General features: G+C 72.9%; 96 protein-coding genes and 2 pseudogenes (1 of these 98 only partly in view). 49 read left to right on the plus strand and 49 right to left on the minus strand.

Annotated elements, in window-relative coordinates; translation table 11 throughout:
- Positions 1-314 precede the first annotated feature (314 nt).
- Together ACZ7KF_RS08410 and ACZ7KF_RS08415 are read left to right on the plus strand one after the other, a co-directional pair.
- On the plus strand, positions 315-1,508 hold the full coding sequence (locus tag ACZ7KF_RS08410) for a saccharopine dehydrogenase family protein (protein ID WP_471070344.1): 1,194 nt from the start codon (positions 315-317) through the stop codon (positions 1,506-1,508).
- 195 nt (positions 1,509-1,703) lie between these two features.
- Entirely contained in the window at positions 1,704-1,892 is a 189-nt protein-coding gene (locus ACZ7KF_RS08415) for a hypothetical protein (RefSeq protein WP_388317828.1), read from the plus strand.
- Here ACZ7KF_RS08415 and ACZ7KF_RS08420 read toward each other — a convergent pair.
- Positions 1,856-2,599: an endonuclease V gene (locus ACZ7KF_RS08420; protein ID WP_471070346.1), complete on the minus strand. Its 744-nt coding sequence runs from the start codon at positions 2,597-2,599 to the stop codon at positions 1,856-1,858. The two genes, ACZ7KF_RS08415 and ACZ7KF_RS08420, sit on opposite strands and share 37 nt — an antisense overlap.
- A 59-nt stretch (positions 2,600-2,658) precedes the next feature.
- Between ACZ7KF_RS08420 and ACZ7KF_RS08425 the strand changes: the two genes are divergently transcribed.
- Positions 2,659-2,955 (plus strand): YciI family protein, encoded by a 297-nt coding sequence (locus ACZ7KF_RS08425; RefSeq protein ID WP_471070348.1) that lies wholly within the window; start codon positions 2,659-2,661, stop codon positions 2,953-2,955.
- A gap of 86 nt (positions 2,956-3,041) precedes the next feature.
- Here the strand turns inward: ACZ7KF_RS08425 and ACZ7KF_RS08430 are convergent, their stop codons facing one another.
- On the minus strand, positions 3,042-3,380 hold the full coding sequence (locus tag ACZ7KF_RS08430) for a plasmid stabilization protein (RefSeq protein ID WP_471070350.1): 339 nt from the start codon (positions 3,378-3,380) through the stop codon (positions 3,042-3,044).
- A 56-nt stretch (positions 3,381-3,436) separates the two neighbouring features.
- Positions 3,437-4,570, minus strand: a complete 1,134-nt coding sequence (locus tag ACZ7KF_RS08435; protein ID WP_471070351.1) for a WD40/YVTN/BNR-like repeat-containing protein — start codon at positions 4,568-4,570, stop codon at positions 3,437-3,439.
- A gap of 218 nt (positions 4,571-4,788) precedes the next feature.
- On the opposite strand from ACZ7KF_RS08435, the gene ssgD reads away from it, so the two are divergent.
- From ssgD to ACZ7KF_RS08455, 4 genes are all read left to right on the plus strand, one after another.
- Positions 4,789-5,205 carry a spore wall synthesis regulator SsgD gene (ssgD, locus tag ACZ7KF_RS08440; protein ID WP_471070353.1) on the plus strand — a complete coding sequence of 139 codons (417 nt, stop codon included), beginning with the start codon at positions 4,789-4,791 and terminating at the stop codon, positions 5,203-5,205.
- A 294-nt stretch (positions 5,206-5,499) separates the two neighbouring features.
- A complete protein-coding gene (locus ACZ7KF_RS08445; protein WP_471070355.1) occupies positions 5,500-7,125 on the plus strand; it encodes an ABC-F family ATP-binding cassette domain-containing protein in 1,626 nt (541 codons plus the stop codon).
- A 145-nt stretch (positions 7,126-7,270) separates the two neighbouring features.
- A complete protein-coding gene (gene ddaH, locus ACZ7KF_RS08450; RefSeq protein WP_471070357.1) occupies positions 7,271-8,047 on the plus strand; it encodes a dimethylargininase in 777 nt (258 codons plus the stop codon).
- A gap of 227 nt (positions 8,048-8,274) precedes the next feature.
- Positions 8,275-9,249: an acyl-ACP desaturase gene (locus ACZ7KF_RS08455; RefSeq protein WP_471070359.1), complete on the plus strand. Its 975-nt coding sequence runs from the start codon at positions 8,275-8,277 to the stop codon at positions 9,247-9,249.
- A 153-nt stretch (positions 9,250-9,402) separates the two neighbouring features.
- Here the strand turns inward: ACZ7KF_RS08455 and ACZ7KF_RS08460 are convergent, their stop codons facing one another.
- A complete protein-coding gene (locus tag ACZ7KF_RS08460) occupies positions 9,403-9,648 on the minus strand; it encodes a WhiB family transcriptional regulator (RefSeq protein ID WP_225828358.1) in 246 nt (81 codons plus the stop codon).
- 270 nt (positions 9,649-9,918) lie between these two features.
- On the opposite strand from ACZ7KF_RS08460, the gene ACZ7KF_RS08465 reads away from it, so the two are divergent.
- Positions 9,919-10,710 carry a VOC family protein gene (locus tag ACZ7KF_RS08465; protein WP_471070360.1) on the plus strand — a complete coding sequence of 264 codons (792 nt, stop codon included), beginning with the start codon at positions 9,919-9,921 and terminating at the stop codon, positions 10,708-10,710.
- Positions 10,711-10,725: 15 nt separating this feature from the next.
- Here the strand turns inward: ACZ7KF_RS08465 and ACZ7KF_RS08470 are convergent, their stop codons facing one another.
- Both ACZ7KF_RS08470 and ligD read right to left on the minus strand, forming a co-directional pair.
- Complete coding sequence (locus tag ACZ7KF_RS08470) at positions 10,726-11,829, minus strand: LacI family DNA-binding transcriptional regulator (protein WP_471070361.1); 1,104 nt, start codon at positions 11,827-11,829, stop codon at positions 10,726-10,728.
- A 136-nt stretch (positions 11,830-11,965) separates the two neighbouring features.
- The gene (gene ligD, locus ACZ7KF_RS08475; protein WP_471070363.1) at positions 11,966-12,985 is read right to left on the minus strand and encodes a non-homologous end-joining DNA ligase; all 1,020 of its coding nucleotides are present in this window, start codon (positions 12,983-12,985) and stop codon (positions 11,966-11,968) included.
- A gap of 74 nt (positions 12,986-13,059) precedes the next feature.
- Between ligD and ACZ7KF_RS08480 the strand changes: the two genes are divergently transcribed.
- Positions 13,060-14,136, plus strand: coding sequence for an ATP-dependent DNA ligase (locus ACZ7KF_RS08480; RefSeq protein WP_471070364.1), 1,077 nt, complete (start codon positions 13,060-13,062; stop codon positions 14,134-14,136).
- A 131-nt stretch (positions 14,137-14,267) separates the two neighbouring features.
- Here the strand turns inward: ACZ7KF_RS08480 and ACZ7KF_RS08485 are convergent, their stop codons facing one another.
- Complete coding sequence (locus ACZ7KF_RS08485; RefSeq protein WP_471070365.1) at positions 14,268-15,458, minus strand: zinc-dependent alcohol dehydrogenase; 1,191 nt, start codon at positions 15,456-15,458, stop codon at positions 14,268-14,270.
- Between the two features lie 152 nt (positions 15,459-15,610).
- Entirely contained in the window at positions 15,611-16,075 is a 465-nt protein-coding gene (locus ACZ7KF_RS08490) for a MarR family winged helix-turn-helix transcriptional regulator (protein ID WP_471070367.1), read from the minus strand.
- A gap of 227 nt (positions 16,076-16,302) precedes the next feature.
- Here ACZ7KF_RS08490 and ACZ7KF_RS08495 point away from each other — a divergent pair, with 227 nt between their 5' ends.
- The 6 genes from ACZ7KF_RS08495 (at position 16,303) to pcaDC (ending at position 21,660) form a co-directional block, all read left to right on the plus strand.
- Complete coding sequence (locus tag ACZ7KF_RS08495; protein ID WP_471070368.1) at positions 16,303-17,058, plus strand: CoA transferase subunit A; 756 nt, start codon at positions 16,303-16,305, stop codon at positions 17,056-17,058.
- The gene (locus ACZ7KF_RS08500; RefSeq protein ID WP_471070370.1) at positions 17,058-17,702 is read left to right on the plus strand and encodes a CoA transferase subunit B; all 645 of its coding nucleotides are present in this window, start codon (positions 17,058-17,060) and stop codon (positions 17,700-17,702) included. The genes ACZ7KF_RS08495 and ACZ7KF_RS08500 overlap by 1 nt, the downstream gene beginning before the upstream one ends.
- Before the next feature lie 109 nt (positions 17,703-17,811).
- Positions 17,812-18,585 carry a protocatechuate 3,4-dioxygenase subunit beta gene (gene pcaH, locus ACZ7KF_RS08505; RefSeq protein ID WP_471070944.1) on the plus strand — a complete coding sequence of 258 codons (774 nt, stop codon included), beginning with the start codon at positions 17,812-17,814 and terminating at the stop codon, positions 18,583-18,585.
- A 5-nt stretch (positions 18,586-18,590) separates the two neighbouring features.
- On the plus strand, positions 18,591-19,193 hold the full coding sequence (pcaG, locus tag ACZ7KF_RS08510; protein ID WP_471070372.1) for a protocatechuate 3,4-dioxygenase subunit alpha: 603 nt from the start codon (positions 18,591-18,593) through the stop codon (positions 19,191-19,193).
- Entirely contained in the window at positions 19,190-20,530 is a 1,341-nt protein-coding gene (pcaB, locus tag ACZ7KF_RS08515; RefSeq protein ID WP_471070374.1) for a 3-carboxy-cis,cis-muconate cycloisomerase, read from the plus strand. Before pcaG ends, pcaB begins: the two co-directional genes overlap by 4 nt.
- Entirely contained in the window at positions 20,527-21,660 is a 1,134-nt protein-coding gene (pcaDC, locus tag ACZ7KF_RS08520) for a bifunctional 3-oxoadipate enol-lactonase/4-carboxymuconolactone decarboxylase PcaDC (protein ID WP_471070376.1), read from the plus strand. The genes pcaB and pcaDC overlap by 4 nt, the downstream gene beginning before the upstream one ends.
- Positions 21,661-21,727: 67 nt before the next feature.
- Here pcaDC and ACZ7KF_RS08525 read toward each other — a convergent pair whose 3' ends face one another.
- Positions 21,728-24,412 (minus strand): ATP-binding protein, encoded by a 2,685-nt coding sequence (locus ACZ7KF_RS08525; protein ID WP_471070378.1) that lies wholly within the window; start codon positions 24,410-24,412, stop codon positions 21,728-21,730.
- Positions 24,413-24,968: 556 nt separating this feature from the next.
- Between ACZ7KF_RS08525 and ACZ7KF_RS08530 the strand changes: the two genes are divergently transcribed.
- Positions 24,969-26,003, plus strand: coding sequence for a DUF2510 domain-containing protein (locus tag ACZ7KF_RS08530; protein WP_471070380.1), 1,035 nt, complete (start codon positions 24,969-24,971; stop codon positions 26,001-26,003).
- Between the two features lie 137 nt (positions 26,004-26,140).
- On the opposite strand, the gene ACZ7KF_RS08535 is transcribed toward ACZ7KF_RS08530, so the two are convergent.
- Entirely contained in the window at positions 26,141-26,755 is a 615-nt protein-coding gene (locus tag ACZ7KF_RS08535; RefSeq protein ID WP_471070382.1) for a TetR/AcrR family transcriptional regulator, read from the minus strand.
- A gap of 175 nt (positions 26,756-26,930) precedes the next feature.
- Between ACZ7KF_RS08535 and ACZ7KF_RS08540 the strand changes: the two genes are divergently transcribed.
- Both ACZ7KF_RS08540 and ACZ7KF_RS08545 read left to right on the plus strand, forming a co-directional pair.
- The gene (locus ACZ7KF_RS08540; protein WP_471070384.1) at positions 26,931-27,731 is read left to right on the plus strand and encodes a phosphatase PAP2 family protein; all 801 of its coding nucleotides are present in this window, start codon (positions 26,931-26,933) and stop codon (positions 27,729-27,731) included.
- Entirely contained in the window at positions 27,728-28,699 is a 972-nt protein-coding gene (locus ACZ7KF_RS08545) for a hypothetical protein (RefSeq protein WP_471070385.1), read from the plus strand. Before ACZ7KF_RS08540 ends, ACZ7KF_RS08545 begins: the two co-directional genes overlap by 4 nt.
- Before the next feature lie 86 nt (positions 28,700-28,785).
- Here the strand turns inward: ACZ7KF_RS08545 and ACZ7KF_RS08550 are convergent, their stop codons facing one another.
- The 5 genes from ACZ7KF_RS08550 to ACZ7KF_RS08570 form a co-directional block, all read right to left on the minus strand.
- A complete protein-coding gene (locus tag ACZ7KF_RS08550) occupies positions 28,786-29,634 on the minus strand; it encodes an LURP-one-related family protein (protein WP_471070387.1) in 849 nt (282 codons plus the stop codon).
- A 66-nt stretch (positions 29,635-29,700) separates the two neighbouring features.
- Entirely contained in the window at positions 29,701-31,749 is a 2,049-nt protein-coding gene (locus tag ACZ7KF_RS08555) for a phosphocholine-specific phospholipase C (protein WP_471070389.1), read from the minus strand.
- A gap of 277 nt (positions 31,750-32,026) precedes the next feature.
- Entirely contained in the window at positions 32,027-33,409 is a 1,383-nt protein-coding gene (locus ACZ7KF_RS08560) for a discoidin domain-containing protein (protein WP_471070947.1), read from the minus strand.
- A 113-nt stretch (positions 33,410-33,522) separates the two neighbouring features.
- Positions 33,523-34,524 carry a LacI family DNA-binding transcriptional regulator gene (locus ACZ7KF_RS08565; protein ID WP_471070391.1) on the minus strand — a complete coding sequence of 334 codons (1,002 nt, stop codon included), beginning with the start codon at positions 34,522-34,524 and terminating at the stop codon, positions 33,523-33,525.
- Positions 34,525-34,649: 125 nt separating this feature from the next.
- Positions 34,650-35,321: an MmyB family transcriptional regulator gene (locus tag ACZ7KF_RS08570; protein ID WP_471070393.1), complete on the minus strand. Its 672-nt coding sequence runs from the start codon at positions 35,319-35,321 to the stop codon at positions 34,650-34,652.
- A gap of 241 nt (positions 35,322-35,562) precedes the next feature.
- Between ACZ7KF_RS08570 and ACZ7KF_RS08575 the strand changes: the two genes are divergently transcribed.
- Together ACZ7KF_RS08575 and ACZ7KF_RS08580 are read left to right on the plus strand one after the other, a co-directional pair.
- Positions 35,563-36,219 (plus strand): helix-turn-helix domain-containing protein, encoded by a 657-nt coding sequence (locus ACZ7KF_RS08575; protein ID WP_471070395.1) that lies wholly within the window; start codon positions 35,563-35,565, stop codon positions 36,217-36,219.
- Positions 36,220-36,488: 269 nt separating this feature from the next.
- Complete coding sequence (locus ACZ7KF_RS08580) at positions 36,489-36,716, plus strand: hypothetical protein (RefSeq protein ID WP_471070396.1); 228 nt, start codon at positions 36,489-36,491, stop codon at positions 36,714-36,716.
- A gap of 115 nt (positions 36,717-36,831) precedes the next feature.
- On the opposite strand, the gene ACZ7KF_RS08585 is transcribed toward ACZ7KF_RS08580, so the two are convergent.
- Both ACZ7KF_RS08585 and ACZ7KF_RS08590 read right to left on the minus strand, forming a co-directional pair.
- Entirely contained in the window at positions 36,832-37,533 is a 702-nt protein-coding gene (locus ACZ7KF_RS08585; protein WP_471070398.1) for a 4'-phosphopantetheinyl transferase family protein, read from the minus strand.
- Positions 37,481-38,386, minus strand: coding sequence for a metallophosphoesterase family protein (locus ACZ7KF_RS08590; RefSeq protein WP_471070400.1), 906 nt, complete (start codon positions 38,384-38,386; stop codon positions 37,481-37,483). The genes ACZ7KF_RS08585 and ACZ7KF_RS08590 overlap by 53 nt, the downstream gene beginning before the upstream one ends.
- A 274-nt stretch (positions 38,387-38,660) precedes the next feature.
- On the opposite strand from ACZ7KF_RS08590, the gene ACZ7KF_RS08595 reads away from it, so the two are divergent.
- A complete protein-coding gene (locus ACZ7KF_RS08595; RefSeq protein ID WP_471070402.1) occupies positions 38,661-39,782 on the plus strand; it encodes an ATP-grasp domain-containing protein in 1,122 nt (373 codons plus the stop codon).
- On the opposite strand, the gene ACZ7KF_RS08600 is transcribed toward ACZ7KF_RS08595, so the two are convergent.
- From ACZ7KF_RS08600 to ACZ7KF_RS08620, 5 genes are all read right to left on the minus strand, one after another.
- The gene (locus tag ACZ7KF_RS08600; RefSeq protein ID WP_471070404.1) at positions 39,779-40,972 is read right to left on the minus strand and encodes an HTTM domain-containing protein; all 1,194 of its coding nucleotides are present in this window, start codon (positions 40,970-40,972) and stop codon (positions 39,779-39,781) included. The genes ACZ7KF_RS08595 and ACZ7KF_RS08600 overlap by 4 nt on opposite strands.
- Entirely contained in the window at positions 40,969-41,676 is a 708-nt protein-coding gene (locus ACZ7KF_RS08605; RefSeq protein ID WP_471070406.1) for a DUF5819 family protein, read from the minus strand. The genes ACZ7KF_RS08600 and ACZ7KF_RS08605 overlap by 4 nt, the downstream gene beginning before the upstream one ends.
- A gap of 161 nt (positions 41,677-41,837) precedes the next feature.
- Complete coding sequence (locus ACZ7KF_RS08610) at positions 41,838-42,449, minus strand: LuxR C-terminal-related transcriptional regulator (RefSeq protein ID WP_471070408.1); 612 nt, start codon at positions 42,447-42,449, stop codon at positions 41,838-41,840.
- Positions 42,450-42,726: 277 nt separating this feature from the next.
- Positions 42,727-43,125, minus strand: a complete 399-nt coding sequence (locus tag ACZ7KF_RS08615) for a hypothetical protein (protein ID WP_471070410.1) — start codon at positions 43,123-43,125, stop codon at positions 42,727-42,729.
- A 147-nt stretch (positions 43,126-43,272) separates the two neighbouring features.
- On the minus strand, positions 43,273-44,610 hold the full coding sequence (locus ACZ7KF_RS08620; protein WP_471070412.1) for a 6-phospho-beta-glucosidase: 1,338 nt from the start codon (positions 44,608-44,610) through the stop codon (positions 43,273-43,275).
- Between the two features lie 243 nt (positions 44,611-44,853).
- Between ACZ7KF_RS08620 and ACZ7KF_RS08625 the strand changes: the two are divergent.
- The 3 genes and pseudogenes from ACZ7KF_RS08625 to ACZ7KF_RS08635 form a co-directional block, all read left to right on the plus strand.
- Positions 44,854-45,564: pseudogene (locus ACZ7KF_RS08625) on the plus strand (carbohydrate-binding protein); the annotation flags it as partial.
- A 75-nt stretch (positions 45,565-45,639) separates the two neighbouring features.
- Positions 45,640-46,662 carry an NADP-dependent oxidoreductase gene (locus ACZ7KF_RS08630; protein ID WP_471070414.1) on the plus strand — a complete coding sequence of 341 codons (1,023 nt, stop codon included), beginning with the start codon at positions 45,640-45,642 and terminating at the stop codon, positions 46,660-46,662.
- A gap of 36 nt (positions 46,663-46,698) precedes the next feature.
- Entirely contained in the window at positions 46,699-47,103 is a 405-nt protein-coding gene (locus ACZ7KF_RS08635) for a MerR family transcriptional regulator (RefSeq protein WP_471070416.1), read from the plus strand.
- A gap of 172 nt (positions 47,104-47,275) precedes the next feature.
- Here the strand turns inward: ACZ7KF_RS08635 and ACZ7KF_RS08640 are convergent, their stop codons facing one another.
- On the minus strand, positions 47,276-48,211 hold the full coding sequence (locus ACZ7KF_RS08640; RefSeq protein WP_471070418.1) for a helix-turn-helix domain-containing protein: 936 nt from the start codon (positions 48,209-48,211) through the stop codon (positions 47,276-47,278).
- 146 nt (positions 48,212-48,357) lie between these two features.
- On the opposite strand from ACZ7KF_RS08640, the gene tkt reads away from it, so the two are divergent.
- From tkt to ACZ7KF_RS08685, 9 genes are all read left to right on the plus strand, one after another.
- Positions 48,358-50,433: a transketolase gene (tkt, locus tag ACZ7KF_RS08645; RefSeq protein ID WP_471070420.1), complete on the plus strand. Its 2,076-nt coding sequence runs from the start codon at positions 48,358-48,360 to the stop codon at positions 50,431-50,433.
- A 32-nt stretch (positions 50,434-50,465) separates the two neighbouring features.
- Positions 50,466-51,611 (plus strand): transaldolase, encoded by a 1,146-nt coding sequence (gene tal / locus ACZ7KF_RS08650; RefSeq protein ID WP_471070422.1) that lies wholly within the window; start codon positions 50,466-50,468, stop codon positions 51,609-51,611.
- Positions 51,608-53,194, plus strand: a complete 1,587-nt coding sequence (gene zwf / locus ACZ7KF_RS08655) for a glucose-6-phosphate dehydrogenase (RefSeq protein ID WP_471070424.1) — start codon at positions 51,608-51,610, stop codon at positions 53,192-53,194. The genes tal and zwf overlap by 4 nt, the downstream gene beginning before the upstream one ends.
- Positions 53,191-54,117, plus strand: a complete 927-nt coding sequence (opcA, locus tag ACZ7KF_RS08660; protein WP_471070426.1) for a glucose-6-phosphate dehydrogenase assembly protein OpcA — start codon at positions 53,191-53,193, stop codon at positions 54,115-54,117. Before zwf ends, opcA begins: the two co-directional genes overlap by 4 nt.
- Position 54,118: 1 nt before the next feature.
- Positions 54,119-55,771: a glucose-6-phosphate isomerase gene (gene pgi, locus ACZ7KF_RS08665; protein ID WP_471070428.1), complete on the plus strand. Its 1,653-nt coding sequence runs from the start codon at positions 54,119-54,121 to the stop codon at positions 55,769-55,771.
- Positions 55,772-55,773: 2 nt separating this feature from the next.
- The gene (gnd, locus tag ACZ7KF_RS08670; protein ID WP_471070430.1) at positions 55,774-56,652 is read left to right on the plus strand and encodes a phosphogluconate dehydrogenase (NAD(+)-dependent, decarboxylating); all 879 of its coding nucleotides are present in this window, start codon (positions 55,774-55,776) and stop codon (positions 56,650-56,652) included.
- Between the two features lie 6 nt (positions 56,653-56,658).
- Positions 56,659-57,252 carry a histidine phosphatase family protein gene (locus ACZ7KF_RS08675; RefSeq protein ID WP_471070432.1) on the plus strand — a complete coding sequence of 198 codons (594 nt, stop codon included), beginning with the start codon at positions 56,659-56,661 and terminating at the stop codon, positions 57,250-57,252.
- A gap of 199 nt (positions 57,253-57,451) precedes the next feature.
- Positions 57,452-59,461: a hypothetical protein gene (locus ACZ7KF_RS08680; RefSeq protein WP_471070434.1), complete on the plus strand. Its 2,010-nt coding sequence runs from the start codon at positions 57,452-57,454 to the stop codon at positions 59,459-59,461.
- Positions 59,462-59,553: 92 nt separating this feature from the next.
- Positions 59,554-61,017 carry a membrane-associated oxidoreductase gene (locus ACZ7KF_RS08685; RefSeq protein WP_471070436.1) on the plus strand — a complete coding sequence of 488 codons (1,464 nt, stop codon included), beginning with the start codon at positions 59,554-59,556 and terminating at the stop codon, positions 61,015-61,017.
- On the opposite strand, the gene ACZ7KF_RS08690 is transcribed toward ACZ7KF_RS08685, so the two are convergent.
- The gene (locus ACZ7KF_RS08690) at positions 61,004-61,204 is read right to left on the minus strand and encodes a hypothetical protein (protein ID WP_471070982.1); all 201 of its coding nucleotides are present in this window, start codon (positions 61,202-61,204) and stop codon (positions 61,004-61,006) included. The two genes, ACZ7KF_RS08685 and ACZ7KF_RS08690, sit on opposite strands and share 14 nt — an antisense overlap.
- A 162-nt stretch (positions 61,205-61,366) precedes the next feature.
- On the opposite strand from ACZ7KF_RS08690, the gene ACZ7KF_RS08695 reads away from it, so the two are divergent.
- Positions 61,367-62,032 carry a TetR/AcrR family transcriptional regulator gene (locus ACZ7KF_RS08695; RefSeq protein WP_471070438.1) on the plus strand — a complete coding sequence of 222 codons (666 nt, stop codon included), beginning with the start codon at positions 61,367-61,369 and terminating at the stop codon, positions 62,030-62,032.
- A gap of 116 nt (positions 62,033-62,148) precedes the next feature.
- On the opposite strand, the gene ACZ7KF_RS08700 is transcribed toward ACZ7KF_RS08695, so the two are convergent.
- The 4 genes from ACZ7KF_RS08700 to wecB are packed head-to-tail and all read right to left on the minus strand — an operon-like array spanning position 62,149 to position 67,928.
- The gene (locus ACZ7KF_RS08700; RefSeq protein WP_471070440.1) at positions 62,149-64,350 is read right to left on the minus strand and encodes a glycosyltransferase family protein; all 2,202 of its coding nucleotides are present in this window, start codon (positions 64,348-64,350) and stop codon (positions 62,149-62,151) included.
- Complete coding sequence (locus ACZ7KF_RS08705) at positions 64,347-66,164, minus strand: hypothetical protein (protein WP_471070442.1); 1,818 nt, start codon at positions 66,162-66,164, stop codon at positions 64,347-64,349. The genes ACZ7KF_RS08700 and ACZ7KF_RS08705 overlap by 4 nt, the downstream gene beginning before the upstream one ends.
- Entirely contained in the window at positions 66,164-66,847 is a 684-nt protein-coding gene (locus tag ACZ7KF_RS08710; protein ID WP_471070444.1) for a class I SAM-dependent methyltransferase, read from the minus strand. The genes ACZ7KF_RS08705 and ACZ7KF_RS08710 overlap by 1 nt, the downstream gene beginning before the upstream one ends.
- Positions 66,840-67,928: a non-hydrolyzing UDP-N-acetylglucosamine 2-epimerase gene (gene wecB / locus ACZ7KF_RS08715; RefSeq protein ID WP_471070446.1), complete on the minus strand. Its 1,089-nt coding sequence runs from the start codon at positions 67,926-67,928 to the stop codon at positions 66,840-66,842. Before wecB ends, ACZ7KF_RS08710 begins: the two co-directional genes overlap by 8 nt.
- Before the next feature lie 132 nt (positions 67,929-68,060).
- Here wecB and ACZ7KF_RS08720 point away from each other — a divergent pair, with 132 nt between their 5' ends.
- Genes ACZ7KF_RS08720 through ACZ7KF_RS08730 form a run of 3 tightly spaced genes read left to right on the plus strand, consistent with a single transcriptional unit; the run spans position 68,061 to position 72,124 of the window.
- Positions 68,061-69,515: a glycosyltransferase family 4 protein gene (locus ACZ7KF_RS08720; RefSeq protein WP_471070448.1), complete on the plus strand. Its 1,455-nt coding sequence runs from the start codon at positions 68,061-68,063 to the stop codon at positions 69,513-69,515.
- Between the two features lie 48 nt (positions 69,516-69,563).
- Positions 69,564-70,922, plus strand: a complete 1,359-nt coding sequence (locus ACZ7KF_RS08725) for a nucleotide sugar dehydrogenase (RefSeq protein ID WP_471070449.1) — start codon at positions 69,564-69,566, stop codon at positions 70,920-70,922.
- A gap of 53 nt (positions 70,923-70,975) precedes the next feature.
- Positions 70,976-72,124 carry a glycosyltransferase gene (locus ACZ7KF_RS08730; protein WP_471070451.1) on the plus strand — a complete coding sequence of 383 codons (1,149 nt, stop codon included), beginning with the start codon at positions 70,976-70,978 and terminating at the stop codon, positions 72,122-72,124.
- An 82-nt stretch (positions 72,125-72,206) separates the two neighbouring features.
- On the opposite strand, the gene ACZ7KF_RS08735 is transcribed toward ACZ7KF_RS08730, so the two are convergent.
- Positions 72,207-72,806: a TetR/AcrR family transcriptional regulator gene (locus ACZ7KF_RS08735; protein WP_471070453.1), complete on the minus strand. Its 600-nt coding sequence runs from the start codon at positions 72,804-72,806 to the stop codon at positions 72,207-72,209.
- Between the two features lie 99 nt (positions 72,807-72,905).
- Here ACZ7KF_RS08735 and ACZ7KF_RS08740 point away from each other — a divergent pair, with 99 nt between their 5' ends.
- On the plus strand, positions 72,906-73,784 hold the full coding sequence (locus ACZ7KF_RS08740) for an NAD(P)-dependent oxidoreductase (protein WP_471070455.1): 879 nt from the start codon (positions 72,906-72,908) through the stop codon (positions 73,782-73,784).
- Positions 73,785-73,802: 18 nt separating this feature from the next.
- Here the strand turns inward: ACZ7KF_RS08740 and ACZ7KF_RS08745 are convergent, their stop codons facing one another.
- On the minus strand, positions 73,803-74,240 hold the full coding sequence (locus ACZ7KF_RS08745) for a PPOX class F420-dependent oxidoreductase (RefSeq protein WP_471070457.1): 438 nt from the start codon (positions 74,238-74,240) through the stop codon (positions 73,803-73,805).
- A 111-nt stretch (positions 74,241-74,351) separates the two neighbouring features.
- Between ACZ7KF_RS08745 and ACZ7KF_RS08750 the strand changes: the two genes are divergently transcribed.
- From ACZ7KF_RS08750 to ACZ7KF_RS08760, 3 genes are all read left to right on the plus strand, one after another.
- Entirely contained in the window at positions 74,352-74,933 is a 582-nt protein-coding gene (locus tag ACZ7KF_RS08750; RefSeq protein WP_471070459.1) for a TetR/AcrR family transcriptional regulator, read from the plus strand.
- Positions 74,930-76,279 (plus strand): MFS transporter, encoded by a 1,350-nt coding sequence (locus ACZ7KF_RS08755; RefSeq protein ID WP_471070461.1) that lies wholly within the window; start codon positions 74,930-74,932, stop codon positions 76,277-76,279. The genes ACZ7KF_RS08750 and ACZ7KF_RS08755 overlap by 4 nt, the downstream gene beginning before the upstream one ends.
- Positions 76,280-76,342: 63 nt before the next feature.
- On the plus strand, positions 76,343-77,566 hold the full coding sequence (locus ACZ7KF_RS08760; RefSeq protein ID WP_471070463.1) for a serine hydrolase domain-containing protein: 1,224 nt from the start codon (positions 76,343-76,345) through the stop codon (positions 77,564-77,566).
- A 12-nt stretch (positions 77,567-77,578) separates the two neighbouring features.
- On the opposite strand, the gene ACZ7KF_RS08765 is transcribed toward ACZ7KF_RS08760, so the two are convergent.
- The 4 genes from ACZ7KF_RS08765 to ribA all read right to left on the minus strand — a co-directional run bounded on the left by ACZ7KF_RS08765 (position 77,579) and on the right by ribA (position 81,794).
- Entirely contained in the window at positions 77,579-78,736 is a 1,158-nt protein-coding gene (locus ACZ7KF_RS08765; RefSeq protein WP_471070465.1) for a saccharopine dehydrogenase family protein, read from the minus strand.
- Positions 78,733-79,791, minus strand: a complete 1,059-nt coding sequence (locus ACZ7KF_RS08770) for a saccharopine dehydrogenase (protein ID WP_471070467.1) — start codon at positions 79,789-79,791, stop codon at positions 78,733-78,735. Before ACZ7KF_RS08770 ends, ACZ7KF_RS08765 begins: the two co-directional genes overlap by 4 nt.
- Positions 79,788-80,933 carry an NAD(P)/FAD-dependent oxidoreductase gene (locus ACZ7KF_RS08775; RefSeq protein WP_471070469.1) on the minus strand — a complete coding sequence of 382 codons (1,146 nt, stop codon included), beginning with the start codon at positions 80,931-80,933 and terminating at the stop codon, positions 79,788-79,790. The genes ACZ7KF_RS08770 and ACZ7KF_RS08775 overlap by 4 nt, the downstream gene beginning before the upstream one ends.
- Positions 80,934-81,122: 189 nt before the next feature.
- On the minus strand, positions 81,123-81,794 hold the full coding sequence (gene ribA, locus ACZ7KF_RS08780; RefSeq protein WP_471070471.1) for a GTP cyclohydrolase II: 672 nt from the start codon (positions 81,792-81,794) through the stop codon (positions 81,123-81,125).
- A gap of 38 nt (positions 81,795-81,832) precedes the next feature.
- On the opposite strand from ribA, the gene ACZ7KF_RS08785 reads away from it, so the two are divergent.
- Positions 81,833-82,621: a creatininase family protein gene (locus tag ACZ7KF_RS08785; RefSeq protein WP_471070473.1), complete on the plus strand. Its 789-nt coding sequence runs from the start codon at positions 81,833-81,835 to the stop codon at positions 82,619-82,621.
- A gap of 158 nt (positions 82,622-82,779) precedes the next feature.
- Here ACZ7KF_RS08785 and ACZ7KF_RS08790 read toward each other — a convergent pair.
- The 5 genes and pseudogenes from ACZ7KF_RS08790 to ACZ7KF_RS08810 form a co-directional block, all read right to left on the minus strand.
- Positions 82,780-84,111 (minus strand): annotated as a pseudogene (locus ACZ7KF_RS08790) (lysylphosphatidylglycerol synthase transmembrane domain-containing protein); the annotation flags it as partial.
- Entirely contained in the window at positions 84,108-85,235 is a 1,128-nt protein-coding gene (locus tag ACZ7KF_RS08795; protein ID WP_471070475.1) for a class I SAM-dependent methyltransferase, read from the minus strand. The pseudogene ACZ7KF_RS08790 and the gene ACZ7KF_RS08795, both read right to left, overlap by 4 nt.
- Entirely contained in the window at positions 85,232-86,413 is a 1,182-nt protein-coding gene (locus tag ACZ7KF_RS08800) for a glycosyltransferase family 4 protein (protein WP_471070477.1), read from the minus strand. The genes ACZ7KF_RS08795 and ACZ7KF_RS08800 overlap by 4 nt, the downstream gene beginning before the upstream one ends.
- Positions 86,410-86,808 carry a 6-pyruvoyl trahydropterin synthase family protein gene (locus ACZ7KF_RS08805; RefSeq protein ID WP_471070479.1) on the minus strand — a complete coding sequence of 133 codons (399 nt, stop codon included), beginning with the start codon at positions 86,806-86,808 and terminating at the stop codon, positions 86,410-86,412. Before ACZ7KF_RS08805 ends, ACZ7KF_RS08800 begins: the two co-directional genes overlap by 4 nt.
- A gap of 110 nt (positions 86,809-86,918) precedes the next feature.
- The gene (locus ACZ7KF_RS08810; RefSeq protein ID WP_471070480.1) at positions 86,919-87,908 is read right to left on the minus strand and encodes a zinc-dependent alcohol dehydrogenase; all 990 of its coding nucleotides are present in this window, start codon (positions 87,906-87,908) and stop codon (positions 86,919-86,921) included.
- A gap of 107 nt (positions 87,909-88,015) precedes the next feature.
- Between ACZ7KF_RS08810 and ACZ7KF_RS08815 the strand changes: the two genes are divergently transcribed.
- Complete coding sequence (locus tag ACZ7KF_RS08815) at positions 88,016-88,777, plus strand: CDP-alcohol phosphatidyltransferase family protein (protein WP_471070482.1); 762 nt, start codon at positions 88,016-88,018, stop codon at positions 88,775-88,777.
- 72 nt (positions 88,778-88,849) lie between these two features.
- On the opposite strand, the gene ACZ7KF_RS08820 is transcribed toward ACZ7KF_RS08815, so the two are convergent.
- The 7 genes from ACZ7KF_RS08820 to ACZ7KF_RS08850 all read right to left on the minus strand — a co-directional run bounded on the left by ACZ7KF_RS08820 (position 88,850) and on the right by ACZ7KF_RS08850 (position 96,369).
- Positions 88,850-89,542: a YcnI family protein gene (locus ACZ7KF_RS08820; protein WP_471070484.1), complete on the minus strand. Its 693-nt coding sequence runs from the start codon at positions 89,540-89,542 to the stop codon at positions 88,850-88,852.
- A 38-nt stretch (positions 89,543-89,580) separates the two neighbouring features.
- The gene (locus tag ACZ7KF_RS08825; RefSeq protein ID WP_471070486.1) at positions 89,581-90,279 is read right to left on the minus strand and encodes a hypothetical protein; all 699 of its coding nucleotides are present in this window, start codon (positions 90,277-90,279) and stop codon (positions 89,581-89,583) included.
- Positions 90,280-90,376: 97 nt separating this feature from the next.
- Positions 90,377-92,125 carry an ABC transporter permease subunit gene (locus tag ACZ7KF_RS08830; protein WP_471070950.1) on the minus strand — a complete coding sequence of 583 codons (1,749 nt, stop codon included), beginning with the start codon at positions 92,123-92,125 and terminating at the stop codon, positions 90,377-90,379.
- Between the two features lie 12 nt (positions 92,126-92,137).
- Positions 92,138-93,634 carry an ABC transporter substrate-binding protein gene (locus tag ACZ7KF_RS08835; protein ID WP_471070487.1) on the minus strand — a complete coding sequence of 499 codons (1,497 nt, stop codon included), beginning with the start codon at positions 93,632-93,634 and terminating at the stop codon, positions 92,138-92,140.
- Between the two features lie 110 nt (positions 93,635-93,744).
- A complete protein-coding gene (locus tag ACZ7KF_RS08840; protein ID WP_471070489.1) occupies positions 93,745-94,221 on the minus strand; it encodes a GNAT family N-acetyltransferase in 477 nt (158 codons plus the stop codon).
- A gap of 316 nt (positions 94,222-94,537) precedes the next feature.
- Positions 94,538-95,110 (minus strand): hypothetical protein, encoded by a 573-nt coding sequence (locus ACZ7KF_RS08845; RefSeq protein WP_471070491.1) that lies wholly within the window; start codon positions 95,108-95,110, stop codon positions 94,538-94,540.
- A gap of 32 nt (positions 95,111-95,142) precedes the next feature.
- Complete coding sequence (locus ACZ7KF_RS08850; RefSeq protein ID WP_471070493.1) at positions 95,143-96,369, minus strand: DNA sulfur modification protein DndB; 1,227 nt, start codon at positions 96,367-96,369, stop codon at positions 95,143-95,145.
- A 263-nt stretch (positions 96,370-96,632) separates the two neighbouring features.
- Here ACZ7KF_RS08850 and ACZ7KF_RS08855 point away from each other — a divergent pair, with 263 nt between their 5' ends.
- From ACZ7KF_RS08855 to ACZ7KF_RS08880, 6 genes are all read left to right on the plus strand, one after another.
- The gene (locus ACZ7KF_RS08855) at positions 96,633-98,822 is read left to right on the plus strand and encodes an N-6 DNA methylase (protein WP_471070495.1); all 2,190 of its coding nucleotides are present in this window, start codon (positions 96,633-96,635) and stop codon (positions 98,820-98,822) included.
- A gap of 134 nt (positions 98,823-98,956) precedes the next feature.
- Entirely contained in the window at positions 98,957-100,948 is a 1,992-nt protein-coding gene (locus ACZ7KF_RS08860; RefSeq protein ID WP_471070497.1) for a type I restriction-modification system subunit M, read from the plus strand.
- A gap of 107 nt (positions 100,949-101,055) precedes the next feature.
- Positions 101,056-102,204 (plus strand): restriction endonuclease subunit S, encoded by a 1,149-nt coding sequence (locus ACZ7KF_RS08865; protein WP_471070499.1) that lies wholly within the window; start codon positions 101,056-101,058, stop codon positions 102,202-102,204.
- On the plus strand, positions 102,201-105,383 hold the full coding sequence (locus tag ACZ7KF_RS08870; RefSeq protein WP_471070501.1) for a type I restriction endonuclease subunit R: 3,183 nt from the start codon (positions 102,201-102,203) through the stop codon (positions 105,381-105,383). The genes ACZ7KF_RS08865 and ACZ7KF_RS08870 overlap by 4 nt, the downstream gene beginning before the upstream one ends.
- A 203-nt stretch (positions 105,384-105,586) precedes the next feature.
- On the plus strand, positions 105,587-107,131 hold the full coding sequence (locus ACZ7KF_RS08875; RefSeq protein ID WP_471070953.1) for a serine/threonine-protein kinase: 1,545 nt from the start codon (positions 105,587-105,589) through the stop codon (positions 107,129-107,131).
- Positions 107,132-107,191: 60 nt separating this feature from the next.
- Complete coding sequence (locus tag ACZ7KF_RS08880) at positions 107,192-109,339, plus strand: UvrD-helicase domain-containing protein (protein ID WP_471070503.1); 2,148 nt, start codon at positions 107,192-107,194, stop codon at positions 109,337-109,339.
- Between the two features lie 552 nt (positions 109,340-109,891).
- Here ACZ7KF_RS08880 and ACZ7KF_RS08885 read toward each other — a convergent pair.
- The 3 genes from ACZ7KF_RS08885 to ACZ7KF_RS08895 form a co-directional block, all read right to left on the minus strand.
- Positions 109,892-111,766, minus strand: a complete 1,875-nt coding sequence (locus ACZ7KF_RS08885) for a discoidin domain-containing protein (protein ID WP_471070505.1) — start codon at positions 111,764-111,766, stop codon at positions 109,892-109,894.
- A gap of 131 nt (positions 111,767-111,897) precedes the next feature.
- A complete protein-coding gene (locus tag ACZ7KF_RS08890) occupies positions 111,898-113,262 on the minus strand; it encodes a GH1 family beta-glucosidase (RefSeq protein WP_471070507.1) in 1,365 nt (454 codons plus the stop codon).
- A 29-nt stretch (positions 113,263-113,291) separates the two neighbouring features.
- Positions 113,292-113,692 carry the 3' end of a carbohydrate ABC transporter permease gene (locus ACZ7KF_RS08895; RefSeq protein WP_471070956.1) on the minus strand. It continues 439 nt past the right edge of the window, so 401 of the gene's 840 nt are visible here — the last part of the coding sequence; its start codon lies off the right edge, out of view; the stop codon is at positions 113,292-113,294.

Here is a 113,692-nt window from a genome sequence, read left to right on the forward strand (position 1 = left end):
CGTCGGGGACTCCGAGCAGGTGACCGTCGTCGACTCCGAGCAGATGACCGTCGTCCCGGGAAGGACGAACGCCTCTCGGTGCGCCTCGGGCACCGGGCGGACGGGGACTCCTCGGCCGCGTCCGGCGGGAGAGCGCGAAGGCGCGCGCTTTCTCCCGCTTCTTCAGGGCATTCCTGACTACGGCCACCGCTGCCTCCGGCTGGTCGTCGGGCTGGTCGTCGGACCCCGCACTGCTCACGCTAGCCTCGGCCACCGACGGCGGCACGGGCTGCACGACGGGGTGCGTGCCGGTCCGCCACGAACCAAGGGGTGTCATGAGCAGGATGAGCAGGACGGAACGTCCCTACGACCTCGTGCTCTTCGGAGCCACGGGCTTCGTCGGTGCGCTCACGGCCCACTATCTCGCCGCGCATGCGCCGCGGGACCTGCGCTGGGCGGTCGCCGGCCGCGACGAGCGCCGGCTGGAACAGCTGCGCGAGGGTCTGCCCGGCGGCGCCGACGTCGGTGTCCTGCGCGCCGACGTGAGCGAACCGGCCACCCTGCGCGCCCTCGCCGAGCACGCGCGCGTGGTCGCCACGACCGTGGGGCCGTACGTGCTGCACGGCGAGGAACTCGTCGCCGCCTGCGCCGACAGCGGAGCCGACTACCTGGACCTCACGGGCGAGCCGGAGTTCGTGGACCTGATGTACATCCGGCACGACGCACGCGCGCGCGAGACGGGCGCGCGCCTCGTGCACGCCTGCGGCTTCGACTCCGTGCCGCACGATCTGGGCGCGTACTTCACGGTCCGGCAGCTGCCGGAGGGCGTGCCGCTGACCGTGGACGGCTATGTGACCGCCGACGCGGCCTTCTCCGGCGGCACCCTCGCCTCGGCGCTGAACCAGATGGCCCGCGCCCGGCGGATGCTGGCCGCCTCGCGCGAGCGGGCCCGGCACGAGCCCCGGCTGCCGGGCCGACGGGTCTCGGCGCCGACGGGCGCCCCGAGGTTCGCCGCGGAGGTCGGCGCGTGGGCGCTGCCGCTGCCCACCATCGACCCGCAGATCGTGCGCCGTTCGGCGCGGGCGCTGGAGCGGTACGGTCCGGACTTCCGCTACCGGCACTACGCCGCCGTGCAGCACCTGCCGGTCGCCGTCGGCGGGGTCGCGGCCGTCGGCGCGGTGGCCGCCGCGGCCCAGCTGCCGCCCGTGCGGCGCTGGCTCTCCGACCGGCTCAAGCCGGGCGACGGACCCGACGCGGAGAAGCGGGCGAAGAGCTGGTTCACCGTGCGGTTCGTCGGCGAGGGCGGCGGACGGCGCGTGTACACCGAGGTCGCGGGCGGCGACCCCGGTTACGACGAGACGGCGAAGATGTTCGCCGAGGCGGCCCTGTGCCTGGCCTTCGACGACCTCCCGCCGACGGCGGGTCAGGTCACCACGGCCCAGGCGATGGGCGACGCCCTGACCGAGCGGCTGCGCTCGGCCGGGATCACCTTCCGGGTGGCGGCCGAGCGCCAGGGCCCGGCTTCCTGATCCCGCCGGGGCCGCCGGGCACCGCCCCGCTGCGGCCCGGCCTCCGGATCCCGCCGGGGTCCGGCCCGCTCCGGCGAGACGCCCCGGCCGACGGCTCCCGGCGCCGCTCCGGTCGGGGGCTCCCCGGCACGGGCCGCTCGCGCGACTGGGACGATGGCGGCCCCTGCCGGAACAGCCCCAGGAGGCGAAGCAGACGTGAAGTTCGTGCTCGAGGTGACCGTGGACGACGGTGCGGTGGCGCAGGACCGGGTGGCGGAGCTGGAGCGCATCCTGCGGTACTGGGGTGGCAACCTGCGCCACTACGCCCTCGAACCCGGCGACGGTTCGGCCGTCTACGACTCGGCGTATCAGGAGGTCGGCGCCTGGCGCGTCGTCGAGTCCTGATCCCGGCCGCCGGTCGCGCCCTGTGCCGCCTCCCGCAGCGCCCGCCGGCACAGGGCGTCCGCCCGGCGTGTGGTCTCCGGCAGCCGGAACCGCGGGGTCAGCGCCAGGGTGTGGGCCAAGGCGCCGGACAGGCTCACCCGGTGGCCGACGGAGACGAAGACCGGCTTCACACCGTCCCGGGTGCGCAGGGCGCGCCCGACCTCCTCGGTCCCGGCGAGCAGCGGCGCGGAGCTGCCCCGCCCCGGCTCCGGGTCGTCGTGGGTGAAGGTGAAGGGGTTCTTGGCGACGCCGATGGTCGGCAGGTCCAGCAGCACGCCCAGGTGGCTCGCCAGGCCGAAGCGGCGCGGATGGGCCAGTCCGTAGCCGTCGCACACCACCAGGCCGGGCGAGCAGGGCAGCCGCTCCAGCGCGGCCCGGACGGTCGGGATCTCGCGGAAGGCGAGGAGTCCGGGCACGTACGGGAAGGAGACCCGGCCGACGGCCGTGGCCTCCGCGACCACCTCCAGCGTGGCGGCGTCCAGGACGACGGCGGCGGCGACGACGAGGTCCAGGTCGTCGTCGTAGGCGACGTCCACGCCGGTGACCCGGCCCGTCCCGGCCGGCGGTCCGGGCTCGTCGAGCACCACGCGCACACGCAGCTCGTCCTGGACGGCGCGGGCCTCTTCCTCGGTCGCGGGCCAGCCCGCGGGTACGGCGACGATCGTCATGACGGGCGACTGTACGGGTCCGCTGCGCACCGGCCGCCCGGCGGGGTAGGGTCGTGATCATGTTCGTGCTGGAACTGACCTACACCGCGCCGCTCGACGCCGTGGACGCCGTGCTGCCGGACCATGTGGTCTGGCTGGAGGAGCAGTACGAGCAGGGCGTCTTCCTGGCTTCCGGCCGCAAGAACCCCCGCGACGGCGGGGTGATCCTGGCCGTCGGCGAGGACCGCGACCACATCGAGCGGCTCGTCGCGAGCGATCCGTTCACCGTCGCCGGCGTGTGCGCCTACCGCGTCACGGAGTTCATCGCGACGAAGACGGCTCCCGAACTCGCCCGCCACCGGCAGACGCTCGGCTGAGCCCGAGGGGCCGGCGAAGCGCCGGCCCCTCGGGAACTCGCCGGGGCCGCGGACGGGCCGGTCCGCGGCCGTCCTCGGCCTGGTGGTCAACCCTTCTTGGCGTCCAGCGCGCGCTGAAGCTGGTCCTTGTTCATGTTCGAACGGCCTTCGATGCCGCGCTGCTTGGCCTCGTTGTACAGCTGATCGCGGGTCGGCCCCTGCGAGCCGGCCCGGTTGCCCGACCGCTGACCACCGCGCTTGCTCGACGACATGTCCTGGGTCGAGCTGCGGCTGGCGGTCTTGGACTCGCCGGAGCGGGCACGTTCCTTGTTCACTGTCCGCGCGGCGATCTCCTTGGCGCGCCCGGCGCTCTCGCCCCGGTCCTGCGCGCTCTCCTTGATGTGCTCGTACTGACGTTCGCGCTTGGGGCTGGAACCGGCTGGCATGATCGCTCCCTTCCTTTGCGGCAGGGAACGAGTACCCCGCATTCGGGCAACTCACCTCATCGTTCGAGCCGCGCCACCCGCCCCTGCTCGCCGGACGCCCAGCAGCTCAGGTCGGGTGTGCAGGCCACGGTGTCGTACGAGCCGGTGTCGATCGTCCGCCAGCCGCGGCCGCCGTCGGTGGTCAGGTCGGTGCCGGTCGGGCCGACGGCCAGTGCGGTGGTGCGGCTGTGCGGGAGCCAGGCGGCACCCGAGCGGTACGCGGGCGGCGGGGTGGCGGCGGGCCGCCAGGTGCGGCCGCCGTCGGCGGTGACCGCGGCGGACCGGGGCGAGGACTGGTCGGGACGGTAGTCACCGCCGACGGCGATGCCGTGGGTGCGGTCGCGGAAGGCGAGCGCGAAGACGCCCTTCGCCGGGTCGCCGGCCGGGACCGGCGTGTCCGCGGCGGTCCAGGTCAGCCCGCGGTCGGTGGAGTGCAGCACGCGCGCGTGGGCGCCGCCGCCGGTGGCCAGCCAGACGTCCTCGGGACCGGAGGTGACCAGGCACTGGCCGCTCGCGGCGAAGCCCGCCTCGCCGTCCAGCGCGGGCGGCATGCCGTCCGCGGGCAGCACCCGCCAGGAACGGCCGCCGTCGGCGGTGGACAGGACGCGGAACTTCCCGTCCACGGGGTCGCCCAGGGCGAGGCCGTGGCGGCGGTCGAAGAAGGCGAGGCAGTCGTAGAAGGCCCTCGGGTCGGCGTTACGGAAGGACTCCGTCCAGGTCGTGCCGCCGTCGTCGGTCCGGTAGACGCGGGACGCCTCCCCCTCGCCGATGGCCAGCACCACCGCGCGTCGCGCGTCGAACGCCGTCACGTCCCGGAACTGCAGGTCGGCCGCCCCCGGCGGAGAGACGTTCCGCCAGCTCGTGCCGCCGTCCGTGGTCCGCAGCACCGTGCCGCCGGTGCCGGCCAGCCACGCGGTGCGCCGGTCCACGGCCGCGAGACCACGGAAGCGGATCCGCGGGGTGCCGGGGTCCTTCGCCGCCCAGTGCACGCTCGCCCCGCCGGGGCTTCCCGGCCCGGTGCCGCCCTGCCCGAGCGGCCGGGCCTCGGCCGCCGGGACCGTGAGGGCCGCCAGCGCCGCCGCGCACCCCACCCCCGCCGCCACCAGCCGGCCCGCCCGTGCCCCGCGTAGCGTGCTCCCCAAGCGCCTCATGGCGGGCGAAGCTAGCCGCAGTTCCCCGGCCGCGTCCAGAGGGCCGGCCGTGGCCGCGTGGCGGACGAGCCCGAAGGGCCCCGCGTTCCCGGGGGCATGAACGCGGTGACCGAGGTCACTCGTTCCGCGTGTGCACGCATCGGCCGTTTCCGTCGTCTCTTCCAGTGCCGGGTGTCGCACGCCCGGGCGTAGTCCAGCCGTCACGAGGGAGCAAGGCGTTGTCCACCGTCATCGAGCAGCCCGTAGAGGCCCGTCTCGTCGCCGCCGCACCGCGCATGCCGAGCATTCCCGCCACGCTGCGCTACGACCGGCGTGACCCGTTCGCGATCCGCATGACGTTCCCGGCCCCGGCCACGCTGGAGGGTGTCGAGGTGTGCTGGACCTTCTCCCGTGAACTGCTCACGGCCGGGCTGCAGGGCCCCGAGGGTCAGGGCGACGTCCGCGTGCGGCCGTACGGGTACGACCGCACCGTGCTGGAGTTCCATGCCCCGGAGGGCACCGCGATCGTGCATGTGCGCTCGGGCGAGATCCGGCGGTTCCTGCAGGCGGCGGGTGAACTGGTGCCCGTCGGTCTGGAGCACCTCCACCTCGACCTGGACCACGACCTGGCCGAGCTGATGCGGGACGCCTGCTGAGCGCCACGCGCGCGTGAGGAGTGCGCCGATAATCGCGTTGACACTCCTCCCGGCCCCTCCTACGGTGTACAGCGGTTCTGTTGCCGTCGATGGGAGAAGGACGTTGCTCGTCTGAGGTTCTGAGGCATCGCGTCGCACCGGTGAGGTGTGCGCGGCGTACGACCTCGGCGTCCGAGCCGTCCTTGTGGCACAGGCCTTTTTTCCTGGCCTTCTGCGTGCCAGGCCCTTCGGTTTCCGCCTCGCGGTGTCTCGATACGCGTTCATCCGACCGCATCACACCCTCGCGAGGTGCCCATGTCTGCATCCCTCACCTGTACGTCCCTGTCCTTCACCTGGGCCGACGGCACCGCCGTCTTCGACGGTCTGGACATCGCCTTCGGCCCCGGCAGGACCGGACTCGTCGGCGTCAACGGATCGGGCAAGTCGACCCTGCTCAAGCTGCTGGCCGGGGAACTCACCCCGGCCGAGGGCACCGTCAGGGCGGCCGGCGAGATCGGCTGCCTGCCGCAGAACGTCACGCTCGACACCACGCTCCGCGTGGACCAGGCCCTCGGCATCGCCGAGCGGCGGGCCGCCCTGCACGCCATCGAGGCGGGCGACGTCGCCGAGGAGCACTTCGAGACCGTCGGCGACGACTGGGACGTCGAGGAGCGCGCCCTGGTCGCCCTCGGCGAACTCGGCCTCGGCCGCATCGGCCTGGACCGGACCGTCGGCGAGGTGTCCGGCGGCGAGTCGGTGCTGCTACGGCTCGCCGCGCTGTTGCTGCGCCGCCCCGACATCCTGTTGCTCGACGAACCCACCAACAACCTCGACCTGTACGCGCGCCGGCGCCTGTACCAGGCCGTCGCCTCCTGGCCGGGCGTGCTCATCGTGGTCAGCCACGACCGGGAGCTGCTCGACCTGGTCGACCAGATCGCGGAGCTGCGCTCCGGGGAGGTCACCTGGTACGGCGGCAACTTCTCGGCGTACGAGGAGGCGCTGGCCGTCGAGCAGGAGGCGGCCGAGCGGATGATGCGTGTCGCCGAGGCCGATGTCCGCAAACAGAAGCGCGAACTGGCCGACGCGCAGGTCAAGCTGGCCCGGCGCAAGCGGTACGGGCAGAAGATGTGGGACTCCAAGCGCGAGCCGAAGATCGTCATGGGGGCCCGCAGACGGGCCGCCCAGGAGTCCGCCGGCAAGCACCGCATCATGCACGAGGAGCGGCTGGCCGAGGCCAGGGAACGGCTGGACGAGGCGGCGGAGTCCGTACGGGACGACGACGAGATCCGTATCGACCTGCCGTACACGGCCGTACCGCCAGGCCGGCAGGTGCTCACCCTGGAGAACCTGGAGACGGTCTTCCACGCGCGCGTGGCGGGGGTCCTCGATCTGCGCGGCCCGGAACGGATCGCACTCGTCGGCCGCAACGGCGCCGGCAAGACGACGCTGCTGCGGACCGTCGCGGGGGAACTGGCGCCGGTGAGCGGCGCGGCGACGGCCCACGTCCCGCTGCGGTTCCTGCCCCAGCGGCTGGACGTGCTGGACGACGGGCTGTCGGTCGCCGAGAACGTGGCCCGGTTCGCGCCGGGCGCCACCGACAACCGGATCCGGGCCCGGCTCGCCCGCTTCCTGTTCCGGGGCGCGCGGGCCGACCAGCAGGCGGCCACCCTGTCGGGCGGTGAGCGGTTCCGGGCGGCCCTGGCCGCGCTGATGCTCGCCGAGCCCGCACCCCAGTTGCTGCTCCTCGACGAACCGACCAACAACCTGGACATGGCCAGCGTCCGGCAGCTGACCACGGCCCTGGAGTCGTACGAGGGCGCGCTGATCGTCGCCGGCCACGACCTGCCGTTCCTGGAGTCGATCGGCATCACCCGCTGGCTGCTGATGGAGGGAGGGGAGCTGACGGAGACGACGCCCGGGGCGCTCGGCGACCCGGCCTGACCGGACCGGCCGGGGTCTCAGGACAGGCACAGCCCGACCACGAGGGTTTTGCCCTGGCCGGGGCGCGCTGCATGATGACGGACCGGCGCCCCGACACGGGCGCCGGACACCGCGCCATCGCACCGACCGATTCGAAAGGCCCCTCGTGCCCAGCAAGAAGGCCCTCGTCCGCCGCCCCAGCCCCCGACTCGCCGACGGCCTGGTGACGCACATCGAGCGGGAGCAGGTCGATGTCGGGCTCGCCGGCGAGCAGTGGGAGGCCTATGTCGAGGCCCTCCGTACGCACGGCTGGGAGACGATCGAGGTCGAACCGGCCGACGACTGCCCGGACTCGGTGTTCGTCGAGGACGCCGTCGTCATGTACCGGAACGTGGCGTTGATCACTCGGCCCGGCGCGGACTCCCGGCGGGAGGAGACCGCCGGCGTCGAGGAGGCGGTGGCCCGCCTCGGCTGCTCGGTGAACTGGATCTGGGAGCCGGGCACCCTGGACGGCGGTGACGTCCTGAAGGTCGGCGAGACCGTCTACGTCGGCCGCGGCGGGCGTACCAACGCGGCCGGCGTGCAGCAGGTGCGCGCGGCCTTCGAGCCGCTGGGCGCCCGCGTGGTCGCCGTGCCCGTGAGCAAGGTGCTGCACCTGAAGTCGGCGGTGACCGCGCTGCCCGACGGCACGGTGATCGGGCACATACCGAAGGTGGACCGGCCCTCGCTGTTCCCGGGCTTCCTGTCGGTGCCGGAGGAGGCCGGCGCTCATGTGGTGCTGCTCGGCGGCAGCAAGCTGCTGATGGCGGCGAGCGCCCCGAAGACCGCGGAGTTGCTGACCGATCTCGGCCATGAGGTGGTGACGGTCGACATCAGCGAGTTCGAGAAGCTGGAGGGCTGTGTGACCTGTCTCTCGGTGCGGCTGCGGGAGTTGTACGCCTGACCGGGTGCTTCCCCGCCCCCGACAGCCCCGGGACCTGTGGGTCCGGGGCTGTTCGGCACGCCCACGGAAGGCTCGTACGGGTGGGCTGATCAGCGGTTCTTTATGGCCGTCTTAACCTACGGCTTCGTAACCTACGGCTTCGTAGCCTACGATCACGTAGGTTTCCGGCACCGCTCGCCGGCCCGTCCCCTTCCTTCCCGTCAGTACGGCGTCCCCCTGGAGTTCCTATGACGATCACCTCCCCTCACCTCGGCAGCCCGTCCGTCTGGACCGACGCGCGGCTGCTCTACGCGCTGGAGGAAGTGGTCGAGACCGAGCTGAACCGGCACCTGAAGATCGCCAAGGACTGGATGCCGCACGAGTACGTGCCGTGGAGCGACGCCCGTAACTTCCCCGGCCTGTTCGAGGACGGGGAGGCCTGGGCCAAGGACCAGTCCCAGGTGACGGAGGTCGGCCGTATCGCCCTCGTCGTCAACCTGCTGACCGAGGACAACCTGCCGAGCTACCACCACGAGATCGCCTCGCTCTTCGGCCGGGACGGCGCCTGGGGCACCTGGGTGCACCGCTGGACGGCCGAGGAGGGCCGGCACGGCATCGTGATGCGTGACTACCTGCTGGCCTCGCGCGCGGTGGACCCGGACCAGCTCGAGCGTTTCCGCATGGCGCACATGAGCGAGGGCTTCGAGTCCGACAACCGGCACTCGATGCTGCACTCGGTCGCCTACGTCGCCTTCCAGGAACTCGCCACGCGGATCTCGCACCGCAACACCGGCCACCAGTCCGGGGACCCGGTCTGCGACCGCATGCTGGCCCGCATCGCGACCGACGAGAACCTGCACATGGTCTTCTACCGCAACCTGCTCAAGGCCGCCTTCGAGCTCGCCCCCGACCCGACCATGCAGGCGGTCCGCGACGTCGTGGTGGACTTCCGCATGCCCGGCCACGGCATCCCCGGCTTCGAGCGGGCCGCCGCGCAGATGGCGATCGGCGAGGTCTACAACCTGCGCATCCACCATGACGACGTGCTGCAGCCGGTGCTGCGCTTCCTGAAGGTCATGGAGATCGACGGCCTCGGCCCCGAGGGGCGCCAGGCGCAGGAGGAACTCGGCCTGTTCATGGGCGGGCTGAACGCGGAAGCCCTGAAGTTCGACGAGAAGCTGGCCGCCCGGAAGGCCCGGATGGCGGCACGCGCCGCCGGCTGACGCCCCGCACGGGCCGGGCGGTCGTCGGGCCGGCGGAACGCGTCGGCGGGCGGCCGTCCGGCCTGCCCGGCGGAACGCGTCAGCGGGTGATCGTCCGGCCTGCCCGGGTGAACGCGACGGCGGGCCGTCGCCCGCACTCGCCGGCTGAACGCGTCAGCGGGCGGTGCGCCGCAGGGCGAGGCGCTCCTTCTCCGACAGACCGCCCCAGACGCCGAACCGTTCGTCGTTGGCCAGCGCGTAGTCCAGACAGGCCGGGCGCAGTTCGCACATGGCGCAGATGCGCTTCGCCTCGCGCACCGAGCTGCCGGGCTCGGGGAAGAAGAAGTCCGGCCCCGTCTGCGCGCACAGCGCCTGCGCCTGCCAGGTGTCGTCGGCCGGGGTGATGGTTTCGAAGTGCATGCCCAGGAGCCTGCCCCCCGCCGAAAAACGTTCGATCAACATCGGCTCAACGGCGGACTCGGGGCCTCCGGCCGCCCCGATGATGCTCCCCCGGCCCCGGCATGCGCACGGCGGCGCGCGGAGCGGTGGGAAAACCGGGAGAACGCGCGCCGTCACGCTGGGTGAGAGCCGACGGTGGTGCGGCGCGTCGCGCCGGTCCTGCGGCGATCGGCGGTGGTCGGTGCCAGACTCGGCAGTGCACACGCCGGGACCCTTGCGAGGAGGGCCGAGATGCTCACCACCCGTTTCGTCGACGGCGCCCCCAACTGGATCGACGTCGGCAGCCCCGACATCGACGGTGCCGCCGCCTTCTACGGCGCCCTCTTCGGCTGGCGGTTCCGGTCGGCGGGGCCGGACGCCGGCGGTTACGGCTTCTTCCAGCTGGACGGGCGAACGGTCGCGGGCGGGATGCCGGCCGGCCCCGAGCAGCGACCGCCGTCCTGGACGGTGTACTTCCGGAGCGAGGACGCCCGGGCCACCGCCGAGGCCGCCGAACAGGCCCACGGCACCGTGCTGTTCCAGCCGACGGACGTGAGGGGCCAGGGCCGCATGGCGATCGTCGCCGACCAGGCGGGCGCGCCGTTCGGGATCTGGCAGCCCGGGCGGACCGAGGGCGTGGACAAGGCGGGCGAGCCGGGCGCGCTGTGCTGGGTCGAGCTGTACACACCGGACGTCGCGGCGGCCGCCGCCTTCTACCACAAGGTGCTCGACCTGGAGACCTGCGCGGTGTCCTTCCCCGGCGGGACGTACACCGGGGTCAATCCCGGTGGTGCCGGGGACGACGCGATGTTCGGCGGGATGGTGCCGATGGCGGACGCGCCCGCCGAGGCGGAGGGCGGTCCGCACTGGCTGCCGTACTTCGAGGTGGAGGACACCGACGCGGTCGTCGCACGGGCGCAGCGCCTCGGCGGGACGGTACGGACGGCCGCGACGAGCGTGCCCGGCGTCGGCCGCATCGCGCGGTTCGCCGACCCGTACGGGGCCCGGTTCGCGGTGATCAGGAGCGAGTCGCCGCAGGACTGAGCCCCTGAGGCGCGGCTACGCGGAACCGCGGCGTATCAGGGTGGTCGGCAGGATCACCGCCGTCGCCCCGGTGCCCAGGGCGCCGGCCGTCGTGCCCTCCCGGTGCCGCCCGTCCGCCAGGCCCTGCAGCAGCAGGCGGGCCATCAGCCGGCCCATCTCCTCGATGTCCTGACGGACGGTCGTCAGCGGTGGGTCGGTCTGTTCGGCGACCGGCACCATGTCGTCGAAGCCGACGACGGCCACGTCCTCGGGCACACGCCGGCCGCTCTCGCGCAGCACCCGCAGGGCGCCCAGCGCGGTGAGGTCGTTGGCGGCGAACACGGCGTCCACGTCCGGGCAGCGGGCCAGGAGTGCACGCATGGCGCGTTCGCCACCGGAGGGGGTGAAGTCGCTCTCCACCACCAGCCGGGGGTCGCTCTCGCCCAGGACGTCGGCCATGACGTCCCGGTAGCCGTCGAGCCGGTCCACCGCCGAAGTCTGGTCCAGCGCCCCGGTGATGTGCGCGACACGCCGGCGCCCGAGGTCCAGGAGGTGCCGCACCGCGACGCGCGCCCCGCCCCGGTTGTCGCAGTCGACGTACACCACTTCCTGGTCCTCCCCGGCCCGCCCGCGTCCGGAGACGGGAGTCCGGGTCTCCTCGCCCCAGTCGGGGCGCCCGCCGAACACCGTGGGGACGCCGGCGTCCTGGATGAGGCCGGGCAGCGGGTCGTCCAGGTGCAGGGAGAAGACGAGGGCGCCGTCGACATGGCCGCCGGCGAGATACCGGGCCACCCGCGCGTGGTCGGCACGGCCCTCGGTGAGCAGCAGCACCAGCTGGTTGTCGTGCGCGGTCAGCTCCTTGCTGATGCCGCGCAGCTGGAGGGCGAAGAAGGGGTCGGCGAAGACGCGGGACTCGGGCTCGGCGATGACGACCGCGACGGCGTCGTGCCGCCGGGTGACGAGACTGCGCGCCGCCTGGTTGGGGACGTACCCCAGTTCCTCCACCGCCCGCCGGACCCGCTCGGCCAGCGGCTCGCGCACCCCGTCGCCACCGTTGACCACTCGGGACACGGTGGCCCGGGACACGCCGGCCCGCGCGGCCACGGCCTCCAGCGTGGGACGCGACACTGCCTCGGTCACTTCGGCTCCTCATCGGCGGCTGGCGATCAGGATAGCCGCGGGACACCGGTGCGGTCCGGCCTCCGGAGCGCTTGCGGTCGGCATCCGCCCCTCCCCGCCGCGTTCGCTCACCGGTCGTCGGTGCCGGGTCGCGCCGTCAGGTCGAGGATTCCCGTCGGGCCCGGCTCGGCTGGACGCGTGTGGGTTCGCCGGGCATCTTCGGGTACTCCGGCGGATACGGCAGGTCGCCCAGGCCGTGCTCGTGTTCGTCCCGGCGGGCCAGCTCCAGCAGGGCGTCCAGGGAGTAGGCGTGGTCGTCCATGTCGGCGTGGAGGTCACCGAGTTCGGCGAACCGGGCCGGCATGGTGGCGAGGTCGAAGTCACGGGGCTGCGCGACACCGACCTCCTCCCAGCGCAGCGGCGCCGAGACGGGGGCGTGCGGGCGGGGGCGTACGGAGTACGCGGAGGCGATGGTGCGGTCGCGGGCGGTCTGGTTGTAGTCCAGGAAGATGCGCTCGCCGCGCTCCTCCTTCCACCACTTGATGGTCACCTGGTCGGGCATCCGGCGTGCCATCTCCCGGCCCACCGCGATCGCCGCACGGCGCACCTGGGTGAAGGTCCAGCGCGGTTCGATGGGGACGAAGACGTGCAGGCCCCGGCCGCCCGACGTCTTCGGCCAGCCGCGCAGCCCGCCGAACTCGTCCAGGACGGCGCGCAGTTCGTGGGCGGCGCGGGCCGCGTCGGCGTAGTCGGTGCCGGGCTGGGGGTCGAGGTCGATGCGGAGTTCGTCGGGGTGGTCGACGTCGGTGGCGCGGACCGGCCAGGGGTGGAAGGTGAGGGTGCCGTACTGCGCGGCCCACACCACGGCGGCCTCTTCGGTGGGGCACATCTCGTCGGCGCTGCGCCCGCTGGGGAAGGTGATGTGGGCGGTCGGGATCCAGTCGGGCATGCCCTTGGGGGCCCGCTTCTGGTAGAACCACTCGCCGCCGACGCCGTCCGGGTAGCGTTCCAGGGTGGTGGGGCGGTTGCGCAGGGCGCGCAGGATGCCGGGGGCGACGGAGGCGTAGTACCGGGCGAGATCCAGCTTGGTGAACCCCCGTTCCGGGAAGAACACCTTGTCCGGGCTGGACAGCCGTACGGTCCGGCCGGCCAGCTCCAGTTCCACCGCTTCACCCATGCGGCCACGGTAGGCGTCCCCCGCACAGTGCGCACACCGGGCGAAGCCGTACGTGTGCGCGCAGAATCGGTCTCATGGATCTCCCCGTCATGCCGCCCGTGAAGCCGATGCTCGCCAAGTCGGTGGCGAAGATCCCGCCGGGTATGCACTACGAGGCGAAGTGGGACGGTTTCCGGGCGATCGTGTTCCGGGACGGGGCCGAGGTCGAGCTGGGCAGCCGCACCGGTAAGCCGCTGACCAGGTACTTTCCCGAGCTGGCCGAGGCGTTGAAGGAGCGGGTGCCCGAGCGGTGCGTGCTGGACGGGGAGATCGTGATCGCGCGGAACGGCCGGCTGGACTTCGACGCGCTGACGGAGCGGATCCACCCGGCGGCCTCCCGGGTGCGGATGCTGGCCGAGAAGACCCCCGCCTCCTTCGTCGCCTTCGACCTGCTGGCCCTGGACGACCACGCCCTGCTCGACGTGCCGTTGACCGACCGGCGCGCCCTGCTGGACCGGGCCCTCGCGGACGCGACCCCACCGGTGCACGTGGCGCCGGCGACGACCGACATCGAGGTGGCCCGGCAGTGGTTCGAGCAGTTCGAGGGGGCCGGTCTCGACGGGGTCGTCGCCAAGCCGCTCACTCTGCGCTATCTGCAGGACGAGCGGGCCATGTTCAAGATCAAGCACGAGCGGACGGCGGACGTCGTCGTCGCCGGGTACCGCTTCCACAAGAGCGGCCCGGTGGTGGGCTCGCTGCTGCTGGGACTGTACGACGCGGGGGGACGGCTCCAGCACGTGGGCGTGTCGGCGGCCTTCCCCATGAAGAGACGCGCCGAACTGGTGGACGAGCTGGAGCCGCTGCGCCTGGACGACGTGTCCGGGCACCCGTGGGCCGCCTGGTCGGAGGAGGCCGCACACGAGACGGCCCGGCTGCCGGGAGCGCCGAGCCGCTGGTCCGGCAAGAAGGACCTGTCGTGGGTGCCGCTCCGGCCGGAGCGGGTGGCCGAGGTGGCGTACGACCACATGGAGAACGGGCAGCGGTTCCGGCACACGGCACGCTTCCGCCGCTGGCGTCCGGACCGCACTCCGGAGAGCTGCACGTACGCCCAGCTGGAGGAGCCGGTGTGCTACGACCTGGCGGAGATCCTCGGCGAGAAGCACCACGGCTGAGCCGGCGCCACCCTCGCGGCGACCACCCGGGCCGTGCTCCCGGCTCCGGCCGGCGCTCCTGCTCCGCTCGCACTCCGGCTCCGGCTCCGGCCACCGCCGCGGCTACGGCCGCGCTTCGAACACGCTCTCGGCTACGGCTGCATGAGGATCTTGATGGCGCCCTCCTGCTTGCGCTGGAACATCTCGTAGGCGTGCGGCGCCTCGGCCAGGGGCAGCCGGTGCGTGGCGAAGTCGTCGACGCCGAGCGGGTCCTCGTCCGTCAGGAAGGGCATGATCTGGTCGGTCCAGCGGCGGACGTTGGCCTGGCCCATGCGGAGCTGGATCTGCTTGTCGAAGAGGGTCAGCATCGGCAAAGGGTCGGCCATGCCGCCGTAGACACCGCTGAGCGAGATCGTGCCGCCGCGGCGGACCAGGTCGATCGCCATGTAGAGGGCGCCCATCCGGTCGATGCTGAAGCGTTCGGCGAGCGGGCCGCTGAGCTTGCGGGGCATGAGCGCGGTGGCCGTCTGGGCCAGCTTGGCGGCGTGACTGCCGTGGGCCTCGGTGCCGACGGCGTCGATCACCGCGTCCGGACCCCGGCCGCCGGTCTCGTCCTGGATGGCGTGGACCAGCGCCTTCTCGTCGTCGAAGGCCCGGAGGTCGTAGGTCTGCACACCGCGCCGGTTCGCCCGGGCGAGCCGCTCCGGGACCAGGTCGACGCCGAAGACCTTCTCGGCGCCGCGGGCCAGGGCGAGGCGGCAGGCCATGTCGCCGATCGGGCCGAGCCCCAGGACGGCGAGGGTGCCGCCGGGCGGGACCGCGGCGTACTCGACGGCCTGCCAGGCGGTGGGCAGTACGTCGGAGAGGTAGACGAACCGGTCGTCCGACGGGCCCTCCGGCACCTTGATCGGGCCGAACTGCGCCTGCGGGACGCGCAGATACTCCGCCTGCGCGCCCGGTACGGCGCCGTAGAGGCGGGTGTAGCCGAACAGGGCTGCGCCCATGCCCTCGCCCGTGACCTGCGTGGTCTCGCACTGGGTGGGCAGCCCGGTGTCGCACATGAAGCAGTGCCCGCAGGCGATCTGGAAGGGCACCACGACCCGGTCGCCGGGCCGCAGGTTCGTCACCTCGGAACCGACCTCCTCCACGATCCCCATGGGTTCATGGCCGAGGATGTCCCCCGGCGTCATGAACGGAGTGAGCACCTCGTAGAGATGCAGGTCGGAGCCGCACAGTCCGGTGGAGGTGATGCGGATGACGGCGTCCGTGGGTTCCTCGATCCGGGGGTCGGGCACCTCCTCGACCCTGACGTCCCGCTTTCCCTGCCAGGTCACTGCCTTCATGGGTCGTGCTCCCTAGGTTTCCGTACGACTGCGTCCTCTCTGCGGTGGCGGCCGGGTACCCCCGCGCCCCCGCACCGAACCGCGGCCGGGACATGACCGGAAGCGGGCGACGGCAACGGCGACCGACGACGACCGGTGGCGGGGCATGGCGGTCAGCCCCGGGCGGCCGGCGGCTCGGCCGGGTTGCGCAGTCCCTCGGCCGCGTCCGCGACCCGGCCGATGAGGTCGAAGAACACGGTCTGCTCCGCGGCGGACAGCGGGGCGAGGAACACCTGGTTCATCCGGGCGGTCCGCACGGTCAGCTTGCGGTGGGTGCGCAGGCCGTCGTCGGTGAGGCGGAGCAGGAAGCGCCGGCCGTCCCGCGGGTCGCGCACCTTGTGCAGCAGCCCCCGGCGGTCGAGCCGGCTGATGACCTCGGCGATCGTGGACCGGTCCAGGCCCACGCGCTCCCCCACCGTCCGCTGGTCGAGTCCCGGCTCGGCGACGAGCGTGTTCATGACCGCGAACTGCGGCGAGGTGATCTCCTCCGAGACCATCGTGTTCCACAGCAGGTAGTGCGCCTGCTGGAGCCGCCGGGCCAGATGCCCGGGATGGGTGGCGAGATCCACCGCGGCCATGTGCGCTCCCCTGATCGATTCGTTGGTGCACTGAACAATACCCGGCGCCTCAGCCGCCCGTATCGGCTCGTTCGTCGCATCGACGCACCTCTTGACGGTCGTCGCCGCCGGTGGCAGCGTGATGAGCACCTCACCGAATGCTCAGTGCGCTGAGCATCTGGGGACGCTGAGCATCTGTAGGCGCTGAGCATCTGTTTCCTGACGAACCGCAGAGAGGGGGCTTCACGGTGGACAAGGTGGTCGCCACGGCCGGGGAGGCGGTGGCCGATGTGCCGGACGGCGCCTCACTGGCGGTGGGCGGTTTCGGGCTGAGCGGTGTGCCGAACGTGCTGATCCAGGCGCTGCACGAGCGCGGGGTCGGTGCGCTGAGCGTGGTGTCGAACAACTGCGGCGCGATGGAGTCCGGTCTCGCCGTGCTGCTGGCCGCCGGCCGGATCGCCCGGGTGACCGGCTCCTACATCGGCGCGAACAAGGAGTTCGCCCGCCAGTACCTGGCCGGGGAGCTGGAGGTGGAGCTGATCCCGCAGGGCACGCTGGCCGAGCGGCTGCGCGCGGGCGGGGCGGGCATCCCCGCCTTCTACACCCCGGCCGGGGTGGGCACCCAGGTGGCCGAGGGCGGACTGCCCTGGCGCTACGACGGCTCGGGCGGGGTGGCGGTGGCCTCGCCGGCGAAGGAGGTCCGCGCGTTCGACGGCACCGAGTACGTGCTGGAGCGGGGGATCCGCACCGATTTCGCGCTGGTGCGGGCGGCGCGGGGCGATCGGCACGGCAATCTCGTGTTCACCAAGTCGGCCCGGAACTTCAATCCGCTGGCGGCGATGGCCGGCCGGGTCGCGATCGCCGAGGTGGAGGAACTGGTCGAGCCCGGGGAGATCGACCCGGACGCGGTGCATCTGCCGGGCGTCTTCGTGCAGCGGGTGGTGGCGCTGACCTCCGCGGAGGCGGCCGACAAGCGGATCGAGCGGCGGACGGTGAGCGGCTGATGGCCTGGACGCGCGAGGAGATGGCCGCCCGCGCGGCCCGCGAGCTGCACGACGGGCAGTACGTCAACCTCGGCATCGGACTGCCCACGCTGATCCCGAACCATCTGCCCGCGGGAGTGGAGGTGGTGCTGGAGTCGGAGAACGGCATCCTGGGTACCGGCCCCTACCCCACGGAGGACCTGGTCGACCCGGATCTGATCAACGCGGGCAAGGAGACGGTGACGGTCCTGCCGGGGGCGTCCTTCTCCGATTCGGCGCTGTCGTTCGCGATGATCCGGGGCGGGCACGTCGATGTCGCCGTCCTCGGTGCGATGCAGGTCTCCGCGCGCGGGGATCTGGCCAACTGGGCCGTGCCGGGGAAGCTGGTCACCGGGATCGGCGGGGCGATGGATCTGGTCCATGGCGCCCGGCAGGTGATCGTGGTGATGACCCACACGGCGAAGGACGGCTCGGCAAAGATCCTCAAGGAGTGCACGCTGCCGCTCACGGGCAAGGGTTGCGTGAACCGAGTCATCACCGATGTCGCGGTACTGGACGTCACGGACGCCGGACTCGTGCTGACCGAGACCGCGCCGGGTGTCCCCGTGGACGAGGTCGTCGCCCGGACCGCTGCGGACCTGACCATCGGGGGGCACCTGCTGTGAACCCGGTTCCGCGCGACCGGCTTGTCGGCCATCGGTCCGCGGTACTTCGGGCTCGCCCTCGTCCTCGTCCTCGAACGACAGGAAGCGTCGGATACCCATGCCCACCCCCATGCCCCTCACCCAGCAGGACATCGACCAGGAGATCGCCGCCGAGCACGCGGCCTACGACAAGCGCGTGGCCGAGGGCGCACCCGTCGAGCACCACCCCCGGCGCGACTACGCGCCCTACCGTTCCTCCCTGCTGCGCCATCCGAAGCAGCCGCTGGTGGCGATCGACACCGGCAAGGACCCCGAACTGGTGGAGCTGTACTCCCCCGCCTTCGGGGAACGCGACATCACCGAGGTCGACAACGACCTCACCCGGCAGCACACCGGGGAGCCGATCGGCGAGCGGATCACCGTCTCCGGGCGGCTGCTGGACCGGCACGGGCGCCCGGTCCGCGGCCAGCTCATCGAGATCTGGCAGGCCAACTCGGCCGGCCGCTACGCCCATCGGCGCGAGCAGCACGACGCCCCGCTGGACCCGAACTTCACCGGCGCGGGCCGTACCCTCACCGACGCCGACGGCCGTTACCACTTCACCACCATCCGGCCCGGCCCGTATCCCTGGCGCAACCACGTGGGTGCCTGGCGGCCGGCCCACATCCACTTCTCGGTGTTCGGCACGGCGTTCACGCAGCGGCTGGTGACCCAGATGTACTTCCCGAACGATCCGCTGTTCCCCCACGACCCGATCCTGCAGTCGGTGACGGACGACGCGGCCCGGCAGCGGCTGGTCGCCGCCTACGACCACGGCCTGTCGGTGCCGGAGTTCTCCCTCGGCTACCACTGGGACGTCGTGCTGGACGGCCCGGCCGCCACCTGGACGGAAGAAGGACGCTGACCGCCATGACGCTCACCGACACGAGCGGCCCCGAGCGGGTGCCGCCCACCCCTTCCCACACGGTCGGCCCGTTCTACGGTCACGCGCTGCCGTTCCGCGACGGCGAGGAGATCGCGCCGCTCGGTCACCCGGACACGGTCACCGTGCGCGGGCACGTCCTCGACGGCGCGGGCGCCCCGGTGCCCGACGCGCTCGTCGAACTGTGGGGCCCCCGTCCCGACGGGACCGTGCCGCGGGTCGACGGTTCCCTCCGGCGCGACCCGGCCACCGGCGGCCACCTGGGCCGCAACGGCGTCGAGTTCACCGGCTGGGGCCGCAGCCAGACCGACGCGAACGGCCACTGGTACGCTCGCACGCTGCGCCCCGGCGCGCGCGGGCGGAACGCGCCGTACCTCAGCGTGTGCGTCTTCGCGCGCGGCCTGCTCGTCCACCTGTTCACCCGTCTCTACCTGCCGGGCGACGAGACCGCCCTGGCCGCCGACCCGCTGCTCACCCGGGTGGGCGACCGGCGCTCCACGCTGATCGCGCACGACGAGGGAGGCGGCACCTACCGTTTCGACATCCGCCTTCAGGGTGAGGGCGAGACGGTCTTCCTGGAGTTCCTGTGACTTTTGCGTCCCCTCCCTACGCCGACACCGGCCTGCTCGCGCCCGAATGGGGGCTGTCGGGTGCCGCGTCCGAGACCGGTGACCACGCGTATCTGCGGGCGCTGCTCGACGCCGAGGCCGCGCTGACCCGGGCGCAGGCCGCGCTGGGGCTGGCCCCGCGGGAGGCCGCGGCGGCGGTGACCGAGGCGGCCGTGCCGGACCGGTTCGGCATCCGCTCCCTGGCGGCGCGGACCCGGGACGGCGGCAACCCGGTCATCCCGCTGGTCGCCGATCTGACCGCGGAGGTCGGCGCGGAGCACGGGCCCTACGTCCACCGGGGCGCCACCAGCCAGGACATCATGGACACGGCGACGATGCTGGTCGCCGTGCGCACCCTCGGCGTGGTCCTGGCCGACCTCGGCCGCACCGAGCGGGCGCTCGCCGGGCTCGCCGCGGAGCACCGGGACACGGTCCTGCCGGGGCGGACGCTCACCCAGCACGCCGTACCGACGACGTTCGGGCTGAAGGCCGCCGGCTGGCGTTCGCTGGTCCTGGACGCGCGTGACCGCATCACCCGGGTACGGGACTCGCTGCCCGCCCAGCTCGGCGGAGCGGCCGGGACCCTGGCGGCCTTCCGGGCGTACGGCGCCGAGGACGCCACCGCCCTGACCCGGGCGTACGCCCGCGAGACCGGCCTCGCGGCGCCGGCACTGCCCTGGCACACCCTGCGCACGCCGATCGCGGACCTGGCGGGATGCCTGGCGGTCACCGCGGGCGCGCTGGGCAAGTTCGCCGTGGACGTGCTGACGCTGTCGCGTACCGAGATCGGTGAGCTGAGCGAGGGCGGCGGCGGTGGTTCGTCGGCCATGCCGCACAAGGCGAACCCGGTGCGCGCCACGCTCCTGCTGGCCGCGGCCCGGCGCGCGCCCCAGCTCGCGGCCACGCTCCAGGGCTGCCTCGTCGCCGAGGACGAGCGGCCGGCCGGTGCCTGGCATGCCGAGTGGGAGCCGCTGCGCGACCTGCTCCGGCTGGTGGGCGGCGGGGCCTCGCACGCGGCCGAGCTGGCCGAGGGGCTGCGGGTGCACCCGGCCGCGATGCGCCGCAACCTCGGCATCACCCGGGGCCTGATCGTCTCCGAACGGCTGTCCGCCGCCCTCACCCCCGTCCTCGGCCGTGCGCGGGCCGGGGAGCTGCTGACCGAACTGGCCCGCCGCGCCCACGCGGAGAACCGGCCCTTGCGTGAACTGCTCGGCGAACAGGCCGAGTTGCAGGACATCGACCTGGACGACCTCGGGGATCCGGCGCACTACACGGGTTTCGCGGGGCTCCTCACCGACCGTGCGCTGGAGCGACGTTGACCGTGAAACTCCTCGATCACCTGGAAGAAGGGTCGCCCGCCGCGCCGCCCCTGCTGCTGGGGCCCTCGCTGGGCACCTCCCACGCCCTGTGGGACCAGGTCGCGCCCGAGCTGTCCGCCGGACACCGGGTGGTCCGCTGGGACCTGCCGGGGCACGGGGGCTCGGCGGCGGACCTGATCGGGCCGGGCGCCACCGTCGCCGACCTGGCCGCGCTGGTACTGGAACTCGCCGACGCGCTCGGCATCGGCCGGTTCGCCTACGCGGGCGTCTCCCTGGGCGGCGCCGTCGGCCTCCACCTGGCCGTCCACCACCCCGAGCGGCTGTCCTCCCTCGCGGTGCTGTGCTCCTCCGCGCACTTCGGCGGGGAGGCGCCCTGGCGGGAGCGGGCGCAGCGGGTGCGCCGCGAAGGTCTGGAGTGGCTGGTGGAGAGCGCCGAAGCGCGCTGGTTCACGCCCGGGTTCAGCGTGCCGCGACTGGTGCGGGACCATCGGGAGGCCGACCCGGACGCGTATGCCGCCTGCTGCGACGCGCTCGCCGCGTTCGACCTGCGCGACCGGCTCACGGAGATCACCGTACCGACACTCCTCGTGGCGGGCCGGCAGGACCCGGCGACCCCGCCCGCGCATCTGCGGGAGATCGCCGACGCGGTGCCGGCGGCGACGCTGGTGGAGCTGCCCGGGGCCTCCCACCTGGCGCCGGCGCAGTGTCCGCGGGCCGTGCTGACCGCACTGCGCACCCAGCTCGACGGGCCGCCGCCGAGCGGCACGGCGGTGCGCCGGGAGGTGCTGGGCGACGCCCACGTGGACCGCGCGCAGGCTCGGCAGACCCCGTTCACCGCCCGCTTCCAGGACTTCATCTCGCGCTACGCCTGGGGGGAGATCTGGACCGACCCGACGCTGTCCCGCCGCGAGCGCAGCATGATCACGCTGACCGCGCTGGTCGCCCACGGCCACCACGAGGAGCTGGCGATGCACGTCCGGGCGGCGCGGCGCAACGGGCTGACGCCGGAGGAGATCGGCGCGGTGCTGCTCCAGACGGCGGTGTACTGCGGGGTGCCGGCGGCCAACTCGGCGTTCGCGACGGCGCAGCGCGTGCTCGCCGAGGAGGAGGCGGACCGGGACCGGGGATGACCCCGCCGGTCGCGCTCTCGGCAACAGCTCGTCCCGGCGCCGCGGTTGCCGACCGTGTGAGGTCCTCTCAGCGCAGGCCCCGGCCCGTCTCCAGTACGTCCCGTGCCTGGGTCACGAGCCCCTCCGCGCCGCAGGCGCGGGCGAGGTCCAGGCCGCGGTTGAGTTCCGCGATCGAGCGGGCGGCGATGCCGTACTCGACGCGGGCCGCCGCGTGTTCGTACTGGCAGGGCGAGGCCTCCAGGTAGGTGACGGCCCGGGCGGCGAGCTGCACCGCCCGCTGGCCCGTCTCCAGGGCGGCGGCGCAGCGCAGGGCTTCGCCGATCGCGGTGTCCGTGCCGAACCGCTCGGCCTGCCGGCGGGCGTCGGACGCGAGCTGGGCGGCCCGGGCCGGGTCCTGTCCGGCGAGGGCCTTGGCCAGGTCGATGGACCAGGGAGCGAGGACCGGGTTGTGGCCGCCGCGGGAGGCGGCGGTCTTCTCGGCGGCCTCCAGTTCGTTGATGCCCTCCTCGGTCCTGCCCACGGCGAGCAGCAGCCGGCCGCGTACGGAGCGGATGTCGGGCAGCACGATGGTGGACGGGTACGGCGGCGCGAAGCCGTACTGTTCGGCGACCGACCAGGCTTCCTCGACCCGCCCGCGGGCCAGCAGGGTGTCGACCAGTCCGCAGGTGGACGACCAGTACAGGGGCAGGCGGCGGCCGACGCGTTCGGCGAGCAGCAGGCCCTCGCGCAGGGTGGTCTCGGCGTCGTGCAGCCGGCCCTGCCTGCGGTAGGCGAGCCCGAGGAAGGCGTTGGCCAGGGAGAGATGGCCGCCGCGCCAGCCGGCTCCGGTGTAGACGCGGCGGGCCTCGGCGAACAGGCTCTCCGCGCGGTCGAGGCGGTCGGCGTAGGCGTACGCGCTGCCGAGCATCATCAGCAGCTCCATGCCCCACTCGGGGTCCGTCCAGCCGAGGCCGGGCGCGAGGCGGCCGTTGACGAGGGCGCGGTCGCACAGTGCGAGGACCTCGTCGGCGCTCTCACCGTGGGTCATCGCGTCGAAGCCGCGCAGGACGAGCAGGGCGCGTTCGGCGTTGTCCCGGCCGGTGCAGGTGCTCGCCAGTTCGGCCAGGCGGCGGGAGCGGGCCGGGGAGACGGTCTCGCCGTGGATGCACTCCCACATGAACTGGAAGGCCTGCAACCGCATCCGGACGGGGCCCGCCTCGTGCCGGGCGGCCTCGGCCTCGACCGTTCGGACGGCCTCCTCCAACTGGTCGTTGTGGAGCAGCGCCTGGGAGAGGCGGACGACGGCGTCGACCCGGTCGTCCCCGTCGAGGCCGGGCATGCCGAGCGCGCTCTGCAGCTGGTCGGTGGTGACCGCGGGGTCGGTCAGGAGGTTGGCGCAGCCCAGTTCGTAGAGGACGAGCGCGTGCACCTCGGGGCGGGGCGGCTCCTCCAGCGCGCGTTCCAGGCAGCGGCGGGCGGCGTCGGGCGCGCCGACGGCGAGGTGCTCGCGGGCGGCCTCGCGCAGTTGCTCGACGAGTTCCTCGTCGTCGTCCGGGTGCACCTTCAGCAGGTGCCGGGCGGCCTCGGCGGCGCCGCGGCCCAGCTCGGTGATGATCTGCGCGGCGACTCCGTGCATGGCGGTGCACACGCCGGGCGGGATGGAGTTGTAGACGGCGGTGGCGATGAGCGGATGGACGAACTCCAGCTCGCCGTTGTCGGGTTCGGCGCCGGAGGCGGGGTCGGGCGCGGTGAGGATGCGGGCGGAGCAGAGGAGTTCGGCGCATTGCCGGGCGAGTTCGTGGTTCATGGTGGCGAGGCGGGCGACCATGTCGACGGTGATGCCGGTGCCGAGGATGGCGGCGGCCCAGGCGAACCGGGTGGCCTCCAGGCCGAGGCCCTTGAGCCGGTCGACCAGTCCGCCGCCGCGGGCCGCCCGGTTGAGCGGGCGCAGCTCCGCTGCCTGTGCCTCGACCGGCTGGAGTTCGCTGTCCTGCACCTTGGCGAGGAGTTCGACGGTGTCGTAGGGGTTGCCGCCGGTGACGGCCCAGACCTCGCGGCAGAACGCGTCGTCGGCGTGCCGGCCGACGGTGGCCCGGGTGAGCCCGGCGGTGGCGTCCGGGGTGAGGGCGCTGAGGGTGGTGGCGGGACGGCCCGCGGCGGCGGCGACCGTGTCGAGGAGGCGGGCGCTCTCCCCGCTGACCTCGCCGGGACGACGGGCGACCACGACGAGAACGGAGACGTCGTCGAGGCGTTCGGCGAACGCGGCGAGCCAGCGCAGGGTTTCCTGGTCGGCCCAGTGCGCGTCGTCGAGGAGCAGGACCAGCGGCCATTCTCGGCGGGCGAGCCGGCGTACCGCGGCGACGAGTCCGTCGCAGACGTACTGCGGGTCGGCGTTGCCCTCCTGGGGGTCGGCTATACCGAGGGCGGGGCCGGCGATGTCGTACCAGTCGCCGAGGTACTCGCGGGCCTCCTCGGGCATCAGGGACAGCAGCGCCGGCTGGAGCAGCTGCCGTACGACGTGGAACGGGACGGACTTCAGCGTCTCGGCGCCGCGGGCCGACCAGACGGTGCAGCCGCGCCGTTCGGCGATGCGGCGGGTCTCGGCCAGCAGCGCGGTCTTGCCGAGTCCGGCCTCGCCGCGGAGGACCAGCAGACTGCCCGCGGACGACTGGTCCGCGCACAGGGCTTCGAGTGCCTGTGCGACGGTGGCGATCTCGGCGTCCCGCTCCCACAGGGGAGCCGAGCCGGCCGCCGGCGGCCGTCCCTCCGTCATCCCGTTACCTCCCCAGGTCGCCCGAATGACGTACAGACCCCGAGCGTAGCCGCCCGGCGGGGCCTTCGGTGGCCGGTCGCGGCAGCTGTTGCCCACCCGGGTGAAAGTGGGTGCGGCCGGGCGACACGGCCCCCTGCCCGACCAGCGGACGCAGCGTCAACGGCCCCTGCGGCGGGGCCCGCCGAGGCGGCGCGATCGGTGGGACGAGCACGGCCTCTCGGGACGGCGCAGGGGGGCGGGGGGAAGTAGGGCATCCGGCGGTGGCGCGGTGGGGGTGCGAGGGCAGGGGGTGGCGGTGGCGGCGCGGGGCCGAGCGGTGGCGGGGGGGGACGCGGAGCTTCCAGGGGCGAGTGGAAGGGGCGCGGGTTCGCCGGGGGTGGCGGCGCGGGCGGTGGGCGAGGGAGTGGCGGCCGGGGGGTTCGGGAGGCCGTGCGGGCGAGAGTGGAGGGGTGGTGCGCCCCGGGAATCGAGAAATCCTGGACGGAATGTCCCGGTCCGCGCGCTTCGCGGCGGATCCTCTCATCCCGCTTTCACCGTTGCCTCATACGGTGGGGGCATGACGCAGGTGACTCCTCCCGGGTGGTACCCCGACCCGGGGCAGACGAACGACGGTCCGCCCACCGAGCGCTGGTGGGACGGCAAGGCCTGGACGGACCAGACCCGCCCCGCCGGCACGGCCGCCGCGTGGGGTCCCCCGACGCAGCCGCCGGTCCAGCCGGCACCACCAGCCGGCCCGGTTCCCGCCCCGTACGGCGCCTACCCGCAGCACCCGGGGTATCCGGCGTATCCCGCCCAGCCGTCCGCGCCGTCCCGGCGCGGACTGCGCACGGGCATAGCCGTCGCGGTGACGGCAGCGGTCCTGGCGAGCATAGGCATCGGCGTGTACGCCCTCGCCAAGAACGACGGCGGCAGCGGCGACCGCGCCGGTTCGCAGCAGGGTCCGGACGGCGGGGACCGGGGCGGGCCGCCCGGCGGGCCCGGCGGCTCGGGGGGCTCGGGCGGTTCCGGCGGTTCGGGCGGGGCCTCACCGTCCCCGAACCGGTCCGAGGCGCCCAAGGTCGAGGGCGGCGGGTCGGTGCCGGACCCGGTCAACGGCATCAGCCTGCCGGTGCCGAAGGGCTGGACCGGGCAGACGATCAGCGCCGGCGCCCAGGTGACCTCCGACGACTCCTACAAGTGCCCGGGCAACGCCGCCCAGACGTGCACCGCCGGCGGCGCCTACACGGCTCCGGCGATGGCGCTGAACATCAAGGGCAGCACGGTCGAGGAGATCGCGAAGGCGGACATCGCGGCCAACGCCAAGCAGTCGTACGGCGGCACCACCTACGGAAGCATCACCGCGCACGAGGTGCTGGCCTCCGAGGCGGTGACGGTGGCGGGACAGAAGGGCTACCTGGTGCGCTGGAAGGCGGTCACCAGCAAGGGCGCCGACGGCTATGTCGAGTCCGTCGCCTTCCCCTCGCCCGACAACCCCCAGCAGATCGTCGTGGTCCGCTTCGGCGTGGACGTCGGGCAGAAGCTGTCCGTCATCGACGAGATCCTGAAGGGGATCAAGGCCTCGTCCGGCGGCGGGAACGGCCAGGACGTCTGAGACACGAATCGGCCGGGTGGGATTCCCCTCCGCTCAAGGAGAACCCCACCCGGCCGGGGGGTGCGCGCCGCCCCCGTCCCCACGGTGCGGCGCGGGCAGGTCACCGTCCAGTCATCCCGTGAACGGCGGCCTGGGCCTCATTTCAGTCCGAGCGAGGGCAGCACGGCCGCCTCCACGAAGCGGACCAGGTAGTCGGCGTCGGCGTACTGGCCGTTGAGCACCGGCCGGACGCGCAGGACGCCGAACATCATGGCGGGGATGTACTCCAGCGCGGGGTGCCCCGCCCGCACCTCTCCCCGGGCCACGCCCCGGGCGAGCATCTCCTCCAGCGCGGCGATCTCCGGGCGGACCAGCGCGTCGCGCAGCGCCTCGGCCAGCTCCTGGTCCGAGGTCACCGCGTGTCCCAGGGCCTGCAGCAGCCGGGTGTCCTTGCCGGACCAGTCGCCCGCGGCCCGCGCGGCCTGGCGCAGGTCCTCGGCGAGCGATCCGGTGTCGATGCCGGCGAACCGCACCCGGCGGCTGGCGCGCAGCGCCGCCGCGACGAACTGCGGCTTGGTCTTCCACTGCCGGTAGAGCGTGGACTTGCTGCACCGGGTGCTGGCGGCGACGCCTTCCATGGTGACGGAGTCGTAGCCGCACTCACGGATCTGTTCCAGCACGGCGTCGAAGAACTCCCGCTCACGCTCCGGCGTGATCTTGGAGCGGCGCGAGGCGACGACCGTCTCCGGTTCGTCCGCGGCCTGCGACGTCATGCGATGCCTTCCCCTCACTCGTGCCTGTTCCCAGTGTGGCGCAGATCAATCGATACGCAAGTGTACCGGTACTCGACCGTATCGGTACACTGGCGTATCGGTACGGCAACGTATCGATGAGTTCGATCACGCGACTCACCACCACACGCACCACCGTCAGCGAAGGGGCCGGGGGATGAATGCCCGAACCGAGCCTGCGGAGGCGGAAACGGAACCGGAGAACCCGGCACGCCCACCTCTGATACGTGAGTTCCTGCTGGTCGCCGGGCTCTTCCTGGTCTACAAACTCGGCCGCCGGCTGGCCACCGGCCACACCGCGGAGTCCTTCCGCAACGCCCACGACGTGTGGCGTCTGGAGCGGGCCGCGCATCTCCCCCACGAGACCGCCGTGCAGTCCGCACTGCTGCACGGCGACACCCTCGTCCACCTGGCGAACACCTACTACGCGACCGTGCACTTTCCGGCCACGCTCGCCTTCCTGGTCTGGCTGTACCTGCGGCGGCCCGCGCACTACGTGTGGGCCCGCCGGGTCCTCGCGGTCGTCACCACCGCCGCCCTGGTGCTGCCGTTCACCTTCCCGCTGGCCCCGCCGCGGATGCTGACCGGCACGGGCCTGGTGGACACCGCCCGGATCTACGGCCCGTCCGTCTACGGACCGCCGTCCAGCGACCACCTCTCCAACCAGTTCGCGGCGATGCCCTCGCTGCACTTCGGCTGGGCGCTGATGGTGGCGATCGGCCTGATCGCCGCCACCCGGTCCCGGTGGCGCGGGCTGTGGCTGCTGCACCCGCTGATCACCCTGCTGGTGATCGTGGGCACGGCCAACCACTACTGGCTCGACGCGATCGTCGCGACGGCCATGCTCGGCCTCGCCCTCGCGGTCATCCATCCGCCCCGGCGCACGGCCACCACGGCGGGGCGGGACGCCGACAGGCTGGGCGCGCCCGAGCCGGTCCTGGTGGGGGCGGCCCGATGAACGCCGCAGCGCCGGCCGCCCTCGGCCTCTCCCTCGTGTCGGCCGTCGCCTACGCGCTGGCCGCCGTCGCCCAGGAGCGCCTCGCCGCGCGCAGCGCCGGCACCGGTCTGCTGCGGCTGCTGGGCACCGGCGCCTGGTGGTCGGCGGTCGGGCTGAACGCCGCGGCGGCAGTGCTGCACGTCGTCGCCCTGAAGTACGGCCCGCTCACCGTCGTCCAGCCGCTGGGTGCGCTCACCCTGGTCGCGGCCGTGCCGCTGGGCGCGCGGGCGGCCGGGCGGCGGGTCAGCGCGGTGGAGTGGCGCGGAACGGCGCTCACGCTGCTCGGGCTGGGCGCGCTGCTGGTGGCCGCCTCCGGTCCGGCTCCCGCCCGGGTGCTGTCGCTGACCGAGGCGGTGGCGGTGGCGGGTACGACCGCTGCGGCGATCGGTCTGCTGGCCCGGCCCGGCGCCCGGCCGGGGCTGCGGCACGCGACCGCGTCCGGCTTCGCCTCCGGTGTCGCCTCGGCGCTCACCCAGACGGTGACCGTGGCGGCCACGGACCGCTCCGGCCCGGTCCTGGGCACGGAGGTGATCGTGGTCGCGGTGCTCGTCGCCGCCTTCGCGGTCGGCGGGCTGCTGCTGTCCCAGACGGCCTACCGCGGTGGGCTCGGCGCCCCGCTGGCCGTGGTCACCCTCGCCAACCCGATGGCCGCCGCGGTGATCGGCCTCACGCTGCTGGGGCAGGGCCTGCAGGGCGGGGTCGGCGGGGTGCTGCTGGCCCTGGCCGGTGCGGGACTGGCCTCGTGGGGCGTGGTGCTGCTCAGCAGGGCGGCCCCCCACGCGGGCTCCGCGGAACGTTCCGAGGGGCTCGACGAGCACGACGAGCACCCGGTGGCGGCGGTCCTCGCCCTGGAGCCGACGACGGCGACGGCCGAACCGGTGCTGCTGCCGAGGCAGCCGGAGCAGCCGGGGCACCTCACGGCGCTGTGACCCCGTACGGCGGCGGCCGGTGCGCGGAGGATCTCCGCGTGCACCGGCCGCCGTCGCCGTTCCGTCCGCCGTCGCGGCGCCGCCGGTCAGCCCCAGCCGCGCGCGTCCTGCTTGAGGGCGGTGTCCACGGTCAGCGCCGTCGCCACCACGAGGCTCAGCAGCGGCTCGGGCAGCTGGTAGTGGATCTGCAGGACGTAGTTGTCCGCGGTCGTGAACAGCGTCTTGGCGAGTCCTTCCCAGGTCTTGGTGATCCGGGCGACCTCGTTGTCCGCGTGGTCGACGATCGCGAAGTTCCAGGCCCGCCAGTTCTCCGCCTTGATCGCGCCGACCTGCTGGCCGTTCGCCATCATCGCGAAGTTGATCTTGCCGATCATGTTCTTCTGGACGATCTCGCCGATCGGCGTACCGTCCGGGCGAGTCACGATCACCCGGGACTTGAAGATCTTCGCGGGCCGGGTCAGCAGCAGTTGGGGCTGACCGTAGGCGTCGCGGATCTCCAGCTTGTGGGTGAGGAACTGGTCGAGGCTGGAGACGAAGCGCAGGATCTTGCGCAGGACGCCCTGCCCGACCTGGGTGACCGAGCCGATCTCCCGGCCGCTCTGATCCATGACCTTGTACTCGTTGGTCAGCTCGATCAGCTTGGCCTTCTGGTTCACGACCAGGACGGGCTCGGTGAAGAGGGTGCCCCCGCCGGGGCCACCGGCCGCGACACCGGCCTGCTGCTGCACCTGGCGCTGCACCTTGGCGTCGCCGGTCTGCTGCTGCGGGAAGGCGGCCTGCTGGGCGGCGGCCTGCTGCGGGGGAACCTGCCCGGCGCCCTGCTGCGCCGGGTTGGTGTGCTCGGTCCACTGCGTGCCGTCCCAGTAGCGGAGCGTCTGCGCCGCCCCGTGCGGATCGGGGTACCAGCCTGCAGGAGTGTTCGATTGCGTGGTCACCGGGGCACACTACCCTGATATGACCGGTACCTGACCAGTCCGCACGGAGCGGTGTTCATCGCCCGTTCACCCCGTGACGATCGCCGGGTCGCTGACGCCGGGCAGTCCGTTCTCCACGTGCCCGGCGAAGCCGCGCAGGAAGGCCGGATCGGCGTCGTTGGTCACGGTCAGGTCGTACCAGCGCTTGCTCGCCGTGAGGGGGACCGTCTGCTTCACGGTCGCGCCCGGTCGCACGGTCACCGCGACGGGGCTGCCGCCGTAGCCGCTGACCAGCTTGAGCCTGGCCGTGCCGGAGCCCTTGTTGGTGAAGGTGAGTTCGACGTCGTCCCCCGCGTGCCGGGCGGTGACCTCCGGACCGGCGACCTTGTTGCGGCCCTTGAAGACGCGCAGGAAGCCGTTGGGGCCGCGCACGGCGAGGTCGTAGTTGCCGCCGGAGTAGACCGAGTTCCAGGTGTCCGAGAGCGTCTTGCCGGCGGCGGTGGTGTACGTCCAGGGGCCGTCGGTACGGGTGTCGGAGGTGACGAGGAAGGCCGCGCCCGCGTTCGCCCCCGAGGCGAAGGTGAGCGTGAACTTGCCGGCCGAGGTGTCCGCCGAGCCGTCCACCGCCGGGGCGTACTTCAGCGGGCGGGTGGGCCGGCTGCCGGGTTCCTGCTTGGGCAGGGACGGGTTGGCGGGCGGCTTGGGCACGTAGTCGGGGTGGCGGTCCCGGTCCGCGGGCTCGTAACCGGCCGTGGAGGGCAGCGAGACCGGTGCGGTGTCCTTGCGCGAGAAGTCGAAGGCGCTGGTCAGGTCGCCGCATATGGCACGCCGCCAGGGCGAGATGTTCGGCTCCTGGACACCGAAACGACGCTCGATGAACCGGATGATGGAGGTGTGGTCGAACGTCTCGGAGCAGACGTACCCGCCCTTGCTCCAGGGGGAGACGACCAGCATCGGCACCCGCTGGCCGAGCCCGTAGGGGCCGGCGGCATGGCTGCTGTCGCCCTTGAACAGGTCGGGCGCGGGGTCGACCGTCGACCTGCCCTGGGCCGCGGAGGACGGCGGGTAGGGCGGGATGACGTGGTCGAAGAAGCCGTCGTTCTCGTCGTAGGTGAGGAACAGCGCCGTCCGGCCCCAGACATCGGGGTTGGAGGTGAGCGCGTCCAGCACCTGGGCGACGTACCAGGCACCGTAGTTGGCCGGCCAGTTGGGGTGCTCGGTGAAGGCCTCGGGGGCGACGATCCAGGAGACCTGGGGCAGCTTGTCCGCCTGGACGTCCGCCCTGAGCCGGTCGAAGAAGCCCTCGCCCTTGCGGGCGTCGGTGCCGGTGCGGGCTTTGTCGTACAGGGGGTCGCCGGGCTTCGCGTTGCGGTACTGGTTGAAGTAGAGGAGCGAGTTGTCGCCGTAGTTGCCGCGGTAGGCGTCGCTGATCCAGCCCCAGGAGCCGCCCGCGTCCAGTCCGTCACCGACGTCCTGGTAGATCTTCCAGGAGACCCCGGCCTGCTCCAGGCGCTCGGGATACGTGGTCCAGCCGTAGCCCTTCTCGTCGTTGCCGAGGACCGGCCCGCCGCCCTTGCCGTCGTTGCCCACGTATCCCGACCACATGTAGTAGCGGTTGGGGTCGGTGGAGCCCATGAAGGAGCAGTGGTAGGCGTCGCAGATGGTGAAGGTGTCGGCGAGGGCGTAGTGGAAGGGGATGTCGTCGCGCGTCAGGTACGCCATCGTCGTCGAGCCCTTGGCGGGCACCCACTTGTCGTACCTGCCGTTGTCGAAGGCGGTGTGCGTGTCGCTCCAGCCGTGCGGGAGGTCCTGGAGGAAGGCCAGTCCCAGGTCGTCGGCGTCCGGGTGGAAGGGCAGGATGTCCTTGGTGCCGTCGGACTGCTTCCAGACGGACCGGCCGTTCTGTGTGACCGGACGGGGGTCGCCGAAACCGCGGACTCCTCGGAGCGAACCGAAGTAGTGGTCGAAGGAACGGTTCTCCTGCATCAGCACGACGATGTGCTCGACATCGTCCACCGATCCGGTGCGGTAGTGGGCCGGCAGGGCGGCCGCGCGCTGGATGCTGCTGGACAGCGCGGAGAAAGCCGTCGTGGCCCCCGCGAGTTGGAGGAAGCGCCGCCGATTGACCTCGGGCATGAGTGAGGGTCCTCTCGTCCTGACGTACCTGATGCCGTCCGATGACGGAATCTGCGCGGAGCGAGTGTTCCAAGAGCAGCAAACGTCAGGGAAGGGTCTGGTGGCGCCCATATGAAACTCGGCGGTCCGTGCGGTGCGGACGCCGGGACCATGCCGGGGTTCTCCGGCTCGCGGAGCGCGGTCTCCTCGCCGGCGGTGACGTGGTCGCGGTCGCGTGCCCCGGGCCCGGGCCGTCGGGGCCGGGCGGTCGGGCCCGGGGTGCGGCCGGTGCTCCGGTTCAGGAGGCCAGGTATGCCTCCACCTCGCTGAACTGGGCGGCGGGCCAGCCGGTGTTGGCGCTGACGGACAGACGCAGATAGCGCAGGTTCGTCGTGCCGGGCAGGGACACCGTCGCGGTGTTGCCGGTGGCGGGGTCGAAGCGGTAGCCCTGGGAGCCCACCACCGTGGAGTAGTTCGAGCCGTCGGTGCTGCCGAGCACCGTGAGTGTCTGGGTGCGGGCGCCCCATGCCGAGGACGGCGGCAGTTTCAGCACCAGGCGGCGCACGGCGTAGGACGAGCCGGGGTCGACGGTCCAGGACTGCGGGAAGGCGTTGTTGGCCGACTCCCAGTACGAGTTGGCATCGCCGTCGACCGCCTTGCCGGGCGTGCAGACGTCCTGGGAACCGGTCGCGGTGGCCGGGCGGCCCTTGGCGAGGTTGCGGCCCGGGTCGGGGTCGGGGCTGCCCTGACCGGGCTGCGGCCAGGTGGAGCAGTCCGACCAGGTCCCGGCCCAGCCGGAGTTGCCGCCGCCGTCGGTGAGCGTGAAGGCACCGGAGCCGCCCGGAGAGGGGCAGTTGTAGATGCCGGCGGCCCCGACCTGGGTGGCGGTGACGTTCTTGAAGGTGGCCGCCCCCTGCGCCTCGGCCTGGACCACGACCGTACCGGTGTTCCGCACGGTCGCCCCCGTCACGTTGACGTTCCTGACCGGATAGCCGTGCCCGCCGCCGGAGACGAACTCGAAGGCGCTGTAGGGGCTGTCGGTGATCGTCGTGTTGGTGATGTTGACGGTCGCGTTGACGGCGCTGTCGTAGGAGTCCACGCGCAGGGCGCCCATCGGGTGGTTCCAGTTGGGGTTAATCGCGCCGGTGCGCACCAATGTGTTGCCGTCGACCGTGATGGTGCCGGCCAGCGGGGAGAAGGGGTCGAGGAACTTCTGGTTGGAGATCGCGATGCCGCTGCCGAGGGCGTTGGTGTCGGAGATCAGGTTGTTGCGTACGGCGATGTCGGTACGACCGTAGATGGCGATGCCGTTGGCGAGGTTGGGCTGCGAGATGGTGTTGTTCTCGAAGCTGGAGTCGGTGTCCGGTGCGTACAGCGACCACATGGCGAGGGAGTCGTCGCCCTGGTTGCGCAGGAAGTTGTTGCGGACGACGACACCCTTGGCGGTTCCGTTGAGGTTGAGGCCGTCGGCGGTGACCTGCGTGCCCGTCGACTCGAAGGCGACCTTGTCGCCGGCCTGGACGCTCTGCCCGAGCGTCAGCCGGGCGTTGTCGAAGAAGTGGTGGGTCTTGGCGCCCGCGATCCAGCCGGTGTCGACGTAGGAGTACTTGGAGGTCACCGGGAGCGTCCTGGCGATCCTGGTGCCGTTGACGTACGCGATCTTCCGCGCCGCCACCCGCACCTGCGCCCACGTCGCCGGCGTGGGCGTCGCACACTCAAGCACCACCCTCAGGGGGCCGCAATATGTGGAGCAGATTCTGTAATTATTTGACAGTCGCCGGGATCTTCCGGTGCTCAGTCGCGCGGGGCTTGCGCGGTGGAGCCGCGCACCACCAGCTCCGGCTCGAAGAGCAGTTCCTCGGCGGCCACCGCGGTGCCGCCGATCTGCGCGTTCAGCAGTTCCACAGCCGCGCGCCCCATGGCCTCGATGGGCTGGCGGACGGTGGTCAGCGGGGGTTCGGTGCAGTTCATGAACGCCGAGTCGTCGTAACCGACGACGGAGATCCGGCCCGGGACGTCGTGCCCCTTGCGGCGAGCCGCCCGGATCGCACCGAGCGCGAGGGGGTCGGAGGCGCAGATGATGCCGGTGACGCCCCGGTCGATCAGCCGGGAGGCGGCGGCGTGACCCCCCTCGATGGAGAACATGGCCCGGGCCACGAACTCGTCGGGCAGGTCGTCGCCGGCGACGGTGCGGGCGGCGGCCAGCTTGCGGGCCGAGGGCATGTGGTCGGCGGGGCCGAGGACCAGGCCGATGCGCTCGTGACCGAGGGAGGCCAGGTGCCGCCATGCCTGCTCGACGGCGACGGCGTCGTCGCAGGAGACGGCCGGGAAGCCGAGGTGCTCGATGGCCGCGTTGACCAGCACGACCGGGATGTTGCGCTCGGCGAGCAGCCGGTAGTGGTCGTGGGGCGCGTCGGCCTGGGCGTACAGGCCGCCGGCGAACACGACACCGGAGACCTGCTGGTGGAGCAGCAGCTCGACGTAGTCGGCCTCCGACACCCCGCCCTTGGTCTGCGTGCACAGCACCGGGGTCAGCCCCAGCTGGGCGAGGGCACCGCCGATGACCTCGGCGAACGCCGGGAAGATGGGGTTCTGCAACTCGGGCAGGACGAGACCGACGAGGCGGGCCCGCTCGCCGCGCAGCTGGGTGGGGCGCTCGTAGCCGAGGACGTCCAGCGCCGTCAGCACCGCCTGCCGGGTGACTTCGGAGACTCCGGGCTTGCCGTTGAGCACTCGGCTGACCGTGGCCTCGCTGACCCCGACCTTCTTGGCCACTTCCGCAAGTCGTCGCGTCATGGCCGCAAGAGTAGCGCAACTTACGCAAGCCGCTTGCGTAAAGGAGGGATGCCCGCGCCGAGCCTCCGCGCGGTGGGGTGCGACGGCCCGGCGCCGCCGGCGACCTGAACGCCGACGGTGCCGGGTCAGCTCTCGGACGCCGGTACGACGGTGAGGTGCGAGGCCGCGCCCCGCGGGCGGCGCGGGCGGCGGACCGTCGCGGTGGGCCGGCGGGGATCGCGCAGGACCATCGTCAGGCGCCGGTAGCCCAGCTCCCGCAGCGGCTGCGGCGACTCCTCGACGATGCGGCACTCGGTGCGCCCGCGGCGCGGGTCCGGGTGGTGCAGGAGGCGCACGGCGCCGTCGAGGCGGGTCGCGGCCTCACCGACGGCGCGGATCCAGTGCGGCAGACCCTGCCGGTAGGCGGCCTCCATGATCGGGTCCTGGGCGATCTCCCGGCGGACCGCCTGGAGATCCTGGTCGTGGCCGTACGTCTCCAGCGCGGAGCGGAGCTGGGCCAGCATCGGCAGGCACCAGCCCGGCTCGTGCTCGCCGAGGACCTCCCCCGCGTCGGGGTGGAACAGGACGAAGCGCAGGAAGTTCTCTCCCGGCATGGCCGTCGGATGAGGGCGCACACCACAGAAAAGTGTCTCGAATGCAGTGTTGGCCATGACCACGTTCCAGTTGCGGTCGACGACCAGGGACGGACAGGTCAGGTACTCCAGCAGCGCTCCGTAGTCCTGGAGGTAAGCCTGGGTCTCGCAGGTCTCGGGGACGGGCCGCGGTGCCGGCCGCTGCCCTCCTGCCTGATGTGCCATCGGGAGGTCACCCCTCTTGCCTCTGCGGCCTTTCTCGCGGCGATGCGATCCTGCTGCCCCGGCCGGAGTCATGTCAACTATCGTGGCATTCCGTGCCGATTGACGGCTGAAATTCGCCACAGTTGTGGCGACACCTGGATGTGGCTTCGAGACACCGGCTACTCTCCGGGAAGTTCACGGCGATCGCTCGTGAGAAGCACGGACACATCTGAAGCCCTCTCAAGACGTAGGAGTTCTGTCGGTGACGGATGGCTACGAGGATCCGGGCGCCTCGGCGACCGCCCAGCTGCCGGCCGTCGTCGCCCGCGTCACCGCGCTCGCCGACCGCCTCGGCGTGGCGCACACCGAGGTCTTCGACGTGGGGCGGCTCTCCAACGCCTGTGGCGTGCCCGAGCCGGTGGTCAGGGCGCTGCTCAGCGGCCGGCCCGCGGGGGAGCCGGACGTCCAGGCCCGTTTCCTCCAGCGCCTGGACCTGCTGCGCCGCACCCGGCTGAAGCCGGGCGGACGCCGCTACACCCAGCAGGAGATCGCCGACGGCGCGGGCATGTCCCGCCAGCAGGCCGGCGCCCTCATCAACGGCGACCGGCGGCCCACCATGGAGCACTGCGACGCCCTGCAGCGCTTCTTCCGGGTGCACGCGGGCTTCCTCACCGCGGAGGACCCCGAGGCGCTGGCGGGCGCGCTGCAGCGCACCGAGCAGGAGCTGCTGCAGAAGCTCGCGGACCGGGAGCGGGCCGCCGCCGAGACCGGGGAGGACCCGCTGGAGCGCCTGCTCCAGGACCATGGGGTGCGCGGAATCGCCTGGCGGGCCGCCCAGTTGCCCACCGATCAGCACCGGGACAAGGTCGCGGAGTGGCTCGACATGCTCCTGGAAAGCGTCAAGCGGCCCGAGCCGTGAGCCGCGGGTGTTTCCGGGCGGGCAGCGGCGCCGGGTCCTTCGGGCCGCTTTTGGCCGACAAGTGCCGTACCCGCACGTGCTTTGGTGCCCGGCGCCGGGGCGTCCCGGGGACCGGGGTGCGGTTCCGCCTCCGCTAAGCGGGCTAACCGGCGCGGAGCCAGACGGCGTTGTCAGTGGTGGACGGCAAGCTGGGGGGTGTGCGCCGTACGACGCGGTGCACGGCGCCGCAGGGCGCGTGACCGTGACGCCTACTCGGGGAGAGCCGACCGATGCCCACCGCCGTACTGACCGACCGTGAGCGTACTGCCGTACAGGCCTACCTGCGGCTGCTCCATACGGTGCGCGCCGCCTTCGACGGGCCTCCGGACGACGACCGGCCGGTCGTCGTCCCGCCCGCCGTGCTCGCCGAGGCGGAGCGGGCGTTGGCCCGGGCCGGACTCGCGGGCAACGAGGAGGGGTTCTTCCGGCTGCTGCGCGACTGGTGTCCGCCGGTCTGAGGCCCGGGACGGGTGCGTGCCGCCGCCGTCGGTGCGACACCGCGGCGGCGGGCGGGCGCATGCCCGCGCCGCCGGAGCGCGGCGTGCCGTCGGCGCGGACGGCCGGGACCTGCCGTCAGGAACGCGGCCGGGCGGCGGAGGGGTGCGGTATGACGACGGACGTGGCCACCACGCCGTCCCGTACGGCCCACCGCCCCTCGAAGACCTGAAGCGGCCGGTCGCCGACCGGGGGTCCGGGGACGAGGAGTTCGGCGCGCAGGGTGCCGCACGGCGCGCCGTCGGTGTCCGGCTCCAGGGTTATGTCCGCCTCGGAGAAGTCCAGCCACTTCCGCGTGAGCGGGAACCACGCCTTGTACACGGACTCCTTGGCGCTGAACAGCAGCCGGTCCCAGTGCACGCCCGGCCACCGCTCGGCCATCCGGTCGAGCCGCGCGGACTCGGCCGGCAGGAAGACGGAGGGGCCGACGCCTTCCGGGAGCGGGCCGTGCGGCTCGGCGTCGATACCGAGGGAGACGAGGTCGGCGGCGCGGACCAGCGCGGCGGCGCAGTAGCCGTCGCAGTGGGTCATGCTGCCCACCACTCCGGCCGGCCAGCGCGGGGCGCCCCGCTCGCCGCTGAGCACGGCCTGCGGCGCTACGCCGAGCTTCTCCATGGCGCGCCGTGCGCAGCCGCGGACGGCGGCGAACTCACGGCGTCGCTTGGCGACCGCGCGCGCGACGAGCGCCTCCTCCTCCGGGTAGAGCGGGGACTCCCACAGCGGGTCGTCAGTGCGCGCCTCCACGGCCACGACCGACTCGGGGAGCAGCTCCTCGATCACCTGCTTCGACCTCCATCGGCAGGACGCGGCGCAGCCTTCCCGGGGGATCCGGACGCTTGCGCCACTCGCGGGGGTATCCCACGGAGACCTCCATGAAGCGGACTCCGTCGTGCCACGTGGTGCGGGGGATGTGCAGATGGCCGTAGACCATGGTGGCCACCCGGAACCGGCGGTGCCAGTCCGCGGTCAGTGTGGTGCCGCACCACATGGCGAACTCGGGGTGCCACAGGACCTCGGTGGGGTGCCGGTCCAGCGGCCAGTGGCCGGTCAGCACGGTGGGGAGGTCTTCGGGCAGCTCGGCGAGCCGGCGTTCGGTCTCGGCGACCCGCGCCCGGCACCATGCCTCACGGGTCGGATAGGGATCGGGGTGCAGCAGGAACTCGTCGTTGCAGACGATGCCCGTGCTCTCGGCGTACGCCAGGCCCTCCGCCTTGGTGGTGCAGCCGGCCGGCAGGTACGAGTAGTCGTACAGCAGGAACAGCGGGGCGACGGCGACCGGGCCGCCGGCGCCGCGCCACACCGGGTAGGGGTCCTCGGGGGTGACGACGCCCAGCTCCCGGCACACCTCGACCAGGTGCTCGTAGCGGGCGACGCCGCGCAGGGTGACCGGGTCGCTCGGGTGGGTCCACAGCTCGTGGTTGCCGGGTGCCCAGATGACCTTGCGGAAGCGGCGCGCGAGCGTACCGAGGGCCCACCGGACGTCGGCGACGGTCTCCGCGACGTCGCCGGCCACGATCAGCCAGTCCTCGTCGCTCTCGGGCCGCATCTCCTCGACGAGGGCGCGGTTGTCCGGGTAGCTGATGTGCAGGTCGCTGATGGCCAGCAGCTGTCCGGCCCCGGCCGTCGACTCCACCCCGCGCACCCCTTCCGATCATCCGATGCACCAACAAGAACACACCGACCGGGGCACGGACAAGTGGTTCCGTCACCGCGTGTCCCACTCCGCCGCCGGACCCCGCGAATCCGTAACACGCGCGTTGCACGAGCGGCCATCCGATAGCCGTATGATCGCCCCGACACCGACGCCCCTAATTCCCCTTCTCACAGGGCCGTTTGGTGACCCTTCCTCCCTCCTGCCCGGGCACGGGCCGCTCCGCCCTGCCCGCACACCCCGAAAGGCGGCCTGGATGCTCTCTCGCGTACGCGTCTGGCTCAACCGCACGTACGCGGAGAACGTCTTCTTCATGGATCAGCTGCGGAGAAATCCCAGCGATCGCGCGGTCGAGATCCACGCCACGCACGGCGACCCCGACTCCCCCGTGCTGGCCGCCGCCGACACCGCCGATCTGGAGCCGGAGGGCCTGTCCCCGGCCGCGTACGTCGAGTACGCCCTCGACCAGTGCGCCCGGCGCGGCATCGACGTGTTCGTGCCCCGGCTGCACCAGGCCGCGATCGTGGCGCACCGGTCCGAGTTCGCGGCGGCCGGTACGGCGCTGCTGGCGCCGACGCCCGAGGCGGTCGCGGTGTTCGAGGACAAGGCGACCGCGTACGAGGCGGTGCGCTCGGTGGGCGTTCCGGTGCCGCCCTGGTGGCGGGTCCGGACGGCGGACGAACTGGTCGCTGCCGTCAGCGAGTTGGAGGCGGCCGGACATCGGGCGTGCTTCAAGCCGGCCGCCGGCGCGGGCGGGGTGGGCTTCCGGATGATCACCCGGGCCCCGTTCTCGCTCACGCACCTGAACGGCTTCCCGGGCCCGTACGTCCAGCTGGACCTGGTCGTCGAGGCGCTGCGCCGGGCGGAGGAGCCGGTGGACTGGCTGGTGATGCCGCGCCTGGAACAGCCCGAGGTGTCCGTCGACTGCCTGACCGGGCCGGACAACCGGGTGCGGCTCGCGGTGGGCCGCACCAAGAACGGCCGCCGCCGGGGCTTCACCCTGGACGAGCGGTGGCTGGCGCCGGCCCGGCTGATCGCGGAGGGCTTCGGGCTGCACCATCTGTCCAACATCCAGTTCCGGATGCTGGGCGACCGTCCGGTGCTGCTGGACGTCAACACCCGGCCCGCCGGGGGCCTGCATCAGCTGTCTCTCTGCGGGGTGAACGCGCCTTGGGCGGCGGTGCGGTTGGCGCTCGGCGAGGACCCGGGGGTGATCGAGCCGCCGTTCCTCGGCCAGGACTACACGGTGGTGTCGGGGCCGCGCCCGCTGCTGCCCGCGACGCTTCCGCGGCAGCGGACGGACTCGGCCGACGTCCTGCTGCCGGCGGTGCCTGCGCCCGTGCAGGCGGCCTCGGCCGCCGAGGTGTTGCCGCTCTAGGGCGCGTGCCGGGAGCGGGGCCCGGCGTGACCCGTCGCGCGGTTCCCCACGCCTGCGCCCAGCCGACGCAGCACGGTGGTGGGCAGGAAGACCGCGTCCGCCGCGATCATCACCATCGAGAAGAACGGCAGCCCCAGCAGAATCCCGATGCCCGCGTGCAGGGACATCATGATCAGCACGACCGCGATCCTGGTACGGCGGTCGAAGAGCAGGAAGACGAAGGCGACTTCGACGACCACCGTGCCGTAGGTCAGCACCAGGACGACCAGGCCGCTGCTCGCGACGGCGTGGGACAGCGCGGGCCACGGGGTGACGTTGCCGACGTGCAGCGGGTAGTAGAGCGCCGTGCCGTCCTGCCAGAGGGCACCCTGGATCTTGTACCAGCCGGAGCTGGAGTAGATCAGGCAGATCTGGGCGGCGATGACGAGCATCGCACCCGCGTGCACCACGTTGCCGGCCATGACCATGACCGTGCGCGGCTCCCCCGGTGCACGGCGCCGCACCAGCCACCACACCAGGTGTGCGCAGAGGAAGCCCCAGAGCAGCGTCGCCCAGCCGGGGCTCAGCCCGCCGAGACCGGTGGCCCAGGCGAGCACGGCGGCGAAGAACACCCACAGGGCGGTCCCGGGCACGTCAGGTCCGCTGTCGCGGCCCTCCGCGGTACGCCGCGCGTCCAGCGACCAGACCACCCCGCAGCGCGTGCACACCAGGTAGACCGCCAGCACGTGGACGACGTTGTCGCCGCCGTTGCCCACGAAGGGGTTGCGGTTCTGGACCGCCATCACACCGATCATGAAGAGCAGCGAGGCGGTACGGGTCCGCCACCCCAGGAGCAGCATCACCGCCGCGGCGATCGCCGCGGCGTAGCCGGTCTCGAACCACAGCCGGCCGTCGTGCCACAGGAGGGGGGTGAAGGCATGGGTCGTGGCGTTCCACCGGCGGCCCATGGCCCAGCTCCAGGAGCCGTCGGCGCCGTACAACTCGTCGCGATCCGTCCACTCGCGCAGCAGCAGGGCGAGCCAGGTGAGCGAGAGGCCGATCCTGAGGACGGCGGCCTGGTACGGCACGACGGCGGCGCCGGTGACGCGCGCGAGGGCCCGCACGGCGGAGGTCGCGATCCGGCGTCGCAGCGGGCCGCGTGCAGGCGGTGCGCAGGGGCGGCCGGGCGGTGCCGGAGAGTATGCGCTCACTTGAGGTCCTCCGCCTCGACGACCCACCACGGCTGCGTCAGGTAGGTGGTCCTGGTGTCGACGATCCGGGAGCTCCACGAGGGCGCCGGCACCGGTGTGGTGGCCGAGCGCACCTGGACGAGTCGCACGGTGCCGCCGTCCAGGTGCGGTCCGAGCCGCCGTACGGCGATGCGCAGCAGGTACTGCCGCATCAGGTTCCCGTACAGGCCGACCGGGCGCCCCTGGTCGTCGAGCGAGACGAGGAAGCCGTTCCAGGCGACGCGGAGTTCGTTCTGGTGCGCCTGGCCGGGGAGCGGGTTGTGCGCGATCTGCGCCTCGTCCGTCGCGGTCAGGTCCGACCACCGGGTGGTGGAGAGGGTTCCGTCGGGCATCCGGACCTTCGCGCGTGCCTGTACATGGGTGTTCACCGTCACCGGGTCGGGGGCGAAGAGCTTCCAGTCCTGTGAGAACTCCGGCGCGAGGTACCGGCTGATGCCCGCGGAGTGCCGCTGGGAGAGCTGGTTCGCCGGTGCGGCGTCGAGGAAGAGGACCGCCAGGTGCACGGCCGCCCCGGCCATGACGCCCACCGCCGTGAGCACGACGACGATCAGCGATGCCGGCGAGAGACCGGATACACCGCTCGCCCCGCCGGGAACGGCCGACGGCAAGCAGGCCCCCGGGTCCGGCAGTTCCTCCCGCAACACCTTGGCATCCGGAGGTTGCATGGCATCTCCAGAAGCGAGGCGATTGTTCTCGACACCTCAGGATTTCCCCGCCCGCGCAGCCGGATCAAGGGGCAGAACGGCCCGTCGCGTACACGGGTAGAATCGTCCCCTTTCCCGTGGGCAGAACTGCCCGGTCCGCGGTCCCTCTCCCTTTCCGCTCGTCATTCACCGGTCAGGCCGTAACGCAACGCCAGTCTGGTCAGATCCGCGCGCCGGTGAAATCCGCTCTTGCTGCGCAGCCGGTCCAGATGCGAGTGCACCGTGTTTTCGGTGATGCTCAGCGCGGCGGCGATCTCCCGGTCCGTGGCGCCGTCGGCAAGGAGCCGCAGAATCTGCTTCTCCCGGTCGGTGATGTGGGGAGGCGGCGCGGGCATGACGCGCCCGTTCAGTTCGGCGGCGAAGTAACTGCGCCCCGAGGCCACGGCACGGATCGCTTTCAGAAGTTCCGCTTCACCGATCCGGTGACCGAGATAGCCACGCGCACCCGCCTCGATGCACAGGACGGCGTCCGACTGCTTCTCGGAGACCGCCAGCACGATGACCGCGTGCCCTCTGCGGTGCAAGCGGGTGACGACACTGGACGTCTCCCACGTGGGCAGTTGCAGGTTCAGCAGGACGACCTCGCCGTGACGGCCCAGGCTGCGGTGATCGCCCACCTTCCTGACCGAGGTCACGATCTGGAGATCCGGTTCAGGATTGATCACGTGCGCGAGGCCGTGCACGAGCAGCGGGCAGTCACAGATGACGCTGATGAGGGTCGCAGGTGCGGCCATACGGACTCCAGGAGATCGGAGACCGCCACACGGCGGGCAGCGGAGTCGACGGCCGGCTCTCCTGCCGTCGACTCCCAGAGTGGACACCGCCGTGACCGACGGCATGTCCAGTGGGCCAGGCGGCTCACCGCGACCTGCCTCTTCACCCGTGCGGACGATCCGCACGGCCCCGGCATCCCGGTGCGGATGCCGGGGTCGCGCCCCGGAGGGTGATGCGTTCCCCGTTGTTCTCCGGCTCCTGGTCGACCCCACCTGCCTGCTGTTGCCGCTGCTGCGGTCAGCGACGCCCGCCGCCCTGCTGCTGACGGCCACCGCCTTGCTGCTGACCACCCTGCTGGCTCCCGCCGCAGCCACGACTGTTGAGCTTCGCGCAGGTGACCTTGGCGAACTTGGACGTCACCGTGTAGGTGTCGTTCGCGAGTCCCGTGAATTCGAAGAATCCGCCGGGCGTCGTGGTGAAGGTACCCACCACGGCTCCCTTGGAATTTTTCGCGGTGACCGACTCACCGTCCGGGAATCCCTTTCCCGATATCGCGATCTTTCCGCCCGCGAACTGCGTCGCGGCACACGTGATGGCACCCTCTTCAGGAGCTGCGCTGGTCGACGAGCCAGTGGCGGCCAGTCCTCCGGCGAGTACCACGCCCACTACGGCGGCCGCCCCGATCCCCTTCTTCATCAGTCACTCCCTTCTCTGCGTGAAGCCCGTCCATACGCTCTCGCCAGCAGCGTCGTCCGGACCCCAGGGAGATTCAAGGGGTAGAAATACGGGGCGCGGGCGGGGCGGAACAACCCGGCCCGCGCGGCTCTGACCACGTGCTTTGTTCTACTTCAGATAACCCAGGCCGGGATGCGCGGCCGTGTACTCGTCCACCAGTCTGCGGGCCAGATTCACGGAGTCCACGAGCGGGTGCAGGGCGAAGGCCTTCACCGCGGTCGCACGGGAACCCGACTCCGCCGCGGACAGCACCTCCCGCTCCACGCCCTTCACCGCGCACACCAGGCCGGTGGCGTGGCCGGGCAGCGGATCGGCGGCGAGGGGATGCGCGCCGTTGGCGTCCACCAGGCACGGCACCTCGACGACGGCGTCCGCGTCGAGGACGTGGAGGGTCGAGCGGTTGCGGACGTTCAGGATCAGGGTGGTGCGCTCGTCGCGGGCGATGGCCCGCATCAGGGCGAGGGCGACCTTCTCGTAGCCGCCGGACAGGTCCTCCTCCTCGCGTTCGCCGGCGCCGGCGCTCTCCCGGTTCTCGGCCATGTAGGTCGCCTCGCGCTCCGCGCGGGTGCGGTCCCAGGCGCGCAGGGCGGAGACGCCGGGGTCGCCCGCCTCCTCGTAGAACCTGGCCTGCTGGTCGCGCAGGAAGGCGCCGCGGGTCTGCGCGGCCTCCTGGTAGGCGCGGACGGTCTCCCGGTTGAAGTAGTAGTAGTGCAGGTACTCGTTGGGGACCGCGCCGAGCGACCGCAGCCAGTCGGGGCCGAACAGCCTGCCCTCCTCGAAGGAGCCGAGCAGCGCCGGATCGGCGAGCAGACGCGGGAGTTCGTCACGGCCGGCGATCCGCAGCCCGCGCACCCAGCCGAGGTGGTTGAGGCCGACGTAGTCCACGAAGGCCTCCTGCGGGTCGGCGCCCAGGACCCGGGCGATGCGGCGGCCGAGACCGACCGGCGAGTCGCAGATGCCGATGACGCGGTCGCCCAGGTGGCGGGACATGGCCTCGGTGACCAGTCCGGCGGGGTTGGTGAAGTTGATGACCCAGGCGTCGGGGGCGAGCCGGGCCACGCGCCGGGCGATGTCGACGGCGACGGGGACGGTGCGCAGGCCGTAGGCGATCCCGCCCGCGCCGACGGTCTCCTGGCCGAGCACCCCTTCCGCGAGCGCGATCCGCTCGTCGTCGGCCCGCCCCGCCAGACCGCCGACACGGATCGCCGAGAAGACGAAGTCCGCGCCGCGCAGGGCCTCGTCCACGTCGGTGGTGGCGGTCACCCCGGGCGCGTCGGGGATCCCGGCAGCCTGTTCCGCCAGCACCCGGGTCACCGCGCGCAGCCGACGGGCGTCCGGATCGTGCAGCACGACCTCGGTGACCCGCCCCTCGGCATGGTCGGTCAGCAGTGCCCCGTACACCAGCGGCACCCGGAACCCGCCGCCGCCCAGAATCGTCAGCCTCACGCCCGCACCCTTCTTCACAGCCGCATCCTTCTTCCCAGCCGCATCCTTCGACGCGAATCTCCGCCCGGCCCGTCCCCGGGAAACCGGTGGATCCGGTGGATCCGGTGGATCCGGTGGACCCGGTGGACCCGGTGGACCCGGTAGGCGGTACCACCTTGTCATCCGACGCGATCACGGCTCATCCGGCCGGCGCCTCGGACCGGCTCGTGTCCGCCGGGCGCAGGGGAGCGGGGAACACCCCCGGGGCGGCCCACCTACGCGATGGAGTGGGACCGTTCGACCAGCCCCGAGGAGATCCGCTTCTCCCTGGACGGGGTCGACTTCCACACCGTGAAGGCCACCCAGGTCGACGCGACGACCTGGGCGAACGCCACCAGCCACGGGTACTTCCTCATCCTGAACGTCGCGATGGGCGGCGGCTTCCCGGCCGCGTTCGGCGGCGGTCCGGACAGCGGGACCGAATCGGGTCACCCCATGACCGTCGACTACGTGCAGGTCCTGCAGTCCTCGGGCGGCGGCACGACTCCCCCGCCGTCCGGCAACCGGGACGCCTACGGCGCCATCCAGGCCGAGTCCTACGACAGCCAGTCCGGGATCGGCACCGAGACCACCACGGACACGGGCGGCGGGCAGGACATCGGTCACATCGCGAACGGAGACTGGGCGCTGTACAAGGGCGTGAACTTCGGCTCCACGGCGGCGAGACAGTTCTACGCGCGGGTCGCCGGCGGCGCCGGGGGCGGGGTCAGCGGCCTGGTGGAGGTGCGTCTGGACAGCCGCGCCAACGCCGCCGTCGGCAGCTTCGCGGTCGGCGACACCGGCGGCTGGCAGTCGTGGCGGACCGTCCCCGCCAACATCGGCGCGGTGACCGGCACCCACGACGTCTACCTGACCTTCACCAGCGGTCAGCCCGCCGACTTCGTGAACGTGAACTGGTTCGACTTCGGTCACTGAGCGCGGTCCGGGCGGCGACGCGGCAGAGCCGTGGGGTTGACCTTCACGTAGGGGTCAACCCCTAGCGTCGCCGCCATGACGACCACATCCACTCCTGCCCGTACGGGCCTTCAGGCCCGCCTCGCCACCCGCCCGCACGGGATGCCCGCGCCCGGCGACATCGAGATCACCGAGGTGGCCGTACCGGACCCGGCGCCCGGCGAGGTCCTCGTGCGCAATCTGTTCCTCTCGCTCGACCCCGGCATGCTCCTGCTGATGGCCGAGGAGCCCCGGCTCCCCGCGCCCCGCTACGAGATCGGCGCGCCGATGCACGGGGACGCGGTGGGCGAGGTGCTGGCCTCCGCGCATCCCGGTCTCGCCCCCGGCGACCTGGTGGTGCACCGGCTGGGCTGGCGGGAGTACGCGGTGGCCGGCGCCGGGGAGTTCCGGCGGGTGGACCGGGACGCCTACCCGCGCCCGTCCCTCCATCTCGGCTTCGGGCTCGTCGCCTACGTGGGCCTCATGGAGGTGGCCGGACTGCGGCCCGGTGACACCGTGTTCGTCTCCAGCGCGGCCGGGGCCATCGGGAGCCTGGCCGGGCAGATCGCCCGGCTGAAGGGGGCGGGCCGGGTGATCGGCAGTGCGGGCTCGGCGGCGAAGGTGGCGCGGCTGACCGGTCGGCTCGGCTTCGACGCCGCCTTCGACCACCACGACGGTCCCGTCCTCGACCGGCTGCGGGAGGCGGCGCCCGACGGGATCGACGTCTACTTCGACAACACCGGCGGCGAGCAGCTGCGGGCCGCGATCGAGGTGATGAACGAGCACGGCCGGATCGCCCTCTGCGGCGCCCTGCACCGGCAGTCCACGGGCCGCCCCGATCCGGGCCCCGGCGATCCGCTGCGCCTCGTCGCCAAGCGGCTCACCCTCCGCGGCTTCACCATCCGCGAACACCTCGACAAGGCGGCCGAGTTCGGGGCGCAGTTCCGGGGCTGGCTGCGCGACGGCTCGATCGTGTACGACGAGACGGTGATCGACGGCCTGGTGAACGCCCCGGCGGCGCTGACCGATCTGGTGCGCGGCCGGTACACCGGGAAGACCGTGGTGCGGCTGGGCGGTTGAGCACACCGTGCCGTCCCTGCGACCGAGGTGGTTGTGATGCTGATCGGTGACCTGGCCGCGCGAACCGGGACCACCACCCGGACCCTGCGCTACTACGAGGAGCAGGGCCTGCTGGAGCCCGGCCGGACCGCGGCCGGGTACCGGGTGTACGGGCCGGAAGCGGTCACCCGGGTGCGCAATGTGCGGGATCTGCTCGCGTCCGGGTTCACGGTGGAGAACGTGAAGTCCTTCGTCCGCTACCTCGACAGCGATCTGCCGGAGGTGTTCGCGTACGCGGAGTCCTGCGCGGCCAACTACGAGGTGGGCGCGCGCCGGGTGGCCGAACTCCAGGAACGGATCGAGGCACTGACCCGGATGCGGGACACCCTGGTGCGCCGGATGCCGTGGCTGGCGGGCGAGCGGGCGGCGCAGGACCCGCCGTTCGGATCATCCCGGCGTTGAAGAGCCTTGAACGGCGGTGAACGTCGGTGGAGGTCGGTGAACGCCGGTGAACGCCGGTGAACGCCGGTGAACGCCGGTGAACAAGGTCTCGGCCTCGGACGAAGCCGAGCAAGGTGTGGCCGGCCGGGGGGACGGTCGCGTCCGCCCCGCGACGGGAAGGTGGCGGCGAGCCCTAGCGCAGCTCCGCGCGGAAGGCCACCGGTGTCTGGCCCGTGTGCAGGTGGAAGAACTTGGAGAAGTTCGCCGCGTCGGGGAAGCCGACGGCCGCCCCGACGCGGCCGATCGGGAGGTCGGTGTGGGCGAGGAGGCGTTTGGCCTCCAGGACGACGCGTTTGTCGATGAAGCCCTTGGGGGTCTCGCCGGTGGCCGCGCGGACGGCGCGGACCAGGGTGCGGCGGGAGTAGCCGAGGGCGTCGGCGTAGGCGCTGACGCTGTGATTGGTGGCGAAGCCCTGCTCGACGGCGTCCCGGAAGCGGGTGAAGGTGCTGTCGGTGTGCTGCCGGGAGGTCTCCGCCGCGCTGGCGGCGAGGTGGGCGAGGCGCAGCAGGACCGCGGTCAGCGAGTGCCGCAGGACCGCCGTGTGCAGGCTGAGCGGGAGCGTGGTGGTGTCCTCGTACTCGCGGCGGAGCTGGTCGAGGGCGGCCTGGAGCGCGCCGAGCTGGGCGGGGCCGGGGTGCAGCAGCGGCGGCAGGTCGTAGCGGTACAGGCCGGTGGCCTCGACGATGGCGCGGGGCAGAAAGCCGGGCTGCATGGTCAGGACGGTTCCGCGGTACCCGGTATCCCGGGAGAAGCGGTGGACCTGTCCGGGGCGGATCCACAGCAGGTCGCCGGCGTTCGCCTCGTACTCGGCGAAGTCGACCATGTGCCGTACGGGGCCTTCGGTGAAGAGCATGACCACGTGGAAGTCGATGCGGTGGACGCGGTGCAGGGGGGCGTCGGCGTGCCAGGTGCGGTCGGTGCCCATGGGGCCTGTCTGCATGCCGACGCCGCAGACGGACAGGTCTGCCGGGAAGGGGAAGGTTCTGATTCCGTCGTTGTCCGGGTGCCCGTCCGTTCCGCCGGTGTCGTCATCACCCTCATCGGCGGATTGCCACGTTCTGTCGATCATGTCCTTTTCATGCCGTCTCTGTCGCGCGATCACTGTCCCAGATTCACCACAGGCTGACACACCCCGACCTTTCCTCAAAAAAGTCAGACTTTTAAGTTTGAACGCGTCCGGCCAGCCACTTCGCACTGAACGAGGACTTCTTGAAGATGAGCACGCAGACTTCCGACGGCTTCGAGTGGACCGACCTCGACCGGCGTGCCGTGGACACCGCCCGACTTCTGGCGGCCGACGCGGTACAGAAGGTGGGCAACGGGCACCCGGGCACCGCGATGAGCCTGGCACCTGCCGCGTACACGATCTTTCAGAAGGTGATGCGTCACGACCCGGCCGACCCCGAGTGGACCGGCCGTGACCGGTTCGTCCTCTCCCCCGGCCACACCTCGCTGACCCTCTACACGCAGCTCTTCCTCGCCGGGTACGAGCTGGAGCTGGACGACCTGAAGGCGTTCCGGACGCACGGCTCCAAGACGCCGGGCCACCCCGAGTACGGGCACACCGCGGGCGTGGAGACCACCACCGGCCCGCTCGGCCAGGGCGTCGCGAACGCCGTCGGCATGGCGATGGCGGCCCGCTACGAGCGCGGCCTCTTCGACCCCGAGGCACCCGCGGGCACGTCCCCGTTCGACCACACCGTCTGGGCGATCGTCTCCGACGGCGACCTGGAGGAGGGTGTCTCCGCCGAGGCCTCCTCCCTGGCCGGCCACCAGAAGCTGGGCAACCTGGTCTTCCTCTACGACGACAACCACATCTCCATCGAGGGCGACACCGCGACCGCCTTCTCCGAGGACGTGCTGAAGCGGTACGAGGCCTACGGCTGGCACACCCAGCGCATCGAGCCCACCGCCGACGGCGACGTCGACGTCCCCGCCCTGCACACGGCGCTGCGGGCCGCCCGGGCCGAGACCGAGCGGCCCTCGATCATCGCGATGCGCACGATCATCGCCTGGCCCGCACCGAACGCACGGAACACCGAGGCCTCCCACGGCTCCGCGCTCGGCGAGGAGGAGATCGCCGCCACCAAGCGTCTCCTCGGCTTCGACCCGGAGCAGACCTTCGAGGTCTCCGACGAGGTGCTCAAGCACACCCGCCGGGCCCTGGACCGGGGTGCCGAGGCGCACGCCGCCTGGGACAAGCGGATCGCCGAGTGGCGCGCGGCCCGGCCCGAGCGCGCCGAACTGTTCGACCGGGTGAGCAAGGGCGAGCTGCCCGAGGGCTGGGAGACGAAGATCCCGGTCTTCGAGGAGGGCAAGCCGGTCGCCACCCGCGCCGCCTCCGGCAAGGTGCTGCAGGCCCTCGGCCCGGTGATCCCCGAGCTGTGGGGCGGCTCCGCCGACCTCGCCGGCTCCAACAACACCACCATCGACAAGTCCAGCTCCTTCCTGCCGGAGGGCAACCCGCTCCCCGAGGCCGACCCGTACGGCCGTACGGTCCACTTCGGCATCCGCGAGTTCTCCATGGCCGCGGAGATGAACGGCATCGCCCTGCACGGCAACACCCGCATCTACGGCGGCACCTTCCTGGTGTTCTCCGACTACATGCGCAACGCCGTCCGCATGGCGGCGCTGATGCAACTGCCGGTGACCTACGTGTGGACGCACGACTCCATCGGCCTCGGCGAGGACGGCCCGACCCACCAGCCGGTCGAACACCTGGCCTCGCTGCGCGCGATCCCGGGCCTGAACGTCGTCCGCCCGGCGGACGCCAACGAGACCGCGATCGCCTGGACCGAGATCCTGAAGAGGCACGCCACGCACCCCGCCCCGCACGGGCTCGCGCTGACCCGCCAGGGCGTGCCGACGTACGCGCCGAACGAGGACGCGGCCAAGGGCGGCTACGTACTGCGCGAATCCTCGACGGAGGTCCCGGAGGTGATCATCATCGCGACGGGCTCCGAGGTGCAGCTGGCCATGGCCGCGCGGGAGCGGCTGGAGGCCGAGGGGACCGGCACGCGGGTGGTGTCGATGCCGTCCGTGGAGTGGTTCGAGGAGCAGCCGCGGGAGTACCGCGAGCGCGTGCTGCCGCCGGCCGTGAAGGCCCGGGTCGCCGTGGAGGCCGGCATCGGCCTGACCTGGTACCGGTTCGTCGGCGACGCCGGCCGCATCGTCTCGCTCGAACACTTCGGTGCCTCCGCCGACGCCAAGACCCTGTTCGCCGAGTTCGGCTTCACCCCCGAGAACGTCGCCGCCGCGGCCCGCGAGTCGCTCGCCGCCGCGCGCGCCTGACACCGACGCACGATCCCGACGCAAGAAGAAAGATGATCACAGTGACCGAAGCAATCGCGACCCCGGGAGCCCTCAAGCGCCTCGCCGACGAGGGCGTGTCGATCTGGCTCGACGACCTGTCGCGCAAGCGGATCACCTCGGGCAGCCTCGCCGAGCTGGTGGCGAGCGGAAGTGCCGTCGGTGTCACCACCAACCCCTCCATCTTCCAGGCCGCCATCGGCTCCGGCGAGGGCTACGAGGAGCAGCTGTCCGACCTCGCCGTACGCGGTGTCACGGTCGACGAGGCCGTGCGGATGATGACCACCGCCGACGTGCGCGACGCCGCCGACGTGCTGCGCGACGTCTACGAGGGCACGGGTGGCCGCGACGGCCGGGTCTCCATCGAGGTCGACCCCCGGCTCGCGCACGACACCGCGGCCACCGTCGCCGAGGCCAAGCAGCTGGCCTGGCTGGTGGACCGCCCGAACGTGATGATCAAGATCCCGGCGACCACGGCGGGCCTGCCGGCGATCACCGAGGTCATCGGCCTCGGCATCAGCGTGAACGTGACGCTGATCTTCTCCCTGGAGCGCTACCGCGAGGTCATGGCCGCCTACCTGGCCGGCCTGGAGAAGGCCCGCGAGCGGGGCGTCGACCTCGCCACGATCCACTCGGTGGCGTCCTTCTTCGTCTCCCGCGTGGACTCCGAGATCGACAAGCGGCTGGCCGCCCTCGGCACCGACGAGGCCCTCGCGCTCAAGGGCCGCGCGGCCCTCGCCAACGCCCGCCTCGCCTACGAGGCGTACGAGGAGGTCTTCGGCTCCGACCGCTGGCTGGCGCTGGCCGGGGACAGGGCGAACAAGCAGCGCCCGCTGTGGGCGTCCACCGGGGTGAAGGACCCCGCGTACAAGGACACCCTGTACGTGGACGAGCTGGTCGCGCCCGGCACCGTCAACACCATGCCGGAGGGCACCCTGAACGCCGTCGCCGACCACGGCGAGATCACCGGCGACACCGTGACCGGCGGCTACCCGCAGGCCCGCGCCGACCTGACCGCCGTCGAGCGGCTCGGCATCTCCTACGACGAGGTCGTCCAGCAGCTGGAGGACGAGGGCGTCGCCAAGTTCGAGGCGGCCTGGCAGGAACTGCTGGACGCCGTCGCCACGTCCCTGAGGAACAAGGGAGTTGACGCCCGATGACCGACAACGCACCCGCCGCCCAGGCACCCGAGGAGGTGCGCGTGCCGGTGTCCCCGGCCGCCGACTGGGTGAACCCGCTGCGGGACGCCCGCGACCGCCGCCTCCCCCGCATCGCCGGGCCCTCCGGACTGGTCATCTTCGGTGTGACCGGTGACCTGTCCCGCAAGAAGCTGATGCCGGCCGTCTACGACCTGGCCAACCGCGGTCTGCTGCCGCCGGGCTTCTCCCTCGTCGGGTTCGCCCGCCGGGACTGGGAGGACCAGGACTTCGCGCAGGTCGTGCACGACGCGGTCCGCGAGCACTCGCGCACCCCCTTCCGCGAGGAGGTGTGGCAGCAGCTCGCCGAGGGCATGCGGTTCATCCCCGGCGACTTCGACGACGACACCGCCTTCAAGCAGCTGAAGGACGCCGTGGACGAGCTGGACGCCTCCCGCGGCACCGGCGGCAACTTCGCGTTCTACCTGTCGGTGCCGCCGAAGTTCTTCCCGAAGGTCGTGCAGCAGCTGAAGAAGCACGGCCTGGCGAACCCGCCGCAGGGCGCCTGGCGGCGCGCGGTCATCGAGAAGCCGTTCGGGCACGACCTGGACAGCGCCCGCGACCTGAACGCGATCGTGCACGAGGTGTTCGAGCCGGACCAGGTGTTCCGTATCGACCACTACCTCGGCAAGGAGACCGTCCAGAACATCCTGGCGCTGCGCTTCGCCAACCAGATGTACGAGCCGATCTGGAACCGGTCGTACGTCGACCACATCCAGATCACCATGGCCGAGGACATCGGCATCGGCGGCCGGGCCGGCTACTACGACGGCATCGGCGCCGCCCGGGACGTCATCCAGAACCACCTGCTCCAGCTCATGGCCCTGACCGCCATGGAGGAGCCGATCGCCTTCGACGCGGAGGCGCTGCTCACCGAGAAGCTGAAGGTGCTCAAGTCGGTGCGGCTGCCCGAGGACCTCGGCCTGCACACGGTGCGCGGTCAGTACGCGGAGGGCTGGCAGGGCGGCGAGAAGGTCGTCGGTTACCTCGACGAGGACGGCATCGACCCGAAGTCCAAGACGGACACCTTCGCCGCGATCAAGCTGGGCATCGACAACCGCCGCTGGGCGGGCGTCCCCTTCTACCTGCGCGCCGGCAAGCGGCTGGGCCGCCGGGTCACCGAGATCGCGGTGGTCTTCAAGCGGGCCCCGCACTCGCCGTTCGACTCCACCGCCACCGAGGAGCTGGGCCAGAACGCGATCGTCATCCGCGTCCAGCCCGACGAGGGCATGACCGTGCGGTTCGGGTCGAAGGTGCCGGGCACCTCGATGGAGATCCGGGACGTCTCCATGGACTTCGCCTACGGCGAGTCGTTCACCGAGTCGAGTCCCGAGGCGTACGAGCGGCTCATCCTGGACGTACTGCTCGGCGACGCCAACCTGTTCCCCCGTCACCAGGAAGTGGAAGAGTCCTGGAAGATCCTCGACCCGATCGAGGAGTACTGGGCGGCGCACGGCAGGCCGGCGCAGTACGCGTCGGGCAGCTGGGGACCGAGGGAAGCCGACGAGATGCTCGCACGAGACGGACGGAGCTGGCGCAGGCCATGAAGATCGACCTGACCGACACCACGGCAAGCAAGATCAACAAGGCGTTGGTGCAGGGCCGCCGCGCCATCGGCACACCGGCCGTGGGCATGGTCCTGACGATGGTCATCGTCACGGACGAGGAGAACGCCTACGACTCGATCAAGGCGGCCGAGGAGGCCTCGCACGAGCACCCCTCGCGCACCCTGGTCGTCATCAAGCGGCACGCCCGCACGCTGCGCGACCGCACCCACTCCCGGCTGGACGCCGAGGTGCGGGTCGGCTCCGAGGCCGGCACCGGCGAGACGGTCGTGCTGCGCACCTACGGCGAGGTGTCCGACCACGCCGACTCGGTGGTCCTGCCGCTGCTGCTGCCGGACGCCCCGGTGGTCGTGTGGTGGCCGGTGGAGGCGCCCGACACGCCCTCCAAGGACCCCCTGGGCGCGCTCGCCCAGCGCCGGATCACCGACCTGTACGCGGTCGAGCGGCCGATGGAGGTCCTGGAGACCCGCGCCCGCAACTACGCGCCCGGCGACACCGACCTCGCCTGGACCCGGCTCACCCTGTGGCGCTCGATGCTGGCCGCGGCCCTGGACCAGGCCCGGGTGAAGGTGACGTCGGCGGCCGTCGAGGCCGAGGCGGACAACCCGAGCGCCGAGCTGCTGGCCCGCTGGATCGGGGCCCGGCTGAACGTGACCGTGGAGCGCGTGACCACCGCCGGTCCGGTGGTCACGGCCGTACGGCTGGGCACCGCGAACGGCGAGATCGTCATCGACCGCCCGGAAGGGCCCCTCGCCACGCTGACCCTGCCGGGCCAGCCGCCGCGCACCCTCGCCCTGAAGGTGCGTGCCACCTCCGAACTCATCGCCGAGGAGCTGCGCCGCCTCGACGCCGACGAGATGTACGCCGTCGCCCTGCGGGGCGAGGCCACCAAGGAGAACGCCTGAGATGGCCGAGTTTCCCGAGCTCACCCTCCGGCCCGAGTGGACGGCCCTCGCCGACCACCGCGCCCAGGTCCAGCCGCACCTGCGCGAGCTGTTCGCGGCGGACCCGGGGCGCGCCGAGCGGTACGTCGTGCGGGTCGGTGACCTGCACATCGACTACAGCAAGCAGCTGATCACCGACGAGACCCTGGCCCTGCTGCAGGAACTCGCCGCCGCCACCGGCGTGTTCGCGCTGCGCGACGCCGTGTTCCGGGGCGAGAAGATCAACGTCACGGAGCGGCGGGCGGTGCTGCACACCGCGCTGCGTGCTCCGCGGGACGCGGTGATCGAGGTCGACGGCGAGAACGTGGTCCCGGCCGTGCACGCCGTGCTGGACAAGATGGCCGGCTTCGCCGAGCGGGTCCGCTCCGGCGAGTGGACCGGGCACACCGGCAAGCGGATCCGGAACGTGGTCAACATCGGCATCGGCGGCTCCGACCTCGGCCCCGCGATGGCCTACGAGGCCCTGCGCCCCTTCACCGCACGGGACCTGACGTTCCGGTTCGTGTCGAACGTGGACGGCTCCGACCTGCACGAGGCGACCCGCGACCTGGACCCGGCGGAGACGCTGTTCATCGTCGCGTCCAAGACGTTCACGACCATCGAGACGATCACCAACGCCACCTCGGCCCGCTCGTGGCTGCTGAGGGCGTTCGACGGCGACGAGAAGGCGGTCGCCAGGCACTTCGTGGCGCTGTCCACGAACGCGGAGAAGGTCACCGGGTTCGGCATCGACCCGGAGAACATGTTCGAGTTCTGGGACTGGGTCGGCGGCCGGTACTCCTACGACTCCGCGATCGGCCTGTCCCTGATGATCGCCATCGGGCCCGACCGCTTCCGCGAGATGCTCGACGGCTTCCGGATCGTCGACGACCACTTCCGCACCGCGCCCGCCGAGGCCAACGCGCCGCTGCTGCTGGGCCTGTTGGGCATCTGGTACGGCAACTTCCACGACGCCCAGACACACGCCGTGCTGCCGTACTCGCACTACCTCTCCAAGTTCACGGCCTACCTCCAGCAGCTGGACATGGAGTCCAACGGCAAGTCGGTGCAGCGGGACGGCAGCCCCGTTCAGTGGCAGACCGGTCCGGTCGTGTGGGGCACGCCCGGCACCAACGGCCAGCACGCCTACTACCAGCTGATCCACCAGGGCACCAAGCTGATCCCGGCGGACTTCATCGGCTTCGCCGAGCCGGTCGCCGAGCTGAGCGAGGAACTCAAGGCCCAGCACGATCTGTTGATGGCCAACTTCTTCGCCCAGACGCAGGCGCTCGCCTTCGGCAAGACCGCCGAGGAGGTCCGCGCGGAGGGCGTGCCCGAGGAGCTGGTCCCGCACAAGACCTTCCAGGGCGACCGGCCGACCACCACGATCCTCGCCCGCGAGCTGACCCCTTCCGTCCTCGGCCAGCTCGTCGCCCTCTACGAGCACAAGGTGTTCGTGCAGGGCGCGGTGTGGAACATCGACTCCTTCGACCAGTGGGGCGTGGAACTGGGCAAGGTCCTCGCCAAGCGCGTCGAGCCCGCCCTCACCGAGGGCGCCGACGTCCCCGGGCTCGACCCGTCCACCAAGGCCCTCGTCGCCGCCTACCGCACTCTCAAGAACGCATCGGAGAACTGATCATGCAGCTCGGTCTCATCGGTCTCGGCAAGATGGGCGGCAACATGCGCGAGCGGATCCGCCGCGCCGGCCACACCGTCATCGGCTACGACCGCAATCCTGAGGTCTCCGACGTCAAGAGCCTCGCCGAACTGGTCGAGAAGCTGGACGCGCCCCGCCAGGTGTGGGTGATGGTCCCGGCCGGCACGGCCACCCAGGGCATCATCGACGAGCTCAAGGACCTGCTGTCCGAGGGCGACACCGTCATCGACGGCGGCAACTCCCGCTGGACCGACGACGAGAAGCACGCCGCCGAACTCGGCATCAAGGGCATCGGTTTCGTCGACGCCGGTGTCTCCGGTGGCGTGTGGGGCCTGCAGAACGGCTACGCGCTCATGGTCGGCGGCGACAAGGAGCACGTCGACCGGCTCCGGCCGATCTTCGAGGCGCTCAAGCCGGAGGGCCCGTACGGCTACGTCCACGCGGGCCGGGTCGGCGCCGGGCACTTCTCGAAGATGGTCCACAACGGCATCGAGTACGCCATGATGCAGGCCTACGCCGAGGGCTGGGAGCTGCTGGAGAAGGTCAAGTCGGTGGACAACGTCCGCGAGGTCTTCCGCTCCTGGCAGGAGGGCACGGTCATCCGCTCCTGGCTGCTCGACCTCGCGGTCAACGCGCTGGACGACGACGAGCACCTGGAGAAGCTGCGCGGATACGCGGAGGACTCCGGCGAGGGACGGTGGACCGTCGAGGCGGCCATCGACAACGCGGTCCCGCTGCCCGCGATCACCGCCTCCCTCTTCGCGCGGTTCGCCTCCCGGCAGGACGACTCGCCGCAGATGAAGATGATCGCCGCGCTGCGCAACCAGTTCGGCGGCCACGCGGTCGAGAAGAAGGGCTGACCCGCCGTGGGGGACCTCCTGCTGGTCCGCCACGGTGAGACGGAGTGGAGCAGGTCGGGACAGCACACCAGCTGGACCGACCTGCCCCTGACCGAGCACGGCGAGGAACAGGCCAAGTCCCTCGCCCCGCTCCTCACCGGCCGGACCTACGCCCGCGCGCTGGCCAGCCCGCTGAGCCGCGCCCTGCGCACCGCCGATCTGGCGGGCATACCCGGGGTCGTGGCCGACCCCGACCTGCACGAGTGGGACTACGGCGGCTACGAGGGCATCACCACCGTGCAGATCCACCGCACCCGGCCCGACTGGGACCTGTGGACCGACGGCGTACCGCCCGGTCCCGCGGGGCATCCGGGCGAGTCACCGCAGCAGATCGGCGCCCGCGCGGACCGGGTCCTGGCCCGCGTCGACGCGGCCCTCGCCGAGGACGCCGGTGACGTGGTCATCGTCGCCCACGCCCACTTCCTGCGCGTGCTCACCGCCCGCCGTCTGGGCCTGCCGCCCGCCGAGGGCCGTCTGTTCCAACTGGCCACGGGCACGGTCAGCCGGCTGTCGACGGAACACGACCGCCCGGTGATCGCGGAGTGGAACGTCCGGCCGTAGGCGTCCCGTCCGTCTCCCCGCGCCGGGTCACCGGTACGGGGAGACGGGGGTCGGGCATGCCCCGCCCCTCCAGGTAAACGGAACCTGAACTGCACCTTGCGTCCTGGTGCACAACTCTTCCGCCTCCCGCCCTGTCGAACGGATGGACAACGGCGTCCGCCCCGGTGTGCGGCGCCAACCCGGAAGAGGAACCCTGCCCATGACGATCCGTCGGCTGAGCGGAATCCTGCGCGTGCGCGGGAAGACCGATCTGCTCCTCGTCCTGCTGCTCGGCGCGAGTTTCGCCGCGCTCCCGGTCTTCGCCCTGCTGCCCTCCCTGTGGGGCTTCGCGGCGGCGGCCACCGTGACCTACGTGGTGGACGAGGTGCTGCATGCGCGGGCTCCCGACTTCGTGCGCCGGCTGGCGGCACTGCACCTCGACCGCACCATGCGGTTCGCCGTGCGCACGGTGATGCTGCTGGCCCTGGCCAGCCGGCTGGACGCACCGGACCCGGTGCTGGTGACCGCGCTCGCCGTCCTCAGCGCGCACTTCGCGCTGATGATGTTCTACGCGGCCGTGCACCACGCGGTCCGGCGCCGCCGGATCCTGCCGCTGGTGGTGCGCAACCTGGACATGAGCGAGCTGCCCGTCCCGCCGCGGCCACCGGCGCTCCTCTACCGCCGTCACCTGCGCAAGCTCCTGCACCTGGACCTGCCGACACACGCCGGACTCCTCGTCGCGGTGGCCGCCGGCAGCGAGCCGGCCGCCTATGCCGGGTTCGCGGCGACGACCGGGCTGACCGTCGCGGGCGCGCTCGCCCTGCTGGTGCAGTACCGCAGGACACGCCGTATGCCCGGCCGTGAGGACGTGTTCGCCGCGGTCAACGGCCAACTGGGCGCGTACCGGCCCGAGGTGGCCCTGTACTTCAGCTTCGCCGCCGTCTCCCGCGACTTCATGTACCAGGTCAACATGTGGATCGAGACGCTGGAGCAGCTGGACCTGCGCCCGGTGATCATCCTGCGCGAGCGGGCCTCGTTCCGCCATCTCAGCCGGACCTGGATCCCGGTGGTCTGTGTCCCGAAGGCGGACGACCTCGCCGCACTGGACCTCGCCGCCGTCCGCGTCGTCCTCTACCCCGGCAACGCGGGCAAGAACGTCCACATGCTGCGCGTCGCGGAGGCCAAGCACGTCTTCATCGGACACGGCGACAGCGACAAGCTGGCCAGCAGCAACCGGGTCAGCAAGGTGTACGACGAGATCTGGGTGGCCGGCCGTGCGGGCCGCGACCGGTACCAGCGGGTGCGGCACGCCATCGACGACAGCGCCATCGTGGAGGTGGGCCGCCCCCAGCTCTCCTCCATCCGCCTGCACGCCGACCACACCCCCGGCCCCCTGCCCACCGTCCTCTACGCCCCCACCTGGGAGGGCTGGAGCGACGACGACTGCCACACCTCCCTGATCCCGATGGGCGTCGCTCTCGTCGAGAAGCTCCTCGCGGAGCACGTGCGGATCATCTACAAACCGCACCCCCTCACCGGCAAGCGTTCGGCCGAGGCGGCGGCAGCGGACCGGGCCGTCCGCCACCTGCTGCGCGCCGACAACGAGCGGCGCGGCGCCGCGGAGGCGGAGGCGGCGATCGCCGCGGCGCGCCCCCGGCTGCGGGAGATCCAGGCCCGCCTCGACGAACTGGCCGGCCGGCACGCGGGCGACGACGCGACGCTGGTGCGCAAGGCCCGGATCCCCGACCACGCGGCGGCGACCGAATGGCAGGAGCTGCGGGCCGCCTGGCACCGCCTCTTCTGGGAGAGCCGCGGCCCGGTCCGTCACCAGGTGATCGGCACACGGCTCCCGTCCCTGTACGAGTGCTTCAACCAGGCCGACATGCTGATCAGCGACGTCTCCTCGGTGGTCGCGGACTTCGTGGCGAGCCTCAAGCCGTACGTCCTGACCAACGCCCACGACCTCGCCGACGACGCGTTCCGGGCGGCCTACACCACGGCCGGCGGCGCCTACCTCCTGGACCGCGCCTGCACCCGTCTGCCGCAGATCCTCGCCGCGGTCCGTGCCCCGGACGCCGACCCGATGGCCTCCTCCCGCCGCACTCTCAAGGAGTACGTCCTGGGCCCCGACCATCCGGCGTCCATGGACCGCTTCAGGACGGCGGTGAACGTGCTGGCGGCCAGGGCGGAGGCGGAACTCGGCCGTCCGGCGGCCGACTTGGCGGCGTGAGCCGGAGGCGGCGGGCGCGGGACCCGTCCCCCGGACCGCGCGGATCCCCGGCGGATTGACAGGTGCCGGTGGCACGGGCGAGAGTCCCCCCGGTGGAGATCGACGAGCTGACGGCGGCCGAGAGGCGGGTGTGGCGGGCGTTTCCGCGGGGCGAGGCCGTGGACTTCCGGGAGGGACCCGACGACGACCCTGCCGGGGGCGGCGACTGGGGGCCCGAACGCACCGTACGGGCCCGGGTGCTGCGGGCGTTGCTGCTGGACGGGCCGCAGCAGGACGGGGAGATAGCGTCGCTCAGTCTGGCGGGGGCCCGGATCACCGGGCGGCTCGATCTGCAGTACGCGACGATCGACCACCCGGTACGGCTGCGCCACTGCCACTTCGACGAGGCCCCGCGGTGCTACGCCGCCCGGCTGCGGGAGCTGAACCTCAGCGAGTCCGTGCTGCCCGGCCTGGTCGGCCACGCCGTGCACGTCGACGGTGTGCTGCGGATGACCCGGGCGCGGTGCACCGGCACGCTGCGGCTGGGCGGCGCCCGGATCGCCGGCAGCCTCTACCTGGAGGGCGCGGAGGTGGCCGCGCCCGACACCGAGGAGCCGGTGCTCCAGCTCAACCAGGCGGCCGTCGGCGCCGACCTGTGGGCGCCGGGGCTGCGCACGCGAGGGCAGATACGGCTCAACGGCGCGACCCTCGCCGGCTCGTTGAACCTCGGCGAGGCACGGCTCGACAATGCCGGGCACGCCGCGCTCGACGCGGAGACGTTCACCGTCGAGGGCGACATGCTGCTGCGGCACGCCGAGGTGCGCGGCTGGGTGGGCCTGCGCGGCGCCCGCATCGGCGGACGGCTCGACCTGTCGTACGCCTTCCTGTCGCATCCGGGCCGTTCGGTGCTGCGGGCCGGCAGCGCGACCATCGGCGAGCTGTGGCTGCGCAAGGCGCCGCCCATGGAGGGCGCCCTCAATCTGCGCCGCGCCCAGCTCGACGTCCTGCTGCTGGAACCGGAGTCGCTGCCCGACGAGGTGCTGCTCGGCGACCTGACCTACACCTCGCTCACCCCGCACGAGCCGGCCGAGCGCCGGCTGCCCATGCTGGAGCGGGAGCGCGACGGCTATGTGCCGCACGCCTACGAGCAGCTGACGGCCGCCTACCGCCGGGTGGGCGACGACCACGCGGCCCGGCTCGTGCAGCTCGCCAAGCAGCGCCGGCACCGCCGCACCCTGCCCTGGTACGGCCGGCTGTGGGGTCTGGTCCAGGACGTCACCGTCGGCTACGGCTTCCGCCCGCTGCGCGCCGCCGGGTGGCTGCTGTCACTGCTCGCGCTCGGTTCCGCCGTCTTCGCGCTGCACCCCCCGCAGCCGCTGAAGGCGGGCGAGGCACCGCCGTTCGACCCGGTGTTCTACACGCTCGACCTGCTGCTGCCGGTGATCTCCTTCGGGCAGGACTCGGCGTTCGCGCCCCACGGCGGATACCAGGTGCTCGCCTACGTCCTCGTCCTCACCGGCTGGATCCTGGCGACGACGGTCATCGCCGGCGTCACCCGCACGGTCACCCGCCAGTGAAGCCGCGCGCCGCGTGCTGGGCCGCCGGCCGCACCGGCGCGTTCGCAGCGCCGTACCCCCGGTGGCCGGGATCGCGCTGGACCAGTTCGAGGAAGACCCGGCCGACGGTCTCGGTGCGGCAGCGCCGGAAGGCGCCGCCCGCGACGCGGGCGCCGATCAGCCCGACGCGACAGGAATCGTCGGACACGCGGACCTCCACGGCGGCGCTGATGTACGAACCAGTACGTCAGCCGTATCGGCCGAGCGTGCCCTCCGGGAGCTCCCGCCGCGCGCCGGCGCCCTGCTTCTACAATCACCGGCACGCGAACGAGCGCGCCGCCCAGGCGTCCCACGGCCCCGAAGGACTCCGATGACCAGCGTCGAAGAACCGGTACGACCCGGCGGACGGGTACGCGACGCCGCCCGCACCAAGGCCGAGATCCTCGACGTGGCCACGCAGGAGTTCGCCCGGTCCGGCTACGACGGCGCCCGCGTCGACGAGATCGCGGCCCGCACCCGCACCACGAAGCGGATGATCTACTACTACTTCGGCGGCAAGGAACAGCTGTTCACGGCCGTGCTGGAGCGGGCGTACGGGGCGATCCGGGACGCCGAGCAGCGGCTGGACGTCGAGCATCTGGACCCCGTGGCGGCGATCCGGCGGCTGGCCGAGCTGACCTTCGACCACCATGAGCGGCACCCGGACTTCATCCGTCTGGTCAGCATCGAGAACATCCACGGCGCCGAGCACATCGCGGCCTCCGAAGAACTGGGCCGGATCGGCTCCCCGGCACTGGACGCGATCCGCCGCATCCTCGCCACGGGGCGGGAGTCGGGGCTGTTCACGGCCGAGGTGGACGCCGTCGACCTGCACGCGATGATCAGCTCGTTCTGCTTCTTCCGGGTCGCCAACCGGCACACCTTCGGCGCCCTGTTCGGCCGGGACCTGGTGGACCCGGCGCAGCGGGAGCGCTACCGCACCATGCTCGGGGACATGGTGATCGCCTACCTGACGGCGGAGCGCGCGGCCGGCTGACGGCTTCGCGCACGGGTCACCGACACCGAGGGAAACACGCGCGCCGCGTCCCACTCACTACAACTCACTATCCAGTGGGTTCATCACTCGCCGCGACCCGGCCCTCGCCCCGCCGCTCACTCCCCTCTCGTGCGCACCAGCAGCTGTGTCCAGGCCGCCGCCACGCGGTCCAGCGCATAGGACTCGCGCACCTGGGCGCGGGCCGTGTCCGCGGCGGCCCGCCAGGTCTCCTGGGTCTTGCCGAGCCCGGCGATCGCCTCGGCCATCGCCTGCGGGCCGTCGTGGATCCACCGCCGGTCGTAGATCTCGTCCGCGCCGGGCCACGGCAGCAGCGCCGGTACCGCGCCGGAGGCCATCCCCTCGGCCGGGGCGAGGTGGAAGCTCTCGTCGTCGCTGGTGGACAGGACGTGTCCGACACGGCGCAGCCAGCTCGCCACGTCCGATCCGAAGTCGTCGAAGACGACCGCCCCTTCGAGCAGCGGGGAGGTCTGGACGCGGCGCAGGATCGCCTCGTAGTGCGCGCGTTCCTCCGGCTTGTTCCAGATCCACCAGTACTCCCACGGCGGCTTGGACTTGACCGACAGGTGCCAGCGCCGGTCCCGGGCGCGCAGGGACTCCAGCACGTCCAGGCCGAGATCGAGGCGTTTGCGGCCGGGCGCGATGCCGATCATGCCGAGGCGGTGCCGGGCGCCGGGTGCCTTGGGCCGGTCGAGCTGGTCGACGTCCACCCAGTTCGGGACGACCACGACCTTGTGCTCCGGCCAGCCGGTGTGCTCCAGGGTGCGGCGGGCGTAGTACGGGCTGACGCAGATCACCCGGTCGACGGCGTCGATGTCGACCTGCCGGGGCCACTCGGCGTCCAGTTCGAACCGGTGCAGCCGGATCACCAGCCGGCTGCCGCGCCGCTTGTGGCGGCTGTACCAGACGGCGGCCGGGCCGCACCACTCGATGACCACCACGTCGGCCCAGTCGGCGAGTTCCCGGCTGGCGGCCGCGTCGTGCCGGGCCAGCGCGGGCCAGTTGTCGACCCGTACGTCGAGTCCCGGCAGGGCGCGGAAGTGGTCGAGGAGCCGGGTGAGGAACTTCAGGTCGTGGCCCGCGACGCCGACCCGCAGCGGACGGGTGCGGTGGGTGACGCCGGCGGGTGCGGGCGGCAGGGCCCGGTCCAGATGGGCGCGCCAGCGACCGGCGGCGGCCCGGAGGGTGTAGCGGCCGGCGGCCTCGCGGCAGCGCTCGGCGGCGAGCCGGCGGGCCTCGGGCTCGCGGGCGGCGCGGGCCACGGCCTCGGCGGCGTCCTCCGGTCCGGCCCGGCCGGGCACGTACAGGGGGTAGTCGGTGCCGAGCAGCGCCTCGTGCGCGGGTGTGCGGTTGAGCACGACGGGCAGGCCGAGCGCGCCGAACTCCAGAACTTTGGTGGACAGTTCCAGGCTGGCGTCGAGCTGGGGGTCGCGCCAGCCGAGGCCGAGGTCGCAGTCGGCGGCGATGCGCATGGCCTCCTCGCGGGGCTGTCCGCCGTGATGGTGGACGCCCGGGGTGCCGCCGTGCAGGGCGCGGAACATCGCGTCCTGGAATCCGGGGTGGGCGGGGTCGTCGTGGATCTTGTCGCCGACGGTGTGCAGTTCGGCGCGGACGCCCCGCGCGGCCAGCAGGGCCGGCAGCCGGGTCATGGGCAGGGTGTTCCACAGCGGCGCGAACTTGCCGGTGTAGACGAGCCGGAGCGGATCGTGCGCCCGGTCGTGGTCCGGCACCGGGAAGCCGGGTTCCGGCACGGCGGGCGGGCAGAGCACGCTCCGGCCGCAGGCCGCGGGCACCCAGGTCTCCAGGAAGCAGCGCAACTCCTCGGTCTGGCAGAGCAGGTGCCGGGAGGCGGCGGCGATGCGGGCGAGTTCCGCGCGGGCTCGCTCCGTCATCGCGGCGGCGGACTGCGGGATGTCGGTGAGGTAGGCCCAGATCCGTCCGTGGAAGCGGCCGTCGGTGACGACCTGGCCGACGAGCCTGCGTCCGCGCAGCACGAGCAGGTCGCAGGGCTCCTCCTGGTCGAGCCGGGCGAGGAGCTGGGATGCCTGTACCGGTGACAGGGGCCGGCCGGCCTGCCCGGGGACCAGCCGTTCCTCGGCGGGTCGCACGATCCGCACCCCGGGCAGCCCGGCGAGCGGATCGGTCAGCCGCCCGGTCTGCACCGGGGCCTTGAGCACCAGCCGGGTCTCGCACCCGGCCAGCGACAGCGCCTGCACGGTCGACTGGGCCCAGACGGCGGAGCCGTCGATGAGGTTGAGGTCCACGTCGCCGTAGACCAGTGCCCGTACCACGCGACTCATGACGGCTCCTTCCCGCGTACGGCGAACAGGCGGTACCCCCGGCCGCACCAGCTCTGCGGCGGCGCGCCCTCGAGGTGCAGGGCCCGGCGGACCAGCAGCGGCTGCCGCAGCGCCGGTACGAACGTGTAGTCGGCGCCGGCCGGGGCGTGGCCCAGCGCGTCGGCGCCCGAGTACTCCTGGGCGCACATCAGGTCCAGCAGCAGGGTGTCCGGACGGTCCTCGGTGAGGTCGGTCCAGTCGGCGACCCAGGCCGCGGTGGGCAGCCCGGTGCGGACGGCGACGCCCGCCGCGTCGAGTTCGTCGAGGCCCGCCGGGTCGGGGACGACCACTTCGGCGGGGCGGTGCTGCTGGCCCAGCACCTGGGCGACCAGGCGTGCCACGTCGTGCCGGTCGCGGGGCGCGGCCAGCACGGCGACCCGGCGTTCGTCCAGCGGGTCGGGGGCGCCGACCAGCCGGGCGAGTTCGGCCAGCCGGACCCGGGTGCTGTCCCACTGGAACGCCTCCCGCAGCCGCTCGCTGCCGTTCTCGGCCGGATCCAGCCGGGCGAGCCGCACGCCGGTGTCGGTGTCGAGGACGGCGTCCCAGGACAGGTGGGCGAGGCCGGGCGCGGCGGACGCCGGGGCGTCCCGCCACAGGACGGCCGACCGGCCGAGGGCCCGCGCCTCGGTGAGGAGTCCGGCCAGTCTCCGGTCGAGGTCCGGTGCCATGCCGGTTCCGGCGAGCGCCCAGGGGCCGTCGGCCGTGCAGGCGCTCAGCTGCACCACCACGGCGTCGGGGTCGGTGCGCCGCACGAGCAGCGCGCCGTCGTGCGGGAGCGGCCGGTTCACGACGGCGTCCGCCGCGAAGTCCTCGGCGGTGCGGTCGGTGAGCACGCCCGCGATCACCAGCCGGTCGCGGGGGGCGGCGGAGAACGCGCGGTGCACCAGGTGGAGGCGGTCGTCCGCGATCAGGGGTACGGAGCCGGGGCCGGCGCGCCGGGACGTCGGCGCGGGCTTCTTCGCGGCACGCCCCCGCCACAGCCCGTACAGCTCCCGGGGCAGCCCCGGCATCCGGCGCCGCGGCGCCCGGGCCGCCGACACCAGCGCCTTGCCCACCCGGAGCGAGGTGGAGCCCTCCAGCATGGCCACCCGCGCCTGGAGCACCTCGACCCGGCCGCGGGCTCCGCGCAGGGCGGAGGCCAGCTGCTCCTTCTCCCGTAGGGCGGCGGCCAGCCGGTCGGCGAGGCCGTCCTCGTGGACGGCGTCCCGGGCGCGTTCGGCCTCCTCGGCACGGCGCTCCAGATCCTGGTGGCGGGCGCGCAGGGTGCGCGAGACGAGGTCGGCGAGGACGTACTCGCCGGCCGTCCGCAGGGTGGTGGCGAAGCCGTCCGCCGGCACCGGGCGCCCGCACCAGTCCTGCGGCGGCAGGAGCCGGTCGGTGCCGAGGCGGGCGAAGACCGCGCCCGCGTGCAGATGGACGTAGTCGAGGGGGGCGGCCCGCAGCACCTGGCAGCGCTGCGCCACCAGGCCGTCCAGGAGCCGGTGGTAGGGCGGCTCGGGTCCGGGGTGACCGAACATGAGCAGCCCGCGGCCGCCGGGCCGGATGCGTTCCAGCACCGCGAGGCAGTCGTCCTCGGTGCCGTGCAGGGCGGGGTCCGGGCCGTACGACAGGAGGACCAGCTCCCCTTCGCCGACGGTCCGCCGGCCGTCGTCGTCGAGCAGGGCGACGCCGTCGGGCAGATGGAGGTAGGGCGCGAGGCGCAGGCCGTGGCCGGCCGCGTCGACGACCGTGGTGACGCCGTCCAGGTGCGGGTGGAGCAGATCGGTCAGACGCATCAGCGGATCCTCGTGAAGACGTGGAAGCCGACCTCGATCTCCCGGAATCCGTACGGCCGGAACTCGGTGTGCCGCAGGCCGAGGGGTTCGAGTACGGAGCGGTAGGCGGCCGTCGGCCGGTGCAGGATGTAGTCGCCGCGTGGCCGCGGTACGGCCGTGTCCTCGTCGGTGACGATCAGGCGGCCGGTGAGGCGGACCAGGGAGGCCAGGTTGCGCAGGGCCGCCGCCCACTCCGTGTCGTCGAGGAGATGGAAGAGCACGTCGACGCAGAGCACGATGTCGTACGGCCACGGGCTGCGCCACGCGTCGAGCCGGGAGCGGGCGTAGCGGGGGCCGCCGCCGGCCTCCCGGGCCCGGTCGATCGCCTCCTCGCTGCCGTCGAAGGCGTCCACGCGGTGGCCGCAGCGGGCCAGGGCGCGCGCGAACCAGCCCTTGCCGCACCCCGCGTCGAGCACGAACAGCGGGGCAACCGGGCTGCTGAGGTCGCCGACGAGGTCGAGCAGGGTGCCGAGCCGAAGGGCGTAGAAGAGCTCGTTGCCGGGCCGGTCGAGCCCGATGTGCCCGCCGGAGGCCAGCTCGTCCTGCTCGCGGTGACGGGCGTCCCAGTAGTCGAGGCTGCCGTCGGGGTCGGGCGGGGTGTCGGGGTCGGGCGGCCCGTAGGGGTCGAGCGTGGTGTCAGTCATGGTGCTCCAGCCACTGGGTGACCACGCGGGCGATCCGGGGGCCCGCCTTGCCGTCCCACAGCGGCGGACCCTCCGCGGGCGCGGCCGGCCCGCCGTCGATCGCCTTGCGCAGGGCGGGCACCAGCTCCTGGTGGGTGACGAGGCGGTTGGTGCCGTGGGTGACGGTGACGGGGCGTTCGGTGGTGGTGCGCAGTGTCAGGCAGGGCACGCCGAGGACGGTGGTCTCCTCCTGTACGCCGCCGGAGTCGGTGATCACGGCGGCGGCGCCCCGCACCAGGCTCATGAACTCGACGTACCCGAGGGGTTCGAGGAGGTGGACACCGGGCGCCCCGTCCAGGCCCGCCGCGCGCAGCGCGTCCCGGCCGCGCGGGTGCAGGGGGACGGCGAGGTCCAGGTGGCAGGCCGCCTCGGTGAGCGCGCGGGCGGCGGCGCGGGCGGCATCGGGGTCGTCGACGTTGGCGGGGCGGTGCAGGGTGACGACGCCGTAGCGCTCGGGCAGCCCGTGCGCGCCGCGGGCGGCGGCCGGGTCGAGGAGGTCCAGATGGGTGAGGAGGGTGTCGATCATCGGGTTGCCGACGAAGTGCACCCGGGCCGGGTCGGCGCCCTCGCGGGCGAGGTGGCCGACGGCTTCCGGGCTGGTGACGAGGAGCAGCTCGGCCAGCTGGTCGACCAGGCGCCGGTTGACCTCCTCGGGCATCGCCATGTCGAAGCTGCGCAGGCCGGCCTCCACATGGGCGACGGGGACGCCCAGCTTGGCGGCGACCAGGGCGGCGGCCAGCGTGGAGTTGACGTCGCCGTACACCACGACGAGGGCCGGGGCGCGGGCGGTCAGTTCGCCCTCCAGGGCCGTCAGCAGGTCGGCGGTCTGCCGGGCGTGGCTGCCGGAGCCGACCCCGAGATCGGTGTCCGGCCGGGGCAGTCCCAGCTGACGGAAGAACACGTCCGACATCCGGGCGTCGTAGTGCTGGCCGGTGTGGACCAGGACCTGGTCGCAGCCGGCCGTTCCGAGGGCGGCGACGACCGGTGCCGCCTTCACGAAGTTGGGCCGGGTGCCGACCACATGGAGTACTCGGCCGTTCATGTCCTCGCCTTCCGTCGGCGGTCGAACAAGGGGGGCAGCACAGGGGGAGACGAGGGGGGACCGGTGCTCTGGCGGCACCGGCGCATGACCATGGCCGAGGCGCGTGGCGCTCCATCGGCCTACCGTGGCGGCATGTCCCGTCGTATCCCCCGCGCTGTCAGTCTGGCCGCATCCGTGGCCTGGGGCGAGTTGCGGCACGATCCCGCCCGCGCCGTGCTGCTCGGTGTACGCCTGCTGCCCGCGCGGGCTCGGCGCCGGGTGCGGCCGGTGGAGCGGTGGCTGGCGGTCCGGGCCCGTGCGACCGGACCGGGCGCGGCGCCGTCCGCCGTTCGGGTGAGCGCACCGGCCGGCCGGCCGGTCCGGCCGGTGCCCGGCCGGGTGCTGCATCTGGTGACCAACTCGCTGCCGTTCGCCCACGCCGGATACACCGTGCGCACGCAGAAGCTCGCCGAGGCCCAGCGGGCCGCCGGACTCGATCCGCACGTGGTGACCCGGATCGGTTTCCCGGTCGCGCGCGGGGTGCTGGACGCCGGCCCCCTGCAGATCGTGCGCGAGGTACCGCAGCACCGGCTGCTGCCCGCCTGGCTGCCCTACGGGCAGGGGCCGTTGCTGGCCCGGAACGCGGAGCTGGCGGGGCGGTTGGTGGAGCGGCTGCGGCCCGCCGTGCTGCACGCGGCCACCGACCACGGCAACGGGCGGGTGGCCCTGGCCCTGCGGGAGACCTACGGACTGCCGGTCGTCTACGAGGTGCGGGGCTTTCTGGAGGAGACCTGGCTGACCCAGGACCCGGCGCGCACCCGGCGGGACCCGGTGTACCGGATGCGGCGTGCGCTGGAGACGCACTGCATGCGGGAGGCCGACCTGGTGCTGACGCTGGGGGCCGCGATGAAGGCCGAGATCGTGGCGCGCGGGGTGCCGGAGGAGCGGGTGCTGCTCGTGCCGAACGCCGTGGACGAGACGTTCCTCGCGCCGCCGCCCGACGGGGCGCCGGTGCGGGCCCGGCTCGGCATCGCCGCGGACGAGTACGTGGTGGGCACGGTCGGCAGCCTCACCCCGCACGAGGGGATCGGCACATTGCTCCATGCGGGTGTAGAGCTGCGGCGGCGCGGAGTACCGCTGCGGCTCTTGATCGTCGGGGACGGGCCGGAGCGCGCGGCACTGCAGCGGCTGGCCGCCCGGCTGGGCCTGGACGCGGACGGCACGGCACTGTTCACCGGGCGTGTTCCGCACGACCAAGTCCGTTACTACTACGCGGCGTTGGACGTGTTCGCGGTGCCGCGCACCGACGAGCGGGTCTGCCGTCTGGTGACCCCGCTGAAACCGGTCGAAGCGATGGCGAGCGGTCTTCCCGTCACCGCGAGTGATCTCGCCGCCCTGCGAGAACTGGTCGAACCGGAGGTGAACGGCCGACTAATTCCGCCCGATTCGCCCCTTGCCTGGGCAGATGAACTGGAAATGGTGCTTTACAGTCATAAACAGCGACTCGAATGGGGAGTCGCCGCTCGCGCGGTGGTCGCGCGGGAACGCACCTGGGACCGGGTCGCCGCGACGACGCGTGAGGCGTATCGCTCTCTCGGATGCGCCTGAGTCCTGCGCACCCCCACCAGTCCAGCCGTGAAGGCCGGGTGAATCCCTATGCAGGTCAAACGGACCCAACCGCTCGGGGACGAGGTCGAACCGCTCAAGGACGAGGATCCGCGCGAAGGCCCGCGACAGGGCGCGCAAGAAGACTCCGCCGACGTCGATCTGGCCGTGATCGGGCTCGGCTACGTCGGACTGCCACTGGCCCGGGAGGCGGCCTCGGTCGGCCTGCGCGTCGTGGGCCTGGACCGCGACCCCCGTGTCGTCGAGGGGCTCAACTCCGGGCGCTCTCACGTCGACGACGTCTCGGACGACGACGTCCGGCGGATGCGGGAAGCGGGCTTCGCCGCGTTCACCGACGACGCCTGTCTGGCGCGCGCGCGGACCGTGGTGATCTGTGTGCCGACCCCGCTCGGCGAGGACGGCGGACCCGATTTGGGCGCGGTCGTCTCCGCCACCCGCGCGGTCGCCGGCCGGCTGCGGCGCGGCCGGCTCGTGGTGCTGGAGTCGACCACGTATCCGGGCACCACCGAGGAGGTGGTGCGGCCCTTGCTGGAGGAGTCCGGCCTGCGCGCCGGCGAGGACTTCGCCCTCGCCTTCTCCCCCGAGCGCATCGACCCCGGCAACACCCAGCACGGGCTGCGCGAGACCCCGAAGGTGGTCGGCGGCTGCACCCCGTCCTGCGCGGTGCAGGCGGTGGCGTTCTACGGCAAGTTCGTGAACATGGTGGTGCAGGCGAAGGGCACCCGCGAGGCCGAGATGGCCAAGCTGCTGGAGAACACCTACCGGCACGTGAACATCGCCCTCGTCAACGAACTGGCCATCATCAGCCGTGAGTTGCACGTGGACGTGTGGGACGCGATCCGCTGCGCGGGGACGAAGCCCTTCGGCTTCCAGGCGTTCCGGCCGAGCCCCGGAGTCGGCGGCCACTGCATACCCATCGACCCCAACTACCTGTCGTACAAGGTGCGTTCCTCGCTGGGCTACGAGTTCCGGTTCGTCGAGCTGGCCCAGGAGATCAACCGGCGGATGCCGGAGTACGTGGTGCGCCGCGCCCAGGACCTGCTCAACACCGCCGGCCGCCCGCTGCGCGGCTCCCGGGTGCTGCTGCTCGGCGTCACCTACAAGCCGGACGTCGCCGATCTGCGCGAGACCCCGGCCGCGCCGGTGGCCCGACTGCTGCGGGAGCGCGAGGCCGACATCGCCTTCCACGATCCGCACGTGCCGCTGTGGTCGGTCGACGGGGTGACCGTGCCCCGCGTCGAGGACCTCCCGGCCGCACTGCGCGAGCACGACCTGACCGTCCTGCTCCAGGACCACTCCGCCTACGACCTGCCGGCCCTCGCGGACACCGCGCGGCTGCTGTTCGACACCCGCGGGCGCATCTTCAAGCCCGGCGTCGAGGTCCTGTAGGCCCCCGGCCCCGGCACCAGCCGTCGGCCCGCGCGGAGTTGAAAGGCACTGCCATGCGGATACTCGTCGTCACCGTCGTCCACCATCCCGAGGACGCGCGCATCCTGCACCGTGAGATCGCCGCGCTGCGCGAGCGCGGGCACCGGGTGGTGTACGCGGCCCCGTTCGCCGCCCGGAACACGGCCCCCCGGCCGTACGTGGAGGGCGTGGACCTGCCCCGTGCGGCCGGCCGGGACCGGGGGGCGGCACTGCGCGCGGCCCGGGCGCTGCTCGCCGAGCACGGCCCGGCGGCGGACGTGGTCCTGCTGCACGATCCGGAGCTGCTGCTGGCCCTTCCCGGCACGCTGCGCCGGCTGCGCCGGGCCGGTGCGTCGCCGGTGACCGTGTGGGACGTGCACGAGGACACGGCGGCGGCGCTGGTCATGAAGGGCTGGATGCCGCGGCTGCTGCGTCCGCCGCTGCGGACGGCGGTGCGGGCGGTGGAGCGGCTGGCGGAGCGCCGGCTGCGGCTGCTGCTCGCCGAGGACGCCTACCAGGACCGCTTCCGCCGGACCCACCCCGTCGTGCCCAACCTCGCCACCCCGCCGCCCGATCCGCCCCCGCCGCCCGGCCACGACCGGGTCGTCTACCTGGGCCAGTTGTCCCGGGCCCGCGGCGCGCTCGACCTGATCGACACGGCGCGGCTGCTGGCGCCCGCCGTCCGGGTCGAGGCGATAGGAGCGGCGGACCCCGACGTACAGGAGGCCCTCGCGACGGCCGACCGGGACGGGGTGCTGCGCTGGTACGGCTTCCTGTCCAACGACCGCGCGCTGGCCCGGCTCTCCGGCGCACTGGCCGGTCTGTCCCTCCTCCACGACCAGCCCAACTACCGGCACTCCCGGCCCACCAAGGTGGTGGAGTACATGGCCCACGGCGTTCCGGTGGTCACCACGCCCACCCCGCTGGCCACGGAGCTGGTCGAGCGGTACGGCTGCGGCTTCGTGGTGCCGTACGAGGATCCGCCGGCCGCGGCCGACGCGGTCCGCCGGCTGGCCGACGACGCCGAACTGCGGCTGCGCGCCGCCCGGCGGGGCCGGGAGGCCGCCGTGTCGGACCTGAACTGGCGGCACCGGGCGGCCGACTTCGTGGACCAGCTGGAGGCATGGGTCAAGGAGGAGACGGGCGGGGCCGCGGTCCCGGAGGACGCGGCGTACTGGGACTGACCGGGCCGGCCGGGGACGCGCGGCGGCGGACGGTGAGCCGGGTTCCGCACCACGCCGGTGACACCCGGCGCGCCCGGACCGGTCAGGCCGGCCGGGGGCGCACGGCGGCGTCGAGCAGCGGGCCCAGTTCCCGCACCACGGTGGTGAGGGGCCGTACGTCCCGCTCCGCGCGGGCCATCAGGATCGCGCCCTCCAGGGTGCTGATCATGAGGGTGGCCAGGGGCTCGGCCCGTGCGGCGGGCACCCCCATCTCCGTGAGCGCCCCGGCGACCGGTTGCCGCCAGGTCGCGAACGCGGCTGCCGCCGCCTCCCGGGTCGAGTCGGCGCAGGAGGCGGCGTCGACCGTGGCGGCGGCGACCGGGCACCCCGCCGCGTAGCCGTCCGTCGTGTACTCCTCGGTCCACTGCGCGGCCATCGCGGCGAACAGACCGCTCGGCGTCGGTTCGTCGAGCCCGGCGAGGAAGCGGGCGACGCGCTTGCCCGCGTACCGGCCGGCCCAGGCGACCGCCTCGTTGACCAGTTGCTCCTTGCCGCCCGGGAAGTAGTGCTGGAGGGAGCCGCGCGGTGCCCGTGCGTGCGCGGCGACCTCGCGCATGCCGGTCGCGGTGACCCCGCCCCGCCGGATGAGCTGGGCCGCGCTGAAGACCATCCGCTCCCGCGGTCCGTGCCGCTCCTGCGTCATCGGCCACCTCCGTTCCCTCCCACCCTATGACCGCCGTCATAGGCGGCGCTACTATGACCGTTGTCATAGTCGGACCCGTGGCGCGAAGGGCGGCCTCCCGTGCACGTCGGATTCATCGGTCTCGGAGTGATGGGGCGGCCCATGGCCCTGCGCCTGGCCTCCGCCGGCACCCCTCTGGTGGTCTGGAACCGCACCCCGGAACGCGCGCGACCGCTGCGGGCGGCCGGTGCCGAGGTCGCGGCGGACGCCGCCGGGGTGTTCGCGCGGGCGGAGGTGGTGCTGCTGATGCTCGCCGACAAGGCCGCCGTGGACACGGTCCTCGGCCGGGGCACGCCCGGACTGGCCGCACGGGTCGCGGGCCGGACCGTCGTGCACATGGGCACGACCTCGCCGGAGTACTCGCACGCCCTGGAGGCCGACATCCGTGCCGCGGGCGGCCGGTACGTGGAAGCACCCGTCTCCGGGTCCCGGGTGCCGGCGGAGCAGGGGCGGCTGGTCGCCCTGCTCGCCGGCGAGGAGGACGCCGTCACCGCCGTACGGCCGCTGCTCGCGCCGCTGTGCCGGGAGACCTTCGTGTGCGGGCCGGCACCCGGGGCGCTGCTGATGAAGCTGTCGGTGAACCTCTTCCTGATCACCCTGGTCACCGGACTGACCGAGGCGTTCCACTTCGCCGAGCGGCAGGGCCTGGACCGCCGGCTGTTCCTGGACGTCCTGGACGCGGGCCCGATGGCGAGCGGGGTGTCCCGGATGAAGGCGCCCAAGCTGCGCGAGCGGGACTTCGCGGTGCAGGCGGCGGCGCTGGACGTGCTGAAGAACAACCGGCTGATCGCCGAGGCGGCCCGCAAGGCCCGTCTGGCCTCACCGCTCCTCGACGTCTGTCACACCCTGTTCGAGGAGACGGTGGCACAGGGGCACGGCGGCGAGGACATGGTCGCCGTGCTGCGGGCGATCGAGACGCGGACCGCCGCGGCGCCGTAGCCGGGATCCCGCCGGCGGTCAGCTCTTCGGAATGCCGTACGCCCGCTCGACGTGCAGCCGCACCACCAGGCGGCGGTCGCGCACCATGGCGGCCCGGTAGTCGTCCCAGTCCGGGTGTTCGCCGAGGACGTCGCGGTAGACCCGGATCAGTTCCTCGACGGTCTCGTCGTGGGGGTCGGCGGCGACCGGGGACAGCTCGGCGATGCTCTCGGCGACGGTGTACGCCCAGCGGTCGTCGCTGGTCACGTGGTAGGAGGCACGCGGGTCACGGCGGAGGTTGCGGGTCTTGGCGCGGTCGTCGGTGACCGAGATCCGGATGATCCGCTCCTCGGGGTCGTAGGCGTGGCTGACGTTGGACAGCTGGGGGCGGCCGTCGCGCCGGAGCGTGACCAGTACGCCGGCATGGCCTTCGGCGAGCAGCCCGAGCAACGCGTCCTGTGTGGGGTCCTGAGTCATATCGGGTCAACTCGCGGCGGTGCCGCGCGCATTCCCGTGGGGGTGACACGCCGTAGACATTGTCTACGAGAGTGGTAGACAGTGTCTACTGCCTCCTGGTAGACACGGTCCATGACCGAGTCCGACATCAGCCTGCGGGACCGCCTCGTGGACGCCGGCGTGGAGCTGCTGGCCGCCGAGGGGGCGCAGGCGCTGACCCTGCGGGAGATCGCCCGCCGCGCGGGCGTCTCCCACGGGGCGCCGCGCCGCCACTTCCCCACCCATCTGGAGCTGCTCTCCGCCGTCGCCCGCCGGGGCTTCGCCGACCTGGCCGAGAGGGTGCGAGCGACCTCGGCCCGGGAGACCGGCGGCCCCCGCGCCCAGGTCGCCGCGCTGGCCCGGACCTATCTGGAGTTCGCGCTGGACCGGCCCGGCATGTACGAGCTGATGTTCCGTCACGACCTGCTGGAGAGCGGTCGGCTGGGGCTGCGCGAGACGAGCCTTCCGCTGTTCGCCCGGTTCACCGAGCTGATCGGGTACGCGAACCCCGATGCCGACGCCCGGCGGGTGGCGGGCGCCCTGTGGGCGAACCTGCACGGGACGGCCCAGCTGTGGCGCTGGCGAAGCCTCCAGCTCGCTCTCGGCGAGACGGATGTCGAACCGCTGCTCGATACCGTCCTGGTCGCCCACCTGGGCCCGGAGGGCGGCCGGTGAACCGGTCCTGGACACTCGTGAGCAGCGTGGCGGGCGCGGTGGTCGTCGCCCTGGACGGGACGGTCCTCACCGTCGCCCAGCCCAGCCTGCAACGCGAGTGGGACGCGTCGTTCGCCGAGGTGCAGTGGACCAGCACCGCGTATCTCGTCGTGGTGGCGGGTCTGCTGGTGTTCGCGGGGCGGCTCGGCGACCGGTACGGGCACCGGCGGCTGTTCGGGCTCGGCATGCTGGGGTTCGGCGCCGCCTCGGCGGGCATCGCCCTCGCACCCGCGGTGGGCTGGGTGATCGGACTGCGCGCGGTACAGGGGGTGTTCGGGGCGCTGTTGCAGCCGGCCACGCTGGGCATGCTGCGGGCCGCCTATCCGCCGGACCGGCTCGCCTCGCCCCTGGCCGTGCGGACCGGCGCGATCGGACTGGCCGCGGCGGCGGGGCCGCTGGTGGGCGGCGCGCTGGTGACCGGCCTGGGCTGGCGGGCGGTGTTCCTCGTCAACGTGCCGACGGCGCTGGCCTTCGGCCTGCCGGCCCTGCTGCGGCCGGACCGCCGCCCGGCTCCCGCCCGGACCGCGCTGGACCTGCCGGGTGCCGTACTGCTCGCGGGGGCGCTCGCCTGCCTGGTGTACGCGCTCACCGCCCGGCCCGTCTCCGTGGCGGGCCTCGCCGTCGCCGCGCTCGCGACCGCCGCCCTCGTGCGGCGCGAGCGGCGGACACCGAGCCCGCTGCTGCCGCCCGAGGTGATCGGCTCCCCTGCGATCGGGGCGGCGCTCGGCCTGCTGGTCGCCGTCTCCGCGTCGCTGTTCGGGACCTTGTTCGTCGCGACGTACGTCCTCCAGCGCCACCTCGGTCTCGACCCGTTCGACAGCGCCCTGCGGAGCCTGCCGCTCGCGGTGCTGATGGTGCTGTCGGCCGCGCTGTGCCCCGCGCTGCTGCGCCGGTGCGGTGCGCGCCGTACGACGGCGGGGGCGACGGCGGCGCTCACGGCCGGCGTCCTCCTCCTGTCCCGGACCACCTCCCTGCCCGGACTCGCGGGCGCCTTCGCGCTGCTGGGCGCCGGATTCGGCACCGTGATGGTGGCGGCCACCCACGTGATCGTGCGACGCGCGGAGGTGACCGTGGCCGGAGTGGCGGGCGGCCTGCAGCAGACCGCGCTGAACATCGGGCCCGCCGTGGGCGTGGCCGCGGCGAGCGCGCTGCTGGGCGCGGGCACCGGGGCCGCGCTGCTCGTCCTGGCGGCGGTGGCCGCGCTCGCCCTGCCCGCGGCCCGTGCCCTGCCCGGCCCGGACGGCGTCGCGTCGATCACACACACCCCCGACCATCCGGTCCCGGCCGGTGCTCCTGCGCGACGATGAGGGCGGACGCGGGCCGGCGGGGCAGCCGGGGCGCGCCGCGGACGACACGACCGGAGGAGAGCGATGGCACAGCTGCGACAGGACGTCGAGGCGGCGGAGGCGGGCCTGGACGGCGAGGCGCTGGAGCGCCTGGACCGGCACCTCGCCCGGCACGTCGACGAGGGGCGGCTCCCCGGCTACCTGGTGGCCGTGGCCCGCGGCGGCCGTGTCGCCCATCTGACCACGTACGGCCTGCGGGACGTCGCGGCCGGGCTGCCCGTCGAGGCGGACACGCTGTGGCGGATCTACTCGATGACCAAGCCGGTCACCGCGGTGGCGGTGCTGCTGCTGGCGCAGGAGGGACGACTGTCCCTGGACGACCCGGTCGACCGCCATCTGCCCGCCTTCGCCGGCCCCCGCGTGTACGAGGGCGGTTCGGGCGCCGGTCTCCGTACCCGTCCGGCCGCCGGCCCGATACTGATCCGGCAGCTGCTCACCCACACCGCGGGCCTCACCTTCGGCTACTACCACCGCCACCCCGTGGACGCGCTCTACCGCGAGGCGGGCCTGGAGTACTCGGTGCCGCCGGGCAAGGACCTCGCCGAGACCGTCGAGCTGTACGCGCGGATGCCGCTCCAGTTCGACCCCGGCACGCAGTGGAACTACTCCGTCGCCTCCAATGTGCTCGGCCGGGTGATCGAGGTGGTCTCCGGGCAGCCGCTGGACGCCTTCTTCGCCGAACGGATCCTGGACCCGCTCGGCATGACCGACACCGGCTTCCACATCGCACCCGAACAGACCGGCCGGCTCGCCGAGTTGTACGGTGAGACGGACGAGGGCGGCATCGAGCCGGTGCCGGGACTGCCGGTGCGCGGCCGGCCCCGGTTCCTGTCCGGCAGTGGCGGTCTGGTCTCCTCCGCCCACGACTTCCACCGCTTCATGGAGCTGCTGCGGCGGGGCGGCGAGTTGGACGGCGTACGGCTGCTGACCCCCGAGACGCTCGCCGCGATGACCCGCAACCAGCTGCCCGACGGGGCGACCCTCCGCTCCTTCGGCGCCCCGGTGCACCGGGAGCCGAGCATGGACGGCCTCGGTTTCGGTTTCAACGTCTCCGTCGTCACCGACCCCGCGCGCACCCTGGCCCCGTCCCACCTCGGCACCTACGGCTGGACCGGCGTGGCCGGCACCGCGTTCTGGATCGACCCGGCCCGCGATCTGACCGTGCAGTTCATGACCCAGGTGCGCCCGAAGAAGCTGAAGGTCTTCCCGGAGCTGCGGCGGCTGGTGCACGCGGCGGTGCGGGACTGACCCGGCGGTCGGCTACTGGCCGAGAGTGAGGGTGAACTCCAGTCCCTCCTCGGCGAGTTCGGCCAGCCAGCGGTCGGACCGCTGAGCGGTGTCCGCCGCCCGGTGCAGACCGGCGGGCAGGCTGCCGTCCAGGATGTGCCGGACGCCGAGGGCGAGCGGCCGGGAGACGCACCGGGCCATCGCCGACTCCTCGGCGTCACCGGTCGCGTCGAGCAGATACGCGCCGGTCCAGACACGGTCCTGCCCCGCGTCGACCTCCAGGGAGACGGTGAGCACCACCCGGTCCCGGTCGGTCTCCGTGGTCGGGTGGGCCGCCGCCAGCTCCCGCGCCAGCGCCGCGATCCGCTCGTCGTCGCCCGACGTCAGCTCCTCGAACACCGGTTCCCACGCCTTCAGCCAGCCGTCCAGGCGCAGGGTGCCCCGGACGAAGGTGCGCGGGTGCCAGGCGGCGGGCAGGCCGTACTGCTCGATGAAGGGGACGCTGTCGCGGTTGGGGTAGACCTCGAAGGTCTCGCCGTCCAGGTCGAGCGGCCGGGTCGCCTCCCAGGGGCGGCCGGCCGTCGTCTCGGTGCCGTCCTCCAGGTAACGGGCGGGCGAGCGCAGGGCGTTGAGGACGCCGAGCGGGGCCCAGCTGAAGCGGTACCGGAAGTCGTTCGGCACCGCCGGGACACCACCGCAGTACGAGGTGAGCCGGTAGGCGGCCGGGGTGTGCTCGCCGATCCGTGCGCGGGCCCGGCCGATGAGACTGTGGGCGAAGAGGTGGTCGATGCCCGGGTCCAGGCCCGCCTCGGTGAGCACGGTGAGACCGGCCGCCCGTGCCGCCTCGCCCTGCGCCGACAGCTCCGGCGACACATAGCTGGAGCAGGCGAAGTGCGCCCCGGCCCGCACGCACGCGGCGAGCAGTCCGGCGTGCCGCGGCGCCGGCAGCATCGACACCACGACGTCCCCGGGTTCCAGTGCGGCGGCGAGGGCCGCCGGTGCGGTGAGGGCGCGGGGCTCGGCGCGGCCCGTCAGGCCGAGGCCGGCCAGGGCCCCGGCCGCGCGGTCCGCGGTGCGGTGCCACAGCAGGACGCGGTCGGCCGTGGCACACAGGTCGGCGAGTCCGCTGCCGGTGGACAGTCCGGCGCCGACCCAGTGGACGGTGCCGCTCGCCGGGACACGCTCGGTCATGAGGGAAGTCCCCCTCCGTCGATGCCGAGTTCACGGCAGGCCAGGTGGAACCGGTCGAGGCAGCGGCCCCAGGCGCCGCCGGCGCCGAAGGCGAGCAGCTGCGGCAGCAGGGCCGCGGAGAAGTCGGTGCTGGACTCCCGCGGCAGCAGGGAGGGCAGATTGTCGATGGCGATCAGGTCCAGCGGGGGCTCCTCGCGCAGCCGGCGCACGGGCTCCGCCCAGTCCGTGGTGCGGTCGTAGACCGGCAGGACGTTGTACGGGGAGCCGACGTCGCAGGTGACGTCGCACAGGGTGCGCAGCCGGCGGGCCGGGGAGTCCAGGTCCTCCTCGCGCAGGAACGGCGGCACCAGGGTGGTCGCGAGGACCGCGTTGACCAGGACGTCGTGCCCGAGCAGGGCCCGCCGGTCCAGGTCGCGGGTCTCCGCCAGGTCCCAGCGGGTCGCGTCGAGGCCGGCCGTGCGGAAGGCGGCCCCCGCGCCCCGCCCGCTGCGGCCCAGGGCACCGATCACCAGTGCCGTGCACGTCTCGTCCCCGGCGGCCGGGCGCAGTACGGCGTCCAGCTCGTCCTTCGTCGTCGGGGTGAGCGGCGCCGTCAGGCGGCCCCGGTGCCGGAGCACGGCGAGCGCGGCACCCAGATAGCCCGCCCAGAATCCGAAGGCGGCGAGTCTGCGCCCCTCCTCGTCCACCAGGTACTCCAGGTCGAACAGCGCCCCGCCGCCGGCCGCGAACCGGCGCAGCAGCGCGGCGGCCCCCGGCTGCCGCTTGTAGGCGTGCCCGAAGAGGATGTGGCGGTGCGTCAGCTCGGCCGGTTCGTCCGGGAGTTCCTTCAGACCGAGGATCACGGCGTCGCGGGGTGCCGTCACCCAGGAGCCCGCGGGGGCGCGGCGGCAGCCCGCCGCCTCGTACTCCGCCACCGGGAAGATCCGCTGCGGGGACTCCTCGACGGTCAGTGTCGCCCCGCTGTCGACCAGGCGGCGGGCATCGGCGGGGACGACCGGCGTGCGGCGTTCGGTCGTCCGGGGCTCGTGGCGCAGCCACAGGTGCAGCTCGGTCATACCAGGTTGGCCTCCGGGCGCGGGGCGTCGGCCGCGAACCGGCCGGCGCTCAGGGGGCTGATGTCCAGGAAGGGTACGCGGCCCAGGTACAGGTCGCGGACGATCTCGCCCACGGCGGGTCCCTGGAGGAAGCCGTGGCCGGAGAAGCCCGTCGCGTACAGGAACCTGGACACCTCCGGTGCCTCGCCGATCAGGGCGTTGTGGTCGGGGGTGTTCTCGTACAGGCCCGCCCAGCCGCCGGTGCGGGGCAGGTCGAGGAGAGCGGGCGCGCGCCGCCGCATCGCCTCGGCGAGCCGCGGGATCCAGCGGTCGTGCGTGTCGGTGGCGAAGCCCGGCTTCTCGTCCGGGTCGGACATGCCGAGCAGCAGGCCGGGGCCCTCGCGGTGGAAGTAGAGGCTGGTGGTGAAGTCGATGGTCATGGGCAGCGTGGGCGGCAGACCCGGCACCGGCCCGGTGACGGCGATCTGCCGCCGCAGCGGCTCCACGGGCAGGTCCACGCCCGCCATCGCGCCGACCGCCCGCGACCAGGCGCCGGCCGCGCAGATCACGGTGTCCGTCTCGATCCGGCCGAGGGTGGTGGCGACGGCGGTGATGGTGCGGCCGTGCAGTTCGATGCCGGTGACCTCGGTGTGGCGCAGGATGCGGGCGCCGTGGGCGCGGGCGGCGGTCGCGTAGCCGTGGACGACGGCCTCCGGGGTGCAGTGGCCGTCGTCCGGGGAGTAGGCGGCGGCCAGCAGGCCGTCGGTGCCGATCAGCGGGGAGAGGCGGCGGGCCTCCCGCGGGGTGAGCAGGCGGCTGGGCACCCCGAGGTCGTTCTGCAGCCGCACGCCCGCCTCGAAGGAGGCCACCTGCTCCGGGGTGGAGAGCAGGAACAGATAGCCGACCCGGTGCAGCCCGATGTCCTGGCCGACCTCCTCCGCGAAGCGGCCGAACGCCTCCAGGCTGCGCGCGCCGAGCCGGACGTTCAACTCGTCCGAGAACTGCGCCCGCACGCCGCCGGCGGCCTTGGAGGTGGAGCCGGCGGCGAGTTCGTCCCGTTCGACGAGGACGACGTCGCGCACTCCGGCGCGCGCCAGGTGCCAGGCGATGCTGGTGCCCATCACTCCGCCGCCGACGACGACCACCCGGGCCCGCAGATTCACGCCACCGCCTCCTCGCCACGGTTCACGGTCACCGCCTGATCCTTTCCGGGCCGCCGCCCGCCGAATCAGGATCCGGGCACCGGGCCGGGGATCCGGCCCGGGAATCCGGAGCGGGGCGTCCGGGCGTCCGGCGCGGGGTCGGGAGCGGGAGCAGGACCCTCGGGGCCGGGCCGGCGCCGGGGCCGGGTGTCAGGAGCCGTGGGCGACGGCGTCCAGATGCGGCAGGTGGTGGTCCATCCGCTCCCGCTTGGTCCGCAGGTAGGTGATGTTGCTCTCGCACGGCTCGATCAGCAGCGGCACCTGCTCGGCGACCTGGATGCCGTGCCGGACCAGCGCGTCCCGCTTGGCCGGGTTGTTGGACATCAGCCGTACCGAGCGCACGCCGAGGTCGCGCAGGATCTCGGCGGCCACCTTGTAGTCACGGGCGTCGACCGGCAGGCCCAGCGCGAGGTTCGCCTCCACCGTGTCCAGGCCCTCCGCCTGCAGGGCCATCGCGCGCAGCTTGGCGAGCAGCCCGATGCCCCGGCCCTCGTGCCCCCGCAAGTAGACGACGATGCCGCTGCCTTCGGCGACCACCGAGCGCAGCGCGGCCTCCAGCTGGTCGCCGCACTCGCAGTGCCGGGAGCCGAACGCGTCGCCGGTCAGGCACTCCGAGTGGAGCCGGGTCAGCACGTTCTCGGTGCCGATCTCGCCGAAAACCAGAGCCACTTGCTCGTCACCACGGTCGTGGTCCAGGTAGCCGATCGCCTGGAATTTCCCGTACACGGTGGGCAGCGGTGCATTCACGACGCGTTCCGCGCCCGAACGCCGCGGGGACTTCTTGCCGAGTACGCCGATGTTGACGCCGGTGTTTTCTGTCATGATCTGATTCCTAAGCAGAGACGAAAGGCCGTGAAAAGATGAGTGGTTCGGGCGCGCGTACGGCGGCATACGGGGAGTCGAACGACGTGGCGGCCGGTGTGTTGCCGGCGGACACCACGGAGGACGTGAGGGCCCGGGGGGCGGGCGTTTCAGCACAGGTCGCCGTCCTTCCCGTCGGGAGCTTCGAACAGCACGGTCCGTACCTTCCGCTGACGACCGACACGCTGGTCGCCTGCGCCGTGGCGCGGGAGATCGCCGCCACGTACCCGGTGCACCTCCTCCCTCCGGTGACGGTCTCCTGCTCGCACGAGCACGCGGCCTGGCCGGGGACCGTCAGCATCTCCGCCGTGACCCTCCACGCGGTGGTCTCGGACATCGCGGCGTCGCTGCGCCGCTCGGGTGTCGACGCACTGGTCGTGGTCAACGGGCACGGCGGCAACTACGTGCTGGGCAACGTCGTCCAGGAGGCCTCCGCGCGCGGTGAGCGGATGGCGCTGTTCCCGGCCGCCGAGGACTGGGAGACGGCACGGGAACGGTCCGGAGTGGTCACGTCGCTGCTCACCGACATGCACGCGGGAGAAATCGAGACCTCGATTCTGCTGCACGCTCACCCCGAATTCGTCCGCCCTGGTCACGAGTCCGCCGATTTCACGGCCGACGACCGTCGCCATCTCCTCACCGTGGGAATGTCCGCCTATACCGAATCGGGCGTCATCGGCCGTCCCTCCCTGGGTTCGGCGGAAAAGGGAAAGGCACTGCTGGCGAGCCTGGCGGAATCCTTCGAGCCGTATTTCGCGCTGCTCGGCCCGGCCGCGGGACGCGAGTAGTCCGGGGCGGGGAGGCGGCCGGGGCCCATGGGGGCGGCTCCGGTCGGCCTCCGGTCGCCCGGCCGGACGTCCCGGGTGGGGCCGGGAGCCGGTGCGGCGGTCCGGGCGCGCAGGCCCTCGTACCAGCGGCGGAGCAGGACGACCGCACCGGGCAGGCTCGCCACGAAGCTCAGCACGCCGTAGACGACGGCGACCGCGACGCCGCTCTCCGCGCCCAGCCCCGCCGCGCCGAACGCCCAGGCGGTGACGCCCTCGCGGGGGCCGAAGCCGCCGATGTTCAGCGGCAGGCCCATGGCCACCAGGGCGAGCACCGCGAGCGGCAGCAGGACCGCCACGGGGGCGGCCGAGCCGGCGACCCGGGCCGCCACGACGAACAGCGCCAGATGCCCGGCCAGGACGACCGCGGACGACAGCGCGACGCCGGGTCCGGTCTGCCGGGACGCCAGACCCCGGCGGGCCTCGCCGAGGGTCCGGCGCAGTGCGCCGCCCCGGCGGCCCGGTGCGCGGTTCAGCCGGACGGCGAGCACGACGGCGAGCGCGCCGACGGCGGCCAGGGCCGCCGGCGGGGCGAAGCCGCGGGCCTCGGCGCGCACGGGGGACGGCAGGGTCAGCAGCAGCACCGCGCCGGCCACGGTCAGCGCGATCTGCCCCGCGACCCGCTCCAGGACGACCGCCTTCACGCCCCGCCGGAGGTCACCGGCGCTCTGCCCGTGCCGGACCGCCCGGTGCACGTCGCCCAGAATCCCGCCGGGCAGCGCCGCGTTCAGGAACAGCGCCCGGTAGTAGTCGGCGACGGCGGGGCCCAGCGGCAGCCGCAGCCGCAGCCCCCGGGCCACCAGTTGCCAGCGCCACGCGCTGAAGACGGTGGTGACCACGCCGATGCCCAGCGCCGCCAGCACCGTCCCGGTGTCGATCCGCCGCAGCCCGTCGAGCAGCGCCCCGGTGCCGAGCCGCCACATCAGGGCGCCGAGGATGACGACGCCGGCGGCGGTGCCGAAGTGGGTGCGCAGAGCCCGGGAGTTCGAACGCCGAGGGGCGCCGGGCCGTGCGGCGCCGACCGCCGGACCGTTGCGGTCGCCCGCCCGGTGCGCGAGGCGGCCATCGCCGTCTTCGAAGACATCGGCCGCGTCGAGCGCATCTAGTGCTTGGGGTGCTTGGGGTGCTTCGGCTGCCTCAGGAGCCTCAGGAGCCCTAGGTGCCTCGGCGGCTTCGGCTTCGGCTGCTTCGGCACGGGACACCGGCTCGGGTGCCGGGCGCGCGTGCGTCACGCGGGCCAGGGCCGGGTCCGCCGTCCGCGCACGTCGGCGGGGCGCGCACACCGATGCCACGCGCGCCCGCACCGATGCCGCCCCCGCCGCCGCACGAACCCGCGCCGCGTCCGTCCCCGACACCGCGCGCGTGCTGTTCGGGTCCGCTGTTCTGTGCGGGGGTGTGCCGGTGCCGGCGTCCGGGGCCGGTCGCGTCGCGGCTCCTGCCGCCCCGTTGCTCACGCCGTCCCACCCCTCGGGCGGGGCAGTGCCAGCAGGTCGTTGTGGTGGACGGTGACCCGGAGTGTGCCGGCCGCGCAGGCGGCGAGCCGCTCGCTCAGGTACCGCTCGGCTCGTTCGCGCAGCTCCGGCCGCTGTTCGACGGCCGCGCCCACCCAGCCGCGCAGCCACTGTTCGGTCAGCGCGGCCTCGCCGGGGCCGAGCCGCCACGGGCTCGGGTGCAGCCGGACCGTCGCCCCGCGCTCGGCGAACGCCTCGCAGGTCGCGTCGACCGCGTCGGGGCCGAGCAGCCCGGTGCGCCGCTGATGGGCGTTGAACGCCTCGGCGATCTCGCCGTCCAGCGGGTCCTCCGGGCCGAATTCGACGCGTCCGGCGACGGAGAGGGTGAGCAGGGCCGGGCAGCCGGCGCCCACGCAGGCGTCCGCCAGGGCCTCGACCTCCTCCACGGTGAGGACGTCGAGCAGCGCGGACGCGGTCACCAGCGAGGCCCCGGCCAGCGCGTCCTGGGTGAGCCGGGCGACGTCGCCGCGCCGGGTCTCCACCGTGACGCTGCTGCCGTCGGCGGCGGAGCGCGGGGAGGCCACGGCCGCGAAGTGCAGCAGATAGGGGTCGCGGTCGTGCAGGACCCAGTGCTGGGCGCCGTCCAGGCGGGGGGCGAGCCAGCGGCCCATGGAGCCGGTGCCGCAGCCCAGGTCGTGCACGACCACTCCGCCCGGCCGGCCCGGCAGATTGGCCAGCCGGATCCGCAGCGGGTCGAGCAGGTCCTGCGCGCGGGCCAACGCGTCGGCGCTCTCCCGGAGTTGCAGCCACTCCGGCGCGTACCGCGGCGGCTCCTCGGAGCCACCGTCCCGCAGCCGTACGGTGGCCCGCTCCCCGGGACGGGCCACGGGCCCGGCACCGGCGATCACCGTGCCGGCCGCGCCGTCGGCGAGGGCGCCGGTACCGGACGCCCGGCCGTCGTCCCCCGCGTTCACGTCCCTGTCCACGGCTTCCACGGCGTCCACGGCCGGCACCTCCTCGCTGGGCGCGCTCGTGGCGCTCCGCACGGACTCTCCCTCGCCCGGACCGGGCTGGGCCGGGATCAGACCACCCGACCGGACCACGGCCTCCGCACTGCCGTCGCTCATGCCGCCCTCCTCGGGGGTTCCGGAAGACGCTGGAGGACTCCCGCGAGGCTGCGGGCGGTGGCCGCCCAGCCGTCGAGCGCGGCGCGGCGGCCCCGGGCCGCGGCCTTGAGGCGGCGGCGCACGTCGGGTTCGCCGAACCAGCCGCGCAGTTCGGCGGCGAGCGCGGCGGGGTCCTCCGGCGGGACGAGGATGCCGGGCACTCCGCCGTCCGGCGCGCGGCCGACCGCCTCGGGCAGCCCGCCGACGTCCGTGGCGAGGACCGGGATGCCTCGGGCGAGGGCCTCGGTGACCGCCATGCCGTAGGTCTCGGCGTAGGAGGTGAGGACCATCAGGTCGGCCGAGGCGTAGGCGGCGTCGAGGTCGGCGCCGGAGCGCGGGCCGGTCAGGTGCAGCCGGTCGGCGAGGCCGTACCGGGCGATCAGCTCCCGCAAGTGGGCGACGTACTCGGGGTCGTGGCCGAGGCCGCCGACGCACTCGCAGGTCCACGGCAGGTCCCGGACCTCCGCGAGCGCCTCCACCAGCCGGTGCTGGCCCTTGCGCGGAGTGACGGCGGCCACGCACAGCAGCCGGGTGATGCCGTCGGTGCCGGGCGCGAGCGGCGCGATGTCGGCGCCCGGCGCGGCCACGTGCACCCGGTCGGGGGCGAGTCCGTGGTGGGAGACGAGCCGGCGGACCGCCCAGTCGCTGGTGGCGATCACCGCGGGCACCGCCCGCAGCACCGTGCGCTCGCGGGTGTCCAGGTCGGCGGCGACGGCCGGGTCCAGGCCGGTCTCGTCGCCGAGCGGCAGGTGGACGAGGACGGCCAGCCGCAGCCGCGCGGCCTCGGGGACGACCGTCTCCGGGACCCCGCAGGCGACGAGGCCGTCGAGGAGCACGACCGTGTCGTCGGGCAGCTCCCGCAGCGTACGGGCGAGCCGGTCGCGGGCGGCGGCGTCGGGCCGCGGCCAGTCACCGGGGACGGCGTGCCGGGTGACCTGCCAGCCGAAGCCGGGCAGGTCCAGGCAGACCCGGCGGTCGTAGGCGTTGCCGCCGCTGGGCGCGGCCGGGTCGTCGACGCCGCCCGGCATCACGAAGTGCACGGTGCGCAGGGACATGGGGACGATTCCGGCGTTCTCGGCGGTGGTGGGCTGCGCGGGCACGTACGCGAGACGGCCCCGCTCCACGGTCAGATCGGTCACAGGCCACGCTCGTAACTCGCCCAGGCGACGTGCGACTCGTGCAGGGTGACCGAGATCCCCGCCAGGCCCCTGGCGCCCTCCCCCAGCGCGCCCTTGTGGACGCGTTCGGCGAGCCGGTCGGCGATGACCTTGGCCAGGAACTCGGTGGAGGTGTTGATCCCGGCGAACTCGGACTCGTCATCGAGATTGCGGTAGTTCAGCTCGGCGGTGATGGCGCCCAGCTCCTGCGTGGCCAGGCCGATGTCGACCACGATGTTGTCCTCGTCCAGCTGCTCACGGCGGAACGTCGCGTCCACGAGGAACGTGGCGCCGTGCAGTCGCTGCGCGGGCCCGAACACCTCGCCGCGGAAGCTGTGGGCGATCATGATGTGATCGCGGACGGTGATGCTGAACAACGGACGACCCTCCAGGTGCGGCGCGTCTGGTCCCCCGCCCTTGCCCGCAGGGGGATGCCGTGTAGTACGGCTCTTCGCTTCCCCGTGTTCAGCCGTTCCTCACTCTTTTCTCAGGTCAGACCGGTCTCCGTGTACCGGACCCGGTGGCACAGGGCGGGGATCTCGCCGGAGGCCAGCCGCGGGACGACGTCCGGGAGTTCCTCGAAGGCGCTCTCCCCGGTGATGAGGGCGTCCAGCGCCGGGTCGGCGAGCAGGTCGAGGGCGAGGGCCATCCGGTCGGCGTAGCCGCGGCCGGGCCGGGCGGCCGGGGAGACGGTACCGACCTGGCTGCTGCGCACGGTGAGGCGGCGGGAGTGGAAGGCCTCGCCGAGCGGCAGGGCCACGCTCCGGTCGCCGTACCAGCTCAGCTCCACGACCGTGCCCTCCGGGGCGAGGAGTTGCAGGGCCCGGGTGAGGCCGGCCTCGGTGGCGCTGGCGTGCACGACGAGGTCGCAGTCGCCGAGGGCGTCGGCGGGCGCGGCGAAGTCGACGCCGAGCGCCTCGGCGGTCTTCGCGCGGGCCGGGTCGGCGTCGACCAGCTGGAGCCGGACGCCGGGGAAGCGGGCGAGCAGCGCGGCGACCGCGCAGCCGACCATGCCGCCGCCGACGACGGCGATCCGGTCGCCGACCAGCGGGGTCGCGTCCCACAGGGCGTTCACGGCGGTCTCGACGGTCCCGGCGAGCACGGCCCGCTCGGCGGGCACCCGTTCGGGCACCACGGTGACGGCGCTCACCGGAACGACGTAACGGCTCTGGTGCGGATACAGGCAGAAGACGGTACGGCCGATCAGCGCAGCCGGGCCCTCCTCGACGACGCCGACGCTGAGGTAGCCGTACTTCACCGGGGCCGGGAAGTCGCCCTCCTGGAACGGCGCGCGCATCACGGCGTGTTGGCTCTCCGGCACCCCGCCGCGGAAGACGAGCGTCTCCGTTCCGCGGCTGATCCCGGAGTACAGGGCGCGCACCAGGACCTCGTCCTCGGCGGGCGCCGCGAGGGTGACGTCGCGCAGCTCTCCGTGGCCGGGCGAGCGGAGCCAGAACGCGCGGGCCGACCGGTTCATCGGCATCCTCCTGAACGATCGGGAAGTTGTTCACGTACCGAGTTGTGCACAGGCCGCGCACAGTACGCGGCGTTGATCGACTCTGTCACTCGGCCGGAGGATGTGCGGTGGCCCTGAACAACACGTACGACGCGAGGCTCCAGCAGGAGACCGCTGTGGGAGCGGGCGTGCAGATCCTGCTGTTGGCCCTGCTCGGCTCGGCGGTCGGCATGGGGCCGGCCGGCTGGCTGACGGGGCTCGCCTTCGCGTTCGCCACCTGGGCGGTCCTCTCGCGCGCCGTGCACCGCTCCCGGCTGCGTTCCTTCGGCCCCGCCAACCGGGTCACGCTCGGCCGGGCCACGCTGGTCGGCGGGGTGACCGCGCTGGTCGCCGACTCCTTCGAGAGCGCGCCGCCGGTGACGCTGCTGGTCGCCCTGACGGCCGTGGCCCTGCTGCTGGACGGTGTGGACGGCAAGGTGGCCCGCCGCACGGGGACGTCGAGCGCGCTCGGTGCCCGCTTCGACATGGAGGTCGACGCGTTCCTGATCCTGGTGCTGAGCGTGTACGTGTCGACGCGGCTCGGGCCGTGGGTGCTGCTGATCGGCGGCATGCGCTACGGGTTCGTCGCGGCGGCCCGGGTCGCGCCCTGGCTGACCGCCCCGCTGCCGCCGTCCTTCGCCCGCAAGACCGTCGCCGCCGTCCAGGGCGTCTGCCTGCTGCTGGCGGGCTCCGAGCTGCTGCCGCACCCGGTGAACCTCGCGATCGTGCTGTCGGCGCTGGTCTCACTGGTGTGGTCGTTCGGCCGGGACGTGCGGTGGCTGTGGCGCACCTTCCGCGCGCCGGTGACGGCGCCGGTCGAGCCGAAGCTGCTGGAGCTGGCGGCACATTGACCCTCCTGCGTCGGGGCCCGGACCGCGAGTGGCGGTCCGGGCCCCGGCGCGTGTGCGGTCACGCGGACGCGGTCAGGCGCGTGCGCCCCGGCTCCGGACGATCGCGAAGACAGCGGCGGCCAGGCCGACGGCCCCGACGGCCAGCCCGGCGATGCCGAGTCCGCGTGCGGTCCCGTCGCTCGCGTCCGCCGCCTTGGCGGCGGGGGCGGCGGACACGGCCGGGGCGGAGGAGGTGAGTTCCAGCACCGGCGCCGGGTTCTCCGGTTCGTCGCCGTCGGCCGGTTCCTCGATCCAGCGGACGACCTTGCCGTCGGAGTAGGTCTGGAGGGTCTTGAAGACCAGCCGGCCGGTGTCCTCGGGCAGTTGGCCGAAGGCCACGTCGAAGTCCTCGTACTGTCCGGCGCCGATGCGTCCTCCGGTGAAGGTGATCGCGGAGGCCGCCTCGGTGATGGTGCCGTCGTCGGTCTTCACCGGCGTCTTCAGCTTCGTGGTGGTGACCTTGGCGGTCCAGCCGTCCCGGGGGTGGACGAGGACGCCGAGGACGGGGTGGTCGGTGGGGAGGAAGACCTTGACCTCGGTGGTGGCGGCCGCGTCCTCCTCGTTCGGGACACGGAAGGTCAGCACGCCGTCGGTGGCTCCCTTGGCGTAACTCTCCGGGTGGACGGTGACGTGCGCGGAGGCGGCTCCCGCGGCGAGGAGGACCGAGGCGGCGGCGACGGCGGTGACGGTGCCGGCGCGGCGGAGGGTGATGCGTGCTGCGGACATGGGTGGTCGATCTCCGTACGAGTGACGGGTGAGGGGTGTCAGAGCGAGTACGGGACCGGGGCCGGGGGTCCGCGCCGGTGCACCGCGTGCCGCAGCGGGGCCCGGCGGGGCGGCTCGGGAACGGTCGGGGCGAGCGGCACCCGGCCGGCGGGTACGGGCAGCGGGGCGTCCCGCCACCAGGCGGCCAGGGCCGGCACGAGGGCGGCGGCCCGGCGCAGCAGCGACCACAGCGCGGCCTCGCCGCGCCGCAGCCACCAGGAGGCGGCCAGAGCGGCGAGCAGGTGGGCGGCGGTGGCGTGCGCGGTGAGGTGCGGGTGGGCCGCGGTGGCGGCGTGCAGGGCGTGCGGGTGCGTCGCGGCCATGGTGGCGGCGTGCAGGGTGTGCGGGTGCGTCGCGGCCGTGGTGGCGGCGTGCAGGGCGTGCGGGTGCGTCGCGGCAGTGGTGGGGCCGGGGTGCGGCCCCCCGTGCGGGGAAGCCGTGCCGTCGCGGTGGGCCGCGGCGAACCCCAGGTGCAGGGCCGCCTGGGTGAGCAGCATGGCCGCGCCGATGCCGGGCAGCGACCGCTCCCGCCCGCCGAGGGCGCAGCCGGGCGCGAACACGGCGAGGAAGCCGGCCGCGTCGGCCCACGCGGGCGGCAGGTCGCCCGTGGCCAGACCGTGCCCGGCGGCGGCGAGCAGTACGCACACCGCGGCGAACACGGCGGCGCGCAGACCTCTCACCGCCGGGGACGCGCTCATGGTGAGGGATCCTCCCACGACCGATGAGTACGCGCGGCGTGGTGGGACGGTTCAACGACCGCGAGGCGGTGCCGGGTACCGGTGACCGGCCGTGCGCTCAGGCGGCGGCCGGCTCGCCCGTGGCCGTGGGGGCGTCGGCCGTGGGGGCGTCGGCCGTGGGGTGGGCGGGACGGCGTCGCAGGGCGCCCGCGGACGTCACCGCCAGCGCGCCGAGGACGGCGAGCACGGCGGCGGGAGCGAGGACCGTCCAGGGGGCGCGTTCGGCGTAGGGCTGGTTCTCGGCGAGGAGGTGGCCCCACTCGGGGGACGGAGGCTGGGTGCCGAGGCCGAGGAAGCCGAGCGAGGCGAGGGCGAGCGCGGTGCCGGGCAGCCGCAGCAGGGCGTGCCGGGTGACGGACGGGACGACGGCGGGCAGGAGTTCGTGGCGCAGCAGATACCAGCGGCCGGCGCCGAGGGCCCGGGTTGCGGTGACGTGGAGGGCGGCGCGTTCCTGGCGCAGCAGGGCGGAGGTGTGCGCGGCGAGCGGCGCCCAGGCGACGGCGGCGACGGCGAGCGCGGGGGTGGCCGGGCCGCCGCCGGCGACGGCGGTGACCAGAAGCGCGGCGAGCACGGGCGGTACGGCGTTGACGGTGTCGACGAGCGGCCCGGACAGCCGGGGCAGCAGGCCGAGCAGCAGCCCGGCGAGGAGCGTGCCGGCGCTGATCGCGAGGGCGAGCAGCAGGGTGTCCAGGGCGCCGTGGGCGATCCGGGCGAGCAGGTCGCGGCCGAGCGCGTCGGTGCCGAACGGATGGGCCGGGGCGGGGGGTTCGAGGCGGGCGGCGGTGTCCAGGGCGAGGGGGTCGCGGGGCAGTCCGGCGGCGAGGACGGTGAGCAGTGCCGCGCCGAGGAGGAGGGGTGTGGTCCGCCGCGCGGCCGGTGCGGGCGGGGGCGCGGCGGGCAGGGCGCCGTCGCGCAGGGCCGGGCCGGTGAGCAGGCGGACGGCGAGCCGGGCGGCGCCGGTGGCGAGCGCGGCGAGCAGCACCAGGGCGAGCGTGCCCGCCTGGAGGACGGGCAGGTCCTGGGCGAGCGCGGCCTGGAGGGTGGTGCGGCCGAGGCCGGGGATGTCGAAGAGCTGTTCCACGGCGACGGCGCCGCCGGTCATGCCGACGACGAACAGGGCGGTGTTCGGCAGCAGTCCGGGCAGAGAGCGCCGTACCGCCTGCCGGGCGATGCGTGCCGGGGGCAGTCCGCGCGCGGCGGCGGCCCGCGCCCAGGGTTCGGCGAAGGCGCCGGGCAGCCGGTCGTCGAGGAGCCGGCCGAGGACGGCCCCGGTGGGCAGGCCGAGGGCGAGGGCGGGCAGCACGGTGTACCGGGGTCCGTACCAGCCGAGGGCGGGCAGCCAGCCGAGCTGTACGCCGACGACGGTGGCGAGGACGGAGGCGGTGAGGAACTCCGGCAGCGCGGCGAGCATCGCCGAACCGCTGCCGCGGGGGCGGGTCCGGCCGCCCCCGCGCAGCGTGCGGGCGCACACGGCGGCCGTGGTGCAGCAGGTCACGAGGAGCGCGACCGACATGAGCAGCAGGGAGGCGCCGAGCGCCTGGAGCACGGCCGGTCCGGCCTCGGCCCCGGAGATCCAGGACCGGCCGGCGTCCCCGCGCGGCAGCCTGCCGAGCCACCGCCCGAGCAGCACCAGCGGTCCGTCGTCCAGGCCGAGCTGGTCACGGACGGCGGCGAGCACCGCGGGGTCCGGGGCGCGGTCCTGGGCCCGCGCCTTGAGCACGGTGAGCGCGGGATCGGTCCGGGTGAGCCAGGGCAGCAGGCCGATCCCGCACACCAGGGCGCCGGCGAGCGAGGCCCGCCACAGCATGTCGCGCACGGGTCAGCGCCGGGTGCCGGTGCCGACGAGCATCCGCTCGTACGGGTCGAACAGCACGCCTTGGGCCGAGCGTCCGACGCCGGTGATGACGCGCTGGTGGACCAGCGGTACGACGGCGTCGGTGCCGAGGATCCTGGCCTCGGCGCGCAGCGCGGCGTCCTGTCGCCCCGTGGGGTCGGCGGTGCGTTCGGCCGCGGCCACGGCCCGGTCGACGTCCTTGTCGCACAGCCGGGCCAGGTTGTAGCCGCCGTCGCAGGTGTAGTCGCCGGCGAGAATCGCGACGGGGTCGCCGGTGTCGACGAGGCTGTTGCGGGCGAGCACGAACGCGTCGAACTTCCCGGCGAGGGCGTCGCCCTCCAGCCGCGAGTACTCGCGTACGACGAGCCTGACGCGGAACCCGGCCCGCTCCAGCTGCTGCTTCAGCACCTGTGCAGTTTCGGGGAGTTCGGGCCGGTTGTCGTAGGTGGCGAGGGTGACCTGGACGCCGCCGGGCCGTTTCGGCGCGGCCCTCCCCGCCGGCTCGACGTGCCGGCCCTCGGCCCAGGTGACGGCGGGACCGTAGATGCCCGTCCCGCGGTCGGCGTGTCCCTCGTACACGCCGTCGGCGAGGGCGGAGGTGTCGACGGCGGCGCGGGCGGCGGCGCGCAGCCCGGCGTCCCGGTACGGTCCCGAGCGGGAGTTGAGCAGGAGGCTGGTCGTACGGGTGGTGGCGGTCTCCCGCCGGGTGTCCTTCCGCAGCGTGGCGGCCTGCGCGACGGGTACGGCTTCGGCGATGTCGGTGTCGCCGGCGCGCAGGGCGTTGGTGCGGGCGGTGCCGTCGGCGACGAAGCGGACGTCGATGCCGGCGGCGTGGGCGCGACCGCCCCAGTAGCCGTCGTACCGGTCGAGGGTCGCGGCCGAGGTCCCGGTGACCTTCTTCAGCTCGAAGGGACCGGTGGCGGTGCCGGCGGGGTCGACGCGGTCCGTGTCCCGGTACGCCTTCGCGGAGAGCACGGCGAGGCTCGGGCTGGACAGCCGCAGCGGCAGGATCGGGTCGGGGCGGCCGGTGGTGACGCGGATCCGGTGCGGGTCCACGGCCTCGGCGGTGAGGGTCACACCGGACAGGGCGGCCGGGGCGGGCTCGGCGTGGGAGGCCCGGGCGAGCGAGGCGGCGACGGCCTGGGCGGTGACCTCGGAACCGTCCTGGAAGGTGGCCTCGCGGAGGGTGAACTGCCAGCTGCGGTCGTCCTGTCGGCGCCAGGAGGAGGCGAGGGCCGGAGCGGCGGTGCCGTTGCCGTCGAGCGCGGTCAGGCTCTCGGTGACGCCGAGCCGGCTGAGGATGGTGGCGTCGGCGCCGTAGGGGGAGAGCCGTTCGGCGGGCGGGAAGGCGAGGGAGACCCGGAGCCGGGAGCCGTCGGCCGGGTCGCCGGACGCCGCACCGGGTCCGGAGGCGAAGCACCCGGCGAGGAGGGGGGTGACGAGAAGGGCGGCCGGCAGTCGGAGAGGGCGCGGGGCAGGCATGGTCCTCGGTTCGGGCTCGGTTCGGGGGGCGTTCACTGAAGGGAACTGAAGGGAACTGAAGGAAGCGGAGGAGCAGAGGGAGGCGCGGAGGGAGCGGAGGGGACAGGGGGCTAGGCCCGTCGCAGGGGAATCTCGAAGTGCACGATGCCCTGCCCGCCGCCCGCGTCCCGGCGCTCGTCGTGCACGACCTCGCCGAGCGAGCGCCAGAACGGCTCGGCGCCGGGCACCCCGGGATCGGTGTGCAGGTACACGGACCGGTAACCGCCGTCCGCGGCGGCGAAGTCCAGGAGCCGCGCCACCAGTTCCCGCGCGATCCCCCGGCGCCGATGTTCGGGACGGACGTAGACCCGGCGCAACTGCGCGGTCTCGCCGGACGGGTAGCGCTCCGCCAGCCGGCGGGGGTTCGGCGGCCACTGCGGCCCCCGGGCGTCGAGCGCTCCGGTGCCGACGATCCGCCCGTCCGCGTCGACGGCGACGAGCAGCGTGTGCCGGCGGGAGGCGAGGTAGGCGGCGGCCGGATCCACGATGTCGGCGTGCCAGCGGGGCACGTATCCGGTGCCGAAGTCCCGGTAGACGGTGTCGAGCATGACGGAACGGGCGCCGTCCAGGTCGTCGGCGGTCGCGGGCCTAACGCTAAAAACATGCACTTGCACGTCATATGCATTAAGCGGAACCGCGTGATCACAGGCACGCGACGGCCCGCAAAGGGGCCATCGCCGGGCTGCGCCGGGACCCGGCGGGACAGTGCGCCGGGACCCGGACGGGCGGTGCGCCGGGACCCCGGACGGGCGGCGGCTGCCGGCGGAGTTCGAGGCCGCCGAGCACCGTTCGGAGCCGCCCGGGGGTGGGAGCGGGACCGGGTGCTCGGCCGGCGGCAGTGGCCGTGACCGCGCCCGGGAGCGGTCAGCCGACCCTCTTCCACTCCTGGCACCGGTTGGTCTTGAAGTACTCCCCGCTGTCGAGCGTCACCCGCCCCGGTCCGTCGAGGTTGTTGTTGGCGATGATGGAGCCGAACTCGCCGCTGGCGTCCTTGGCGCGCTCCCAGTAGCAGCCGAAGCCGCCGTCCGGCCCGGCGGTCTTGTAGGTGCCGGCCGCGATGTCCTCGCCGACGAGGTACTCGCCCTCACCGGAGAAAGAGGTCGCCGGTCCGGAGGCCTTGGTCTTCTTCGGCTTGGCGGTCACCGTCTCGGTGACGGTGGGAGCGGGGCCGGGGGTGGCCGCCGCCTCGGCCGTCTCCGTCACGGTGACGGTCGGCCGGGGGCCCGCCGTGGGCCCGGCGGTCTTCTTTCCGGAGTCCGCCGCGCTGCCGCTGTTGCCGATGCCGACGCCTATGAACAAGGAGACCAGAGCGACCGCCCCGTACGTGAGCCATCGCCTGCCGCCGCGAACCGGCTGTCCGGGCACAGTGGGCATGGCGGGACCGAGGGGACCCTGCGGTCCGGGGTGGGGCGGCGGGGAGGGCTGCTGGAAGGTCATGAATGTGCTCCGTTTCGTGGTGTGCGCGGTGGTCAGAGGCCGCGGATCTTCCGGCCCGCCTCGGTCACGGGGTAGAGGATCGCCTCGGCGACCCGGCCGCCCGAGTCCTTCACCCCGCCGCTGAAGTTGAGGCGGCCGGAGGTGCCGGCCTTGGCGGCGACCCCGTCCCAGTACGTCGCCTCCCGCTCCCAGCGGATGCCGTCGAGGAGGCGGACCAGGTCGTCCGTGCGGAAGGCGGTCGCCGGGTCGGCCCACGGCATGGTGTGGTGCGCGGCGATGCCGATCCCGGCGAGGACGGCAGGCGCGGTGATGGCACTGCGCTCGGTGAAGTCGCGGGCGTGGCGGGCGATGAGCTGCCCGAGGACCGGTACGACGGCGGCCTCCACCTGCTCGGGCCGGTACCCCGCCGGCAGCCCGTCCTCGTGCACGGACTCGGCGGACCGCTGGAGACCGTTCCGCCCGTAGAGCGCGGTGACGACGAGGGCGCGCAGCGCGGAGAGCGTGACCACCTCGTGGTCGCTCGCGGACACCTGCCGCTTGCTGCCGTTCACGAGCCTGGCGAACGGCACCCGCTGCCCGTCGACGTCGACCTTCACCGAGTCGGCGACCAGGTGGGCGAGCCGCGTGCCGAAGTCGCGCTGGTCCATGGACATGGCGAGGTTCTTGGCCACGTCCACGCCCTGCACGTTGCGGTCGTAGAAGATCTGCCGCGCGTCGGCGGGGGCGAGGTCGACGTAGAGCTCGAACGGGAGGCGCACCTGGGCGAGTTCCGGGTAGGTCAGGCCGTGCGCCTCGGGCTCGTCGTAGAGGTCGTGCCAGGCGGTGGTCTGGGTTTCGCCGTCGATGGCGACGACCATCGTGCCCGGCGCGACGGTGAGGGTGCGCAGGCCGCTGCCGGGGACGAGTTCGTCGCTGATGGCGGCGAGCGGTCCGGCATGCCACAGGGTGATGGGCGGCGTGGACCAGGCGGCGCCGAGTTCGCCCTTGAGGCCGGCGGCGATGTACTCGGCGTACGGGCCGACGTTCCTGCCCTTCTGCGACGACTTCAGCGTGCGCTGCACGGTGGCCCGCAGCTCGGCGTGCCGGCGCACCAGTCCGGAGGCGGCCTTGAGCTTGCGCGGATCCTCCTCGGCGCGGGGCGAGGGCACGAGCTGGACGAGCGTCGGCACGGACATCGTCCCGACGACGGCGTCCGCGCGGAACGGCATGACGGTGAGCTGGGTTCCTTCGACGACGGCGGTCGGCATGGTGAGGCGCACGGGTCTCCCCCCGGAGTGCTTCGAATCGGGCGCGCAGCGGCGCCCGCGGCGGTGTTGCGCGGTGCGGTGACGGTGAACGAGCGGCGCACGGATGGGCGCGGCACACGGCGCTGCGGGCCGGGCGAGGCCCGCCGAGCGACGACTCCCACTGGAAGCACGACCAGATAAGCACTGCCTTGAAAGCACTGTCAAATGCGTTGACAGATTTGACGCGTGCTGTAGGTTGTTAACATCTGCCGACCGAGAGGCCCAGGTCTTCCGTCATGCCCCAGCCATCCGCCCAGGTGACCGCCGCCGAGATCTCCCGCATCGCGGGAGTCACGCGCGCCACGGTCAGCAACTGGCGCCGTCGGCACGAGGACTTCCCCGCGCCGTCCGGCGGCACGGAGAGCAGCCCGTTGTACGACCTGGAGGCGGTGCGCGCCTGGCTCGCCTCACGCGGGCAGGCCTCGGCGGCCAGCCCGTCGGACGAACTGCGCACGACCCTGCGCATCCACACCTGGGAGAGCGGCGGCGGCACGTCCGACCTGCTGCTCCTCGCCCTGGGCGCGGCGCGCCACCCGGCGCAGGAGCTGACGGCCGCCGCGCGGCTGCCGGACACGGACCTCGTCGCCCGCGCCGAGCGGGACGCCGCGGCGGTCGCCGGAGCCGTGCCGGGCGCCGACACCGTCCACTTCGGGGCGATCGACGCCGCCGTGCTGCGCTCCCTGTACCTGTGCGTACGCGACGAAGGCGCGCAGGCCGCGGTGGGCGTGCTCGCGACCCGCGAGCTGGAGGACAGCGCCGTGACCGGCGCGTACCGGACTCCCGAGCCGCTCGCGGACCTCCTCGCCCGCCTGATCCCGGGCACCCCGGCGCGGGTGCTCGACCCGGCCTGCGGCAGCGGCAGCCTGCTGACGGCCGCCGGGCGGCGTGGCGCGCGCGAGCTGTACGGCCAGGACGTGCTCACCGTGCAGGCCCGCCGCACCGCGGTGACCCTGATGCTCACGGCACCGGAGGCCGAGGTCACCGTCCTCGCCGGCGACACTCTCCGCGCGGACGCCTTCCCCGGTCTGCTCGCCGACGCGGTGCTGTGCAATCCGCCGTTCGGCAACCGGGACTGGGGGCACGACGAACTCGCCTACGACCCGCGCTGGGCGTACGGGGTGCCGGCCCGCGCCGACTCGGAGCTCGCCTGGGTGCAGCACGCGCTCGCCCACCTGACACCGGGCGGGTACGCGGCGGTGATCCTGCCGCCCGCGATCGCGGGACGCGCGTCCGGGCGGCGCGTACGAGCGGAGCTGGTACGCAGCGGCGCGCTGCGCGCGGTGATCGCCCTGCCGGCCGGCGCGTCGGTGCCGCTGCACATCGGGCTGCAGATATGGATTCTGCAGCGGCCCGAACCGGGCGGCGCGGAACGCAAGTCCCTGCTGTTCGTCGACACCGCGGAGGCGTCGGCCTCGGGGGCGGGGGCGGGGGGCGCGTCGGCGGCCGCGTCCGCCCGCACCCGGGGCGGCAGCCGCTCCGCCTCCGTGGACTGGGCGGCGATCGGCGAGCAGGCTCTCGGCGCGTGGCAGGCGTTCCTCACGGACCCGGACGCGTTCGAGGGCGAGCCCGGGGTGGCCCGAGCGGTCGGCGTGGTCGACCTGCTGGACGACCTGGTGGACCTCTCCCCGGCACGGCTCGTACAGGCCTCGCGGGCCCCGGTCGACCCGGCCGAGCTGGCCGCGGAGGCCGATGCCACTCGCCGGGACCTCGTCGAGGCAGCCGCGGTCCTGGGCCGAGCCGCCGCCTACGAGGACTGGCGCGCATCGGGTCCCGCGACCCGCGAGTGGCGTACGGCGACGGCGTCCGACCTGGCGCGCGGTGGCGCGCTGATGCTGCTGCGGACGCTGCCGGAGGGCGCGCGGGGCCGCGGGGGCGACGGTGACCACGGCGGCGACGGCAACGGCGGCGGCGAGCTCACCGGACGTCCGGTGCTGACCGCCTCGGACCTCGCGGCCGGCTCGGGCCCGACCGGCGACGCGGCCGACATGCGGACGGAGTCCGCGCCGGTGATCGAGGCCGGTGACGTGCTGGTCCGGGCGGTGGCGAGCGGGTCGGGTCCGGCGGCGCGGGTGGCCGGAGCGGAAGCGGCCGGTGCGCTGCTCGGCCGGCACATCCACCTCTTCCGGCCCGACCCGGCCCGCCTGGACGCGTGGTTCCTCGCCGGGTTCCTGGGCGCGGAGGAGAACATCGCGAGTGCTTCCACGGGCAGCACCATCCGCCATGTCACGCCGGGCCGGCTGCGCGTACCGCTGCTGCCGCTGGAGGAGCAGCGGCGGTACGGCGAGGCGTTCCGCCGCGTGTACGAGCTGCGGGCGGAGGCCCAGCGGGCGACACGGCTGGCGGAGGAGACGGCGCGGCTGCTGTCGGGCGGGCTCACCGGCGGCCAGCTCCTCCCGTCGCGGGACACGGAGCCGGAGCGGCAGTAGGCGTCCGGGGTGGCGATTCGCCCCCTTTTGCACACGCGCCTTCACCCGTGGACGACAATGGTCGGACCGCCCCGTCCGCTCAGGCGGGCCGGGTGGTGGGGTCGGGACATTTCGGAAGGAACCCGGGGATCCAGTTGAACAGCAGTAAGCACACGGAGTTGGCGAACCACGCGTGGTCCGTCGCCGACCTCCTGCGGGGGGACTACAAGCAGTCCGACTACGGCAAGGTCATCCTGCCGTTCACGGTGCTGCGACGCATTGAGTGCGTGCTGGAGCCGACCCGCGACAAGGTCGCGGAGATCGCGGAGCAGCACAAGGACAGCGGGATCGACCCGGACCGCTTCCTGCGCCGGGCCTCGGGCCACTCCTTCTACAACAGGTCCGGCCTGACCCTGAAGAAGATCGCGGACGACCCGCAGAACGCGGCACGGAACCTTCAGGTGTACGTGGGGGCGTTCTCCGACAACGCGCGGAGCGTCCTGGAACGCTTCGAGTTCGCCCAGCAGATCAAGCGGCTGGACAGCGCGGGGCTGCTCTACCAGGTCATCGGCAAGTTCACCGACCTCGACCTGCGTCCCGAGGTCGTGCCCAACCACAACATGGGCTACATCTTCGAGGAACTGATCCGCCGCTTCGCCGAACAGTCCAACGAGACGGCCGGTGAGCACTTCACCCCGCGTGAGGTCATCCAGCTGATGGTGCGGCTGCTGGTCGCCCCGGACGGCGACGCGCTGCACCTGCCGGGCGCGGTCCGCACGGTCCTCGACCCGGCTTGCGGCACGGGCGGCATGCTCTCCGCGGTGGACGACCTGATCAAGGACCTCAACCCGGACGCCACGGTGGAGGTGTACGGGCAGGAGCTCAACCCCGAGTCGTGGGCGATCTGCCGGTCGGACCTCATGATCAAGGGCCAGGACCCGGAGAACATCGCCTTCGGCAACTCCTTCTCCGACGACGGCCACGCCCGCAAGACCTTCGACTACATGCTGGCCAACCCGCCGTTCGGCGTGGAGTGGAAGAAGGTCAAGGACGAGGTCGAGCACGAACACAAGGCACTGGGCGAGGCCGGCCGCTTCGGCGCGGGGCTGCCGCGCATCAACGACGGCTCGCTGCTGTTCCTCCAGCACATGATCGACAAGATGAAGCCGGTCGACGTGAACGGCGGGGGCGGCTCGCGCATCGCGATCGTCTTCAACGGCTCGCCGCTCTTCACGGGCGCGGCCGGCTCGGGCGAGTCGGAGATCCGCCGCTGGATCCTGGAGAACGACTGGCTGGAAGGCATCGTCGCCCTGCCGGACCAGCTCTTCTACAACACCGGCATCTCCACGTACTTCTGGATCCTGACCAACCGCAAGAGCCCGGACCACAAGGGCAAGGTCGTCCTGCTGGACGCCCGGGACCAGTGGCGGAAGATGCGCAAGTCGCTCGGCGACAAGCGCAAGGAGCTGGGCAAGGACCACATCGCCACGGTGGTCAAGCTGTACGGCGAGGCGCTGGCGGTCGCGGGCGACGCGGAACACCCGCTGCACGGCAAGGTGAAGGTCTTCCGGAACGAGGACTTCGGCTACCGGCGGATCACGGTGGAGCAGCCGCTGAGGCTGCGCTTCGAGGTGACGGAGGAGACCCTGGCGGCGCTGGAGGCGTCCAAGGCGATCCAGAAGCTGCCGCAGGCTTCGGCACTGGCGGACGCGTTCAAGTCCCTGACGGGCACGAGCTGGGGCACGAAGCAGGAGGCGTGGCTCGCCCTGAAGGACGCGGTGGTGCGGGCCGGCGAGACGTGGCCCGCGGGTGCGCCGTTCAACAAGGCGCTGCGTGAGGTCGTCGGGGTGCGGGACCCGGAGGGCGAGGTACAGCGCGTCAAGGGTCAGCCGGAGCCGGACGCCGAGCTGCGGGACTTCGAGAACGTGCCCCTGGGCGAGGACGTCGAGGAGTACCTGGAGCGCGAGGTCCATCCGCACGTGCCGGATGCGTGGATCGACCACGGCAAGACGAAGATCGGGTACGAGATCCCGTTCACGCGGCACTTCTACGTGTACCAGGCACCGAGGCCGCTCGTGGAGATCGACGCGGAGCTGAAGGCGTTGGAGGCCGAGATCCAGGGCCTGTTGGGAGAGGTCACGCGGTGACGACAACCCTTCCCGCGGCGTGGGCTACCCGCCGGGCCCGTTTCCTCTTCCCTCGCCGCGATGTGCGGGGAGCGGACGCGCCACTGGCTTCCGCCACGAAAGACGGGGTGACGCTGCGCAGCGATCTCGACTTCTCCGTGTGGAACCCCGACTCGGACGTCAGCAACTACAAACTGGTGGAACCGGACGACTTCGTCATCGGTCTCCGCTCGTTCCAGCACGGCATCTCGCACTCGACGGTGCGCGGCCTGGTGAGCCCCGCCTACACCGTTCTGCGAGCCGTCCCGGAAGCCGATCCTCGCTTCTACAAATACTACTTCCGCTCCAGTCTGCTCATTTCCCAGCTGGCCAACATCACCCAGGGGATCCGGCAGGGCCAGGCCATCGACGTGGAAGCCTTCCAGAACCTGGGGATCCCGCTGCCGCCCTTGGCGGAGCAGCGCCGCATAGCCGACTTCCTCGACATCGAGACCCGGCGTACGGACCGGCTCAGAGCGGCTTCCCAGCGGCAGTCGGCGCTCCTGGAGGAGTGGCTCACGGAGCAGCTGAGGCAGCTCACGACGTCCGCCGGCCACCCCGAGACGACCTCCACCGGAGTGCCGTGGATGCCGGACATGGCCGCGGGCTGGCGCCTCCACAAGATCGGCAGAGCTTTCCGCACGGGAAGCGGAACCACTCCCCGGTCCAGCGACACCGCGTACTTCGACGGCGAGCACGCCTGGGTCAACACCGGTGACCTGCGGGACGGCTGGGTGACCGAACCGAGCAAGACCGTCACCTCGAAGGCGCTCGCCGACTACCCCACCCTCAAGATGTACGCACCGGGCAGCCTGGTCGTGGCCATGTACGGCGCCACGACCGGACGTGTCGGCATCCTGAGCGTTCCGGCCTGCGTCAACCAGGCCTGCTGCGTGCTGTCCGGGACCGGCGCGGTCGATCCCGAGTTCGCGTTCTTCTGGTTCCGCGCCCACCGTCCCGAGATCCTCGGCCTGGCTTCGGGAGGCGGTCAGCCGAACATCAGCCAGGACCTGGTGAGGAGTCTGCGGATTCCGGCTCCGGCCGAGGACGAGCAGCGTCGCATCGTCCGCACGGCCAGGGAGTGGCAGCAGCACATCGCCGCTCAGCAGAGGCTCCAGAAGCGAAGGGCCGATCTCCTCACGGAGCGCCGCCAAGCCCTCATCACCGCGGCCGTGACCGGCCAGTTCGACGTGACCACCGCCGACGGTCGTCACGTGACCGAAGGAGTAGCCGTATGAGCCCCGTCCACGACGAGTCCTCCTTCGGGTCCGCCATCGTCGCCGCTCTGTGCGAACGAGGCTGGCGTGCGGCGAAGCCCGAGGACTACCAGGCCGATCTCGGACTCGACACCAACGAGCTGTACGAGTTCATCCGCGAGACCCAGCCCGACGAGTGGAGCGAACTGCTCACCGTCTACGGCGGCGACCCCCACGAGGCCCGGCGCGGCTTCGCGCAGCGCCTCGACCGGGCCATCGCCGACGACGGACTGCTCCACGTCCTCCGCAACGGCGTGAAGGACCGCGGAGTCCGTCTCCGCGTCGCCTACTTCAAGCCCAACCTCGTCTCCGCCGACTCCGTCCTCGACGGCTACCGGGCCAACCGGCTCACCGTGGTCCGGGAGCTCCGCTACGCCACCAAGCAGGCCGACCGGGGGCGCGAGCTCGACCTCACCCTGTTCCTCAACGGCATCCCCGTCGCCACGGCCGAGTTGAAGAACCCCCTCACCGGGCAGGGCGTCGAGCAGGCCAAGGAGCAGTACCGGACCGACCGGGACCCGACCGAGCCGTTCTTCACGCGACGCGTCATCGCGAACTTCGCGGTCGACCCGGACCTGGTCTTCGTCGCCACACAACTGCGCGGCAGGAGCACCCGGTTCCTGCCCTTCAACACCGGCTCGAACGGCCCCGGCCTGCCCGGCGGGGCCGGCAACCCGGCGCCCACGGCACACGGCACGTACGCCACCTCGTACCTGTGGGAGCAGGTCTGGCAGCGGGACAACTGGCTGGACCTCCTCCAGCGCTTCGTACACCAGCAGAAGCACAAGACGCCCGGCGGCGGCACCACCAAGTCGACGATCTTCCCGCGCTTCCACCAGTGGGACGTGGTCCGCAAGCTCACCGCGCACGCGTCCGTCCACGGCGCCGGCCAGAACTACCTGATCATGGCCTCCGCCGGTTCCGGCAAGTCGAACACCATCGGCTGGCTGGCCCACCGCCTCAGCGACCTGCACGCCCGCAGGGATCCGCACGTCCTCAGACCCGACGCCCTCGCCGACGGCCGTATCAAGCCCGGCGAGCCCGTCTTCGACAAGGTCGTCGTCATCACCGACCGCCGTGCTCTGGACGCCCAGCTCTCGGCGACGGTCGGCAGCTTCTCGCAGACGGACGGCCTGGTCGTGAAGGTCGACGAGAAGCACGGCGCCAAGAGCGAGCAGCTCGCCCGCGCGCTCTCCCGGGACACCGGCAAGATCGTCACGGTCACCCTGCACTCGTTCCCGGCGCTGCTGGACTACATCAAGCGCAACCCCACGGAGATCAAGGGCACCCGCTTCGCGATCATCGTGGACGAGGCGCACTCCTCCCAGTCCGGCGACGCCGCCACGGCCGTCAAGGCGGCCCTGCGCGACCTCGGCCTGGACGCGGACTCGGACGACGAGGGCGCGACCACGGTCACCGTGGACGACCGGCTGAAGGCGAAGGCGGTGGAACGCTCCCGCGCCGCCAACCTCTCCTACTTCGCCTTCACCGCCACGCCCAAGTCCAAGACGCTCGAACTCTTCGGCACGGAAGGCGTGGAGAACGGCAAGCCCGTCTACCGGCCCTTCCACACCTACTCCATGCGCCAGGCCATCGAGGAAGGCTTCATCCTCGACCCGCTGCGCAACTACGTCACGTACAACACGTACTGGAAGCTGGCGAACCTCAACCGCGACGAGAAGGAGGTCGACCCCGCCAAGGCGAACAGCCTGCTCGCCCGGTTCGCGCTCATGCACGAGCACACGGTGTCCCAGCACGCCCAGGTGATCGTCGAGCACTTCGTCGCCCACACCCGCGGCCGGCTCGGCGGACGCGCCAAGGCCATGGTGGTCACGGCCTCCCGCCACTCCGCCGTGCAGCTGGCGCGGGCCATCCGGAGTTATCTCGCCGACGTCGCGTACGACACCACGTACCCGGACCTCGGCGTCCTGGTCGCCTTCTCCGGGTCCCTCACCATCGACGGCGAGGAGACCACCGAGACCAAGGAGAACGGCGGCCTCCCGGAGAGCGCGCTGCCGAAGGCGTTCGGCTACACCCGCGCCGACGACAAGGCCGCGCAGGCCGGCGGCAAGGGCCGGCAGGAGTACCGGATCCTGGTCGTCGCCGAGAAGTACCAGACCGGCTTCGACCAGCCGCTCCTGACGACGATGTACGTCAACAAGACGCTGACCGGCATCGCCGCCGTGCAGACCCTGTCCCGCCTCAACCGCACCGCGGAACGCAAGTCCCAGGCCGACCTCGCCGTCCTGGACTTCGTCAACGAGGCCGAGGACATCCAGGACGCCTTCCGCCCGTACTTCGAGGAGGCGCACACCCTGCCCTCCGACCCCAACCTCCTCTACACGGCCCAGAGCCGCGTCATGTCCGTGCCGGTCGTCTCCGAGCAGGACATGGACGAGTTCGTCGCCGCGTACTTCGAGGCGCAGGAGAAAGCGGCCGGCTCCCCGTCCCGGTGGGAGAAGCTCCACGCCGAGCTGTACCGGCTCCTCTCCCCCGCCGTCACCCGCTTCACCAAGCTCCTGGAGAGCGAGGAGGAGGACGACGTCGAGACCGCCGAGGGCTTCCGCGCCGACCTGACCGACTACGTCCGCAAGTACGGCTTCCTCGCGCAGATCGTCCCGTACCAGGACGCCGAGTTGGAGCGCCTCCACCTCTACGGGCGGTACCTGCTCAACCGCCTCCCGCGCCTCGCCGACGGCGGGGTCGACATAGGCGAGGTCGACCTGAGCCACCTGCGCGTCGAGAAGACCGGCGAGCACGACGTGTCCCTCAGCCCCGAGGGCGCGGCCGAGCTCAAGGGCTTCGGTGACGGGGCGGGCGGCGGCAAGGACGCCGAGAAGTCACTGCTGTCGGAGCTGATCGAGAAGTTCAACGCCCGGTTCGGCACGGAGTTCACCGAGGAGGACGTCCTCCCGGCCTTCAACGCCACCAAGGAGGACCCGAAGGTCCGGGCCGCCGCCCTCGTCAACGACGAGGAGAACTTCGGCATCGTCTTCGACAGGAAGTTCGAGGAGAACATGATGGACCATGTCTCCACGATCGAGACCCTCGGCAAGCGGTACTTCGGCACGGACCGGGACTTCAAGTCCAACCTGGACCGCAGCGCCCGCCGTGCGGCCTGGCGGATGATCCGCCGGGAGGAGGGCCTGGAGGACATCTGACACGCTCAGGGCCAGGTGGCGTGGGTCCCCGTCCCGCCACCTGGCTGGACGCGCGAAACCCGCACCCGGGAAACTGAGTGCCGAGCACATCCAAGAGCGAAGACCACTTCGGACACTCGACGGGGCGGGGCGGGGACCAGGTGCCGGACGCACAACGGATCGCGGGACGCTACGAGCTGCTGGAGCAGTTCGGACACGGCGGCATGGGAGACGTGTGGCGCGGCTACGACGCCGTCCTGGACCGGCCGGTCGCCGTGAAGCTGATCCGTCCGCAGGCCGTGACGTCGCCGCACGCGGCGGAGGAGTTCGAGAAGCGGTTCCGGCGCGAGGCTCGGATCACCGCACGGATCCAGCACCCGGGCGTGCCGCAGGTGTACGACGCCGTCCTCGACGAGTCGTACGAGCAGCTGTTCCTCGTGATGGAACTGGTCGACGGGGTGCCGCTGACCGCGTACGTGCATCCGGACCGGCCTCTCCCCGTCAGCTGGGCCGTCGCCGTGGCGGCACAGGTGGCGACCGTGCTGTCGTACGCGCACGACGTGCCCGTGGTGCACCGTGACCTGAAGCCGGGCAACATCCTCGTCGCCCGGGACGGCACGGTGAAGGTACTGGACTTCGGCATCGCGGCCATGCTCCGGACGGACGTCACCAAGCTGACCGCGACGGGCAGTCCGATCGGGACGCACCAGTACATGGCGCCGGAACAGGTGCGCGGCGGCCGGGTCACGCCGCGCGCCGACCTGTACGCCCTGGGATGCGTCCTGCACGAACTGCTCCGCGGCCGGCCGTTGTTCGACGGGGACAGCGAGTTCCAGCTGATGATGCAGCACGTCAGCGCGGCGCCGACGCCCCTGCGTCAGCTCCGTGCCGACGTGCCGGAGGCCCTGGAGGAGCTGGTCCTGGACCTGCTCCGCAAGGCGCCCGAGGCGCGACCGGCGGATGTGCAGGAGGTGTACGAGCGGCTGCGGCCGTTCCTGCCCCCGCCGGGCGAGGAGTCGGCGCCGGAGGAGGCGGGGCCCACGGGTGCGCCCGACCCGACCGGCATCTTCCGCCGCCCCTACGCTCCCCGTTCCCGCGCCGGCGCCGGCAGCGTGCGGTCCGGTGCGTCCGGCGCCGTGTCCGACGGGCCGCCGGTCGTTCCCGCGGCCGAGCGGGAGGCGCTGCGGGAACAGATCCGCGAGGTCCAGGCGCACTACCTGGCCCTGATGGAGGAGGAACGGTACGCGCAGGCCGCCGAGGTGGTGGACGAGCTGATCGAGCCGGCCGCACGCGCCCTCGGCTCGGAGAACAAGGCGGTCCTACGGCTGCGCACGTGGCGGGCGGTCAGCCGCCAGCTGGCGGGAGACCACCGCGCGGCGCTACCCGAGTTCGAGGCACTCGCCGACGCCTTCGCGCGGGTCAGCGGACCGAGCAGCGAGGACGCGCTGAACAGCCGGGCCCAGGCGGCCCGCTGCCGCGGTGAACTCGGTTACGTCACCGAGGCGCTGGCCGGGCTGAACCACGTCCTCGACGTCGTGCGCGCCGTCGACGGCGACATGAGCGAGAACGCCGTGGAACTGCGCCGCGACATCGGCATGCTGCTGCTCGCGCAGGGACGGACGGCGGACGCCTTCGACGTCCTGGACCCGCTGCACGCGGATCTGTGCCTGGTGTTCGGCCCGGCCGACGAATTGACCGCCGAGGTGGCCGAGACACTGGCCGTGATCCGTCTGGACATCGACGGCGGCGGGCTCGGCTCCCCTTCCTGACCTGGACGTCGTCCGCACCACAGCCCGGCCCGACAACCCGCCCGGCCTTAGGATCCACCCATGCCGCAGCTCGCCTTCGACGTCGGTTTCTTCACCGAACTTCCCAAGCTCCAGCCCCCGGTCAGGAAGGGTGTGCTCGACGCCTGGGAGAAGTTCGACCGGCTCACCCTCGACCAGGTCCGCAAGGACAAGGGGCTGCGGCTGGAAGCGCTGGAGAAGGCGAAGGACAAGCACATCCGGACCATCCGCATCGACAGGTTCTGGCGCGGGGTCCTGCTCGCCCCGTCCTCCGGGGAGACCTACGTCCTGCTGCGGGTGATGCCGCACGACGACGCCATCGCCTGGGCGGTGAAGCAGAAGTCCAGCATCAACTCGGTGACCAGGGCCGTCGAGATCCGGGACGCGGCGACGCTGGACGAGATCACGCCGGCCTACGAGCAGGTGGCCGCGGCCTCGCCGAAGGAGCGGCTGTTCGCGGGATTCTCCGACGGGGACCTGAAGGCGCTCGGCATCGACGACGACACGCTGCGGCAGGCCCGGTCGCTGGTGGACAAGGAGCAGCTGGAGGTCTTCGCACCACTGCTGCCGCAGGACCAGCGGGAGGTGCTGCAGTACCTCGCCGAAGGGTTCCCCCTCCAGGAGGTGTGGCAGGACATCGTCGCGCCCGCCCTGCAGGCGTCCGCACAGCCGGTGGACACCCAGGACTACGAGACGGCCATCCGGCACAGCCGGGCGCGTATCGCGCTGGTGTCGGCCCCCGAGGAGCTGCGCGACATCCTGGAGAAGCCGTTCGCGGCCTGGCGGGTGTTCCTGCACCCCTCCCAGCGGAAGGTCGCCTACCGGGCGTCGTACTCGGGGCCCGCCCAGGTGACGGGCGGGCCGGGCACCGGCAAGACCGTCGTGGCGTTGCACCGGGTCAAGCACCTGCTGGGGTATCTGCGCGACGGCGACCGTATCCTCCTGACGACGTACACGAACGCGCTCGTCGACGCGCTCCGCTCGGGTCTGGAGTCCCTGGTGGAAGACCCGGAGCTGCGCGGGCGGGTGGACATCTCGACGGTGGACGGCTTCGCGAGCCGCGTCGTCGCCGAGGTTCCGGGCGCGGTGGCGCTGCGGCCGCTGATGGACAACGAGGAGGAGAGCCGCTGGGGCAAGGCTGCCAAGGCGGTGGGCTTCAGCGGCAGCGCGCAGTTCCTCGCGCAGGAGTACCGGCACGTCATCCTGGCCCAGGACATCAGGACTCCGGCCGAGTACGAGACGGCGGACCGGCGCGGCCGCGGCAGCCGGCTGGCGGCGGCCGAGCGCCCCCTGGTGTGGGAGACGGTGCAGCGGTTCACGGCCGATCTGGCCGCGGACGGGTCCCGCACCTGGCTGCAGACGTGCGCGGAGGCGGCACGGGTGCTGACGGAGCGGGGTCCGCGGTACCGGCACGTCGTGGTGGACGAGGCGCAGGATCTCCATCCGGTGCAGTGGCGTCTGCTGCGCGCGGCCGTTCCCGCCCGTCCGGACGATCTGTTCCTCGCGGGTGATCCGCACCAGCGCATCTACGACGCGAAGGTGTCGCTGAAGTCGCTCGGCATCAAGGTGGCCGGGCGGTCGGTGAAGCTGCGCAAGAACTACCGCAGCACGCAGGAGATCCTGCGCTGGTCCACGGCCCTGCTCGTCGGTCGCCCCATCGCCCAGCTGGAGGACGAGGGCCGTGAGGACACGCTGCTGGGCTACCGCTCCGCGCTGCACGGTGACGGTCCGGTCGTGCACGCGGCGGCCGGCGAGGAGGCGGAGCTGGACGCGCTGGTCGCCCGAGTGCGGACGTGGCTGGAGGCAGGTGTCGGTGCCGGGGAGATAGGTGTCTGCACACGGTTCAACAAGATGTGCGCGAAGGCCGTGTCGCGTCTCAAGGCGGCGGGTGTCGCCGCCGCACCGCTGCGGTCCGCCGGCGCCGGCGGGGACGGCGAGACCGTGCGGGTCGGCACCATGCACTCGTTCAAGGGACTGGAGTTCCGGTGCGTCGCGGTGATCGACGTGAGCCGCGAGTCGCTGCCCTTCCCGAAGGCGGTGACGCCCGCCGCCTTGGACGCCAAGCAGCACGAGACGGACATGATGTCCGAACGCTGCCTGTTGTTCGTCGCCTGCACCCGGGCACGGGACAGCCTGTACGTCTCCTGGTCCGGCGAGCCGAGCCCCTTCCTGGTCGAAGCGGGCGTGTGAGAGACCGGCGGGCCTCCCGGACAGGCGGCTCGCGTCGCGGCGCGGTCCGGGGACCCGCCGAAGGACGCGCAGGGCACGGTGCGAGGACGGAACATGGCGAGTCGGGCTTCGGTGCCACAAGAGGCGAAGGCCCCGGGACGTGCCCCGCACGCGGACGAACCGCTGGGAGGAAATGCCTCTACGAGTGGTCGAGCGATGCCGTCCGGGCGGCTGCGCCTGACGGCTGTGCACAGGGTGCTGAGCAGCAAGCGCCTGACGTGGCAGACAGACAGCCGCCGCAAAGGCAACACGTACGTCGAACCCCACGAGCGCGGCGGCAAACAACCGGAGGCGCAGGGACGGGCTGTCGGCTGGCGGATGCTCTGCGGCAGGCCCTGAGGCGCAGGACGGCTTCCCGGTTCAGCGGGAAGCTGTCCTACGGTTCCTCGGGGAAGGCATCCATGGTGGCCAGACAGTCGGGCCGACGGGCGGCGACGGCGCTGTGGACGAGTTCACCGCCGGTGGCACACCATGCACCGTCGACGTCGGTTGCGGTATCCGCCGCCGTGGCGGCTACCCCTTCTGCTCCACCCGCACCCAGTCGATCTCGGCCTGGGCTCCCCCGGCCGCGATCTTGTCGACGCTGGACTGCGGCAGGCCCCAGTAGGGGCTGGTGACCTTGTTCCAGCCCGCCGGGTAGGCGCCGCCGAGGGCGAGGTTGAGGATCACGTACTGGTTGTGGTCGTAGACCCACTTGCCCCGGGTGGACTCCAGCTTGTTGCGGGTCGTCTCCTGTACCGGACGGTCGTCGACGAGGAAGCGCATCGCCGTCGGGGTCCATTCGACCGCGTAGGTGTGCCACTGGTCGGCCGTGCCGCCGTTCGGGTAGGTCTGGCGGGCGCCGATGTTGCCGTCGGCCGAGTAGCCGGGGCCGTGCAGGGCCGAGCTGGTCCAGTCCGCGTAGCCGATGTTCTCCATGATGTCGGTCTCGCCGGAGGCCGGCCAGGAGACGGCGGGGTCGTCGACGTTGCTGCCGAGGAGCCAGAAGGCCGGCCAGAACCCGTCGCCGACCGGCAGTTTCATCCGGGCGCTGACCTTGCCGTAGGTGAAGTCGAAGTGGGTGTTGGTGTCGATGCGGCCCGAGGTGAAGTCGTAGGTGCCGCCGCCCGCCTTGGTGCATCCCTTGCAGTACTTCGCCTTCAGGACCAGGCTGCCGTCGCGGGTGCTGATGTTGTCGGCGGAGTCGACGTACGCCTGGGACTCGCCGTTGACCGGCCCCATCTCCGTGCCGGTGCGCACGACCCGCCACTTGGAGCGGTCGAGGGCGGCTCCGGTGAAGTCGTCGAAGAACGTGGTGCGGTAGGAGCCCGACGGGTCGGCCGGGAGCGCGGGGTAGGCGGCCGACGCGCTGCCGCCGGTGCCCCAGACCTGGAACTCGTAGAGCGAGTAGCCGAACTGTGCGGTGGCGGGTGCGGGGTTGTAGAAGGAGCGGCGTTCCTTGCCGAGCATGCGGACGTAGCGGCCGGTCGCGGGCGAGGGCAGCTTCACGGTGTCGTGCACGCCGGCCGCGTCGGACGGCGCCTTGACGTTCGCGCGGCGGGCGGCGATGTCGGCGGCCGAGGGCTCGTAGACGGTGCGCCAGGTGCGGTTGTCGTCGGAGACCTGGATGAGGTAGTCGACGGCGTAGGCGGACTCCCAGTACAGGTCCACCGTGTCGATGCTGGACTGCGCGCCCAGGTCCACGGAGACCCAGCGGTCCGTGTTCCAGTCGCTCGACCAGCGGCTCGTGTCGCCCCTGAGGTCCGCGGGCCAGCCGCCGTCCGTGAGAAAGGCCGGTGAGTGGCCCGCGTCCTGGTAGTAGTTGGAGTACGCCGGATGGTTCAGGGCCAGGTTGGTGCGGGTCGTCGACGCGGGGGCCGGTTCGCCGCCGTAGACCTTGAAGTTCCACAGGGAGTAGCCGTAGGGCGTGGCCCGTTCCAGGCCGCGCAGCCGGATGTAGCGGCCGGTGACCTCCTGCGGATGGGTGTGCGCGGTGACCGAGCCTCCGGTGCCCGCGGTCTCGGTGTAGAAGGGCGTCCAGTCGGTGCCGTTCTTCGACGCCTCCAGGACGTAGCGCTTGCCGTAGGCGGCCTCCCAGTCGAGGACGACGCGGTCGACGCGGATCACGGAGCCCAGGTCCAGGCGGATCCAGGCGTCGTCGGCGAAGTTGCTGGACCAGCGGGTGGCGCCGTTGCCGTCGAAGGCGAGGCCGGGGGCGGCGCCGGCGTTCTCGCTGCCGGAGGCGGTGACGGCGGCCGGGTTCGCCGCGTAGGCGGCGGCCGCCCGGTCGGTGTCCCAGGTGACGGCGGTCGGGGCCGCGGAGGCGGGGGCGGCCAGGAGCGGACCCGATGACAGCAGGGCCGTGGCGGCCAGGGCCGCGAGCAGGGGACGGCGGACACGGGATGGCATGCGGCTCTCCTCGTGGGGTGGAGGTGCACTTCCTTGATCGATCTATGTCACGTACATGACAGATACGTACGGGTGTGCGGGCCGGTGGACACGGGCTCCCTCCTCGTGTCCACCGGCCGTCCGGGCCCGGCTCAGGCGGCCCGGCGATCCTGACCGCGATGGACGCGGACGATGTCCGCGTACCGGCGGCCACTGCCCTTGATCGTGCGGACCTGGGTGCGGTAGTCGACGTGGACCAGGCCGAAGCGCTTGTCGTAGCCGTAGGCCCACTCGAAGTTGTCCAGCAGGGACCAGGCGAAGTAGCCGGCCAGCGGGGCGCCCTTGCGGACGGCCGAGGCGCACGCGGCCAGGTGGCGTTCCAGGTAGTCCTGGCGCTCGGGGTCGTCGACGCTGCCGTCGGGGCGGACGACGTCCGGGAAGGCGGAGCCGTTCTCGGTGACGTAGAGCTTGCGGGCGCCGTACTCCTCGGTGAGCCGGATCAGCAGCGTCTCGATGCCGGACGCGTCGATCTCCCAGTCCATGCCGGTGCGCGGGACGCCCTCGCGCCGGACCGAACGGGCGAACGGCGCGGGCCCCTCGGGGTCGTCGGCGACGTACGCCGGGAAGTAGTAGTTCAGGCCGAGCCAGTCCAGCGGGGCGGCGATGGTCGCCAGGTCGTCGTCGCCGACGGGCGGTTCGACGCCGTAGGTCTCCACCATGTCGGCGGGGAAGCCGCGGCCGTGCACCGGGTCGAGCCACCAGCGGTTGACGTGGCCGTCGTGCCGGCGGGCCGCCGCCACGTCCTCGGGCCGGTCGGTGGCCGGGTACACGGTGGAGAGGTTGTTGACGATGCCGACCTGCGCTCCGGGCGCGGCGGCGCGGATCGCCTGGGTGGCGAGGCCGTGGCCGAGGAGCAGATGGGACGAGGCGCGGACGGCGGCGCCGAGGTCGGTCCAGCCGGGCGCCATCTTGCCTTCCAGATGGCCGATCCAGGCCGAGCAGGAGGGCTCGTTGAGAGTGGCCCAGAGCTTGACGCGGTCGCCGAGGCGGGCGGCGACGGCCGAGGCGTACTCGGCGAACGCGAACGCCGTGTCCCGCTCGGGCCAGCCGCCCCGGTCCTGGAGCGCCTGCGGCAGGTCCCAGTGGTAGAGGGTGACCGACGGGGTGATGCCCGCCTCCAGCAGGGCGTCCACCAGCGCGTCGTAGAAGGCGAGCCCCTCGGGGTTCACCGGGCCGGTGCCGCCGGGGACCACGCGCGGCCAGGCCACGGACAGCCGGTAGGCGTTGACGCCGAGTTGCCGCATCAGGCCGATGTCCTCGGGCCAGCGGTGGTAGTGGTCGCAGGCGACGTCGCCGTTGTCGTCGTTCGCGATCTTCCCCGGGGTGTGGGAGAAGGTGTCCCAGATGGAGGGCGCGCGGCCGTCCTCGGCGACGGCTCCCTCGATCTGGTACGCCGCTGTGGCCGTGCCCCACAGAAAGTCGTGCGGGAAGGCGGCGAGGTCGATGGGTTCGGACACGGAAGTCCCTTCGGGATCAGGGGTGTGGGTCACTTGACGGCGCCCGCCGTCAGACCTGCGACGAGATAGCGCTGCAACAGCAGGAAGCCGGCCACCACGGGCACGCTGACGACCAGCGAGGCGGCCATGATCTGGTTCCAGTAGACGTCGTTGAGGGTGGAGTAGCCCTGGAGGCCGACGGCGAGGGTGCGGGTGGTGTCGTTGGTCATGACCGAGGCGAAGAGCACCTCTCCCCAGGCGGTCATGAAGGCGTACACGGCGACCGCGACGATGCCGGGGACCGCGGCCGGTACGACGATCCTGAGCAGCGCGCCGAGGGGGCCGCAGCCGTCCACGAGTGCCGCCTCGTCCAGGTCGCGCGGCACCGAGTCGAAGTATCCGATCAGCATCCAGATGGAGAACGGCAGCGAGAAGGTGAGATACGTCAGGA

The organism is Streptomyces sp. NPDC038200 (genome assembly GCF_055600785.1).

Bases quoted from the DNA above. Each gene is read 5' to 3' on its own strand.
- ACZ7KF_RS08885 (WP_471070505.1), bottom strand. From the start codon at position 111,766: ATGCCATCCCGTGTCCGCCGTCCCCTGCTCGCGGCCCTGGCCGCCACG.
- ACZ7KF_RS08605 (WP_471070406.1), bottom strand. From the start codon at position 41,676: ATGCAACCTCCGGATGCCAAGGTGTTGCGGGAGGAACTGCCGGACCCG.
- ACZ7KF_RS08410 (WP_471070344.1), top strand. From the start codon at position 315: ATGAGCAGGATGAGCAGGACGGAACGTCCCTACGACCTCGTGCTCTTC.
- ACZ7KF_RS08540 (WP_471070384.1), top strand. From the start codon at position 26,931: ATGAATGCCCGAACCGAGCCTGCGGAGGCGGAAACGGAACCGGAGAAC.
- ACZ7KF_RS08525 (WP_471070378.1), bottom strand. From the start codon at position 24,412: ATGACGGAGGGACGGCCGCCGGCGGCCGGCTCGGCTCCCCTGTGGGAG.
- ACZ7KF_RS08695 (WP_471070438.1), top strand. From the start codon at position 61,367: ATGACCAGCGTCGAAGAACCGGTACGACCCGGCGGACGGGTACGCGAC.
- ACZ7KF_RS08765 (WP_471070465.1), bottom strand. From the start codon at position 78,736: ATGACCGAGCGTGTCCCGGCGAGCGGCACCGTCCACTGGGTCGGCGCC.
- ACZ7KF_RS08750 (WP_471070459.1), top strand. From the start codon at position 74,352: ATGACCGAGTCCGACATCAGCCTGCGGGACCGCCTCGTGGACGCCGGC.
- ACZ7KF_RS08435 (WP_471070351.1), bottom strand. From the start codon at position 4,570: ATGAGGCGCTTGGGGAGCACGCTACGCGGGGCACGGGCGGGCCGGCTG.
- ACZ7KF_RS08820 (WP_471070484.1), bottom strand. From the start codon at position 89,542: ATGTCCGCAGCACGCATCACCCTCCGCCGCGCCGGCACCGTCACCGCC.
- ligD (WP_471070363.1), bottom strand. From the start codon at position 12,985: ATGGGTGAAGCGGTGGAACTGGAGCTGGCCGGCCGGACCGTACGGCTG.
- ACZ7KF_RS08425 (WP_471070348.1), top strand. From the start codon at position 2,659: ATGTTCGTGCTGGAACTGACCTACACCGCGCCGCTCGACGCCGTGGAC.
- ACZ7KF_RS08530 (WP_471070380.1), top strand. From the start codon at position 24,969: ATGACGCAGGTGACTCCTCCCGGGTGGTACCCCGACCCGGGGCAGACG.
- ACZ7KF_RS08810 (WP_471070480.1), bottom strand. From the start codon at position 87,908: ATGAACCGGTCGGCCCGCGCGTTCTGGCTCCGCTCGCCCGGCCACGGA.
- ACZ7KF_RS08545 (WP_471070385.1), top strand. From the start codon at position 27,728: ATGAACGCCGCAGCGCCGGCCGCCCTCGGCCTCTCCCTCGTGTCGGCC.
- ACZ7KF_RS08595 (WP_471070402.1), top strand. From the start codon at position 38,661: ATGCTCTCTCGCGTACGCGTCTGGCTCAACCGCACGTACGCGGAGAAC.
- tal (WP_471070422.1), top strand. From the start codon at position 50,466: ATGATCACAGTGACCGAAGCAATCGCGACCCCGGGAGCCCTCAAGCGC.
- ACZ7KF_RS08565 (WP_471070391.1), bottom strand. From the start codon at position 34,524: ATGACGCGACGACTTGCGGAAGTGGCCAAGAAGGTCGGGGTCAGCGAG.
- pgi (WP_471070428.1), top strand. From the start codon at position 54,119: ATGGCCGAGTTTCCCGAGCTCACCCTCCGGCCCGAGTGGACGGCCCTC.
- ACZ7KF_RS08735 (WP_471070453.1), bottom strand. From the start codon at position 72,806: ATGACGCAGGAGCGGCACGGACCGCGGGAGCGGATGGTCTTCAGCGCG.
- ACZ7KF_RS08640 (WP_471070418.1), bottom strand. From the start codon at position 48,211: ATGATCGACAGAACGTGGCAATCCGCCGATGAGGGTGATGACGACACC.
- ACZ7KF_RS08870 (WP_471070501.1), top strand. From the start codon at position 102,201: ATGAGCCCCGTCCACGACGAGTCCTCCTTCGGGTCCGCCATCGTCGCC.
- ACZ7KF_RS08745 (WP_471070457.1), bottom strand. From the start codon at position 74,240: ATGACTCAGGACCCCACACAGGACGCGTTGCTCGGGCTGCTCGCCGAA.
- ACZ7KF_RS08460 (WP_225828358.1), bottom strand. From the start codon at position 9,648: ATGCACTTCGAAACCATCACCCCGGCCGACGACACCTGGCAGGCGCAG.
- ACZ7KF_RS08615 (WP_471070410.1), bottom strand. From the start codon at position 43,125: ATGAAGAAGGGGATCGGGGCGGCCGCCGTAGTGGGCGTGGTACTCGCC.
- ACZ7KF_RS08430 (WP_471070350.1), bottom strand. From the start codon at position 3,380: ATGCCAGCCGGTTCCAGCCCCAAGCGCGAACGTCAGTACGAGCACATC.
- ACZ7KF_RS08630 (WP_471070414.1), top strand. From the start codon at position 45,640: ATGACGACCACATCCACTCCTGCCCGTACGGGCCTTCAGGCCCGCCTC.
- zwf (WP_471070424.1), top strand. From the start codon at position 51,608: ATGACCGACAACGCACCCGCCGCCCAGGCACCCGAGGAGGTGCGCGTG.
- ACZ7KF_RS08795 (WP_471070475.1), bottom strand. From the start codon at position 85,235: ATGAGCGACGGCAGTGCGGAGGCCGTGGTCCGGTCGGGTGGTCTGATC.
- ACZ7KF_RS08455 (WP_471070359.1), top strand. From the start codon at position 8,275: ATGACGATCACCTCCCCTCACCTCGGCAGCCCGTCCGTCTGGACCGAC.
- ACZ7KF_RS08580 (WP_471070396.1), top strand. From the start codon at position 36,489: ATGCCCACCGCCGTACTGACCGACCGTGAGCGTACTGCCGTACAGGCC.
- ACZ7KF_RS08770 (WP_471070467.1), bottom strand. From the start codon at position 79,791: ATGACCGAGCTGCACCTGTGGCTGCGCCACGAGCCCCGGACGACCGAA.
- opcA (WP_471070426.1), top strand. From the start codon at position 53,191: ATGAAGATCGACCTGACCGACACCACGGCAAGCAAGATCAACAAGGCG.
- ACZ7KF_RS08465 (WP_471070360.1), top strand. From the start codon at position 9,919: ATGCTCACCACCCGTTTCGTCGACGGCGCCCCCAACTGGATCGACGTC.
- ACZ7KF_RS08875 (WP_471070953.1), top strand. From the start codon at position 105,587: ATGGGAGACGTGTGGCGCGGCTACGACGCCGTCCTGGACCGGCCGGTC.
- tkt (WP_471070420.1), top strand. From the start codon at position 48,358: ATGAGCACGCAGACTTCCGACGGCTTCGAGTGGACCGACCTCGACCGG.
- ACZ7KF_RS08555 (WP_471070389.1), bottom strand. From the start codon at position 31,749: ATGCCCGAGGTCAATCGGCGGCGCTTCCTCCAACTCGCGGGGGCCACG.
- ACZ7KF_RS08725 (WP_471070449.1), top strand. From the start codon at position 69,564: ATGCAGGTCAAACGGACCCAACCGCTCGGGGACGAGGTCGAACCGCTC.
- ACZ7KF_RS08825 (WP_471070486.1), bottom strand. From the start codon at position 90,279: ATGAGCGCGTCCCCGGCGGTGAGAGGTCTGCGCGCCGCCGTGTTCGCC.
- pcaG (WP_471070372.1), top strand. From the start codon at position 18,591: ATGACGCTCACCGACACGAGCGGCCCCGAGCGGGTGCCGCCCACCCCT.
- ribA (WP_471070471.1), bottom strand. From the start codon at position 81,794: ATGACAGAAAACACCGGCGTCAACATCGGCGTACTCGGCAAGAAGTCC.
- ACZ7KF_RS08490 (WP_471070367.1), bottom strand. From the start codon at position 16,075: ATGGCCGCGGTGGATCTCGCCACCCATCCCGGGCATCTGGCCCGGCGG.
- ACZ7KF_RS08835 (WP_471070487.1), bottom strand. From the start codon at position 93,634: ATGCCTGCCCCGCGCCCTCTCCGACTGCCGGCCGCCCTTCTCGTCACC.
- ACZ7KF_RS08570 (WP_471070393.1), bottom strand. From the start codon at position 35,321: ATGGCACATCAGGCAGGAGGGCAGCGGCCGGCACCGCGGCCCGTCCCC.
- ACZ7KF_RS08535 (WP_471070382.1), bottom strand. From the start codon at position 26,755: ATGACGTCGCAGGCCGCGGACGAACCGGAGACGGTCGTCGCCTCGCGC.
- ACZ7KF_RS08480 (WP_471070364.1), top strand. From the start codon at position 13,060: ATGGATCTCCCCGTCATGCCGCCCGTGAAGCCGATGCTCGCCAAGTCG.
- ACZ7KF_RS08760 (WP_471070463.1), top strand. From the start codon at position 76,343: ATGGCACAGCTGCGACAGGACGTCGAGGCGGCGGAGGCGGGCCTGGAC.
- ACZ7KF_RS08720 (WP_471070448.1), top strand. From the start codon at position 68,061: ATGTCCCGTCGTATCCCCCGCGCTGTCAGTCTGGCCGCATCCGTGGCC.
- ACZ7KF_RS08785 (WP_471070473.1), top strand. From the start codon at position 81,833: ATGAGTGGTTCGGGCGCGCGTACGGCGGCATACGGGGAGTCGAACGAC.
- ACZ7KF_RS08880 (WP_471070503.1), top strand. From the start codon at position 107,192: ATGCCGCAGCTCGCCTTCGACGTCGGTTTCTTCACCGAACTTCCCAAG.
- ACZ7KF_RS08855 (WP_471070495.1), top strand. From the start codon at position 96,633: ATGCCCCAGCCATCCGCCCAGGTGACCGCCGCCGAGATCTCCCGCATC.
- ACZ7KF_RS08845 (WP_471070491.1), bottom strand. From the start codon at position 95,110: ATGACCTTCCAGCAGCCCTCCCCGCCGCCCCACCCCGGACCGCAGGGT.
- ACZ7KF_RS08840 (WP_471070489.1), bottom strand. From the start codon at position 94,221: ATGCTCGACACCGTCTACCGGGACTTCGGCACCGGATACGTGCCCCGC.
- ACZ7KF_RS08705 (WP_471070442.1), bottom strand. From the start codon at position 66,164: ATGCGTCTGACCGATCTGCTCCACCCGCACCTGGACGGCGTCACCACG.
- ACZ7KF_RS08710 (WP_471070444.1), bottom strand. From the start codon at position 66,847: ATGACTGACACCACGCTCGACCCCTACGGGCCGCCCGACCCCGACACC.
- pcaH (WP_471070944.1), top strand. From the start codon at position 17,812: ATGCCCCTCACCCAGCAGGACATCGACCAGGAGATCGCCGCCGAGCAC.
- ACZ7KF_RS08830 (WP_471070950.1), bottom strand. From the start codon at position 92,125: ATGCTGTGGCGGGCCTCGCTCGCCGGCGCCCTGGTGTGCGGGATCGGC.
- gnd (WP_471070430.1), top strand. From the start codon at position 55,774: ATGCAGCTCGGTCTCATCGGTCTCGGCAAGATGGGCGGCAACATGCGC.
- ACZ7KF_RS08485 (WP_471070365.1), bottom strand. From the start codon at position 15,458: ATGAAGGCAGTGACCTGGCAGGGAAAGCGGGACGTCAGGGTCGAGGAG.
- ACZ7KF_RS08635 (WP_471070416.1), top strand. From the start codon at position 46,699: ATGCTGATCGGTGACCTGGCCGCGCGAACCGGGACCACCACCCGGACC.
- ACZ7KF_RS08730 (WP_471070451.1), top strand. From the start codon at position 70,976: ATGCGGATACTCGTCGTCACCGTCGTCCACCATCCCGAGGACGCGCGC.
- ACZ7KF_RS08500 (WP_471070370.1), top strand. From the start codon at position 17,058: ATGGCCTGGACGCGCGAGGAGATGGCCGCCCGCGCGGCCCGCGAGCTG.
- ACZ7KF_RS08610 (WP_471070408.1), bottom strand. From the start codon at position 42,449: ATGGCCGCACCTGCGACCCTCATCAGCGTCATCTGTGACTGCCCGCTG.
- ACZ7KF_RS08445 (WP_471070355.1), top strand. From the start codon at position 5,500: ATGTCTGCATCCCTCACCTGTACGTCCCTGTCCTTCACCTGGGCCGAC.
- wecB (WP_471070446.1), bottom strand. From the start codon at position 67,928: ATGAACGGCCGAGTACTCCATGTGGTCGGCACCCGGCCCAACTTCGTG.
- ACZ7KF_RS08680 (WP_471070434.1), top strand. From the start codon at position 57,452: ATGACGATCCGTCGGCTGAGCGGAATCCTGCGCGTGCGCGGGAAGACC.
- ACZ7KF_RS08420 (WP_471070346.1), bottom strand. From the start codon at position 2,599: ATGACGATCGTCGCCGTACCCGCGGGCTGGCCCGCGACCGAGGAAGAG.
- ACZ7KF_RS08700 (WP_471070440.1), bottom strand. From the start codon at position 64,350: ATGAGTCGCGTGGTACGGGCACTGGTCTACGGCGACGTGGACCTCAAC.